Genomic DNA, 115,343 nt, shown 5'->3' on the forward strand with positions numbered 1-115,343 from the left:
TGAAAGAAGAGCACCATCCTCACCATAAATTGCCTTAGGGGCAGCCACTACACTTCCACCGCTTCCCAGCCATACGATTGCCAGAAGCAAAAAGATTTTTATTCTCTTTACCATCGTTCTCCCTCCCAACTTCCATAGAATTTCTTCAGCCACATATTAACCTAATTGCAAACGTAAATTGTACGTCATATTTGTCCAAGTGAAAATTGACTAGAATGTCGACACAACTCGTCTACTCTCTTCACCGGTCATGTCCCTCTTCTTACAAGTGAAAGTCATTTTCAGCTTCTTTCTTCCCTAATCATTTCATCCCAGCCATCTAACTCTACTTATACCGAAAAAGAGCAGCTTGCATAGAAGATTCCACTTGTTCAACATAGAAAACCCCATATGTTCCGTTAAAATCTTCAATCTCTGCACTTGCTATTCCATTCTCAACTGTCGTCGGTATATATATCCATTCTCCATCATCAATTTGTTGGAAGATCCCTACTTCACCTGCATTAGCTCCGTCAGTTACATCGAAATTCAGCTTTACAGTCGCTCCTCCTATTTCAAACTGTCTGAAGGTCAATACTGCTCCTGCAGGTTCAAGACCAGTCACTGTTCGTTCCTCATCTGTAAAATCAAACACTGTAACATTTGTCTCACTTCCATACGGCACCTCTTCGAGCCCTATCACTTCAATTGAACCGTCACGCAATGGAATCACTGTCTGCTCAAGACTCAGTTCAATCACTTCCCCATACGGGACATACACGAAGACATCAAGTACGACTTCTCCTCCGCCAACAATCGTGCCGCTGAGTGTATAGTGACCATACTTCGATGTATCCAAATCGCCATCCCATTGTACTGATACCTCACGTGTCGTGCCATTACTCATTCTTACCTCGACAGTCGCAGGAGGAGTAAAAATTTCACCCGTTTCAATCTTCACCGGCTCTGGTTGGGTAATATCAACAATAGTTGGGGGCGGAGATGGCGGAGTGCTTCCTCCCCCTGAACCACCACTTGGCGGGCTTGATGGTGGCGGTGGCACTGGCGATTGTCGTTGCTCCCGCTCCTGTTGAGCCTGCTCCCGTTCCTCTGTACGTTGTCGCTGCGAGTTTTCAAAGCGCATTCGTTCTGCTTCTGACAACTGTTCGAGGTAACGATTGACTGCGTTATTTTGCGCTTCCTCTAGTGCCTGCCGGTTTGCTTCCTCCTGTTGACGGAGTTGCTCCTGCACTCTTTCTAATAGTTCTCTGTTTTGCTGCTCATACTGTGCCTTCTGTTGCTCCCGTTGTTCCTGCTGCTCCCTTTTTTGCTGATTCAGGCGCTCCCGTTCTTCCAGCGCCTGCCTTGCCCCTTCGCCTCTAGGGTCCTCCAATGGCGGAATGCTACCGAGATCAATTCTGGGAACAGTTCCTTGCCTATTGATTTCCTCAATCAGTTGCTCTGCACGTTCTCTATTTACTGTTCCACTTTCCAATGTTCGTTTTACGATATTCTCGATAAGGTTATCTATATTTTGCAGGATTCTGTCAACATCCTCGGGGTCCTCTCCGTTTTCATTCATCTCAAACCATTGCTGGGCAGCATAGCCTTTTAATATTTCCTGCCTCATCTGTTCATTTTCCTGCTCAATTCTTTCCTTATTCTCTAACATCTTGTGAATAATTTCATCATTCATTTGGCCAGTAAGCTCGTTAAGATCCAGTGGTGTAACAACTCCTGACGTCCCCTGTGAAACGTCCGTGTACAAGTCAACCTGTTGCCCAGGCAGCACTCTTAACGGTGGCGTAGAAGACTGGCGCGGCGACCCCGTATTAACCACTCCTGAATAAACATAAACAGATGGAAGCCCCGTAACCGGATCAATAGAGATTGAAAAATGAGTTCCCCGCGCAGAAATAGCTGCTGCCGGGTTGACAATTTCAAATGTATCGGCCGATTCATATAACGGTTCCACCTCTGCATAAGCCGCTCCTGCCAGCACACGCAACCTCGTTTGTTTTACACCATTTCTTTCAGAAAGCGTTTCAGCAAACAATTCCGTATTTCCAATCAAAACAAGGGAATCGTCACGATCCGTACTGCTGATTACCACCGAGGAACCCTCACCAGTACGGAGCCTATCCCCCTCTTGAAAAACTGTTCCTTGATATGCTAATATTTCCTTTACCCCAGCCGCCTTCTGAATGAAGACATCACCCACAATGCTGTCAACAATAAAAAAACGCTCTCCCTTATCGGTAGCAAAACCCGCTGGTACCATACTAAAAAAGATAAGGAAAAAGACTAGCGACCTAATAAAACCACTTACAAAATGATTTCCTGCTTTACCTTGCATACGTTTTACCCCTCTCAGAAATTTCTGATATTTAACACCAAAAAGGTTTTTCTCCCTCCCCTTATGTAGTCAAGCGCTAAATAAAAACAGCCTTGAACCTTTTGATTTGTTCATTCTTATCAGTTGTCATCTGGAAATATTGTTAATCAATCCTTTCTATTTTTATATTTCACGCTACAAAACTACACCATCCCACTCGCATTCAATAGCCTTTTTCCTGAACTCTCTTAACTTTTATTTAAGTGCTAGAGTCGATAAAGCCATACTATTCTTAATTATATTTCTATCTTTTCTCACAATGATAGTAGACACTTTTATGTGTACCTTATATGCTACAAAAATTGGATCGCAGACCTTCTGAACTTAAACTGAAGAATTTAAACTTAGCGATCAGCGTGCTCATTCCCCCTAAAATAAAGGAAGTGGAACAAAATAGTTCGTTTTGCTCTACTTCCTTTATTATTTTTGATAGGTATTCAGTAAGTAGCGTGCGGATAGCTACTACTTTCAAAATCTTGTGAACTCATTCCACAATTCCTAACTCGACATCGCCCTTGGCGAGACTCGTAATGGGAATTGATCAGCTCCATAGCTAACAGTTTCTGCAATTCTTTACTCGGCTGCTACCTGAGTTTGTCCTCATAAGCCCTTCATGCGGACACGCTTCGCTCTTTTTTAGCTTTCTCTGTCCTCATGAACTCAAACTACGTTCATTACCAGCTTCCCCTATTCTCTTGAACCGTTCTATGAGGACAAACGATATCCTATTCTGCCCCAGCTTGTTCTCCATGGATCAGTAGAATCGAAACTATGACAAACTAAAAAAAGGAGATTACGAATCTCCCCTTTACCCGCTTCAAGATTAGCCATTATTTTCATCATCGCCTAATCATTTCTAAAGTTAGTTAAATATAAACCTACTACACCTCGCAATTACCATCTTGCCGTTACCATTTTTCTTCTTGTGTAAAATTCTACCCCATCCGATCCGTTAGCATGTAGGTCTCCATAGAAAGAGTTTTTCCAGCCAGAGAATGGGAAGAATGCCATCGGTGCAGGTACTCCAATATTTACTCCGAGCATTCCCACCTCAATATTCTCCCTAAAATACCGAACATTATGACCACTTTGCGTAAAAATACATGCCCCATTGCCGAAATCAGATTTGTTTGTTAAGGCAATGGCTGCCTCTAGACTTTCCACTCTAACAATTGATAGGACTGGTGCAAATATTTCTTCCTTCCAAATAGTCATATCAGTCGTTACATGATCAAAGATCGTTGGTCCTATAAAATAGCCATCATGATGGTACGCTTCATCTTTACTTCCATCGCGGACTAATTGTGCCCCTTCAGAAACACCTAATCGTATATAATTTTCTGTTCGATTTTTATGCTCAGGACGAATCACTGGTCCTAAAAATACATCCTCCTCTAAACCATCACCTATTCTAATTTCATCTGCACAATCCTTTAATTTTTTCACGAGTGGCTCCACCACTTCACCTACCGCTACAACGACTGAACAAGCCATACATCTTTCTCCTGCTGATCCATAAGCGGCGCCTATAATCTCCTTCACAGCTGCATCTAAATCTGCATCAGGTAACACGATTGAATGATTTTTTGCTCCTGCTAATGCTTGAACTCTCTTTCCGTTCGCACTTGCTTCTTTATATACATATTCCGCTACTGGTTGTGACCCTACAAATGAAATAGCCGGGACATCTTCATGTTGTAATAGACTATTTACCACATCATGGGCACCATGTACAATATTGAGGACACCATCTGGTAAACCTGCCTCCTTAAATAATTCCGCTAATCGATTAGCTAATAGTGGTGTACGTTCACTAGGCTTTAATACGAATGTATTTCCTAAAGCAATCGCTAATGGGAACATCCAACATGGTACCATCATTGGAAAATTAAAAGGAGTAATTCCTCCTACCACTCCAACTGGATAGCGATACATTCCAGATTCCATGTTCGTTGCAATATCAGGTAACTGCTTCCCCATCATCAGGCTCGGTGCTCCTGCGGCAAATTCAACACATTCGATACCTCTTTGTACTTCTCCATATGCATCTTTATAGGTTTTCCCATTTTCTATAGTGATTAGTTTTGCAAGATTACTCCAGTTATCCATTAATAATTGTTGATACTTAAAGAGGATTCTTGCTCGTTTCGGAACCGGTGTCTTGCTCCAAATTTTAAAAGCTTCCTTTGCAGCTGATACAGCATGATGGACATCTTCTTTAGTAAATATAGGTACTTGTGCTATTTCTTCTCCTGTTGCAGGGTTAGGGACAGAAAGATACTGTGTAGCACAGCTTTCTTTCCATTCCCCATTAATAAAATTCTTTAATTTACCCGTCATTTACTTTCACCTCTTTACTTTTCCTTGAGTATTACGAGTTTGCTTGAAATACCTTTTTTAACACATTGACGATGAAATTTAGATCCTCATCTGTACTGGATAATGGCGGACAAATCGTTAAAATATTGTTAAAGCCTGCAACGGTATCTCCATTCTTTCCGATAATTAATCCTAAATCCCTGCACTCTTTTATGATTTTACTTACCCTTGTAGGGTTTGCTGGCTCCTTCGTTTCTTTATGCTCGACTATTTCGATTCCCATTAAAAATCCTTTATGGCGAATGTCTCCAACATGTGGATGGTTCTCTAACTCTTGTAATCCTTTATATAATTTATCTCCAAGCACTGCCGATCTTGCCACTAAGTTTTCTTTTTCCATAATTTCAATATTCTTTATTGCTAACGCACAGGCAGCTGGGTTTCCTCCAAATGTATTAATATGTCTAAAATGGCTGGTTTCATTACTGGACTTAAAAGCTTCATATATTTCCTTTCTTACGGCTGTGACTGACAATGGAAGATATGCACTTGTAATCCCTTTAGCCATCGTAATAATATCCGGCTTTATACCATAATGCATAAACCCAAACATTTTACCTGTTCTTCCAAACCCACAAATGACCTCATCCATGATCAGTAATACATCGTGCTTTTGGCAAATTTCATATACTTTCTCAACATAGCACTTATGTGGGATTAACATCCCCCCTCCTGTTATAATTGGCTCCATAATGAGCCCGGCGATGGTCTCTTTTTGCTCCCATATGATTTTCTGTTCGAGTTCTTCCGCACATTTCAAATTATATTCTTCTACAGATAGCTCTTTAGGCCTTCTAAAATTATCGGGAGGAGCAACGTGAAGGAAACCGGATGATAATGGTTCGTATTTATATTTTCTCAACGCTTGACCAGTTGCGGACAGTGCCCCCATTGAACTACCATGATAGGCTCGATACCGTGAAATAAACTTATATTTTGAAGGAGTTCCTTTTTCAGCATGATATTGACGCACTAGTTTAAATGCAACTTCATTTGCATCCGATCCACTATTACCATAGAAGAATACATAGTCATCATCTAAATATTTATTCAATTTTTCAGCTAGTTCAATGGCAGGTACATGACTTTGTGTCATCGGAAAATACGCCATTTTTTTTAATTGTTCATATGCTGCAATTGCTAATTCTTCCCTTCCATAACCTACATTTACACACCATAATCCTGACATACCGTCTAAATATTTATGGCCATGATGATCGGTAATCCAAGACCCTTGCCCTTCATATGCAATTAGCGGTGAATGATTTTCTGTATACGGAGTAATATGATGCCAAATGTTCTTCTTGTCTTTCTCTTCCAGTGACATGCTATTCTCTTTCACAATATCACTCATCTCATTTTCAGCTCCAATCGAATGATTTTACACTTTGTAATGTGTTTAAGTAGCGCCCGTTCTATGAACTGACTCTTATCACGACACGGTCTACTTTCCATTGACACAAAGGAATGTCTATTTAATAATAAATTTACAGACTATTTGTACTTTTTTCACTTTACACATTGTTAAATCTTATCCATTTTCCTTAGACAAACGGGAGGGATTGCTGTTGAAAAACAATTTTAGTCTTACTGTTCGGGATGTACTAAACAGAGAAACATTCCGATATGCGAAGCTACTTGCAGGGGAAGGTGGTTTGGATAAACAAATCAAATGGGCCCATATACTTGAAACGAAAGACTTTGAGTCTTTATTAAATGGAGGAGAATTAATACTTACTACCGGTTTAGGACTAGAACTTGATTCCTCAAGCAATCATAAAACATACGAGCTACTCATGAAAAAGAATGTGAGCTGTCTTTGTATAGAAAAAGGCTCTTACTTTCATACCCTTTCTCCAGAAATTAAACAGTTAGCGGATCAAGATGATTTCCCAATTATCATTTTTGAGAAAGTCGTTAAGTTTGTCGACATTACACTAGATTTACATACATTAATCATCAATCAACACTACCAGATGTTAAATCAACTGAATGAAATCGCAAAAGAATTTACAAATTTATCACTCACTCATAATGGAACACTGAAAATTTTGCAAAGATTATCAAACTACCTTCACAAAAAGGTCATCTTTATGTCTAAAGATGAACAAAGCTTTCACTATCCGCCGGAAACCAAACATTTCAACAATCTCTTACAATCGAACTATGATAAATTACAACAAGTGAAAGAGCCTGAGATAAAAACCATTGAAAACCAAGATATTCTTATTTACCCTTGTATTGGTTTAGGACAAGTATGGGGTCATTTATGCCTTGAAGTTGCTTCTAAAGATGATAATGAGTTCACCCTATCTGTTCTAGATCGTTGCGCTTCTGCAATCGCACAAATTTTATTACGAAATCGAACGATAGAGGAAAGAAAACTTAATCAAGAAGATGAAGTGGTTCAAAACTGCATTCAAGGAAAAAAATATCCAATTGAAGAATTAATGACTCTTTTTCCATTTCCCAATCATTTTAAAAATGATTATCAATTTAGAACGATTGTTATCCAAACCGATTTCGAGAAGTTGGTTACATCGACAAATGAGTGGGAAGAATTAAAACTACAATTATCTCTTTCGATTAGAACGTTGTTCTCTCAACAAAATTTCGTGCCTATTATTTCTGTTAGAAAAAATCAAATTGTAATAATTTGTTTTTCGCAAACAAAAGAAACCATTGCTGAAAACAAAAACAAATTACGGCATCTAAGTAAAAAAATCATTTCCCTACTATCTGGAAAACAACAACAGAGAAACACTTTTGGCATTAGCCGATTGGATACAGACATTTCCTTACTTAAAAACTCTTTTTCAGACGCAAAGAAAAGTATAAGGTTGCAAGAGGCCAACCTCATTTCTTCTCCATTTTATGAAGATATCGGCATTCATCATCTTTTCTTTCAGCTAAAGGATAAAGACGAATTAACAGCTTTTATAGACCAACATATTGGTCCTTTAATTAATTACGATAAAGAGAATGACAGTGATTTACTCCGCACTCTTTCAACTTATTTAGATTGCCTCGGTTCAAAAAAAGAAGCGGCCGAACAATTATTCATTGTTAGACAAACCCTTTACCATCGGTTAGAAAAAATTCAGCAATTACTTGGCAACGACCTATTGGAGCCAGCAAGTCGCTCAGCGATTGAAGTTGCCATAAAAGCGCATTACTTCCAACATAGTAAAGCGACGTAATCTACCAAATCTGACTCTAAACGCATGCCATTTATCCACAGGCATGCGTTCAATCATTTCTCACGTCTAAAACACGTTTATAAATGGTATACTGCCAGAATCTAAGACAGAACATCTGTTTATTTGTCATACCTTAAAGCAACATTTTTCAATTGTGTATAATTTCTTAATGCTTCAAGCCCTTTTTCTCTGCCAAAGCCACTCTTTTTGTATCCACCAAATGGCATTTGGATGCCACCGCCTGCACCATAATTATTGATAAAGACTTGGCCACTGCGGACTTTATTGGCTAGTCTATGGGCTCGCTTCACATCATTTGTCCAGATCCCCGTCACCAATCCGTATTCCGTATTATTGGCAAGCTCAAGCGCTTCTTCCTCTGTTTCAAAACTAAAAACAGATAATACAGGTCCGAAAATCTCTTCCTGAGCCAATTTACAGTCTGGATCGATATGATCCAATACCGTTGGAGCGAAGTACCATCCGCCTTCACAACCTTCTATCTCCACTGCTGTTCCCCCTGTTAATATCGTAATTCCTTCGGCTTTTGCAGTTTCAATAAAAGATTCAATTCTCTCAAATTGCTTTTGTGATAAGATTGGACCGATATCTGGATCGGCCACACCTGGACCGACTTTTAGCTCTTTCATTCGACGAGCCACTTTAGCTACAAACTGATCTTTAACTGACGCTTCTACCAAAAGTCTTGAGCCAGCCGAACAAGTTTGGCCTGCATTTTGAATAATGGACTTAACTACCCATTCAATCGCGGCTTCTTCGTCACAGTCGCTAAAAACGATATTGGGCGATTTTCCGCCAAGTTCAAGCGTTACCGGAACGATGTTTTCTGCTGCAGCTTTCATCACAGTCATCCCTGTTGCTACAGAAACTGTAAAAGTAATATGATTGATGTCATGGTGTTTACACAATGCTGCTCCTGCCTCATATCCATAGCCTGTAATAATGTTCAAGATCCCTTTCGGCAGCTTCGTTTCTGAGAAAATTTCTGCTAGCTTTAGGGCCGTTAATGGTGTATCCTCTGCTGGCTTTACAACACAAGCATTGCCCGTTGCGATTGCTGCTGCAACACTTCTTGAAATAATCTGGATTGGATAATTCCACGGGATGATATGTGCCGTCACGCCTATTGGCTCCCGAACTGTATAATCGATGATCCCATATTCAATCGGGATCGTTTCTCCTAAAATTTTGTCTGCCATTCCCGAATAGTATTCAAAATACCTTGCAGCGGCCTCTACATCCACATATGCTTGAGAAAGGGGTTTTCCCACATCAATCGCTTCCAACTGCGCCAATTCATCTTTAATTTCACGTATTTTAGCTGCCACCTCTAACAATACGTATCCTCTTTCATGTGGACGAAAGTTTTGCAGCCATCCTTCTGATTCAAAAGCCATCCGAGCCGAACGAACCGCATGATCAATATCCTCTTTGTTCCCCATTGGTACTTTAGCGATTTCATCACCAGTTGAAGGGTTTATAACCGTGATCGTCTTTCCAGAGATGCTGTCTACCCACTCCCCATTTACGTACATTTTTAACATTTTCACGTCTACATGCTCCCTTCCAAAAACACTTTGTCCAATCAGGCTTTGTTTCATGCAAGTTTAAAGACCCCTTCCACCATCTACATGCAAGACGGTTCCTGTGACCATCCGCGCTTCATCGGAGCATAAATATACTGCTGCATTAGCAATATCAATAGGTTCGATCAGCTTGCCTAAAGGAACACTTTGCTTAAATACATCATCTTTCATTCTTTCTATATCTGCTCCCACAGCAGCAAACTGTCCAAGCATTTGCGTATCACTTGGTCCTGGATGGATAACATTTACTCTCACATTTTTCGGTGCCAATTCAATCGCTAATGCTTGAGAAAATGCAACAGTTGCTCCTTTAGATGCTATGTAAGAACTTAAACCAGGTCGGGGCCGGACTGCTGAGATCGATGCTACATTTACGATAACTCCTTCACATTCGGCAAATGCTCGAACCACTGCACGATTAATCAAAAAAACCGCCGTCGTGTTAATAGCGATTATGCGATTCCACTCATCAATTGTTACTTCCTCAACTGGTGTTGATTTTTGAGCAATCCCTGCCATATGTACGAGACCGTCCAATTTGCCAAATGTAGCAATGGTTTGAGCTGTAACATGGTCTACATCTTTCTCATTCGTCAGATCCCCTTCTACAGTCAAAAGTTGTTTGTTCTGCTTAAAAGGCTCAGAAAATGAAAGGTCACAAGCCACTATATTAGCTCCTTCTTCTAAAAAACGTGCAACCGTTACCTTCCCCATTCCTCCTGCTGCACCGGTAATCATAAATGTTTTTCCAGCAAGTCTCATTATCTATCACCCTTTCATTCTATTGTTCAAAGATCATGGAAGTTTCATATTCATTCCACTTCACAGACTCCTTTCCTTAGAACGCCTATGTTTATTTGCTGAAATCCTCTCTATAATCGCTTGACCCATCTCAGCAGTTGTAGCTGTTCCTCCTAAATCTGGAGTCAATACTTCTCCATTCCTTATCACTTGTTCGATAGCATTCATAATCGTGTCTGAAAGATCCTTACGCCCTAGATGTTCCAACATCATTGCTGTCGACCAAATTTGAGCGATTGGATTCGCTTTACCTGTACCAGCAATATCAGGAGCCGAACCATGTACTGGTTCAAACATTGATGGGAAATCCCCGTTTGGATTTAAATTTGCAGATGGTGATATCCCTAACCCACCAACGAGTGCCGCTCCTAAATCAGATAAAATATCTCCAAATAAATTGGAGGCGACCACGACTTCAAATGTATGAGGACGCTGAACAAAGTATGCGGCAAGAGCGTCAATATAATTTTCTTCAAGTTTAATTGCAGGAAACTCCCGTGCTACCTCTTGGACTGCTTCATCCCATAATTTCATTGTGTGAATAACAGCGTTTGATTTCGTTCCACTTGTTACCTTTTTCTTTCCTTGTTTAACAGCATATTCAAAGGCAAACTGAGCAGCTAATTTTGTCCCTTTCCGAGTTATAACCGTGTTTTGAATCGCCATTTCTTGGTCCATTCTTTGATAAAGGCGTCCACCGCTGTTCGAATATTCCCCTTCAGCATTTTCGCGAACAATGACAAAATCTATATTCACATCATCGTATCTTGTTTGGATACCAGCTAGTTTTTTTACTGGACGAAGATTAATATATTGCTGGAATTGTTTACGAATCGGCATAATTAAATCCCAAATGGTAATTTCATCAGGAACACGTTCATCACCAATGGCACCAAATAGTATGGCATCATAGTTTTTCAACGTTTCAATGCCATCCTTCGGCATCATCCTGCCATGCTGCAAATAATAATCGGCATTCCATTGATAAATATCGGTGTGACATGTAAACGTGGAATCTTGCTTTTCTAGCACTTCCAGCACTTTCAAAGCTTCCTCCATCACCTCGGGTCCAATTCCGTCTCCTGGAATAACCGCAATTTTATAATCCTTCATACCCATATTCTCCTCACTTGCTCACTTCTCGATTTAAAAACAGCAATGCGGCTGTCCGATAGATTTCAGTGGTTTCTACCAGTTCATCTATATCCACATATTCATCAATTTGATGAGGAACTTCCCGATCTCCAGCACCGGTTGTCACAATAGGGACTCCGGCCAAATGCAGGAAAGTTCCATCTGTTGCACCAGGGACTCCATTGTAAATTGGTTTTTTCCCTGTTACGGTTTCATAAGCTTTTGCAACAGCCTGAACTACAGGTTCGTCCTTACTCGTTTCCGTCCAAGGGCGATCCTCAATGACCTCGAACTCTGCCTTAAAGTCCTCGTCTTCCTTGGCAATCCGGTCCAATATACTTTGGATTTCTTTCTTGATGGTTTCATGTTCCTGCCCTGGAACAGTTCTGACATCAAGTGTTGTCATACACTGATCAGGAACTACATTGATTTGCGCTTCTCCTCTAACTGGTGCTTGGAGAATAGTAGGGGTAATGCTCGGCCAGCCAAGTTGCGGATGACAGCCTAATCTCTCTTTTTCACGTTGTTCAAACTCTTCCAATGCACAAATGATCTTAGCCATTCGGGTATTCGGATTAATTCCACTGAGTGGGATAGCACCATGAGCCATTTTTCCAAAGACACGGATAACGATGCGCATCGCACCTTTCTGAGTCACGCATACTTGATTTTCCTCCGGTTCACAAATGATCGCTCCATCTACATTTTCCGCCCAACCTCGCCTAATAAAATGCTTGATGCCAATCATCATTCCCTCTTCATCACATGGTATACAAAGGATGATTTTCCCTGACCACTCCTCTCGATCTCTTAAAAGGGAATGAGTTGCTGTGATCATACAAGCCAGATTTCCTTTCGTATCATTCGTTCCCCTGCCATACATGCGCCCGTTCTCCATAACTGCTCCAAACGGATCATATGACCATGCCTTTCGATCTCCCTCGGTAACCACATCTGTATGACCTTCAAATAACAACGTCGGACCTGGCTTACCAGAATCAACGATTCCAATTACATTTGGTCGTCCAGGCTCAACCTCTTCAACATGTACTTCAATGCCTAATTCTCTTAAATATTGGGCAACGAACTTTGCAACTTTTTCTTCGTTTCCTCCTTCAATACCGGGCCGGTACACACTCGGAATTTGCACTAGTTTTTTCGTTAATTCAATCACATCCTCTCGATCTCTTACTCTTCTATTTACATAAGATTGTTTAATAGACGGCATGTTATGCTCCTTTCTTTTTAAAAAATTCGAAAGGTGGATACACGCTACAGATGATGCCTTTTTTCACACATATCAATTAGATTCTCCACCTCTATATTTTTAAGCATGTAATTTATTCGTACTGCTAAATGAGGCATTTTCGGTCAAGAAACTAACAAGAACAAATGCAATGAGTGAAAATAATATTGGAAATACAACAGAATGAACACCCATCATATTCGGCGCAAAATTATGAATAATAATATAGGAGGAAGAACCAACAATCATTGAGGCAAGTGCACCATGTTCATTTCCTCGTTGCCAATAGAGCCCCATTATGACCGGCCATATAAATGCAGACTGTAAGCCGCCAAATGCGAATAGGTTCAACCAAATTAATAAATCCGGTGGACTTAATGCGATCGCAAACACTAAGATTCCTAATACCGTGGTCACACTGAAACTAACTTGTTTTATTTGTTTATTCGTTGCTTCCGGTTTGATGAAATTTAAATATACATCCTTTACTACCGCGGAGCTTACTAATAACAAAAGGGAGTCCACCGTGGACATAATCGCTGCTAGTGGTGCCGCAAGTACGACGCCAGCAAGCCATGGTGGTAGTACTTCCATCGTAATCATAGGCATAACGGTATCCCCAACTTCGATGTCAGGAAGAATCGGTCTTGCAAATACCCCGATTAAATGCATCCCAAGCATGATAAAACCAACAACAATCGTTCCAGTAACAAGTGCACGATGCATAGCTTTTGAGCTTTTGTACGACATTGCCCGAACCGTAACCTGCGGCAACGCAACCACCCCAACACCTACTAAAATCCAGAAGGAAGATACATAAGCTGGAGTGAGACCACCATCATGTCCGAACGGAGTTACGAGATTTGGATTTTCCGAAACAAGTTCTGCCATAATATTCGAAATACCACCACCCGCTATAATAGTGCCAATTAAAATAATAAATGTACCTACAAGCATTACGATCCCTTGGATTGTATCGGTTACAGCGACAGCACGAAAGCCACCGATAATGACATAGATAATGACACAGATTGCAAAAATAAACAGAGCAGAGGTATACGAGAGACCTGTTATCGATTCAATTAATCTAGCCCCGCCAACCCATTGGGCTGCCATTGCAGAAAAGATAAAGATAATAATGCTAAATGCAGCTAAAATTGAAACAGATTTATTGTTGTTATAGCGACTTCTTAAAAAATCAATAAGCGTGATCGCCTTATATTTACGAGCATATATGGCAAATTTTTTCCCAAGAATTAATAACGTAAAATAACCTGTCGCTACTTGGGCCATAGCGAGCAAAACCCAGCCCAATCCTTGAGTATACGCAGTACCCGGACCACCGATAAAACTACTCGCACTACCATATGTAGCCACCATCGTCATCGCTAAAATAAAACCACCTAACTCCCTGCTTCCAAGGAAATATTCCTGCAAAAAATTAGTAGAATTCTTGAGATAACGGGAGGACCAAAAACCGACAACAAATATTGAAATCACAAAAATAACTAATGGAAACATTACTTGCCAGTTCATCTATTCTCCTCCTCTTCCTCAAAACTTACTTCCGTTAAAAACCCTTTTACAACAATGATTACAAGGACAATCATTAACAGCGTCCCCACAACACAACTGTAAAAGAACCATGCCGGCAACCCGAAGACATATGTATATTCTTCAGGAGGAACAGAACCTAACCCGTATGCGAAGCCATACCACCATATAAAATTGATGACAACGAGACCAACCCCTATTAATGCTTCTTTGTTAGCTATTTTAAACCTTGGATCATTTTGATCAATCTGGCTATGCTTCATTCCCGTTTCTCCCCCTTCAATTCAATAGATCAAACTAATTAGTTTTCCTCCACAGCCTTCTGTGCTTATTAAAACTACACAACCTCCTTTGCCAGCAACTGAACTCAAATAAAAGAACTTTCAATTTTTAATATACAGAATATTTTAAATTTATAGTATAATGATACCACTTACATAACATTAGACAAATCATCAAATAATCCTTTAAAATGTTGTGCAATTTGTCCACGTAGCCCGAATTCTTTAATATAATTGCATCTCACTTAAATATGGAAAAGCGGCATAAATTGGGGCTGGTCTAGTTTGCTAGCTTTATGATGAACTCTTATAGAACAATTAAAAAAAGAACCACAATTAAAAGCGGTTCTTAAAATTTTTTCTCAAATTAGGATTTTACCACATTCTAATTATCCCTTTTTTGAGGAAGCCATTCATACTCATATTATTGTATTTCTGTTACCCTTTCTGTATTTTCCATAGATCATTTGCCTTCTGTATTTTGGTGCAAATACTATGTGATGCTTACAATTCCATATTGTGTGTGCTAAACTATTCATGTCCTTCATCAGGGCATACCTCCTTCATGCGTGAGATAAAGTGGTCGAGAAACCAACTTTATCCTACCATGAAGTGAGGTTTTTTGTTACCACGCTTTAAGCTCTCTGGAACCCCCGGCATAGCCAGGTGTTTTCTAAACATTTCATTTCTTGTCTTGGCCCAAAATGCGATTAAATGTATAACGATTAGATTTAGAAGATAATTTATAATGTACTCAAAAACTCCTCGCTAAAAAAACATGTTTTTTCTTCTCAATCTTTTTTTGCGAATTTCATGCTTTGATCTTGCAATTTAATAAGTACCTTACCGAATCGTCCTCCCTGGTAAATCGTTATTTTGTTACTTGAATCATATTGATCCAAATAATCTTCAATGATACGATGTGTTTCTTCATTTATAGGAAGTTTATAAATTTTTAACCAGTTCAAAACCTCTTGAATAGCGGCATCTCGAGACAACTCAGTGACTTTCATTTCTCGAGTGACAAGCGAATGAAATGCATACCCTTTCAGTAAAAGCAGCTGCATCAAATACATCATCTCAGCACTATTGGGTTTGTTGTAAGGACTTTTTAGAAGCGGTAATAATTCATCGATAAGACTATGCTCCTTTGGACCTGCTGACAGACTAATATAACAATACTTCCTGGCGCAACTCAATACTTTCTCTACGCTCTCCCAATCCACTATCGCTGGACACATAGATACGAATACTACATCAAAGGCCCCTTCCCATCCCTGCTGTTTTATATCAATATTTTCAAAAGCACCCTCAACTATCTCTACATTATCCTTAGCCCACTTTTTGCTGTTTTCCTCTAACAGTTTCACAAATGGGAGACAAGGTTCAACGGCTGTCACTTGCGCTCCCCTTTCCGCAAAGGGAATGGAAAATCCGCCGGACGCTGCGCCTATGTCCAATACAGAGGCTCCATTAAAATCTACTCCTTGGTCTTCCAGCCAACCGATAATTCGCTCTGTTCGCATTTTACCCTCTTCGCTAAATGATTGCTCATTGTACCTTTGAGCAATTGAATCAAAAGCGCGTGTCGGCTCTATCCCCCCTTCTTTCATCGTATTTACACTTGTCGATCGATCCTCTCTCCAAGCTTTTTCCCAAGCGAATTCATTATAAATATCTTTTAACATTGCTACACACCTCTTCCTTTTATTTCAAACAATCTAACTAATCCATTCAAAGAGTTTAAAGACTCCTTTTGTCCTTAATGATAGTAAAAAAATTTATCAGCATTGAGCTTCTTTTGCAAGAGCAGCTATCGTCATACTTTTTAAGTAATCCTCCATCTTCTTTTCTGCTTGCTCAACTACCCTTTGAATTGGGCATTGCGGACCATGGTCGAAACTGCAATCAAACAAAGAAGCAGAACCTTCAATAGCATGAATCACATCTAGAAACGAAATGTTCTCCCAATTGCTTTTCAATTTATAGCCACCATTCACCCCTGGCAAGGACTCAATCATTCCTGCCTTAACAAGTTTCGTTAATATTTTCGAAAGATAGGTAGGAGAAACATTTTGTCGCTCCGCTAATTTATGAACACTAATCGTTTCTCTCGGAGTAGCCTGAGCGAGGAAAAGCATAGTATGTAACGCATAATCTGTAGCCCGAGAATATTTCATTGTTCCACCACCTTTTAAAAAGAGACTTTACTTGTCTATAATATCCTCATTTAGTTTCGCTGTCAACAAATCCGCTGTCCTGCTCCACATACGCAATGAAATCAAGATAACCGATAAGTCCTAAGATAATAATGCATTTGAACCCACCCTTACCTATTCCTCAAATTCAGGATTTAATGCGCTATCGGGTTAAATTGAATCAATTTTAACTTTACTCTTCCTTACCATCTCCAACATAAGGAAGAGTGGAAAAAGAAATTTTCTAAGAAATTTCGGGCGCTTAAAGGATCAATTGTATTCAGGAAGATTCCAATATCAAATTAAAAACACCGTGTGAGTAAGGAGTCGTCGCATTCCTTACTTACACGGCTCATAATACTCGCAAAAATGCAGTAAAAAACATCGATTTTTTATAATCGATTTCATTATGTACATCCACTTATTAAAATACGAACAAAAGTAGACAATAACAACATTGCCTCACTCATAGCACTTTATTATTTTATGATTTTTAAATTATCTAAGGGAAAGAAAACGGCTTTTGCAGTTCCCATAATTTTTTCCTTTGATATAAAGCCTATGCTTGGATCTCGACTATCAGTACTATTCCGGCGATTATCTCCTAGGACAAAAAAGTATCCATCTGGCACTACTTCTTCACCTAAATACTCTTCTAATGTAAAGTCTTCAGTAAAAGTACCGCTGTCCTTTAATCTATCTTTATATTCTTCTAAATAAGGTTCTTCATATTTCTCACCATTAATAAAAAGCTCATCATTTTCATAAACAATGCGGTCCCCAGGGATACCAATAATACGTTTAATATAATTAGTATCTTTTTTTGCTTCAAATACAACGACATCAAATCTCTCATAATCCGTTAATTGGGGGCCTATTTTATCGACCACAACTCTATCTCCATTTTCAAATGTAGGCATCATTGAGGCACCATTAACTTCAATCGGTTCAAATAGAAAAAAGTGAATGCCCCATGCGGAAACAAACACAATCCCTATTGTTTTTATCCATTCGAATAGTTCATTTTTTTCTTTCTTTTTCTCCACATAAACACCTCATTCTCTTTTAAACTGCTATTATCGTTACTGCTAACACTTCCTCTATCATACTAGCATTATAAAGTCTCACAGTGCAACGACTGCAAAATTAAAAGAGAATTTGTGTGTGGAAATCTTCTCTCTAAGTCTATTGAATCCATTGTTGCAATCCCTGTACAACAGAAAGGATTGGTAAGTACACCTATTACCCTTATTACATCCATGGTAGGAGAATTCTCTTTCATAGACTCACCGAATCTAATAAATTAAGAAAAAGACAGAACCTCTCATTTAAGAGTTTCTGCCTATAAGAGAACTTTTTTTACCTTAATCCATAACTACCCGCTCCGCTATCTCCGGCTCAGCATTTGAATGCCAAATTAGTCGCATCCCCTCGTCACCCTCATCGCTATGAAACTCAAGTTCTGTCGCCGTTTGTTCCTCATAGTAGCGTGTTGATGATAATGGTAACAACTTTAGCACCATTCCATTTCCCATCTTCAAATATAACTTATCCTGCTCTACAAATACATCTACATCAAAAATATCTCCCTGTTCATTTGAAAATCTGTATTTTCCAAGCAATGTCCCAGCCTTCTTCAGATCTAGTGGAATGATTTTCTTATTCTCTAAAGGCTTTGGTACCGTGTAAGCCTCCCCACTTAAAATCTGTTCGATGCTATTCACCAACTGCTGTGTGTAAGCATGATCCCGCTCGCCATTTTGCAGCATAATTAATGTGAGATCACGGTCAATGTAACGTTTAAGTAATGTAGAGTATCCTGGCCAACCTCCACTGTGGTAGACGCTTTTCCCAAGTCGCTCATCATCCTCAAGCAGCCAGCCCATTCCATAATCAAATGTCTCACCATTATTCATTGTAACTGGAGAAAAAATCAACTGGCGCACACTCGAATTAAAGAAATCATCAGCATACAGGCCCCTATCCAGTCGCAATAAATCATCAGCGGTACTATTGACCATCCCATCCCCTTGTAACCCATCTAAATATTTTACATAATTCAGTTCCGGAATTTCATCAGGCAAAACATACCCATGTTCAATCCTATAAACATACCCAAAAGCGTAATCATCTGGAACATTCCTTGGATCGACTCGGCGATTATAGACCTGCGTTCGCTTCATCCCGAGAGGTTGAAAGATTTGTTCGTCCAAAAAGTCGCCGTAACTCTGACCACTAATCCGCTCGATGAGGATGGCTAACAAAATATAACCCGTGTTGCTGTACAGCCAACTCTCATTAGGAGCAAACAACGGCTCAGGCTGATGCTCAATCAGCATACGCAGCACATCCTCATTGTAAGCATAACGCATAGGATCCCACTTGTTTGCAAATAACTCCATATAATCAGGTAAACCCGATGTATGACTGAGTAAATGTCGTACTGTAATTCCTGGATACGGCAGTTCAGGAATCCAGTTAGCAATGGGATCATCCCAATTCAACTTCCCTTGTTGTTGCAAACGGACAATACCTAAAGCCGTAATTGGTTTGGATACAGAAGCCAGTTCGAACATGGAACCCCTCGTCAAATGGCGCCCGTTCCCATCATTGTATTCCGCTCTCCCTATCGCTTCACATAACACTGTTTTCCCTTCAACAGCTACAAGTACCACACCATTGAAAAATCCTTGATTTTTAATCTCTGTAAATAATGATGTGAATTGCGGCTCCAACTCTTCTTTTCTCATTATTTTCCACCTCGATTTATCGTCACTTTCATAACCGTTTACTTCTCGGAAGAATTGAACAGTTATAATAGCTCTCCGATTTGCTGTATCAATTCTCCATTATTTCTTGAAATGCCTCCTTTGATTCCCATTGTAGTACCTAACGTAACTGTAGCTGCAAGTGATAAAATCAAATTCACCAAAACGATTTGCTTCGTTAATCTTTTCTCTGCCATAAATAAAGTAGTTTTTTCAAATCAATCAATAGTACTTATTTTTCTTCCAGTAACCCAACCAAAATAAAGATTTATACCTTGAATTTGTACTTGGCCCACTATGCTATCTTTCGTAGGAGATAGATGAAATAGTTTAACAAACTCTGCATAGTCTGAATACCATTTTCCAGTTTCACTAAATGAATGAACAAGCATTAGTGTATGCTTGGCAGTCATATTAGCGGCCTCCATCATCGCAGATGCTGCTCTATGTAATAATTGGTACCTTATTTTAAGCACTTGTTTTTCTTGCAAACCTAATATTTCGAGTATTGAATCTAGTCTATTTCTCTTCCCTTTACTAGGATGATTCCCCAGCCAAGTTTCCACAGTTACTCCAAAAGGCTCTGAAACCTTTCCTTCGACCATAATCGTTAATAGTTCAGCATTTGACTTGGCAAGAATAAAAAGATCGTTTTGAGAGCTTGCCCTCCCACCAGGTAAAGGCACTTTGTACTCTGGAAATCCAAACAATACTTCTACATTTTTGAATATTGGTAACTCACTTTGTTTGAATACTCTTTCAACACAAGCTGGTAGTTTCGTGGCTCCTTCCCAGCAATAAGCCAATTCGTAAGCCGAATATCCACTTTTCCACTGCTTATCAGGATTAGCAAGGCATTTTCTCCATGACTCTGGACCATCAGTTCGCACAAAGTAATCTCCCATTAACCTGCCTCCTATATATTTTTTCATTGATTAATAGTTTTATAATTTAAGTAATGCTCCACCGTTTTCAAATATGTTTTCCAATCCTTATAATGTTCTTGAATCTTCCTAACCAAGATATCATCAATCAGATCCTCTTCGTTATATATGCCGTGTCGACGCATGCTTTCTAGCCTATTGAAGTACTGTTGTACAGAAATAGATTTTAACTGCCTCTCTCCTTTTTTAAGAATATGTTTTTGCATTAAATAATCTTGAAAGTCCATTTCTTTCTCCTCACTTTCTGCATGAATTTTATGACGGTAAATATTATTTTGATTTTTCAAGAATAGCTCTCTCACCCATTCCTCTCCCTTTTTGGACAGATGTGTTACAAACTCCTGACCAATACCTGTCTTCACTGTACAAAATTTTTCCTGTTCAATTTGCCAGGTCTTTTGGTGGACCTGTGTAAGATTCTTATAAAAAAAGATTGGCAATTTCCAAGTAGCTTTATTAGATTCCTTACTGCATGAGAGTAATAAATCATCATTTAAGGTAATAAAATAACCGCAGCCTGGAATATTTAAGTCTTCAAATAACCATTGATCGGGTAAAAAAATATAATTCTTCTGGTTTCTTTTAAAAGCGGCTTCTGTGATGTGAGGATGATGTTCGAGGTTGTATGGTTCGATGATTTCTTTACATTCCATATAAGTCTCTATTCTTTTCTTTATCTTTAACCACCCGTAAATATAATGGCCAGATACTTTTTTATTGGATGTTGACTGAAACCCACCAAAGAATAGAAAAATGGATCCATCTTTTACATTGTGATTCTCCAGATGAGGCGCAGCATTAAATTGTCCAAACCCCTTACCAATTATAAAATTCTTATTTTCCACTAACCAAGGAGGCTTTCCTAACATCGGATCGAAATGAGTAAATAAATTAGGATCATCAATAGAAGCATACTCGTTTTTTCGTAACTTTACCTGGTCTTTCCCCTTGAAGCTTTTATATACTTCGCTTAAATTAGAACCTTTTAGGTTACAAAGATATTCATTTTTTACAAGTATATCTGTATATCGAATCTGATTTGAGTAACTATTTACTTTCTCTGGTATTGGAAACCATATATAATGCCCTGAGTCATGGTCATATGGGGACAAACATCCTCCACTCCCAGAGTCAAACCCTTTTCTGCTAAGAACTAATTTCATAAAATCGCCCTCTTTAATTTTATTTAAAAAATTTTTATAAACACTGTCCATTTATAATACAGGGCTTTATAAAAAAAAATTACCATTCCGATTCCATAAAGCTCCTTTACAACTCTTTCTTTGCATTGATCCATTTTTAAATATCAAAAGCCAAAAACTTAATTCAAGGTACTGCTTAAGAAATAGTCAAAAACCATTGTTTTTCGTCTTTCTAGCCTCAGTATTTAAATAAACAATCTAACATCATCAATGAATAGTTTTTGTTTCTCTTAAAATATTGAAATCCTGATCTATTAAAATGACATTATCAACCAGATACTTAGGATCGGTTGTATTTGCATTAAAAAAACCAAGTACTGCACTATAAAATTTTTCTGCCTCTTGCTCATATTCTTTTCCTTTAGATTGAATAATAAAAGCTTTGCCATATTCATTTATAACAGCATCTGTACCGGAAACAGAATCAAACCAAGTTGTTTTATGATATCGATAGAAGTTTTCACTCATGTACATATCAAGTGCTTTTTTAATCGCCTCTTCTTGTTGCACATGTTGGTTATCACTATTTAACTTTTCATAGTTTTTATTTTCTAAAGTATCTGAAGTAGTTGAAGATATCTTTGATGGATTATTAGCATTTACACCTATTATTACTCCAGCGACAATTACAATAAGAAGCATCCATATATTAATTTCGCGTTTCATTTTATCCTCCTATTCAATTTTGAAGAACATATTAGTTATTATTTTTCTTTTTTCAATATGTATTTATCAATCTATTCTATCAATAGTTTCTCTTTTACCATTATTAGTTAAAGGTTCCCTCCATTTTCAAACACTATATATAAATATTCAACAACTGTAAAAAAAAACCTGTTTTTAATGTAAAAAGACTCATTTCAAAATCGAATGAGTCTTAACTAAAATTCATTATTAAAAATTTTGCAAAAAAAGATACATAGTCTAATCGGTTGATTCTTTTTATCTGATTAGACTAACCTATTTTATTAAAATTGTTATTACCATTTAATTAACACTAAATCAAGTGTATTTCCAAAAAAGCCCTACAATCTCAAAGAATGTCAAAGACGATTGGTCAACGAGTTGGGCGAAAGATAAATTTACTAATAGGTGAGTCCCACAATTCCATCATACATCAGCAGATTAGGGGAACTGATACTTATGATTATTTATCTTCCCTTAATATATACTCGTTTCCATCTTGATCATAAAAAACGAACATACTTCCATACGGTATTTTTAATAATTCCTCCACCTTTACACCCTTTTGCTTCATATCCTCGTAAGCCGCTTCAATATCAGTAGTACTAAAGAGAACAGATGGATGAGCAACTTTAGATGGCTGTTGATTCTCCATTAATGATTTAGAATAAAGAATTAACGTGGTAAACTCATCCTCATTAGGGCCTACTTCAATCCAAGTCGCATTAGATCCCATTGGTTGTTCTAGCTTTAATACAAAGCCAAGTTTTTCTAACCAGAACGCTTTTGCTTGTTCTTGGTCTTCTACATAGATAGTAATTTTCCCAATTTTATTAATCATTTAAGTTCCCCCACTTACTTAAAATCTGAATCTTATATCTTTTTTTCCAGGTATTGCATGATTACACCACTTATCGTCTCACTGGCAGTATTGTTTTATACTGCTGAACTCAAAAAACCCCAGCCTTTAGGCTAACAAGCTGTATCTTCACCGGCACGCCACATATCAACGGTTTTGTGAATAAATTGTTCCAATCCCGTATCTTCCATCTTTATTGATTTTTTAATGCGAATACAGCCTTTCCCATAACTATAGCCCGCTAGTAGGGTTTCTGCATTTTCGATTTTTTCTATTGTACCCACATAGAGACTGACATAATGTTTTTGCGCATTTAAAGCAAAAATATAGTTGTCGTCTTTACCATAATTCAACATTTTATAGCGGATAACTTCTTCTAGTTCAGGTGCGTATGTAAATATCATTTGTCGAATTGCGAGCAGTTTCTCTTTTCTCCAATCGTCTTCAAGCATTTCCAAATATTCTTCAGCATTCTTTGCATCATATTGCATGTTGAAGTTTCACTCCTACATTTTCAGTTTTACCGTAAACAAATTCAGTTTTTTTAATAATCTTTAGGAGACTTTAAATTCTTTGGAACACGAGAGTCGTACATTTACTAATAAGGTTGTGCTGTACCATTAACTCTTCTTCATTTAGCAATGGTCATTAATCTACATCAAATGAATGATATTAACATCTTTACGATATTTTTTAATGTATTCAGCAAGCACTCTCCGATGGCAATGATGAGGCTTATGCTCACTGCAAAGTAAACATACTGTCTTGTTGCCTATTATCTCATCTATTTTTTCTTTTATATTGCGTTCAATTAGCAATTCTAAATATCTTTTTTCAAACGTATCTGAAGAAATCTCCTTTTTTCTAAACGCCTTTACTAGATCATCCGTTGGTGCAAGAAGAAGTTCATGAACATACTCAATCTTTCTTAATTCCATAATATATTGTAAATCATCTTTTTTTGAATAACCCGATAACTGTGAAGTATTATTTAGTCTGATATCTATTAACTTAGCTACATGATTACGTTCTAATAACTCTACGAAAGTCCGTAAATTTTTTTGTGAAAAACCAATTGTACATAAATCCATTGTCATCGTAACTCTCCGAAAATTTTGTTAAGTACCTATCGTCCTGAATAAGCTGACACTCTTATTACAAATAATGCTTGACTTAATTGGCATACAGCTAAGGGCAGTATTGGACATTGTCAAATCATTATAAAAGGTGGGTAAACCAGCGGTATTACGACCATGCGAAAGCTTTCAAACTTGTATATTATCGCTATACTATTCGCTTTGTCTTTTTTTCGTATATCACAACGGTCAAAATTGAAACAAGGACAATCGCAGCGTTTGCAGCAATAGTTCCCGGCCATGTCATCGTCATGGTGCCAAAAATAGGGGATGCTGCATTGAACATGGTATGGAATAATACGGACATAAAGACAAAGCCTTTTCCTGAAATTTTGTAGATTGCTCCGTGGAAAAACCGAAAAGCCATGAGTTGAACTACAAACATCCAAAAGTTAATGAGCCCTTCACCGTGATTCGTCCCCGCAATGAAGAAAAGAGGGATATGCCATACAGTCCAAATAATCCCAGTATAAACAGAAGATACAACAAATCCGTATTTTTTGGCGAGTTTAGACTGCAATATGTACATCCAGCCAGCTTCCTCTAAGCCGCCAATAATGAGATTACCAGGCAGCGAAAGAAAAAACGTATAAAATGGAAGCACCATTTCCGTGTGGTCTGAAACTGCAATATGGATCAAGAAGTACAGTGCAAGCCCTGCAAAAACAAAGAAATAGACAAATATATTGTTTTTGACATAGAAAACCGTTTTCAACCATTCCTTAAAACCTGCTATTTGTTTATTTTTCTTCAAAATGACATAAGAAGCAATAGCAGGCGACAAAATATAGATTGCAAAAGGAATATTCATCAAGAATTGCTGGAATGTGTAAACCCAATTGTGAACCGAATATCCAAATGGTCCAAGAGCAATCAAAGCACCTGACACAAGATAGGCGATACAAAAGGTCAGCAGCGTAAATTGTACTGTAATTTTTTTGTCTGTCACAATATCCTCACCTCACATTTTAAAGCATCCTTTTAACGGAACACACCTCATCTACCATCAATGTGACTCAGCTTTTTTATATTAACAAGTTCTGAATTTGCCCTTGAATCCAAAAGATGCCTCTAATGTCGTAAATTTAAGCCATCTAAATTCCGGATCAGCAATCCCCTTACTAAAAAACCGACGATCTGATTCTGACCATAACCTTTCTTTCAATGCTGCATCCTCGACAAATTTGACCTCTCCAATTAAAGTTACACTATCTGTGTCTTTAAAGTAACAGACTGAAGCTTTGGAATTATGTTCAAACTGTGTTGCCCTGCCATGAAGATGTGAACGCTTGGATATCAAAGAATATTTTTTTTTAACCCATAATCGCAAACTTTAGCCATTAAACATGTTTTAAGGTAACCCTGCTCATTAATTTAGAAAGCGGGAGAAAATAACGGCATCTACTAAAATATCTATCATATCCTGATTGCTCACAAAGTTCATTAACAAATTAATATAACATGGAGTAAATCGTTAACCATGAGTCCTTTTGAAAATATATTGTGAATGTTCTTGTTAAAGACAATTATAGCATTACTTACTTTTCTATTTTTAGAAGTTTCGTCGAACATCTGTCATCATTACTGACAAGAGAAATGGCTTTATAGTCACTCTGATCAGGTTTGTCAGACCCCTCTCCTACTGCATTAAAATGAGCGAATTTTTTTAACTTCATCAATAAGTGGAAACATAAAAAAGAGCTTGGACTTATCAAGCTCTTACTTGTTACTTCCATTTTCAATTATCCTGTACCATTACAGGAAGCAAAAGAAAAACAAGAAATATCATGTTATGATGATTCTGTTGCTTACATTAGAAAGCTCCATTTTTATAGTATCGCTTGTTAAATTAAAGGATACAATGAATATCGCATATTCGCTTTTCTAATCATTGAGCAAGCGACCATTATCATTCCACTGGCCATACATTTTATTTTCTCTTGTATTTACAATAAACTTTTCTAACCTTTTATTAAAAATACTAGGTTCGTTTCTATAGCTTTGAATCGTATCAATTCTAATTCTTCTATATAGTTCCGGAAAGTTAATAAAATTCTCGTATAATTGTTCGTCTTCTTTCAGAAGCGCTTCAATATCCTTATCTATAGTAAAAGATTCCGGTCTCATATCAGGGAGAATTTTCAGCCCTTCCTCTTTCATTAGACCTAATTTATCTAATCTCCTTACTCTTTCTTTATTTAATTCTGTCCAATTACTTGTTTTCTTTCTTGGGGAAAGCCTTTGAGCTAATTCAGTATCTGATATTTTTTTCTTTATTCCATCAATCCAACCAAAGCATAACGCTTCCTCAACTGCATCTAGATACTGGATGACTCCTGATTGTTCACTCATGCTTACGATTACCCAACAAAATCTTTCAGTATTTGAATTCGCCTCAAGCCAATCTCTCAATTCCTGCCTTGTCTTAGCTCTAATTAAATTCTTAACTTCCATTTCAAACATATCCTCTCTAATTCAATATGAGCGGTTTTACACTTAGAAAAATGAACGATTGAAACTGGACGACTTATACTCCAACAAGCAGGTAGCCTTGCCATCCCTCAACTGTTCTTCATAATAAACGACTTCCCTTCCACTCATTAACATGATGTTTTCATTGACAACTGAAATCTATAGTCTAAATATATTCTAAAACAAACAGTGCGTTTCCGCATGCATGTCACTATTACTTAGAATACCTTCCATTTCTTCAAAAAACGAAACCTGCTTGCGACAAACCCTTCTTAAAAACTTCTATTTTTATGCTCAGACTTAGGATATTCAATCACACTTAAAGGACCAATATGGCTAGTACTCATCTAAATTTTTGGACACCTACAATAACGTTAATTAAATTACCTTTACCAACTGCTTTCCAATATTCTCCCCTTTAAATAAGCCGATGAAGGCATTGGGGGCATTTTCTAATCCTTCTATAACTGTCTCTTTATACGTTAATTTTCCTTCCTTTACCCACGAAATGAGCTGTGCGCTTGCTTCTCTAAATTGACTGCGATAGTCGCTGACAATGAAGCCCTGCATTAATGCACTCTTTGTGACAAGCTGCCCCCCGACTCTTGGACCCATTGGCAGCGATTCTGCATTATACATCGATATTTGACCGCATAACGGAATTCTAGCTTTATAATTAATCCTTCTCATCACAGCGTCGGATACTTCTCCTCCGACGTTGTCAAAATATATATCAACTCCGTTCGGACAGGCTTCTTTTAAATTTTGATAGAAAGAGTCTTCTTTATAATTAAGAGCAGCAGCAAAGCCTAATTCCTCTTTTAGCCACCTACACTTTTCTTCTGAACCTGCGATTCCTACCACTTTTAATCCCTTTAGTTTTGCAATCTGACCTACTATAGAGCCTACAGCTCCAGCGGCACCGGAGATCACAATGGTTTCTCCTTCTTGCGGTTTCCCTATATTCATCAAGCCACAATAAGCAGTTAACCCAGGCATACCAGTGATGCCTAGAGCAGTAGTCAATGATACTTCTCCATAGTTTTCAAGTTTACGTATCCCTTTCCCACTTGATATCGAATAATCTGCCCAATCGAGACTACCTTCAATCATATCTCCAATCAAGAAGCGCTCATTTTTTGAGTCAATAACCTCACCGATTACTCCGCCTGTCAATGGTTCATTCAATTCAAACGGATCGACGTAAGTCTTTACCCCGTTCATTCTTCCTCTCATATATGGATCGACTGATAAATAATGGGTTTTGATAAGGATTTCACCGTCTTCAATCGATCGTAGCTTTCTCGTTTCTAATAAAAAATCCTCTTGTACAGGCATTCCTTTCGGACGTCTTGCTAATAAGTAAACACGATTTACATTACTCATTTGAATCCCTCCTCTATTTAACTATATTCTTTCTTTCACCGCTTTTTCCTTTAATAGAAATGAAAGTCGATCAGGAAATCTTGACCGACTTTCACCTCGTATTTACTCAACAGGAGCAACCGCACCATCTTCAATGGCACCGTATTGTGTTGCTAAATTAAAGCCTCCATTTTCATCAATCTCTTCAACGACATAGACTTTCTTATCTTCTGGTAAGGAATCGATACCATCTTGCATATGCTCGTGAATCAGTTTTGCATCCTCTACACTACCGGCTGCCTTCATTGCTTCCACAAAGATAAAAAGAGATAAATAGTGGAATCCAGCTTCTGAACCTGGATCTTTGTTGAACTTTGCTTGATAGCTGTCAATAAACGGCTTTGTTCCAGGATAGTCTGAGAATATGAGCGGCATCGTTCCAATAGCTCCTTCAAAGGTTTCATACGTTCCTGAAATCGCTTTCATTTCATCCAGCTTCGCCTGATCCATCACGATAAAGCCACCTTCAAAGCCAAGCTCTCTAGCTTGAATCGCAAGTTTTGCCGTTGGCTCTGATGCTCCACCAATAAAGAGTACATCCGGATCATCCTTTAAAGCATTGGTTAAGATTGTAAAAAAATCTGTTTCTTTTGAGAAATCGATCGCAGTATTGTAAACAACTTCTCCACCTTGACTTTCCCAATAAGGCAATAAAGCTTCTGACCAATCTTTTCCATATTGTGTTGCCGTTGGTAGTGAAGCTATTTTCGGACCAAAACGTTCCAGCGCATATTTTGTGAAAGGCTCAATATACCCATCGTACGTTGGTGGAATTCGTACCGTCAAACTGTTTCCGACTTGAGTAATATCCGGTTCACTGGAATAAGCTGCGACGATAAATTGGTCCTGTTCATTGAACACTTGCATCGCTGCAATACCGCCACTATGCGGATTGTAAATGATTGGTGTTTTATTTTCTTGTACAAGTCGCTTGGCATTTGCTGCCGCTTCATTTGGCATATACTTATCATCTAATGATACGATTTGAATATTATATTTTTTCCCATTTACTTCAAAGCCCTCTTTATTAATTTCTTCTTCCGCTAATTGCAAACCACTTAATGTATTTTCTCCGTAATAGGCAGCAGGACCACTTAAAGGTCCACTATAGCCAATATAAACAATCTCCGCATCTTCATTTGTTTCTTTCCCTTCGTTTTCAACTGAAGGAGCTGGTGCGGTTGTATCGTTACTACAAGCAGCAAGAAACAACATGATTGTCAAAATAAATAATGAAACGATTGTCTTCCCCTTTTTCATAAACCTCTCCTCATTTCATTGTATGATTGGGCTCTTTTCGCAAAGATTGTTGCTTTTGAGCCGTAGATGGATTAAAAAGCACCATTTATCTTGCAAACAATAGGCTAGTGACGTGCAAAAATAATGTGTGCTACTGAACCTCATTGGAGGTGTAAATATTGAATTTTGGACATTTATGGAAAAAACGCAATCATAGCGAAAATCGGTATGATTAAGCACCGATATAAGCTTTTCGGACCTCATCATTAGAAAAGAGCTCTTCAGAAGTACCTTCGATCACAATTCTGCCATTTTCAAACACATATCCTTTATCAGCAATGGATAACGCAGCGTTTGCATTTTGTTCAGCGAGAAGAATTGTTGTCCCGTCTTTGTTTATATGCTGTATGCTTGTAAACATTTGCTCTACGACCAAAGGTGCCAAACCAATCGATGGCTCATCTAAAAGCATTAATTTAGGCTTAGCCATTAATGCCCTTCCAATCGCAAGCATTTGTTGTTGTCCTCCACTTAATAAACGGGCTGGTTCTTCACGTTTATCGTAAAGGATTGGAAATAGCTCATACACTTCCTTTAAACTTTCTTTTAACTGCATTCTTTTGCTTCGATGTATATATCCGCCCATCATTAAATTTTGATGTACAGACATTTGCGGAAATAGTTTGCGATCCTCGGCACATTGCACAATCCCTGCTTGCACGATGCGATCTGGTGACTTACCGTTGATAGGTGTCCCTTCAAAGTTTACAGTTCCACTAGAAGGTTTTAGCAAACCGCTAATGGTTTTAAATGTTGTCGTTTTGCCTGCCCCGTTTGCACCAAGTAAAACCACAATTTCCCCTTCACTGACCTCAATATCAATTTGTCTTACAGCTGCATACTTTCCATAGTTGACCGTTACACCTTTTAATTTAAGCACTCGCACCGCTCCCCCCTAAGTAGGCTCGGATGACTTCTTCATTCTTATTGATTTCACTTGGTGTTCCTTCCGCAATCTTTTCGCCATAGTTTAGTACCATAATATGGTCAGCTAAATCCATAATCATGCGCATCTTATGCTCAATCAAACAAACGGTAATACCTTGGTTGACCATTTTTTTGATTAAATAGGCCAATGATTCTGTCTCATCTGGGTTCACTCCAGCAGTTGGCTCGTCAAGGAAAACAATCTCTGGCTCGGTAGCCAATGCTAAGGCAAATGCGACACGTTTCTTTTCCTCTTGGGAAATATTGGCGACAAGCTGATGGCCAATATGTGAAAGCTCAGTGAATTCCAATACCTCCAATGCCTTTTGTTTACACCTTTCCTCTTCCTCCTTTAACCGTTTTGTCCTAAATATGGCATCGAACAAATTTGATTTCGTCCTTAATCGATGACCGACCACGACATTATCAAACACTGTTGCCATTTCAAATAGATTCGTTGTTTGGAAAGTCCTCGCCAAACCTAACTCGGCAACTTTGTTCGCTGGCACATGAGTAATATCCTCACCCTTATAGAAAATTTGTCCGCTAGAGGGGCGATGAACACCGGTTATAAGGTTAAAAAATGTTGATTTCCCCGCACCATTCGGACCAATGATGGCATTGACCTTCCTCTCCTCAATATTGAAATCAACATTTTTAACAGCAACTAATCCACCAAATCGCTTGGTCAGTTGTTTCGTTTGTAAGATCAAGTCTAGCCCTCCTTTGCTCTTGCATCTTTTAAAACCGCAGATATTTTTCGTTGGCGCTGGTGGTATTTTGTTATCACAAACCCAACAATTCCACGTGGTGAAAAAATAATGAGAAGGGTGAGCAATGGGCCAAAAATAAGCATTCGATAATCCTGTAAAAATTGAAGATTTTGCGATAATAACACGATTAAAAAGGTGCCAACAATTGGGCCAGATAATGTACCAATTCCTCCTACAATTAAATATGTTAAAAAGTCAAACATGATCGTTGTATAAGAGATTTCTGGTCCGATAAAGCGGATAAAGCTTCCGTATAGAGCGCCTGCAATTCCTGCAAAAAAAGTCGAGAGGACAAAAGACAACAACTTATTTTTCGTTGTAGAAATGCCAAGTGATAAGGCAAGCTCCTCGCTGTTGCGAATCGCAATGAATGTACGACCAGTTAAAGAATGAACGATTCTATAGACCATTAGGATACAAAGAAGCGTGACCACGAGGACAAAATAATACTGTGATAGTGGTGTAGTAAATGAAATTGGTCCGATATTGGCTGGAGCTGGAATACCGATTAAACCACGTACGCCGCCAGTTAACGAATCCCACTTATCGATGACTAAATAAATAATATAGCCAACACATAACGTATAGATGGCGAAAAAATGTTCTTTCGTTCTAAGAGCAATAAGTCCAATAAATGAACCGATAATCATTGTGATAATAAGAGAAATTAGAAAGGCCAACCAAAAGCTTAATTCTGCCTTGACGGTCAATAACCCTAAAGAATAGGCTCCAATCGCGAAAAAGCCTGCATGTGCCAATGAAAGATAGCCCGTAAAGCCTGCTAGTAAATTCAACCCATACACAGCAATTGACCAAATACAGGCAAGGGTTAATACATGCAAGTAATATTGGTTTTGCAGGACGAATGGGATAACAAACGCTAAAACAATCAAGGCGATGACTGTATTCTTTTTTGTAAAGATGGACGACATCTACACGCCCCCTTTGGCAAAAATACCATTTGGTTTAATCGTTAAGATCAACACAAGTAACAGAAATGCAATGATGTCCTTGTAATCGTTTGCTAAATACGTCGCACCTAAGCTCTCCGTAAATCCTAGAATGTATCCGCCAAGGATGGCACCTGGTACACTTCCCATGCCACCAATGATAATGATGACGAACGCTTTTAAGATGACGAGATGCCCCATACCTGGGAATACTAGATTAATAGGAGAGGTTAACGATGCACCAATAGCAGCTAGCGCTCCGGCAATGAAAAACGTCAGCATTGCCACTTTGTTCGTATTAATTCCAACCAGATTTGCCCCTTCACGATTTTGCGCCATAGCAATAATCGTTGCCCCGATAAATGTTTTCTTTAAGAAAGCATATAGAGCGATCATCACAGCAATAGCGGTGATGACAATGATGATTCTCTGCATCGTCAGCGTCAAACCAAAAAGATTCACAACCTGCCCATACGGTGTTGGCATGGTTCGATAGTCCGCCCCCCATAAAAGTTGGGCCAACGCCTCAAGAAATAATAAGATGCCAATTGCTGCAACCTTATCTTGAATAGGTGGTGAATGCCGTAACGGATAGAAGATAAATCGTTCCATTAGTACACTTAATACCCCAACTACTGCCATTGAGACAAGAATGGCAAGGAGATAATGAACGCCAAAATTGGTCATCATCAGAAGCGTTACATAACCACCAACCATATAGAGTGCACCATGGGCAAAATTCGGGATATGCAATATGCCATAGACAAGTGTTAACCCTAAAGCCACTAAGGCATACACGCTCCCAATCGTTAAGCCATTAAACAATTGTTGAATCAATAATTCCATTATCGCACTCCTTTCTTATTTACAAATTTTCTTGAACGGGCTCCTCTTCTTGAAGCTTTATCCAGATTCTTCCCATTCATCGACATTGGCTCCTTAAACTATACGCTCCTTTTAAGCAGCTACCTCCTAATAAAAGCGTTTTCATTTTCTTCTTTTCAGTTACTTTGAACAAGCACGGCTTGATTTCCCGAGATTAGATTCCTCAAGCGTTGAATGACTTTATCATTAGCTCTCGATGTAAAGTAGCGCTTCTTAAGATGTCCGATTGGATGTATCTGCCTCGACTCCCTTTTACTTTCCGGAAAACTGTGGTCCTCGCTTCTCCTTAAATGCACGAACACCTTCTTTATGGTCATTTGTCGTCACAACCGTAGCTTGAGTAATTCTTTCTAGCTCTAACACATCTTCCAATGTTGCGGTTAACGATTGATTGGCAATTTTCTTTATAAACCCGTAGGCAACTGTTGGACCCTGTGCTAATTCAGTAGCGTAAGCAGTCACCTCTTCTCGGAATCTCTCTTTTGTGAAGATTTGGTTTACAATCCCAAGGTTTTTCGCTTCTTCTGCAGTAATGGGCTTTGCTGTGAACAAGAGCTCCTTGGCACGATGGATACCGATTAAACGAGGAAGAAAGTATAAACCACCACCATCTGAAATTAATCCAACTTTTGCAAAGCTTAATATGAACTTTGTATCTTCTTCTGCAACAATTAAATCCGATGCCAATGCTAAATTGAACCCTGCACCTGCTGCATAGCCATGCACGGCGCAGATAATGGGCTTTTCCAATGCCTGCATTTGAATAATTAATTCATTTAATCTTCCAATATGCGCGTATGTTTGTGTTGGTGAACCAGCACCCATCCCTTTTACATCACCACCTGCGCTAAACGCTCGACCCTCTCCACGTAATACGATGACACGGATTTGCTCGTCATCTTTTGCTAACGAAATTTCAGCTTTTAATGTAGAAATCATCTCCGCACTAAATGCATTTAAACGATCTGGACGGTTTAGTGTTAACGTAAGAACACCATTATTCTTTTCAACCTTCACATGATCGGTAGAAGTGATCGTCATTTTTTCAACTCCTCATTCATTTTATTCAAAACTGTACATTTCCCGTTTGTAAACTTAACAATTTGATGGTAGACGCTCTTTTGGGAGGCAAATTTCAATTCGTCTCCATACCCAGCCGAATGTATTTTTCTTCCTACTCTACTCGTCAACAGTACTTTTTCACCATTGTCTTTATTTCCTTCATAAAAAAGATGTGCTGCTATTGCTGAATCTGTTAATGCCCATTGATTACTGCACTGGAACAAGCATTCGATAAAATACCCTGCTCCATAAAAATCCTCTAAATTAAAAGCCCCATGTGAACCTGAACAAACCAACAACACCGTCTCGCTAGAATTTGTGGAGAAGATATGCTTTGCAATAGCCATACTGTTCAGCATAGAAGCAGCATACATCTCTTTCGCTTCTTGAGCATGACGCATCGCAACGGTTCCATTCGTAGTGGAAAGAATGACCGATTTATCCTTAACATGTCTCTTTAAAGCTTGAGGATAAGGGTCTAAAAACCCATTAATCGTTCTCCCTAAATATTCACCTGCTAAACAATAATTCTGATGAACAAAATTCTTCGCAACCTCATGAGCTTCTTCACTATCTTTAACAGGTATAACTTCCTTCGCTCCATTTTCCAATATCATTGCGATCGTCGTTGTCGCCAATAAAATATCAAAAACAACGACCACTTTATCCTTTAATTTCTCTTCTTGTAATTCTTCTTTTTTCATTAATACATGTAGCTTTCGCATCTCGCACACCTTCTCTTTATTTCAAACTTTTTGTAGAGGATTCGCTTGCATATAAAATAAGATTTGTGACAAATTCATTCATATTGGCAAAGCGAGCGTCCTCTGTTTGCCCTTTTCTCCAACGGTAAAAAATCTGCTGACAAATCACTGCTAGTTTGAAATAAGCAAAGGTTAAGTAAAAATGGAAATCTGTTATATCGCGATTGCTATATTTTGCGTATGCTTGTATGAACTGATCTCGCGAATAAAACCCTTTTACAGTTGTAATCAGAGTGTCACCTAAACCTTTTTTGAGCATATCTGAATCATCAGCTTGAATCCAATAACTCATAGCTACACCTAAATCAGCTAATGGATCGCCTACTGTCGTCATTTCCCAATCAAAGACTCCGACAAGGTTTTGAAACGTTTCATCGAACATGGAGTTATTTAATTTAAAATCATAATGAATGATTGCAGGTGCTGAAGATTTTGGGATCGATGCTATCATCCATTTTTTCAATGCTTCAACTTCAGGGATATCTTCTGTTTTTACCCGTTCATAGCGACCAATCCATCCATGAACTTGTCGTTCCATAAAACCTTCCGGCTTCGTAATGGTTGGAAGCTTTGTTTTTTCATATGGAATCTCATGTAAACGTGCAAGATTTTTTGCCATCAAATCAGAAATCCGTGTGCATAATGCTTCGGATACCTCAATATGCTCAGGAAAATCCTGATCGAGTACAATCCCCTTCTTTCTTTCCATAATGAAAAATGGAGCACCTAATAATGTGTCATTACTAAATAATAACGGCTTTGGTGCCGGAGAGTAGGAGGAGTACAGTTCATTTAATATAAAGTACTCTCTTTGCATATCATGTGCTTTAGGAGCAACGGGGCCAAGTGGCGGCCTTCTTAATACCGCTTCCCAATTCCCCTTTTGTAATAAATAGGTCAAGTTTGAGCGGCCTGCTTGAAACTGCCGTATTTGCAGAGGTTCCTCTGGGAGTCCTTCCATATGTTGACTTAAATAGTGTTCCAGTTTATTTAAGTCAAGCTCCTCTCCTTTTCTAACTTGAATGGTCTCTTGTACCATACCCCACACCCTTTTTATCGGAATATTCTGAACTAATAATGTGTATAAACCCTTGTTCCTCCCATCAGCCGCTACATGGATTGCTGATGGGATCCGTTTGGTTGGCAAAACTCATTTGATTAGCATGAAGCCGCTGTTTCAATTCCTCTGGGATTGGAACTGATTGCTGTGTTTCATAATCGAAACAAACAGAGACACATTCCGCATAAGCAATTGGTACTCGAGCTAATTTGTTCACAAGCTCATGGCTTAACTTAAAGCTTTTCGTCCCCACATCGATTACTTTTGTCCTAACAATTAATGCTTCACTTGCATATGCTTGGTGTAAATAATCGCATTTAATCGAAGCTAGTATCATATTAAACTTTTGATTTCTTTCTTTAAAAATCTCTTGAAAAAACTTAGTCCTTGCTTCTTCGAAGTAAAGAAAATAACTTGTATTGTTTACATGTCCAACAGCATCTGTTTCACAGAAGCGTACAAACACTTCTATTTCATGCTGATTTCCCAATGACCTCACAACCTTTTCCTCTGTTAACTTCTCTGATCGATCCCTTCGAGTATTAGTTTTAGATAAAGGTCTGATAGCTCCTCTGCCGATATTTCACCATCTGGATTAAACCAATAATAGGACCGGTTTACCATACCTAGAATCGCGAAAGAAAGGATATCCGTTCGAATCGTTTCATTGAATTCTCCTTGTTGCACTCCTTCCTCAAGGATTTGTTGAAAATTCAACCTAAATTCCTTTCGCTTCATCTTGATCTGATTTAAATTATCTTCATTTAAATGGCGCATTTCACGAAAGACGATGCGTGCCATCTTCCCTTCATCTTTAATTTTGCTAACCGTTAAGTGAATGATCGCTAGCAGTTTTTCTTTATAATTTTTCGATTCATCCTGAAGGATTTCTTTTTGCTCCATTAACAGTCTTTCTAAGTAACTTAGATGTATATCACGAAGAAGCTCTTGTTTACTCTTAAAATAATAGTAGAATGTCCCCTTTGTAACTCCTATTAAGTCGACAATATCTTGAATAGAGGTGTCACTGAATCCCTTCTTATCAAACAAATCAATGCTCTCTTTCATTATTTTTTCCTTCATCATATTCCTCCAAAAACTAGTTGTTGTATGAATCTTTATTTTTCAAAGATTCAATTTATTATAGCATTTCTCTTACTGTCGACTTAATAGTTTTCGAGCTTACGATAGCGGGACAACTCGTTTCGACTTAAGAAAAAACAACATTAAGCCTTCTCTATTAATACAGCAATTCCTTGACCTCCACCAATACAAGCTGTAATGATGGCAAGGCGACCCTTTCTTCTCATCAGCTCATAAACGGCTTTCGTCACTAAAATTGCACCAGTCGCACCTAGCGGATGTCCATGTGCAATGGCGCCACCATTTACGTTTAATTTCTCAATGGGAATATTTAATTCTCGATTCACGGCAATCACTTGTGCTGCAAATGCTTCATTTAACTCAACGAAGTCGATACCATCTAGTGATAATCCCGTTTTTTCAAGCAGTTTTTTCGTTGCGGGAACTGGGCCAATCCCCATAATATTGGGATCCACTCCGGCAACAGTAGATTCTCTTACATACGCTAGCGGCTTTAATTGAAGTTCATCAGCCTTTTCTTTCGACATGACCACTAATGCACTTGCTCCATCATTTAAGCCCGAACTGCTCCCTGCTGTTACTGTACCACCCTCTAAGAAGGCAGGCTTCAACTTTGCTAACCCTTCTAACGTTGTTTCAGGTCTTGGGTGTTCATCCTGAGCGAATACAACCGGCGTCCCTTTTCGTACAGGTATGGTGATTGGGACGATTTGTTCTTTAAATCTATCTTCCTTTACAGCTTCAGCCATTCTTTTTTGACTTAAATAGGCGTATTCATCTTGTTCTTCTCGGGAGATCCTGTATTGCTTTGCTAAATTTTCTGCTGTTATTCCCATAGGGGGATCGCCAATTTCCTCTGGTGAATGTTGAGATTTCCTGAACTTCGGTGGAGAGGCACTATATGGCTTTTCCGCTCGTTCCAGTAAATAAGGAGCACGGCTCATGCTTTCAATTCCTCCAGCTACATAAATGTCTCCTGCCCCTGCCTTAATCGCTTGTGCTGCAAGTGCAACGGCATTCATGCCTGAACCGCACTGACGATCGACCGTGAGCCCAGGAATATTGATCGAAAGCCCTGTTTGTAAAGCGGATAAACGTGCGATGTTTCCGCCACCACTTAACACATTTCCCATGATCACGTCATCGACACTGTCTGCAGATACATCGACACGATGCAACGCTTCCTTAATAACCTCCGCTCCAAAGACATGTGCTGGGACAGTGGCTAAGCTGCCACCTTGACGTCCAATCGCTGTTCGTACAGCAGAAACAATGACCGCTTCTCTACTCATTTCTTCCCTTCCTTTCTACATGGCACTTGTTCCACCATCAACGGCAATCGTCTCTCCTGTAACAAAATCTGACGCCGCTGACGCTAAAAATAGGGCAACCCCTTTCAAATCATGATCAGACCCGAATTTTCGTAACGGAGTTGCTTCAAAGATTTGGTCTCCACCTTTTTCAATAATGACGCGTGACATTTTCGTAGGAAAGAAACCAGGAGCAATTGCATTAACATAAATTCCTTTAGGTCCCCATTTAACGGCCAAATCTCTCGTAAAGGAAATGACTCCACCTTTGCTTGTGTTATAGCCAATAGCATCCATCACTTCAGGTCTTGAGCCTTTTAGCCCTGCCACCGAAGCGATATTAATGATTTTCCCATAGTTTTGCTGAATCATAACTTTACCAGCAGCTTGTGACATTAGGAATGTGCCAACGACATTCACATTGATGACTTTATAAAAGGCTTCTAATGGCATTTCCTCTGCTGGTGCTCCCCACGATGCACCACTGTTATTGACTAAAATATCAATCCGTCCAAATTTTTTTAACGTTTCCTCTATGACATGATCGACCTCTTCTTTATTCGTAATGTCACATTTTAAAGCGAGTGTTTCAACCCCTAACCCTTTTAATTTCTCACTAACTTCAAGACAATTTTCCAGTTTACGAGAGCAAAGGACGATATTGGCTCCAGCTTCAGCATAAGCTGTGGCAATTTGTTCCCCTAAGCCACGTCCACCACCTGTGACAATGGCTGTTTTCCCTTGCAAACTAAATAACTCCTTAACGTGCATGCTCCTTTTCCCTCCCTTGTTTGCGATACTTTTGCAACTCATATTTGGCAATCGCACGTCGATGCACTTCATCAGGGCCATCAGCAAGACGTAGTGTTCGAATATTTGCCCAGCTTGACGCTAGAGGAAAATCATCGCTCACTCCTGCAGCTCCTAAAGCTTGAATGGCATGATCAATGATCTTCAACGCCATATTCGGAGCGACAACCTTGATCATGGCAATCTCGGCTTTTGCTGCTTTGTTTCCGACGGTATCCATCATATAAGCAGCTTTAAGCGTCAACAGCCTCGCTTGCTCAATTTCAATACGAGCATCGGCAATCCATTCTTGAATCACCCCTTGCTCAGCTAACTTTTTTCCGAATGCTTCTCGATTTGTAACCCGTTCACAGAGGATTTGTAATGCACGTTCAGCAGCCCCAATCGTTCTCATACAATGATGAATTCTCCCTGGACCAAGGCGTCCTTGAGCAATTTCAAACCCCCTCCCTTCGCCAAGTAACATATTGCTAGCAGGCACTCGCACGTTGTCATAGACAATTTCCCCATGCCCATGTGGAGCATGATCATAGCCAAATACGGGAAGCATCCTTTTAATCGTTACTCCTGGGGTATCTAAAGGGACGAGAATCATGGATTGCTGCTTATGCTTTTCTGCATGCTCATCATTTTTCCCCATCACAATCGCTATTTTGCAACGGGGATCTCCAGCACCAGAAGACCACCACTTCGTTCCATTGATGACGTACTCATCCCCGTCTCTTTTGATGCTTGCACGAATATTGGTAGCGTCCGACGAAGCTACATCTGGCTCTGTCATCGAAAAGCATGAGCGAATTTCCCCGTGTAAAAGTGGTTCCAGCCACAATTGTTTTTGCTCTTCAGTTCCGTAACGAACAAGCACTTCCATATTGCCTGTGTCAGGTGCCGCGCAATTAAACACTTCTGGTGCCATACCTGAACGCCCCATAATTTCACAGAGTGGTGCATATTCTAAATTCGTCAGTCCCGCCCCATATTCACTCTCTGGCAGGAACAGATTCCATAATCCTGCCTCTTTTGCTTTTTGTTTCAACTCTTCCATAATCGGAGGGGTTTCTGAAAAAGGATTTTCTTTATTGATTTCGTTTACGTATGTTTGTTCATTTGGATAAATGTAATCCTCCATGAACTTGGTTAACTTTTTTTGATAGTGTTTCACTTTGTCTGAATAGTCGAAGTGCATTCCATCACTTCCTTTCAATCAATGTTTTGCAAACACTACTTTTCCTTTAATGACATCCTTTTCTTTTTGATTCACAGCACGCACACTAAATATAAAAGCATTCTCTGTCTCTTCTGATAAAACAGCCTTTAATGTGATGACATCACCTAAAAACACCATACCTGAAAAGCGAATTTGGTAGTCTTTCATAAACCCGATCTCATGATAGGGTGTGAATAATTTTGCTAAATTCCCCATTGTCCACATCCCATGAGCGATTACACCAGGTAGCCCAGCTTTTGATGCTTCTTCATCAATTGTATGGATCGGGTTAAAATCAAGTGATGCTCCAGCATATTTTATTAAATCCAAGCGAGAGACAGGCGGCAAAGTCACTTCTGACAATGATCCCCCAACTTTTATTTGCGTTAAGCTATTCATACCTTCATCGCCTTCCTTACAGCTTCCGTAATAATGGCCGTCATTTCTTCTGTAAAAATCAAGTTTCCTTCTGGGTCTTCGCCGTATCGTTTAATCACAACAAATCCCATCAAGCCATTGCCGCCTGTCTTTTCATAGTAATTTTGTAATTCGGTATAGCAGTACACTTCTTCTCCCACAAATAATGGCCGCTTAAAAATATAACGTTGCTCTCCATGAATTAATCCTTTACTTGGAAGTTTTACTTGTTCAAGAACGCCGAAGTCGAACACCCTTGGATAAGTTGGCGGAGCAATGTTACGGCCATACTTCGATTTTCTTCCATACTCCTCATCGACATAAATAGGATGAAGATCACCAATACTTTCTGCGAACTGTTTCACACGACCATGTTCAACGAAATTTTTTACTTTGTTTGATTTACTTCCGATTAAATCATGAAACATCGATATCCCACCTTTTTCTATCCTTCGGTCTGAATGTCGTTTAATAGCGCAATATCATAACAAGTGTCCGAATGCTTACCCGATAGCCTTTTAAGCCTTTGGACCACCTGCTACATAAATGACCTGCCCATTCACAAAGGATGACTTCTCATCTGCAAAAAAGGTAACGGCATTGGCAATGTCCTCTGGTTTTCCACTTCTTCCAACCGGAATCTGCGAAACACTTGCTTTAACCAATTCCTCAAATGGAATTCCAATTCTTGCCGCAGTGGCTTGTGTCATCTCCGTTTCAATGAAGCCTGGTGCAACCGCATTGCAAGTTACCCCGAATTTACCGAGTTCGATCGCTAATGTTTTCGTGAAGCCCTGTAGACCTGCTTTAGCCGTTGCATAATTTGCCTGGCCACGATTTCCTAAAGCCGATGTAGAGGATATATTGATGATTCTTCCGTATTTTTGTTCAATCATATATTTTTGTGCTGCCCTTGTTGCCAAAAATGCTCCTTTTAAATGGACATCCATGACTTGTTCCCAATCATTATCTGTCATTTTAAATAGGAGATTATCACGAATAATTCCAGCATTATTCACGAGAATATCGAGCGAACCGAACGCTTGAACAGCACCATCGATCGCAGCTTCTACTTCATCTGCATTTGTAACATTTGCCTTTGTTGCACGCAACTTGTATCCTTTTGCAGCAAATTCATCCTTCATTTGTGCTAATGCCTCTTCATTAATATCGATTATGGCAACATCTGCACCTTCCTCGGCAAATGCAAGGGCAATTCCTTTGCCAATCCCTCTACTGCCACCCGTAATAAATGCTGTTCTCCCTGTAAATCTACCTCGCATTTTCGCTCCTCCTCTTCTAAAATGTTTGCCCAATTTTGATGTGACCTTTTAATAGATTACGAGATATGATAAGACGTTGAATTTCATCTGTACCGTCATAAATTCTCCATAGCCTTGCTTCTCTGTACCAGCGTTCAATAGGCAACTCCCTCGTATACCCCATACCGCCATGAATTTGCAGAACCCGGTCGATAACACGGTTGCCCATATTGGATCCATATAGCTTTGCAATCGATGCGTAATGGCGATTATCTTCGCCTTGATCCAAGGTAAATGCAGCATTTAACACAAGCCATTTGGCAGCTTCAATTTCAACTGCTGAGTCGGCAATCATCCATTGAATCGCCTGTCTCTCGGCGATCGGTTTACCAAACGTTTCACGCTCCTTCGCATAATCAATCGCCATTTGTAGCAGTCTTTCAGCGGCACCCACAGCGCGGGCACCGACAATCCACCTTGCAAAACCGATCCATTCTAAACCGAGGTTATATCCTTTATGCAATTCTCCTAAGATATTTTCTTCTGGAACACGGACTTGATCGAAAACTAAACTTGCTGGCCCCCATTCGCCCATCGTATGAATGTATTCAGATTTCCACCCCATCTCCCGGTCTACGATAAAGCATGTCACTCCTTCTCTTCCTCTAGAAGATTGATGCAGTTCTTTGTCCGTAATCGCTATCGCCATCACAAAATCTGCTTCATTACCACCCGTAATGAATGTCTTCTCCCCATTTAACACCCACTCATTTCCATCTTTTACCGCTGTCATTCGAATTCTTTGTGTATCCGAGCCTGCGGCAGGCTCTGTCATGGCAAAGCATGATTTCTTCGTTCCCTCAATCGTCGGAATGAGATATTTCTGCTTTTGCTCCTCATTTGCGTAGTACAGAATGTTATCGGCAGATCCACCAAATTGGAATGGAACAAATGATTTTGATGTTTCCATGATGACGATCGCCTGCATCATTTGCCCCAAATTTGCTCCACCATACTCCTCTGGAGTGTTAATCCCCCAGAAGCCTGCAGCTTTCGCCTTGTTTACTAACTCTTTTAATTTTTCTTTTGATAATGACGGCTTGCCTTGAATTTCATTTCGTAAAACCTCTGGCTCTAGTGGGATAAGCTCTTTTTCAACAAATTTCCGAATCGTTTCTTGGACCATTTTTTGTTCCTCTGTTAAACGTAAATGCATGTCTCTCTCTCCTTTTGATACTAACTAGTCAGTATGTTTTATTTTTTATAAAGGCGCCTTTCGCAAAACTTGTGGCTTTTTAAAGCATAAATTGGAGAACAATCCAATTCTGATTCAAAAAACGATAACAGTCCGGCGAAAAGGGCCATAGAGTGCCTCTGAACTCGCTTTAGAGATGTAAATGCCGTAGAAAAATATGGGCATTTGCGAACAAACCACAAACGTTGCGAAAACAGCGTTTATAACAGGATGGACGAATGGCGTCAGGCTAAGCTCTTAATTGTTCCTTTAAAGTGCGCTTAAGAATTTTCCCGACTGCGGTTTTCGGGAACTCAGCCATAAATTCAACGAATCGCGGACATTTATACGCGGCTAATTTTTCACGACAGTAGGCGATGATCTCCTCTTCAGTTGCTTGCTCTCCTTCTTTTAAAACGATAAAAGCTTTGATCGTTTCGCCACGATATTCGTCTGGAATGCCAACTACTGCTGCCTCCATTACTTTTGGGTGCTTGTATAGTACATCTTCTATTTCAATCGGGTACACATTATAACCGCTCGCAATAATTAGCTCTTTTTTACGACCAACAATGTAAAAGAATCCATCTTCGTCCATTTTGGCAAGGTCCCCCGTATAAAGCCAACCATCACGAATCGTTTCATCCGTTTCCATTGGCATTTTCCAGTATCCCTTCATCACTTGGGGACCTTTTACAATTAATTCTCCAACTTCACCGATTGGCAACTCCTCTTTACCTGTTGCGATATCGACAATTTTTGAATCGGTATTGGGAATCGGTATCCCGATGCTCCCATGCTTTTGCAACCCGCTTACCGGGTTTCGATGTGTCACTGGAGATGCTTCGGATAGCCCGTATCCTTCTGCTACAGATGTACCGCTTAACTCGTTAAATGTTTCAATTACTTTGACTGGGAGTGGCGCCGAACCACTCGTACACGTTTTAAGAAAGCTTAAATCGAATTTTTTCACTTGATAATAGTTCAATAAGGCAATATACATCGTTGGGACAGCAGGAAAAACAGTAGGCTTTGTCTTTTCAATAATAGAAACGGTTTCTTCCACATCAAACTTTGGAAGAAGGATCATGTTCCCCCCTATGTAAAACGTTAAGTTCATACAACTAGTCATTCCATATACATGGAATAATGGAGAAATCGTTAAAAATCGCTCTTTGCCAAGCTCCGTCGATGTTTCCGAGGTCGAGTAGGATTGAAGGGTGTTTGCTACGAGATTGTAATGGGTAAGCATCGCACCTTTCGAACGACCTGTAGTACCACCTGTATATTGAAGGACAGCAACATCATTTTTTGCATCAATCTCAACTTTAGGGACTGGGTAGCCACGAGTCTTGAGCATTTCGTTAAATTTAGTTTCTTTTTCAAATGAGACTGGGATGATATTAATGAGGGAAGTTTTGTCTTTGATAGCGGTAACTAATGGTAATAATGGTTCGAATACAATGAGCGTTTCGGCTTCTGAATCGTTTAATACATGTAGCAGTTCTTCCGCCTTATACATTGGATTGATTTGCACAACTATCGCCCCACACACAAGAGTGGCATAGTAGCTAATTGGGTATTGCGGACTGTTCGGCAGCATCAAAGCAACGCGATCACCTTTTCCTACACCTAGATGATGAAGTGCTGCAGCTGCATTTTGAATGAGTTGATATAATCCTTGATACGTCATCGTTTTATCGTAGAATGTAACCGCAACTTGATCGGGGTATGTTTTCACAGATTGATAGAACAAATCTTGAAGTGCGATTTCAGGGATGTCAATCGTTGTTGGATTTCCTTCTGGAACATGCTTGAACCAAGGTTTTTCCATGTAAATCCCTACTTTCCATATTATCCTTCCAAAAGATACTGAGCGGTCAGTATTTTCAGAGTATTCAATTAACATTATAAATCAACCGAAAGCGAAGTCAATATTTTTTTGTAAGCGAATACAAAAAATCTCGGTCATGAAATTTTCTGCAAATGCTCGCCACGATTCTTTTCAGCCCATTCTCGTGCATTCAGCCATTTTTATATCTTCTTAACCTTATTGCAGCTGCCATTGATGCAAAGCGAAACTTACTTTCAAGTGTTATGGTAATTCCAATAATCAATGGGATATAAAAAAACTCGTGCTTCTTGTTAAAGTACGAGTTTTAAATGCATTGTGTACAATGATATTTTTGCATTATACACAGCCGCTTTTCTCCCATATTCACAGTTGATTGTCGTTACCGTTAGACTGCTTGAACGTTTTAGAGTGAACTTTCTAACTCTGCTATCTGTACTAACAATTCATTCAATGGGGAGTGAGAATGAAAAGATAGACTACGATCCTGTAATCGATTTAAATAACCTGGATGATAGGTGCGGAAAGATAGGGCTGGCAAACAGGTGCTTGAACAATTCAACCACTGCTTCTTTTTGAAGGATTTATGTAATTTAAACTCAATATTAGGAATATAACTTTTTAAATGCTTATCATACGAATGTCCTGTCCAGAACACCACTACATGGGGTTTTAGAATTTTTAGTTCTTCATGAAAGACATCAAAAGATTCTTTATTTATCTGCAAAATCTGTTCGTTTGGTTCCCCTATTTCCTTTGCTTTACCGATTTTCAGTATATTGTTCCAAACAAGCGAAACTTTTTTGTTAGGATATTCCTCCTCTATTGCTTGCTGCCATTTACGAATATATTGCCAAAAAGGACTCTTGCTACTCCCTTGCTTGTTTAAAAAAGCACGATACGTTTTCAGTAATTGGTCGATATTACGTGTTCCAAATGCTCCTTCCCAATCATTCGTTTCTTTTCCGACAAACATGACTCGCAAATCCGATTTTAAATATTCATCCTCATCTGGCAAGGAAATCAACAATGGATGGGTAGGGGCATATTCGCTCTCATCTTTCAATCTTTGAGTTAAGTTATCCCATTTGGAAACATATACCTCTTTTAAACTATTATTTATAGACATAACCGAATCCTCTTTCATAGATTTTCTGCAGCTTGAAATGTATGCTTTACTTTTTAAAGATAAAACAAAACTGCACCCCATCACAATAATGACATAAGAGTACAGTTATTTACAGATAATTAAAATATCTTTTTCAACTGCTAAAAGTTGATTGCTCTCAAAGTCTATAGATTGGAGAAATAGAGATGAAAGAATATCTTAGTCAATATAAAATCTGTAGCAAAGAAATTGGGTGTGAAAATGGTTAGTTTTTTTAATCGGATACTCATTATTTTTGCTTTGAGTGTGGTAAGAGAGAAACAGGTATCGGAAAAAAGCGAGGACGGATCTACTGTTTCGCGGTGAAACACTAGATCCGTCCCTCTCTTTTTATTAGTGAACTGATACTGGGACAAATTCGAACTTTGTCACATCAACTAGTCCTAAATCGGTGATTTTCAACTTTGGAATCACAGCTAAGGACATGAAACCTAAGGTCATGATTGGATCGACATTCTCTGCAATTCCCAATACTTCACGGGCCACTTTATTAACTTTACTTTGTTGTTCAACAACTTCTTCTCCAGATAGATTACTCATCAACCCACCTACCGGCAAGGCCATGCTACAAATAACTTCACCATTGTTCACTAAGACGACTCCACCGTCTTGTTTTTTCAGACTCTCAACGGCCAATGCCATGTCCTCATCGTTCGTTCCTGTCACAATCAAATTATGGGAATCATGGGCAATGGATATCCCAATGGCCCCTGTTTTGATTCCATAATCCTTCAATAAACCAACGAATACATTTCCCGTGTTTTTGTGCCTCTCGATAACGGCAATTTTTGAAATTTCCTTCTCTGGATTGTACACAAATTCGCCTGACTTATCGCGATCCACATCAACGATCGCTTCGTTCGTCAATGCTTCCGTTTGAATTACTTCAATCGCTCTTGCTTTATTGTTTTCTAGTTTTAAACGAAGCTTCTCTTTTGTAAAATCACCGATATGAACACTGGATTGAACAGCAGAAATATCTGCTCTTGTAATCGGAGAAATATACTTTCCTTCTTCAGCAACTAGTTTCCCATCAATATAGGTTTGTTCAACAACAAGCTTGTCCAAATCACTGAAAATAACCAAGTCAGCTTTTAATCCAGGGGCTACAGCTCCTCGATCATCAAGTTGACAGCATTGTGCTGTATTAAGGGTGGCCATCTGAATGGCTTGGATCGGGTCCACCTTTTCTTCTACACAAATACGAATGGCATTGTCCAAATGTCCTTTTTCTAAAATCGTTTTGGCTTGGACATCATCCCCGCATAATACGCAGCGACGAGCGTTTTGAGGCGTAACCCCTTTTAGCAACGTACGTAAATTCTGGGTAACAGACCCTTCTCGTAGAAAAACATACATCCCGCGTGAAACACGAGCCTGCAGTTCTTCAACAGTCGAACATTCGTGATCGTTTTCCACTCCAGCCGCAATGTAGGCGTTAAGCTCTTTTCCACTTACCATCGGACTGTGCCCATCGATTCGTTTCTTTAGATTTTTCGCTACAAGAAGCTTGTCTAAGACACTGTCCTCGGCCCCGATCACACCGGGGAAATCCATAAATTCAGCCAGTCCCTCGACCATTCCTTCCTCTAATGGAGCCACCATATCTGAAGCCGTTAATATAGCCCCTGCATTCTCCATATTCGTTGCCGGCACACAGGAAGGGAGCATGTATTGAATGTCTAACGCCGTATGCTTTGCCGCTTCAATCATATATTCCAGCCCTTTTAGCCCTGCGACATTGACGATCTCGTGCGGGTCGGCCATGACCGTCGTCGTTCCATGGGGGACAAGTAAACGGCCAAATTCTTCCGGAGTCACATAAGAGGATTCGACATGAATATGGGGGTCAATAAATCCAGGAGCGATATATTTCCCCTTTACATCAACAACCTCTTTCCCTTCATATTCTTCCCCAATCCCAGCAATTTTCCCTGCTACGATCGCCACATCACCTGTCATGATCGTTCCTTGATACACATCAACAATGTTCCCATTTTTCAAAACTAAATCTGCTGGTTTTCGCCCTGCAGCTACATCAATGAGGTGTGCCAATTCGCTTTTTTTCATCTTGTTTTCCCCCTATATCCGAAAATAAAAAAAACCGAAGACCTTAACTCCCTATCATCTTGAGGAGCAAGTTCTTCGATCTATATGCCGAAAAAGAACAGGTTGCAGACTATCAATCTCTTCCTATTCATTGCACCTCATAGTCAGTTCATTTACGGTGAACTGGTAGAAACTTGCAGGCCATATTCCTGCTATTATATGAGTGAACTTTATGCAGTTTTTGATTAAGTTGTATTATAGCATGGATTTATTGGAATTCAACAGGATAGCAAATAATCAAATAATTCGTATAATCGCTTTTTGAAGAGGATTGTAGATTAAAGGAACAGTCTCATTACTTATCAGATAGATGCCCTAGCAATATCCATTTTTTACGACCATTCATTTTTTTTCGTCTTTTCCAATTTCTTTAACAAACTTTTTTTGCTTCTCAAGGCGAAGCCACCTCTTCAAAAAAAGGGACAACTGAATTTTCATTGTTTCAGTGTCTTTACCATATAGTCATAAGTATGACCATTAATCTGTATCTCTTTATCTTTTTGATACCCTATCCGATTGTATAACTTTTTTGCACTGGGATTATCCTTGGCAACATTGAGGGATATTCGGTCATACCCCTTCTGCAACGCTAATTCTTCAGCCTTCCGCAGCAATTCTGTTCCAATTCCATGCCCCTGAAACTTCGGTGAGACAGAAAGTGTATCAATATAGAAATCGCCAACATCCGCCTCTTGGTCAAAGAAAATGTTCTGATTCCTTGTTTTTCTTCTTAAATGTTCGAGTAAAGGCATGTCCAATTGTGAGGTATCATCTCCAGAGTAGGTTACGATTATGCCAGCGACCTCATCAAAAATATCCGCAATCAACACATTTTGATAGCTAACACGATTGGTTTCTTCACAAAAAAAGTTTATGAGTGTCCTTCGAATATTTTTAACCTTCGTTTGACCGGTCAATTGCTCAGCAATATCTCCAATTGCGAGATGGATCAGCTCTACAACCTTATTTGCATCTTTTTTGCTAGCTTGTCTGAACTTCAATTCTTTCGGGATTATTTCTTCCCGACGTAGTCCAGATGTGGCACCGCCATCCGTGTGGCCATCTATAAAATAAACTTCATCATTTCTATTATCTTCAAAATGATAATTCTTCTTTTTCATGATTACACTCCGATGTCATATTTGATTCTATTATAATCGCAAAATCGAAATAAGTAGGTGGATTTGTAGTTTTTCAAACTTTCCATTTCCTATTTTAGTTTCTATGTCCTTTTCTATGACTAAATTATTCCCAGTGGAGTACACGCAGCGCTGGTTTTTTAATTGGTAAATGACTATTTTTCTAGAAGTATTTGGTCGTGCTCAATCTCAAAATTGGCTTTCATGACTTTTGAAAAATTCAAAGTATGTACGGACGTTTTCTAATTCCGTCCAGCGTCTCACCTTAACAGGGTTTTCATCAAGATTATAAATTTTTGCTCCCCTCATGGATAACAGAAATGGAGAATGTGTTGATATGATAAACTGGCATCCAAAAAATCGAGCAGAGTCTTCAATAAATTTCATCAATTCCATCTGACGTTTGGGAGAAAGACTATTTTCCGGCTCATCCAAAATATAAAGTCCATTTTCGCCAATTTTTTCTGTGAAATACTTAAATGCACTTTCCCCATTCGAATACTCTCTCACATTATCCATCAATTCATTTCTAACAAAACGAGACTGTGTATTACTTCTGGCTGCGTTTACTTTTACGAGCTGCTCATAATCTGCCATAGACTTCATCTGAAAATGGGAATATTTCGCATCCAAATACTCCTCAAAGAGCTCTTCCCGTTTTTGGTCAATTCCCTCATTGAGATTTCGGATATTCAACATATAATCAAATACATCATCACTAGTAATAATCCTGCTATTTTCAGGAATGTCTGCTTTCAACTGCATATGACACATATTGATATAATCAGGGTAGAAGTTAGATTTATTATAGATAGAATCACGTTTGATTCCCGCTTTTTCTGCTATCACATTTAATGCAGTTGACTTTCCTGAACCATTGCCACCATATATGATCGTCACTGGCTCAAAAACAATCGATTCAAAGCATTTTTTCGATAAAATCTTAAATGGATAAAACGAGTCATAGCACGTTCTTTTTATATTCATGAAAAAGTCGAATTCCATATCCTCATTCGGAAATGAAAAAGCATGTAAATAAACCATACTTTCCTCCTTAACTACTGAATCTCTTTTACTCCATTATAATAAGATTCAGACTGACTTTGCGAATTCTGAGTAAATTTAGTCTAATACAAATATCAAAATGACTGATATGAAATGTATGGCTATCTCTGAAATTTTTATAACTAGAGCTTGGAGAATATCTTTTAAAATCAAAAGTACCAGTTCACAGTAGTGGTTTTCATTGCTGTTGAAACCTCTCTTACCACTCCCATTCACTTCATGTATAATACTTTTTTTCCTTCTATAAGCCTATCGGCGCTCCAAACATTTTTATAAAAAAAGACTAATAAGTATTTGAGTCTACTCATTAGTCATAATGTTTAAAGCTTTTATTTAGTTACCTCTGCCATGATGTTAACGAATTGTAATTCTCTCGTCGTTTCTACAATATAGTCTGCTTTTGCTAAGTGCTCTTTTGAGCCTACACCAATAGCAAACATGCCTGCTGCTTTAATCGCATCTACGCCGGCTTGAGCATCTTCAATACCAACACAATCTGCAGGGCTTACACCCAAGCCATCTGCACCCGTTAAAAATGTTTCAGGATGTGGTTTACCATGCTCAACCTTGGCTGCATCGACAATATAATCGAAGGAATCAAGTAATTGTAACCGGTCCAAGACAATTTTTGCGTTTTTACTTGCAGACCCAAGCGCTAATTGAAGTCTATGTTTTTTAATATCCTCAATTAATTCCCTGATCCCTGGAAGAATATCATTTGGCGTCATATCTTTTATCAACGTGGTGTAATGTTCATTCTTTCTTGTCGCAAGTGCCGCTAATTCTTCCTTTGAAAAGCTTAGTTTTGGGTTTAATGTAAGAATGTGCTTTAGAGAATCCATTCTACTCACCCCTTTTAATTGTTCATTGAAATCACGGTCAAAGGAAATACCTATATCTTCTGCTAACTGTTTCCAAGCTAAATAATGATATTCTGCTGTATCTGTAATAACCCCATCAAGGTCAAAAATAAAAGCCTTTACTTGTTTACCCATGGATAAAAACTCCTTATATGTTAAGAATCGAAGGAAAGCTAAGGACGTTCCAGGACAAATTTCCTGTATCTCACAAAAGGGAAAACAATATTCCATCCACTCTCACACTTTTGACAATACTGTTTTCCTTTCCATTTTTGACAGTCATCATTTCCTAAAATAATCAATATTGAAGTTTGCTTCTCTTTTCAGGTAAGCATGGACTGTTAGAACCGGTAGTTTAAATCGTCTACTGCCTATTTCCTTGCTTTAGCCACTTGATGCTAAGATCAAACCATTGCGGAATACTTAACCCTTCAATTTGCTCAGCAGGTTTAACAGCGTCTGTACAGATAGACATTCCATGTGGACCTTTTTCAAAGAGATGAAGTTCGCTTGGAACTTGAAATTCATGTAGTTTCATACCTAGCTGCCACAGGTCCGTTGGCGGGATAAGCGTATCCTCGTAGGTGCCCCATATAAACGTTCTTGGCACACGATCATGAATGTAGTTTAATAAGTTTAATGACGCCTTCTCCTCTTCTGTCGGGTTTTCCTTCCCAAGTAGAATTTCATGAATACTAGGCCCTCTCATGTCTGGAATGAGTCCCTTTTCCATCAATTCAATCACGTATGCTGGCGTCTCCGAATTTCTTAACTGTAACGTCACTGCTGGGTAACCTAGGATAAGATGATTAGGCTTTATTTGTTCAATAGGAAGCTGAAGATCTTTTGTCAGGAAATCTTCTTGATGATAAATTCCTAAGCTTAAGGCTAAATTTCCTCCAGCAGAAAAACCTACTACCGCGATGTTATCTTTATCCACTAGCCAGTCAACCGCATTTTCCCTAATAATAGACATAGCCTTAGCTAATTCCTTTAAGGCGGTTGGAAAGGGGTTATCAATTTTAACTGAATACGTTAAAACGAAAGCATGATACCCTCTTTGAGCGTAGGCGATCGCTACAGGTTCTCCTTCATTCCGTGAAATCATCGTATAGCCTCCGCCAGGACAGATCAGTACTGCTGGCCGTACGGTATTCTTCGTTTCATATTCTCCATCATCTAAAACGTAAGTGGTTAATGTAGCATCAGAATGCTCAAATAGTTTAATTGTTTTGTTGATCACGTATAGCACCTCATTATAGTCGGGTATCCCACTTTCCACAAAATGGATCTACTGGGCTCTTACCTTTAAATTCTGACTTTCCGAGCATTTTTTCAATTAATAATGGAAGGGTATAATCATTCATTCCGTACGTATTAATAAACGTTTTCACTCTGGGAACATCTAACAAGTGGTACGGATTTTCTGTAGAAATAAAGATGGTTGGGATCGAGTTCATATAGATGGGAACATTAACCCCCATTGGATTGATCCATTCGATTCTAACTGTCGTCTGATTTGATTTAGTTGCAAGATTACACAAATAAATGATTAAGTCATAGTTCTTTTTCATCTCTTCAAAAGAGGCTTGTAGCCCTTCATAGATCCCGGTCGGCTCAAATCTAGTAACCTCAAATCCCTCTTTTTCCAATAAAGGAATAAACGTTTTTGCTAATCCAGACGCTTTATTATACCCTAGTGCGTTTGCTTCACTTTCGATATCGTAAAGGAGAATACGCTTATATTTTGTTGGCGATAGAGGAAGTACACCTTTTTCTTCCTTCACTAAAGTGATCGACTGATCGGCTACCTCTTTCGCTACTCGAAGATGCTCTTCTCTTCTGAGCGAATCGTTGGCTACCTCTAGGGAAGGGACATTGTTTCCTTTATGAAGTTGTAAGGATGCTTTAAGGCCAAGTATTCTAAGCACAGCATTGTTTAGTCGTTGTTCGGATAACAAGCCCTTTTCATAGCCTTGCTTCATAAAGTGAATATCCTCTTCTAAATTCTTCGTGAATAAAAACATGTCACAACCGTTTTCTATCGCTTTAGGTACGAGCTCATCTCTGCCCATCGCAATATTCATCCCTGCCATTGTCGTAGCATCTGTAATGATCAGACCATTGAAATTTAATTTTTCACGAAGTAAACCGTTTAGAAGCTCGCTAGCCAATGATGCCGGAAGAATATCCTCATCTTTCAATTGCGGATTCAAGTGTTTGGAGTATTCAGGTAAAGCAATGTGACCTACCATAACTGTCATTGCCCCCGCATCAATTAATTCCTGATAAACCATACCAAAAGTCTGATCCCATTCCTCCGTGCTAAATGTATTAATGGAGGTGACCAGATGCTGATCACGATCATCTACCCCGTCACCTGGAAAGTGCTTAATAGAGGTAGCGACTCCATGATCCTGACACCCCTTTACATATTGAAGCCCCATGTTCTTTACTTGTTCTGGGTCACTACCGAACGTTCTCGTATTTGTAATTGGATTTTGAAAATTATAATCAATATCTATCACAGGTGCGAAAGCATAATTCGCTCCAACACTCTTTCCTTCAGTAGCACATATTTTCCCTAATTCATAAGCATATTTCGGGTCGTTTGTTGCGGAAATGGCTAGATTAGAGCCAATTTTCGTCCCATCACTCGTAATTCCCGTTCCACCAGCTTCTAAATTGGCAGCAATCAGCAAAGGTATTTTAGAGCTGGACTGCAATGTGCTCACTGTACCAATAACGCTTTCCTTATCCATCGCTCGGCACATTAAACCACCAATTCCAATATCCTCTGTTAGATGAGACAAAAATTCTTCATCCTGTTTATAGCCAACCATGAAGAAGAGCTGTCCGATTTTCTCTTCAGTTGTAAGCGAATCGAATGTGCTTTTGACCCAAGCGATTTCTTCATCATTTAAGTTAAAGGGTTTATTACGTAATTTATTTATGTTCATAAGTACCTCCAACATCTTCAGAGTGCTCTCTTGCTTTCTTGTTTTATTACCAGGCTTCGAATCTGTTATTCTTTACACTGCTACTTGCTCTGCTGCCCGCTCGCTTCTCACTGTGTAAGCCATAAAGAACACGATAAATGCACCTAAGACGATCGTTTGTAAAGAGCCGTTAATTCCTAGAACAACCATGCCATAAGAAAAAGCATTCATTGCTAACGCTCCTGAAAAAATCCCTAAAGCCATGTTTGAAAATTTTGCTAAATATAGACCAACTAGCACTGGAGCCATTGACGAGAACATCAATGTCGTTGAAGCTAAATTATTCGCTGGTGTGACTAGGACTGTTGAAGCATTTAGTACAGCCGCAACTCCTAACAGTAAACCGACAACCAAATACGTTATCATAATATTTCGGTTTTCTTTTACCCCCATACTCACAGCTAAACGTGGATTGACTGATAGTGACTTTGTGTCAAAACCAAACTTTGTATAGGTTAAAATGTAATAGAAGAACAACATTACCACCATTAAAATGCCATAAATATAAGGTGATTTGGCCAGTATTGATAGATTTGGATACATAAACAACTGTGCACCAGATCCGTTAAAGACGATACCCGAGAGTGCCTCATAGACCATTACCACCCCTAATGACACGATGATGGTCGGAACTCTAACGAGGATATAGACCAAACCTTCTAATAAACTAAGGACAACAGCTACAGCGATGGTGATCATTAATAGGCTTATTGGTCCTAAATCGTTTTGAATGGCAAGGTTACTGCCAATAATCCCGGACAGGATAATAATTATCCCTGGAGCAAAATCCCATCTCCCACCAGATAACGGAAGTGCAATAGCATAGGCGATGATAGTCGTCAAAACACTACTTCTAATTATCCGATCGAAAGCACCTGCTGACATATAGCCCGATTCACCTGCGATCAGCGTAATAGCTAATATAATGCCATATACCATAAAAGGAAAAATAAACGTTTTTACTATACTTTTTACATAATCACCGATGTTTTGTTTCATTTGATCGCACCACCCACTTTTTAATGAATAAGAGGCTCAGACAGCCTCTTATTCATTTACAGTTTTACCGCGCCTCTTTAATTTCAGATAATGTTCTAGTAGTTAATTGTTGTAGTTCTTGCCAAGTTGCGTTTTCATTAAATGTTTTCATCACTTGTTTTAATTCCTCAACAGTTACCGCACCGTTAGATTTATCCTCAGGAACAATATATTTTTGAAAATCCTCTACTTCTTCAACCGATGAAAATATAGGATAATCCACAGAACCGTTCAATTCCCAGTCAGTATACTCATGTCCATTAAGGCGATCATAAAGTTGAGCAAATACATTCGCGATGATTTGACTATAGTTATTTGTACCTGCTGCTAGAACCGATCCATTCTCTAATGCAGCCGGAGTCGAGTCATTATACCCAAGTGCTAAAACCTTAATATCAGGTTTGGTACTATTTAAAATGGCTGGGTAGACAAAATCCATGCCAGAGCCTAAACCAAAAATTGCGTCCACTTCAGAGTGATCAGAGATGACCTTCGTAACGGCGCTTGATACATCTTCTGGACCAAACATATGATACTCAGTATCGTAGACTGTAATTTCATTAGCCGTGTCTAATTCAGCTAGTTTTTCTTTAAAACCACTTATTATCGCAGGTGCATCTACGAAGGCAAACTCTTGGAAAGACGTTACACCAATATTTTTCACACCTGCTTCATATGCTGCTTGCGCATATTGCGCCCCAATTGTTTCAGGTTTTTCTCCGAAATTATATAATCCACCGACAAAGTATTCACTGGTTACATCATCACGAACATCCCCTAATGCTACACCATAGTAAACTTTCGCTTGTTCTGCTAATTGAAGACTTTGCTCTAAAGAAGTATCATAGCCACTGATAACAGCATCTACTCCCGAAGCAATTAAATTCTCTAGTGCTGCGATATGATCCTCCTCGCTCGTACCTACTGTCGCATAATTAAAATTCACATTAAAATGCTCTGCTAAATAATCTCCATAAGACTTAATTTCTTTACCTTGAACATCTGTGTAATTGTACAGCATAACTCCTATTGTAAAACCATTATCAGTTTGCTTTTCATCTGAATTATTTGCTTCACTGGAATCATTCGATTTTGCACCACAAGCGGCTAATAATACACTAATTACTGTTAATAATAAGACTTTCTTTAATAGGGTTTTCATCTTTATTACCTTCCTTCTTTTTCATATTAGTTATCTTGGAATTACCTCTGTTCGAGGCCTTCTAAGAATTAAAAAGACAACAATGAGGAAAATGATCCCCTTGACGAGAGATACTGTTTCAGGCCTAACTCCTATCATAATTAATCCATTATTTAAGAGAACTAACGTAATACTACCCACAATGGCACTACTGATCTTAGACTTACTTCCACCACTTAAAGCCATCCCTCCTAAAACAAGGGCAACAATCACATCCATTTCAAGTCCCATACCAGAATTCTCACTCACTGTATAGGATCTGGCTAAAGAAAACATGGAGGCAAAGCCGATCATTATACCAGCAATAAGATAAGAAATCACCTTACTCTTCTTCACATCAACTCCACTTTGCATGGCTGCCAGTGGATTATCACCAACCGCTTTATTCTGCTTTCCAATCTTTGTATAGTTAAATAACACGATTCCGACAATCGCAACCAAGATTAAAGAAGTAATTGTAAACGTTAAGTTACTGCTAAATAGGGCCAGTTTAGAAATGTCTTCTACTTTTATCGACTGATTAGAAGTAGAAACCATATATGTGACGACACCGCGGGTGCTAAACATAATTGCCAAGGAAGCGATTACCGCCATTAACTTAAACTGATTGGCAATAAAGATATTTAGAAGATAACACCCTACTGATACCACTATTGCCACAAGAGTTGCCACAAACAGTGATGCGCCTGCGTTCAGAGTGAAAGTGACGATCATGGAAGTTAGGGCAATCACACCACCAACCGAAATGTCCATATTTCCATGGGAGAAGACAAACATTAATCCCACTGTAATGATAAATAGAACAGCAAGCTGCCTAATGATCGTTTGCAGGTTTACCACGGAAAGTAAATCACCGTTGGACATGATCATAAAAAAGGAAAAGACTAAAATTAAACTTGAATACTGAATGAAAATATTTTTATTTGCCTTCGTAAATTGTAAGAACTTCGAAAGTCCTCCAGACCGAGCATTCGCTCCGTTTATATGAGTAACTTCTTTCACAGCCTCACCACCTAAGTTAAGTAGAATACAGAGTTTTAGATCATGTATTGGATTAATGTTTTTTCATCAACCTTTTCGCTTCTATGAAACTCTTTCGTAATCGCACCATCCTTCATTAACAAAATGCGATCACTCATTCCGATTAATTCCTGTAATTCCTCGGAAATTAATAGAATGGAGTAGCCCTGTTGCTTCAGCTCATATAACAGTTGGTACATTTTTGTTTTTACACCTACATCCACCCCACGAGTTGGACTATCTAAAATTAGAATTTTGGAATCGTTGCCAATCCATTTTCCGAAGGATATCTTTTGCTTATTTCCTCCCGATAGCTCTCTTACCGTTTGGTTCATACTGCTGCATTTGATAAGTAAGCTATCTATTTGTTCCTGAGCAAAGTGTTTTTCTGCTTTCTGTGTAATCAAACCGTAAGAAGCTAACTTTTCTAGAGCAGATAAGGTTAAATTATCCTTCACAGAGGCTTCAAGAATCAAAGTCTCTTGGTCCCTATCTTTCGACACATACCCGACCTTATTGGCAATTGCTGTTTTAATATTTGTTAATCGAACAAGTTTTGCCTCTGGATGAGGGTTCCCTGTATTTTGCTTCTCCTTTTGCTTCGAAAGCTTCTGGAAAAACGAGGGAGTTTCATGACCATAAACAAGCACTTCTCCTGCCGAAGGCTTAATATTGCCATACATCACTTTACCTAATTCATGCATTCCACTACCTGATAAGCCACCGATGCCAAGAATCTCTCCCTTATGCAGTTCCAGATTAATATTTTTTAGTCCTTGTGCGCTCACATTCTTAGCTTGAAATACTACTTGTCCTGTAGAAGTTCCATCGTAATCGCTACGATAGAAATCACCCTCTAGTTCCCTACCTACCATTGCTTGTTTGATCTCATTCTCATCAAACTGTTCCTTCTCAAAATCTCTTATAAAGTTTCCATCCCGCAAAACCGTTAAGCTATCACAGATTTCCATCAGTTCCGGAAGATCATGAGAAATGAAGAGAACCGCCTTGTTTTCAGATTTTAATCTCCTCATAATCCGATGAATCAGTACCCTACCTTCATGGGATAAAGCGGTTGTCGTCTCATCAACAATAAAAAGGGTTGGATTATAATATAACGCTCTGGCAATTTCCACTAATTTTCTCTGCTCAAAATTAAGCGTATTGATAGATTTTGTTACATCGACGTCAAGCTCCACTGCTTCTAAAGCTTTTTTCGCCTCGACCATCATTTTCTTACGATTGACGAATGTATTCTTTTTGAAACGCACCTCATCTCCAAGAAAAACATTTTCAGCAATTGATAAGTTATTGATCGTTCCGGTTTCCTGAACGATCATAGAGATCTTTTTCTCACGGGCATCTAGTGGGTTTTTAGGAGTATATTTTTCCTTATTTATATAAATATCTCCGCTAGTGATTCTATGCAATCCACTAATCATCGCGGAAATCGTAGACTTACCAGAACCATTTTCTCCTATGAGACCCTTGATTTCACCAAGTTTAACCTGCATATTAACATTGTCTACGGCTAGTACTTCATCAAATTTTTTGGTGAGATTAACAGTTTCTAAAAAAACTTCTTTGTCCATGTAAACACCCTTTCGCACTTGTGACATCGTTTACATTTTGCTTTATATTCATCATCTCTATGCTTTTATCTTATCATTCGATCCCCTGACTCCATAAGTAGATAATTTATCCCATGTATGACAAAAATTTAACCATTTTTATTTTTATCTCAATCAAAATACCTTATAATCGGACTAAAGGTTAAATTTATACATGATTATTTTCCGATTTTAGATTAAATTTTTGCATATAAGAGGTGTAATAATGGAATATCGTCATGAAATCATCAATTTCAACAATAAACTACCTATAAAATTCTTCATGCATCGAATTGGAGATGTGAATAGGCATTGGCATCAATCACTCGAATTGGTTGTCAATATAAAAGGCCAGTTAACCATTGTTGTCGAAGATGAGAAGTATCATTTATCTGATGGGGATATGCTTTTGATTAACTCCAATGAAATACATGAGCTCCATGCGGATGATGCCATTATCATCGCCTTGCAAATGAAGTTAGAGCTACTGAAGGATATTAATATTGATACGAAAAACATGTACTTTGACTGTAATTCTGTTACGGCAGACAATCCCGATACATTCAAGCAAATCAAACGGGTGATCGCTGAAATTCTGAAATATAATATGAACCACAATGAGTTAATTGATTATAAAAACGCCTCGCTCATCTACGAGCTTATCTATGAACTCTGTGCAAATTTTAAAGTAGAAAAAAAAGAAACAAAAAAGTATTCTGAAGAGAAACTGGATCGCCTAAGTCGCGTCCTTGATTATATTCATAGTAAGTACGATGAGAATATTTCTCTACAGAGTCTTGCCGAGAAGGAGTTCCTGTCCATCCCCTATTTGTCGAAGTTTTTTAAACGTGGTATGGGAATTTCGTTCAGCGACTATGTAAAACAAATTCGCCTACATTATTCTGTGCTTGATTTATTGGACGATACGCTCACAATTGATGAAATTGCGCACAAGAACGGCTTCCCTAATACTCGCTCTTTTGTGACCGCGTTTAAAGAGAAGTTTGAAGAATTGCCGAGCGTTTGGAGAAAACAAAACATTGGCAAATCTTTAGGGAGTATTGAAGCGACAAAAGAAAAGTCTGTCAATTACTTTCAAATGGAGCCACATGCATATTATGAGGATGTGGCCCAGTTTATTGAAGAACATTTAAAAGATGCCCCTCCTCCCAATCACAAAATATCTGATGTTGAAACGAGTGAGTTAGCCGTTGCCCCTATCTCCGTCGACCTCACAAAGGAAGAAATGCAGCTGCAACATACGTTTAAAACGTTTACTGGCGTTAGCAGGGCGAAAGAAGTTTTAATGGCCCCAGTTCAAGAGGCATTAATGTTGGCTCAAAAAGAAATTGGTTATCGTTATATTAAAATGCATAGCCTGCTGGATGATGATATGATGGTCTATAGTGAAGCGAGAGACGGTACACCGATCTATAATTTTCATTTAATTGATCAAGTCATTGATTTTTTGTTATCGATTCAATTAAAACCTCTTATTCAGTTCTCTTTTATGCCAAGGTTACTGGCTAGTAATTTAGATAAAACTGTCTTTTATAATCAGATCAATACGAGCCCACCGAAGGATATAAAAAAATGGTCTGGCTTAATTCGTAGTTTGACCGCCCATTTGCTCAATCGCTATGGCAAAAAAGAAGTCCGAAGCTGGTTATTTACAGTCTGGAATGAACCAAGCTCATCCAATCATCTCTTTGGGTTCCGTAACAATCAAACTTTCTATGATCTATTCCAAACAACTTATAAGGCAGTCAAAGAGATTGATTCACAGCTACCATTCGGCGGCCCAGCGGCTTTCTCAACATATAATAAAAGTGAAGACTGGTTCTTCGACTTCTTAGCATTTAGTATGGAAAATCAATGCCCACCCGATTTTATTACGATTCATTATTACGACATTGACTTGTCCAATGTAAAGAAAGAAGAGTTAGACATCTCGATCTTTCAAGTAGGAAATCATATTGATTCTATTGACGAACAACCACTTTATTTAAGTCCTGTAGAAGATTCCTTTGAACAGTTCATTGATCGCCTAAAAAAAGGCTTAAAAGAAATTGGCTTTGATGACAAAAAAGTCTTTCTGACAGAATGGAACTCCACTGTTTCGCACAGGGATTTAATGAATGATACATGCTTTAAATCAGCCTATATTATAAAAAACATCATCGACAATTATGATCGACTGGACGCTTTTGGCTATTGGCTCCTAACTGACTTCCATGAGGAATACTTAATGTCGAAAAATCTATTTCATGGTGGTTTAGGAATGCTCGCTTATCAACAAATCAAAAAACCATCCTATCACGCCTTTTCCTTTTTAAATAAATTAGGTGACACGCTAGTTGAAAAAGGAGATGGCTACCTAATTACGAAAGAAGAGGATCGTCTTCAGCTATTGCTTCATAATTATCACCATTATAATGAAAAGTATGCTAAAGGCATTATCCTGAATATCTCTTATGAGGACCGCTACTCGAATTTCTCCAATAAAATAAAAAAAGAATGTTGGTTTGAGCTATTAAATCTAGAGGGCACCTTCGAAATCAAGCATTATATCGTCAATCGTGAGCATGGCAGTGCCTTCGATAATGAGCTTAAATTAGGCAAAGTTGGTGAGCATTCACCTGAGGAACTCGACTATTTGCGGAATATTTCAGTCCCCAAATTAGAAATTGAGCGAGCAGTCGCTGACGGAAAACTTCATATAAAAGCAGAGCTTGAACCTTTTGAAATCAGGCTGATCGAATTAGATCGGATCGTTTAAATCTTACGCTAATAGACAAATCCTATTTAAAGCAAAATCGGTTTTTATCGAACGTAACTAAAAAGCTCACGAATGTTCGTATGTCAACATTCGTGAGCTTTCATAAGCTTTAATGACATCACTGGTCGGTGCAGAACTGACGCCCCAAAAGGAACACCGTTATTCTCCCATTGTTCTTTAGCAGCCGTACTTAGATTTTTTCTGTGTTCTCCAGACAACTCTCTTACATAGAAAGTTTCCTCTATTTACAGAATGAAGAGTTGTTTGCTATTCAGTCTCCTCCTAGTTTCCGTATTTCTTCCTTCCAAATTTAAACTTTTATATTGTAAGTAGAATGTGGAAAGTCTCCTAATCAATTATTATTCATACTAGGCTACTCATTCATTTCACGAACAAAATCTTTTACTTCATATAACAAAAAACCACTATCACAAGCACTTTTACATCATAAAAGATATTTAACAGCCCGTCTGAATAAGTTCACAACTGTTCCAAAGATTACTACTGGTTCCTGTAACTAGTCAGCTTAACTTTACCTGACAAAACGAATGGTTAATAGAAGTCTGTGGCACAATCTATTATAGCTCGTTAAATTATTTTCTGAATATTCCTTGACTGGAATATTCCTTGTATGGAATAATAAATCCAACAACAAGTTATGACATCATTATTTAGAAATTCGGAGGTGATATTCTTAATATAATCACAAGCGATTATAAAAATTAGAAACATATACATGTTGGGAGATGATTCTATATGAACGTACAAACCTTCAGTGCACTAGCTGAATCCAACCGACTTGATATTGTTGACCTTCTTCTTGACGGACCACTTTCAGTAGGAGAGATTGCCCAAAAGTTAGAACTAAACCAGCCGCAAACCTCTAAACATCTTCGAGTATTGAGTAATGCTGGACTTGTTGAGGTTCATCAGGTCGCTAATCGTCGCATTTATAATCTAAGACCAGAACCGCTGCAAGAGTTGGATAAATGGCTTGATTCCTACCGTCGAATATGGGAAGCGCGGATGGATCGTTTGGACGATTATCTCAACGTATTACAGGGAAAAAAACCATTGAATTAAACTAAGGTTAAAAAATCAGCAAAAATGATTTATCAAGTTGGTCATGGACTCGCTTTGAGCGATTATAAAGCAAGCTCTAAAAGAACAGCAAAAGCGGAGGCATCCTAGTAATCATTACATTGCCATATTGGAAAAAGTTAATAAAACGGAGAAAAAGATATTTATTAAGTGGATGGAGGAATTAAGATGAATGAAATCATTTCAAGAGTTGAGAATGAGCGGGTACTGGTGTTGGAGCGCATTTTCGATGCACCACGGGACCTCGTGTTCAACATGTTCAAAGAACCTGAGCATCTCAAGCATTGGTGGGGACCTACTGGTTGGGAACTTCCGGTTTGCCACATCGATTTCCGACCAGGTGGAATTTGGCACTTCTGTATGAAATGCACGGATAAAAATCAAGGTGATTTTTACGGCATGGAATCTTGGGGGAAAGTTATTTACAAAGATATTATCGAGCCGGAGACCATTATTTACACCGATTACTTCTCAGATGCCGAGGGAAACATCGACGAAAATATGCCATCAACCGAGGTCACGTTGGAGTTCATTGATCTGAACGGCAAAACGAAACTTGTAAACCGTGCTGAGTATGCGTCTGCAGAAGCTCTCAAAAACGTCATGGATATGGGTATGCTCCAAGGAATTACCGAGACTTGGAACCGTCTGGAAGAGCATTTGAACGAGAGCAAATAAAATAATTTATACTTACAAGATGGGGAAATGATTGATAGTAGTACCAAAGATTGTCCCCTACCTTTGCTTCCTAATAGAATTGAAGATGGGGGACATTTTTAAACTTTTTTCTTAATTCAAAAGTGACCAATGTCGTAATACTTTTGATCCAACACAAGACAAAATTTAGATTAGCTTTGGCAAAAAGGCATCACAAGACGGCACTTCACATATGCCACTTCAAAAAAAGGAAACGATGCGAATGGATACAGGATAAGTATAGCCTGACATGGCCTTTGGGAATAAGGACTTAAAGTTGTTCGACACTCACCTCTTTCCGTACTTCTTTGAAGCTACCAAATTGCGCTATCCCGAATATGCGAAGATTCATTCTCACAACTTTATGCAATTTCCTTATAACGCATTGGAAAAACATGAGGAATTCGATTTTGGGCATTGATTGCTCACCACCCGATTGGGGCGATATTTCATGAGCCCGCCACGTAAAAATCTATACAAATGAAAGGAGCCTCTCATAATGAGCAACAGCAAGTCGAACTTGAATTATCGCGAGATCAACGGCCTCCTGTATCCCGAACTGCAAATCTCGAATCGGACGGAAGTCGATCAACAGCCGTTGAGCAAGTACAGCCGGATGTCGTTGAATTTCATCCGTAATCATTACCCGCATCGCTTCCTGATTCTCAAGATGCAAGGCAATCTGATGGAAGATATGCATCAAGTAGAACAGGAAGCCCACACTAAGATGGACATTTTGACCGAGCAACTTCTGAAACTCCATCCCCTGCCGAAGACGGAAGACATCCTGGAACGGACACGCCACCTCAATCAGATCAAATCGACCGCCGAGGAACTGCTCCTGAACGACATTATACTGAAGCCACGTTAACAACATTCTCATTCGACTCGGAACCGCCACCAGCGGTTCTTTTTCATCTAGAAAGGTAGGTGTTCGACATGAAGAATACTTCCTGACAACAGCATCAAGTGTAACAATGTTCTCATAATGGAAACTAAAATACTACCTCGTTTATCGATCTAAATATGCAATGAACCTTACACACAGGCTCATTGCAATATCATATTCGACATTTTCTAACCTGGACTTCAGTCTACTGGAATAAACCCGTATCTTCCTACACCAACAGTTTTAGTAAAATGAATATAATTCATTTTGTGCTGAACCTCACTCATTGGCTCAATGTTTTCAAAGATAATTATTTGAACATCAGGGTGCGCTTTATTTATGTCAGACAAATTGTTAAAGAAGGCTTGTTTCATATCCAATGAGATGTCTTCTTCACTGCCAATTGAATCACCTGCAGTTGTCTTCTCCTTATAGGTTGTAAGAGGTGAGTCTAATATGATTATGCCTGGATGCTTCAAACCATTATTTCTCGTATATTTCATGATCGCTATAAGAAACGCCGTATTTAAAATTGCTCTATATCCCTTACCATGATTTTTCCTCATCTTACCTGAAACGATTAATTCCTGGTCATCGTAATCGAATGTAACACTAGTTAATTCGGGATAATTCCACCCCTTAAGTAACTTTTTAATTTCATTTGCTAAGTCGTCATATATATCTTTTGTAATCTCATTAACAAAATTAACTCTCTGATTTTTCTTAGATAGTTCTCTCATTATTTCTGATTGTTTTGTTTGATAATCTGCGATACGTCGTTCATTCATTTCAATTTCTTGAAATATCTGTCTCACGCGTAATAGTCTTTCAAGATGTTCTTTGGTGAGTATGGCTACAGGCTTTAATTCTTCAATTATAAAAGTTTCAATTTCTCCGATCTGTTGTTTTAAAAATTTGACTTCTTGATCTTTTTCATTATATTCCATCTGCAAGGTATTTAATGTTGCTCTAAGATCAGATAACTGAGCGTCTAATTTATGGCTTTCTTCCCTGCAAGCAATTTGTAAGTTATCTAAATGAAGCTTGTGATCATGTTCTACTTTATCCAAAGTAATTGGATTGTCACAAATCGGACAGTTTGAGTCATACAATTGTGAAATAAAGTGATCTCCTTCAATTAGAAATTGAAGTCGATCCAAATCAGAAAGATAACTCTTTTCAAGGAGTTTAAATCTCTCCTGTAGTTCTTCCAACATTAAAATCCTTGTTTTAATTTCTTGTTCCTGATTCCACAAACGATTCTTTTGCTCCATACGCAAATTAATTTCTTTACTATTGTCAGACAAGACGCCCATTAATTTATCTATTTCATTGGATAGATCATCAGCTTTATATCCTTCAACCTGTTCCCTTTTATGATTAATTTCTTCTTTTAATTTTTTCAGTGAGGCATTTACAAATTCCAACTTACCTTCAAGTCGAGTTTTATAGATTTTTGGATCTTCTAATTCAACTCCTTCACTGTCATCAACACCTGTTAAAACTGTTTTAAAGGCCGATTGCTCTGCCGTTTTACTCGTAGGCACACCCGAAAAAATAGGAATTCTTTCAGTTATAATTTTTTCTTCATTAAGCATTATTAATCCAGCAAAATGCCTGAATGAAAATGATATCTTGTTTCCTCTCGCATTTTTTCTAAGAAGCATACCTTCAATACCCGTTAAAGATAGAAGAAAACTTGAAATGTTATCTTTATCGTCCTTATTATGTTTGGCTTTTAGCTTTTCATAATTTTGTAGAACATGTATCTCATCAATTTTAGACTCATAGGCATGAATCGTCGATTCACCAATTTCACGTTTCAAAGTGATCTCTTTTCCCGAATATGCTTTAATTTCAAGGTATATTGTTGAGTATCCTATACTTTCATCAATTGCTTTTGGTTCATCCTCACTACCAAACATGTAGTTAATTAATTGAAAAATATACGTTTTTCCAGTGTCGGAAGCACCCGAAATCACGTTTAGTCCTTTTTTCAAAATAATTTTAGCATCTTCTTTATTTTTTCCCGTGAGACGAATTTCAGTAATATAAAAGCCGTTAGTTTTCATTAAACATCACCTCTTATAAACGCCTCTTTAGTAAACTCCCCGCCCCAACGGTCAATATTTTTCATTATGTAATCTTTTAGTTCTTTATCTGAGTATGAAAAAAACCGTTCTGTCAAATTTTCATTTATTCTCAATAACTGTAACATGTAGTTAGACTCAAAATGTTGTAGAAATGATGCTGAATACGGCATGGCTTTATAAAGAATTCCGTCCGCACCGTATTCAATGGTAATTAATCTCTTACTAATCATTAAATGAAGTCCTTGACTTACTAGATTTCGCTTTACTAAGATCTCACCAGTTCTAAATGGAGTCGATGGATGCAAACTTTCAAAATCAGAATCAACATCACCATAATGGACTAACAGATAATCCAAATAAATTATTCTTTGAATGTCTATTGCCTTATCTTTTAGTCCCGTTAATATCACTAGACACCGAAGACCAATTTCTAATGGCGTATTGAACAAATAAGTTTCTCTGCTGACCGTTAAAGTTTTCATTTTTTCACCCAATTCAAAATATCTTTGTTAGCTAGTTGATGACAAATTCCGCTTCTGTCACTGCCATCAATATATTTTATTAAAATATTGCTTGTAATTTGTAACTTTTTTGCTTCTTTTATTGTTTCCTTAACACAAACATATCCATCTGGATGATCATCTTCAGCAGTATCAACTACCCCTCTATATATTTCATCCTGCAACTTTTCAAACGGTTCATCATAAGGTAGCTCGTCTCTAGCAAATCTTCTAAGAGACTCTGCTTTATAGTAATCCTCGCGCTGTCTATTAAAGTGTCCATATAGTTTAGAGTGCTTTTTTAATTCATCTATATCGGAGATTTGTTGGCCCAAATGATCTGAATAAGCTTCATACAATTGTGACACATATCTTACTTCTTCTGGCTGTATTGAATCTTGTGGAAGTTCTGCCTGCGGCCTAGGCTTAACTAAACCTCCCCCAAATCTATACTTATAGAATGGGGTAGTACTATATTGTTCAATTAACTTCTGTGGTGGACAGTGAGTAATAATTGAAAAATCAAAATTCTCAATGTAACTCAATAATTCATCCGTTAATTCAATTTCGAATCTACTTGTAATCTTCTTTCTACACTTCTCATCCCAAACGGATATTAACCCAGTTTTTAACCGGGACGGTTCCTCAAGTAATCCGGACAAAGCAGGGCCCAATCCTTGAGAAGATATAAAATAATATTTCCTTGGGACAGTATAAGATTGACTAAATGTGTAGTAACATAATTTTCCTAACTCTAACCAAATATCACTTGGATGTAGAGGGTGTTCATAATGCTTGCATTGATAGTTATCCCATATGTAATTTGATGGATCTGAATTTACAATTGCAACGATATCTCTTCCCATATCACCGGCTCCCCCTGACCGGTATACTAAAGAGTATTGATTTTTTAAATACCCATCCACCCATTCCAAAATCATGTCTTCAAATTGATCTGCAGAAATGATCCGTAATCTTTCAATTGGAGGAATAGGAACACCAAAAAGAACATCGTAGCTCTCAGGTTTTTTAGGTGCTTGGATAGGCAGAAGATCATTAATTACACTCTCCATAAGATCACCTTTCGACATAAATACTACTTATTTATAGTTATTCAACATTTTCCACAATTCCCCTCCTATAAGTAGAAGAAAATTAGTTAATAGGAACCATTTGCAATCCATCAACAGAACCAAATGTTAGAGCCTGAATTTTTATAGAAAGGTGAACCATCATGCGTCGAGTCGAACGATTGCGGAATCTATACGAATCAGCAATTGCAGAACTGACCCAAAGCGGAAAAACCTGGTGTATTTGGCAAGCAAAAAATGTATTAAACGTCATTTAAAAATGTACCACTTGCCAACGCATAGAATTAACCTTGTATAATTGATTCTTTGTAACGGTGACTATCCCCGTTAAACACGATTAAATGCGAGTGATGAATTAATCGATCAATGACTGCTTCCGTTACAATCGGATCTCCGAAAACGTGATTCCATTGACCGAACTGAAGATTTGTTGTAATGATAATGCTCTTCGCTTCATAACACATCGCAATAACCTGAAATAATAATTCTGCTCCTTGTTTATGGAGAGGAATATACCCTAGTTCATCCAAGATCAATAAATCAAGTTTCTCTATTTGTTTAAAGAGCTTATTTAGTGTTCCTTTTTCATTTGCCTCTAGTAATCGATTGACTAATGAGGCTACTGTATAAAATTTGATGGACTTTCCAAACTTTTGTACGGCATTCAATCCAATAATGGTGGCTAAGTAAGTTTTACCTGTGCCCACTCCTCCATAGAAAATTAAATTTTCCTGCCGTTCCAGAAATGCACCATTTAATAAATCCTCTTTACTGAGCCCTTGAGTTAATAATATATCTTTCCAATCAAAAGGATTTCCTTTTGTTTTAGGAAGCGTCGCTTGTGTCAGTAATAGATTCGTCTTCCGTTCCTCTCGTTGCTCAACTTCTCTTCTAAATAACTCTAGTAAGAAATCCTCATTCGTCTTTGCTTCCACTTCATGATAATGTTCTCTGATCCAGCTTAATTTCAACCGCTTGGCATATTCTAGAATCTGACCATTCATTGTAGATCAACTCCTTTCATAAGCTGATCATAATGATCTAAACCTCGAATAGCCTTCGGCATTTCTGGCAATGGTCGATTGGGGTGTATTTCCGAACGGATTCCCCGTCCATTTATCAGTTGATAAAACACCTGTTTAATGGATTCAACAGATGGATGGCCATGCTCAGAAGCGATTATAAGTGCCTCCGTAATTCTACTAAAATCATGTTCTTTCAATACCATTGCTAGTAGTTTAAGAGCCTCTGGTTTTTCCGCAGCTGTACATGAATTGAAATACTCTTGCCATTCTGTTGGAAGTTGCTCATAGAAACTCGTATATTTAAGTGCCAAAGGACGTTTGGCCATTAGGTTTAAGTATGGCTGCCATTTCATAGACTTTCTATATTGACCGTATAATCGAGAGTGACTAACCACCAGCTGATTGTCGTCTGTGAGTATTTCAATCGTATTATATGAGATTTTTACGAGAACCTTACTTAGCGCATACCTCGGAGAGGTTGAATAGAGGTTCTTCTCTACCCTTATATAACCATACTTATCCGCCTTGACGGTTTCATACCTTACACATTGATACTCTTTCCCTGGAAGAACAAAACAAGCTTTTTGATCCTCTTCAAACAATGTAGAAATAAAGGTTTCTTTCTCATAGTGCTTACGTTCACGGTCTCTTTCAGCTTTGTCCCATAACTTCTCGTTAAGTTGATCTATATCAAATACATGTAGACCTGGTAGTAAGAAATTATTCCTCACATATTTGACCATAGCTTCCACATGCCCTTTTTCGTTGCCACTATTCGGATTACAAAACTCGCATTTAAAACCATAGTGAAGAACGAAGTTTTGAAACTCCTCTGTTAGCTGCCGTTCTCCATTTGGCAGTACTTTTTTTACGGCAGGGGATAGATTATCAAACCTGATTGTTTTTGGAACTCCACCCATATGATGAAAAATTCGCTTCAGTCCTTCTAGGAAGCACTCTCTATTTTGTGAAGGAAACACCTGAAAATAAAAAGCATTACTATAAGGAAAAGATAAGACTAGATAGGGGAGCACAATGTCCTCTCCTTGATATTTAAATGGTGCTTCCCCAAAATCAACCTGTGCTGTACCCAGCTTAGATTCAAGTGGTAGAGCGGCTTGACTAGATTCATTTAATAACTCTTTCTTTCTGTTCGAAACATAATTTCTAATCGTTCGATCAGATCCCTTAAAATCAACTTCTTCTTTTAGCTGTTCCCACATCCGCTTTGCGGTTCTACGAAACTTCTTTTTTTGCTTAAAGTCCTCTAAAATCCACTCATCTACGATATGCTTAACTGAATCCATGATGGGTGAAGGTCTGTTTTGTTTCACTTTCACTTCAGGACTAAAATCCTCTTTTTCGGCATACTTTTTTACGGTTCTAGGATCTCTTCCCATTTTTTTCGCTATTGTTGAATAACTACTATCTTTTTCGACAGCCTCATGTCTGATATAATTAATTTCGGCCACTGCCAACATCTCCTTAATACCTCCTGCGCTTGTTTGTCCCAACAGGAAGTGTATGTGTATTTTGGAATGTTGACAAGTGGTTTTTTTAATTTATGCAGTACCTTCCAGGCACTGCATAAATTAAATGCCATAACCTACATTTTTATGATGCCATAGACAATTATTTAGATGATCCTAGTCGTCTACTTTTTTGCGGCCTATAACAATCCATTAAATTTTAAGAAAATCTTGCAAAAATTTTCTATAAGAAATGATTGTATTTACTTAATCGCAAGGGCATTTTTTGGGGAATAAGGACTTAAAGTTTTTCTAAAAACCGTTGCACTTCCTTTGGTGTTTTTAATATAATTACTTGTTTATCTTTAGACAACTGTTTGAGCCTTTTCAAAATTCCTGGCCTTTTTGTTTTTGGATAATTCCATATCCACATTAAAAAATCTAAATCAAATCTTTCTTTGCAGCCTTCTCCCATATCGGGTCTTGTTTTATTTCGGTACCTCAACATTCTTTTAAATGCACGATAGACACAAATTGTTCTATGAAAATCAAGGAAAATTATTGTATCTGCAGCATTTAGCCTTATCTCCATTGTTCCACCGTAGTTTCCATCAATAATCCATTCTTCTTTTTTCACTAAATCATTTTGAACTTTTCTTTGTTCCTCTTTAGGAACGGCTACCCAATTTGGCTTCCAAAATAAAACGTCAAGATGATAAACATTTATTTTTAGCTTCTCACTTAATTGTCTTGCTAGTGTAGATTTCCCTGAGCCACCTGAACCAATAAGTACAACCTTTTTCATAAGAACCCCTTAATAAACAATTCTATATCGTTTATTTAATAATAACTTAACCTTCTAAAATATGTAAAAATTTCTTCTCCTAGAATATCCCTCAGCACTGCACCTATTTGGCAAATAGCTATTAATTATGGCGCCTGTCAAAAGATTTTGCCCATTTAAATGGTATCCATATTTTTGGGCACTAGGCAATAGCACTGCACACCCCTTCAAGTGTCTACCCTATCCTATAAACACTGTTATCTCATTCGTTCCTTTATTTAGACAGTCCATTGAACTCTTATATTTTTCAGCAAATTCTTTACAAAATATTCGACATAAATCGCAAAATGTTAACATTTTTTTAATCTATATTTTAAGCCTTGAAAGTAAGCATTAGTTTTCAGCACTACATCCTTTGAAATTAGTTTTTCCGTCATCTTTATATCTGAAAAGCTTCCTTTGCATAGAGAGTCATGAGATTACATTTTACCTACCATATATAATATATTGTGTTTGAGTATAGTAATAAATTACCAATTTTCTGATAATAAACAAAATTCTATTTATTAACTTTGATTTTCTTGTTAATCTATTTACAGATTTACACAAGAAGGAGGTGTTATGATGAAAAAATGGATTATCCGCCTTGGCTTAGTGGCTATCATTACAGTAACAATCACTGCCCCTGCCTCTGCCGCTGGTCAAGAGAAACCTAATTTATGCAGGGATGCGCTATGTTGGATTCAGTACTAATGCCTTTTGAAATTAAAATTAATGGTGAATAAGGCGAGGATCTCATTAAAAATCTTGCAGCTTCGCCTTGTTCTTTTAATAGGATTTTTTATTAGCAAGCATAAAACACAAGTAAAACATACATACCACTCGCCAACGCAAAAAATTAATCTTATTTCAAAGACTCTTTGTAACAATGGCTATCACCATTAATGATTATCATTCGAATTTAATAAGAATGATATATTATTGCCTTTACCAATTCTAATCCGATTTTATGTGATTTCCTCATTGAAAAAATTGGTGAGTACTAATGAACAAATTATCATACTTATCTTCAGTCTGGTCAAATGATAAGAAAACTTAACTTAGAAGTGCCTATAGAACTATACTAGTAGCATATTACTAAAATGTATTATTTAAATCTCGTTCCTCAATAAATAGCGCCAGCGCATTATCGAAAGCAAGAAAAATCTGAACGTAGCGAACCTAGTAATTTCATGAGTACTTCAGTTTGTAATGCGTTAGAGCGTCTTTTCCGTGTCAATTTTCGCAACTCATTTCGCTAAATTTCCGACGGTTCGTACTACCACCGCGTATGACTTTTCGGTCAAAATCGTGTTCGCATACGAAAAAACGGCGACTCATCATTACGATAGTTCGCCGTCAAATCAACGTCATTTGATACCGGTGGTCGGGGTCGAACCGACACTCCAGAAGGAACACGATTTTGAGTCGTGCGCGTCTGCCAATTCCGCCACACCGGCATATTTTGATTGTCCAAAGATAAACAACATTATCTCAAGACAAAGAATATCATATCACGATAATATTAGTTTGTCAAACTAAATTTATGTTCGGATTTAAGTCAATTATTTGTCGGCAAAAAATTATCACACCTTATTACCGAACATGCGCTCACTGTTTTTCGCGATTCTGTCGGTGCTTGATTATAACCTGCCAGCTTTGCCTTTAACGCTTTATTAATGAGTAATGCTGCTCCATTTAAATATGTTTCCTCTTGCGAAGCAGATAAGTTCGACAGAGAGATCTGCATCCTCATCTTGAATCGCAAGGACGAGGTTATCCTCTCTCATCGTCCATGTTGTTGTTGCAGTGTTCGAATGGGAGACACTACCATAGAGTACGAAAAAAATTACTTATTTGCATTAGAGTGAAATCAACGATCTTTGCCGGCGAAGGCATAGATGGAAAAATAACATAAAAAACAGCGATTGCCCAACCTATTGCAGTTAAGGTTACAAAAGCAGCTTTTTCTTTTTTTTCGGTTGCTTTGATTTTCGGCCATTGGAAAATGAACATCAATATAACAAGCGTCGTTATGCTGACAATATAAACCGCTTTCATGCTCTTCACCTCTTATTTAGAAGCCTCAAGTTTCGCTTCCTTTTCCTGCTCTCAAAACACGGGCATCGATATCAAAATTCACTTTTACAGTCGGAAATTTCTCATCCCAATCACCCTTTATATTTTTCCATTTTTTAGGGTGACGTCGCCGAAATTCTTCTCCAAAACCGATAATGTCAACTTTCATCTCTTTTTGTACTATGTCAAGGGTATCTGTTAGACGCTCTTCTATCTTTTGGACCAACTCTTTTTCCAGCGCTTTAAGTTTGTCTAACCTTTTCAAGTCCCAGCTCGATTGGTTTTGGATGACATCATCTATCGTTACAATTTTAACCGTCATTTTTAATGATTGGCCGTCTATTTCCGGAACTAAATCCGTTCTTCCTTTAATTAAATTCATCGATATGATCTCGTCTGCTTCGTCAGGTTCGACAGTGACAATCGATTCATTGATCTCATTTCTAAACCAGAGCACTCCTCTTGATATCTGATCATTAATGACTCCGATCATCTTCCCTTGTTTTAAAACTGCCGAACGATGAATGTATGCAATAGATTCCGAGGGAAGCTGCCCTTCTTCCGGAGACAATTTATCAATCATCGGAAGAACGATCGCGCCTTGTTCTCCCTTCAGCATTTCCATTAAATCGAATAATGTCACCTTCATTAATACTTCGGATTCCGCTAACTTTATCAGCGCTTCGGAAACACTTCGTTCCAATGACGGACGTAAGGCCATAATTTCCTTTGCCTTCCCGTCACTAATAAAGACATAACTTCTCAAACGGGGCTCAGGATGGCGGACAAAAAAATCCAATTCATCACTTATTCCATTCTCAGCAAACGCTTTGCTGATCACGATCGCCTCTGCATGGCTCCACAGAATTTCCCGGGGAAGCTTTTCATTAAGGTTCTCGATCGCTTCTGGTATGGAGCTTCCTTTACCGATTTGGAGAACTGTGCTTTGCACTCCCCCTTGGTTATGGTCTTCTCCTCCACCACTCCCATTACCGCTCCCGCCAGGAGAATGTATTTCTGCTGTAAGTTCGATCTGCCCTTCTTTATTTTTATCGAGAGCGACTCCGGTAATAATCGCAAGATCATTGGTTTCCCTTCGATCCCAACAGCCAGTAAGCAGCACAAAAGCCATAAAAATAACGCCAATCATGATTGCACGTCTCAATTTGTCCGCCTCACTTTATGCTTAAAAATCGTTTTGCGTATGTACGCTCCTAAAAAAAGAAATATAGGGATCAACAGTCCGTACACTAAAGTATCCATTATTTCATGGGAGACTATTCGAAAATGTTCAGCTGCTTCTGCTGAATTAAGAAATGCCTGCATGGCAAATACTCCGATTAAAAAGCCCATTGGCAAAACGAGCGAGCGATAGTCTGAAAGGTTAAGCCATTCAGCAGTTCCGATCACCACGACATAATAGAACACGCAGAGCTTAATAAATGTCCCCGCAATCCAAATCGCCATTACGATTGATTCAAGATGTGACAGAAATTCGGCTAGGCTAATATATCTGGACGCGCTCATGAATGGAGCGTTAAAGTTCTCGGTCACATTCCCGAATAACCAAATAACGATAATATTGGTCACCACCAACGTTAACGTAACGACGAGTACCGAAAGCATGCCAAACTTCAGCCCCTTTTCACGGTCTGTTAAAAAAGGGAGAAAAAAATAGATGATGCCAAATTGAGCGAACCACGTGCATAACACCCAAGCCCCTTTTAGTGAAGGCATCAACCCGTTTTCCATCACAGGAAGCATTCTTTTTACCTCTACATCGGGTAGGACAAGAATGATAATGACTAAAAACAACAAGAAAAAAACTGGAAAGACCATTCCTGCCAGCCTTCCCAAAACTTCCAGTCCCCCATGTACCGCAAACGCACACAATATCACCATCATTCCAATAATCACGGATTTTGGCGTGTGCGGGAGAAATTCACTAACGACATATTCACCGTACTGCCAGAACATCACACTCAATGAAGTGATTAACAATAGCAGTAGGAGCAGCCCAAGTATTTTCCCCCAAAAGGTTCCAAGAATATGTTTGCTGTATTGCATAATCGTATCTTTGGGATAATACTTGTTTAACTTGTATGCGATATATACACTTAAAAACCCTAGAGGAGAAGCCAAAATAGGAGAGATCCAAATATCCTGTTTTGCAACATTAAAGACGGTAGCCGGAATAAAAAGAATCCCCGTTGCCAAAATAGCATGATACATCAATAATCCCATTTGCAATGCTGATATTTTTCCTTTTTCAATCATTGATCTCACCTCATCATTACTCGCTGCCTTTATCAGAATGCGGCTTCTGGTTGGAGCCTTGTCGGTGTTTATTATATTCTCCTGTTAAATGAGGACGCGTATTTAATTTCCATAATGGAGCTCGCATGAGTGCATCCTTCATATCTCTTCCTTTCATCGGTGCCACTGGTGAAAGGTACGGAACTCCAAAGGAACGTAATGTGCTCAGATGTGTCATGATTGCAAGAAGTCCTATCATGACCCCTACTAATCCAAACGTTCCAGCAAGCAACATGATAGGAAAGCGCAACAATCTTATCGGAATGGCAAGATTGTAACGAGGTATGGTAAAGGAAGCGATTCCAGTAATCGCCACGACCATAACCATATGATCTGAAACTAAGCCGGCATCCACAGCCGCTTGACCGATAACCAATGCACCTACAATGCTGACAGCTGCTCCTACTTGTTTTGGAAGTCTTAGTCCTGCTTCTCGCAATCCTTCAAACGTAATCTCCATAAGCAGCGCTTCCACCAAGGCGGGAAATGGGACAACCTCCCGTGAGTCCACCATTGTAAGCAGCAAGGTAGTAGGCACCATCTCCTGATGATATGTAATAACCGCAACGTATAGAGACGGTAACAGTAGAGAAATAAAGCAGAATAAATAACGGAGCCAGCGAGTTGCTGTAGATATTAAAAAATGATGATAATAATCTTCACCTGATTGGAATAAGGAAAAGAACGTTGTCGGGGCAATCAACACAAAAGGAGTACCATCAACAATGATAACTACACGTCCCTCTAGCAAACTCGAAACGGCAGTATCAGGCCGTTCCGAAATAAGCACTTGTGGAAAAGGGGTGTATGAATTGTCTTGAATTAATTCTTCAATATAACCGGATTCCAATATCCCATCGATGTCAATTCGTTCTAACCGTTGATTGATTTCTTCAATTAACGTTTCATCCGCAAGATCTTCGATATAAGCGAGGGCAATTGTAGTCTGTGTATATCGCCCCAGCTTTAATGTTTTTATTTTTAATTGAGGGCTTTTAATCTTTCTTCTTAACAAAGAGGTATTGACCTCCAATGTCTCAGTAAACCCTTCGCGCGGCCCTCTAACAACCAATTCACCTGTCGGCTCTTCAACAGCTCGTCTTTCCCACTTAGCCAATCCCAAGGCAAAGCCCTGTTCATCGCCTTCTAATAACAATATTGGATTCCCAACGGATAACTGTTCGATACAGGCCTCAAAAGAGGAGATCTTCACTACCTCTGCAACAGACAATGTCTCCTCAATCAAGGTTTTGGGATTAACAGTCCGCTTTTCGGATTTTTTCATAAGCGGAGTTAGCACATTGTTATCCATTTCTTCAACATTGGAGAGACCTTTTATGTAAATTAACTGAGCTTTTGTATGACCAGCAACTAAAAATGTACGAAAAACGACATCAGAACATTCTTTATAAAGCTCACACAGGATGTCCAAGTTTTTGTCCAAATCAGAAAATAGTGGCTTTGGAATTTGTTTATCACCTTGCTCTGTTTTATTAGTGTTCTTATTGAACTTAATCTTTTTTCGAAAAAACACCCGCATCCCACTTTCTCGATGGTATCCATTATATTCCTATATACGTAGTATCACACTTACCAAGCAAAATATACCATTTCCGTACTTGCCTGTTTCTTTAGTTCAACCCGTAAAAGAGGACGCGTTTACTTGAAACTACTTTCGGACCAAGCTCATAAATATTGAGCTACTCTTTTTCTGCGTAAAATCTTGTGTTTCTCGTATATGATGCTAAATAATTTGTTTGGATTAAGTATTTATAAACAGAATACCTATAAGAAAACGTTTTCATTTTTTCTAAGAATTCTTTTTAGCAGTTAAAATAGCATATTTCATACCCTACAATCGAGTTGCCCATTTTTATGAATGCTTTCATAAACTACTTTCCTTGATAAATTTATGTACGCTCCTTAAACAAATATGGGATCATTCTTTTTATTCATACTTCTTCGTGAAAAATATGATTATTCTCCCATTCCTCTCGAAGCAGTCCCATACGGACGGAATCATAATATTTGCCATTATAATAACGAACCTTCCTGAGCCTCGCTTCCTCTTTCATGCCAAGACCTTCTCCAACTTTAATCATTCTCATATTCCCTGACCAGGTTGTATAGCCAACACGAACTAATGGCAAAGTAAGAAATAAATGATTAATCCAAAGTTTAATCACTTTCTTTCCATAGCCTCCATTCCAATAATGCGGATCATAGATCACAATCCCCATTTCAAGCCAAAGCGAGGGCTTATGCTCCCAATAATAACCGACCGTTCCGATAACCAATCCCTTCACTTCAATCGCCCAACGCCGTTCATTATCGACATAATCATCCTTCTGACGTAAAAATTCCTCATATGAAATACTTTTATGTTCATAGTACGGAGCATCCCATTTTTTCCACTCGGGAGAATCCTCTTTATAGATTAATTCCCACAACCTACTTAAATCATCATTTGTAATTGGTCTAATTATTAAATCATTATCCTGATAACTCACTTCATCACCTAGCTCCCCATTAATAAAACAAATCAAACTCTTCCTTTAAAATGGCATATACCTTTAAATCCCAATATTGCCCTTTTATATACATGCTTTTTCTATTAATTCCTTCAAAAGTCATTCCTGCCTTCTCCATCACTCTTTGCGACGCTATATTCTCAACAAAGCATCTTGCTTGAATGCGCATGAGCTCCATCTGTTCAAAGCCAAATCTAATGATTGCTCTTGCTGCTTCTGTCGTAATTCCTTTCCCCCAATACTCTGGTGCAATCACATAGCCAATTTCTGCATTGTGATGATTCGTACTCCAAGAAACAAAATCAACGGTGCCGATAAAAGAACCCGTTTCTTTATCTTCTATTCCCCACGGAGCAATGTCCTCATTATTATATCGATTAAGGACAAAGTTAATAAATCTCTCGGTATCAGACATACTTCTATGTACATCCCAGGTTACATACTTTGCAACGTCTTCATTACTCGCATATGAAAACATCGCTGCCGTATCTGCTAATGTAACTTTACGAAGAAGTAGTCGTTCTGTTTCAAGCGTCGGCAAATTTTTATAAATATCCCCAATAACCATTCCATTCACTTCTCTCTGTAAAAATTTAAAATTATAATCTTACAATTTAACAGAGAAATATGAATTTTTCAATAGCCATTTTCTAGATCAAAAAAAGATTTAATCAAAAGATTAAATCTTTAAATATCGTATGTATTGGATTAAATGGTGCCGAGGACCGGAATCGAACCGGTACGGTAGTCACCTACCGCAGGATTTTAAGTCCTGTGCGTCTGCCAGTTCCGCCACCCCGGCTAGTTCAAAACTAGCATCTTTATTTTATAAAAATGGAGGCGGCAACCGGATTCGAACCGGTGAATAAAGGTTTTGCAGACCTTGGCCTTACCACTTGGCTATGCCGCCATATTAAATTGGAGCGGAAGACGGGATTCGAACCCGCGACCCCCACCTTGGCAAGGTGGTGTTCTACCACTGAACTACTTCCGCAAATGGCTGGGCTAGCAGGATTCGAACCTACGAATGACGGAGTCAAAGTCCGTTGCCTTACCACTTGGCTATAGCCCATTGATTAAGCAGTGTTTAATAAATCAAATTTAAATGGGGCGATCGATGGGAATCGAACCCACGAGTGTCGGAGCCACAATCCGATGCGTTAACCACTTCGCCACGACCGCCATTATAAAATTGGCAGGGGTAGTAGGAATCGAACCCACACCAAAGGTTTTGGAGACCTTCGTTCTACCTTTAAACTATACCCCTATATTATATATATGTTCAGAGTGTTTCTTTAAGAAGAAAATTATGAATAGCTATTTTGCTTCTTTTTACTACAAAAAGTAGTGGTTCCTTATTTTCACTATTGAGAAAAGGTTGGTGGAGGGGGACGGATTCGAACCGCCGAACCCGAAGGAGCGGATTTACAGTCCGCCGCGTTTAGCCACTTCGCTACCCCTCCAAGGTATATATATTTTATACATTAAAGTTCATTAAATTATAACATATTTTGATATAAAAATGGTGGCTCAGGACGGAATCGAACCGCCGACACAAGGATTTTCAGTCCTTTGCTCTACCGACTGAGCTACTGAGCCATCATGATATTCGTCCTACATATAGTTGGTCATTGTCCTTCGCCCTCATCTCAGAAAGTTAATTCGAGATGATGCTCGATGAGTGCGCTGGATGCTTATCCTTGCCGCTTATTCATCGTGCTCTACCGACTGAGCTACTGAGCCAACATATGTAAAAAGTAAATGGCGGTCCGGACGGGACTCGAACCCGCGACCTCCTGCGTGACAGGCAGGCATTCTAACCAACTGAACTACCGGACCAAAGTAGTTTTCAACTTTGTTGAAACTACTCGATTGCGGAGGCAGGATTTGAACCTGCGACCTTCGGGTTATGAGCCCGACGAGCTACCAGACTGCTCCACCCCGCGATAATAGTATATATCTAGATAAGCACATGCCACTAGATAGCTTAATGACTGTAAAAACAATGGTGGAGGATGACGGGATCGAACCGCCGACCCCCTGCTTGTAAGGCAGGTGCTCTCCCAGCTGAGCTAATCCTCCGGAACTGTTGCAACAAGTGCAACTTTAAATGACCCCTACGGGATTCGAACCCGTGTTACCGCCGTGAAAGGGCGGTGTCTTAACCGCTTGACCAAGGGGCCAGATATAATAATGGCGGAGAGCAAGGGATTTGAACCCTTGAGACAGGTTTTGCCCGCCTACACGATTTCCAATCGTGCTCCTTCGGCCACTCGGACAGCTCTCCTAATGGCTCCGCGGGTAGGATTCGAACCTACGACCGATCGGTTAACAGCCGATTGCTCTACCACTGAGCTACCGCGGAAAATTATTAACTCATTCCTCTAGCTTGATTGCTTCCCGATTGTCCTCATCTCAGAAAGTTGATTCAAGTAGCAGCTCGATGAGTACAACTCGCAGGACATTCAGGATGCTTTGCTCGTTGCTCTACCACTGAGCTACCGCGGAATAAAAAATATATATAGAATATTCGCCCGGCAACGTCCTACTCTCACAAGGGGACAGCCCCTAACTACCATCGGCGCTGAGAAGCTTAACTTCCGTGTTCGGTATGGGAACGGGTGTGACCTTCTCGCCATTATCACCGGACCAATTATTTATTAAGACATATTCTATTATACCGATTTACAGTATTTTTTCAAGAGAAAATTTAGTTTGACTCTGAAAAATACGATTGATAGATATCATTGCATTACAAAATCGCTTTGTACCTTCAAAACTAGATAATGGATGAAGAAGAGAAATTACAGAGAATCTTATCAAGCGGATTTTTTCCACTTTTATTTGGTTAAGTCCTCGAACGATTAGTATCAGTCAGCTCCACATGTCACCATGCTTCCACCTCTGACCTATCAACCTGATCATCTTTCAGGGTTCTTACTAGCTTGCGCTATGGGAAATCTCATCTTGAGGGGGGCTTCATGCTTAGATGCTTTCAGCACTTATCCCTTCCGCACATAGCTACCCAGCGATGCTCTTGGCAGAACAACTGGTACACCAGCGGTGCGTCCATCCCGGTCCTCTCGTACTAAGGACAGCTCCTCTCAAATTTCCTACGCCCACGACGGATAGGGACCGAACTGTCTCACGACGTTCTGAACCCAGCTCGCGTACCGCTTTAATGGGCGAACAGCCCAACCCTTGGGACCGACTACAGCCCCAGGATGCGATGAGCCGACATCGAGGTGCCAAACCTCCCCGTCGATGTGGACTCTTGGGGGAGATAAGCCTGTTATCCCCGGGGTAGCTTTTATCCGTTGAGCGATGGCCCTTCCATGCGGAACCACCGGATCACTAAGCCCGACTTTCGTCCCTGCTCGACTTGTAGGTCTCGCAGTCAAGCTCCCTTGTGCCTTTACACTCTACGAATGATTTCCAACCATTCTGAGGGAACCTTTGGGCGCCTCCGTTACTCTTTAGGAGGCGACCGCCCCAGTCAAACTGCCCACCTGACACTGTCTCCCACCTCGATCAGAGGTGCGGGTTAGAATGTCAATACAGCCAGAGTAGTATCCCACCGACGCCTCCACCGAAGCTAGCGCTCCGGCTTCCACGGCTCCTACCTATCCTGTACAAGCTGTACCAAAATTCAATATCAGGCTACAGTAAAGCTCCACGGGGTCTTTCCGTCCTGTCGCGGGTAACCTGCATCTTCACAGGTACTATAATTTCACCGAGTCTCTCGTTGAGACAGTGCCCAGATCGTTACGCCTTTCGTGCGGGTCGGAACTTACCCGACAAGGAATTTCGCTACCTTAGGACCGTTATAGTTACGGCCGCCGTTTACTGGGGCTTCAATTCAGAGCTTCGCGTAAGCTAACCCCTCCTCTTAACCTTCCAGCACCGGGCAGGCGTCAGCCCCTATACTTCGCCTTGCGGCTTCGCAGAGACCTGTGTTTTTGCTAAACAGTCGCCTGGGCCTATTCACTGCGGCTCTTCAGGGCTATGCACCCTAAAAAGCACCCCTTCTCCCGAAGTTACGGGGTCATTTTGCCGAGTTCCTTAACGAGAGTTCTCTCGCTCACCTTAGGATTCTCTCCTCGCCTACCTGTGTCGGTTTGCGGTACGGGCACCTGTTTTCTCACTAGAGGCTTTTCTTGGCAGTGTGGAATCAGGAACTTCGGTACTTGATTTCCCTCGCTGTCACAGCTCAAGCGTATGGCAAGCGGATTTGCCTACTTGCCGCTCTAACTGCTTAGACGCACATATCCAGCAGTGCGCTTACCCTATCCTCCTGCGTCCCCCCATCGCTCAAACAAAAACGAGGTGGTACAGGAATATCAACCTGTTGTCCATCGCCTACGCCTTTCGGCCTCGGCTTAGGTCCCGACTAACCCTGAGCGGACGAGCCTTCCTCAGGAAACCTTAGGCATTCGGTGGATGGGATTCTCACCCATCTTTCGCTACTCATACCGGCATTCTCACTTCTAAGCGCTCCACCAGTCCTTCCGGTCTAGCTTCAACGCCCTTAGAACGCTCTCCTACCGCGTACACCTACGGTGTACACCCACAGCTTCGGTGATACGTTTAGCCCCGGTACATTTTCGGCGCGGGGTCACTCGACCAGTGAGCTATTACGCACTCTTTAAATGATGGCTGCTTCTAAGCCAACATCCTGGTTGTCTAAGCAACCCCACATCCTTTTCCACTTAACGTATACTTTGGGACCTTAGCTGGTGGTCTGGGCTGTTTCCCTTTTGACTACGGATCTTATCACTCGCAGTCTGACTCCCACGTTTAAGTACTTGGCATTCGGAGTTTGTCTGAATTCGGTAACCCGATGAGGGCCCCTAGTCCAAACAGTGCTCTACCTCCAAGACTCGTTCTTCGTGAGGCTAGCCCTAAAGCTATTTCGGAGAGAACCAGCTATCTCCAAGTTCGATTGGAATTTCTCCGCTACCCACACCTCATCCCCGCACTTTTCAACGTGCGTGGGTTCGGTCCTCCATTCAGTGTTACCTGAACTTCAACCTGGACATGGGTAGATCACCTGGTTTCGGGTCTACGACTACATACTCAAGACGCCCTATTCAGACTCGCTTTCGCTGCGGCTCCGTCTTCTCAACTTAACCTTGCATGCAATCGTAACTCGCCGGTTCATTCTACAAAAGGCACGCTATCACCCAGCATGTTTCCAAAGGAAATATGCATAGGGCTCTAACTACTTGTAGGCACACGGTTTCAGGTTCTCTTTCACTCCCCTTCCGGGGTGCTTTTCACCTTTCCCTCACGGTACTGGTTCACTATCGGTCACTAGGGAGTATTTAGCCTTGGGAGATGGTCCTCCCAGCTTCCGACGGGATTTCACGTGTCCCGCCGTACTCAGGATCCACTCAAGAGGGAACGAAGTTTCAACTACAGGGTTGTTACCTTCTCTGACCAGCCTTTCCAGACTTGTTCGTTTACTCCGTTCCTTTGTAACTCCGTATAGAGTGTCCTACAACCCCAAGAGGCAAGCCTCTTGGTTTGGGCTAATCCCGTTTCGCTCGCCGCTACTCAGGGAATCGCGTTTGCTTTCTCTTCCTCCGGGTACTTAGATGTTTCAGTTCCCCGGGTCTGCCTTCCATCCCCTATGTATTCAGGTATGGATACCATCCCATTACGGATGATGGGTTTCCCCATTCGGAAATCTCCGGATCAAAGCTTACTTACAGCTCCCCGAAGCATATCGGTGTTAGTCCCGTCCTTCATCGGCTCCTAGTGCCAAGGCATCCACCGTGCGCCCTTTATAACTTAACCATTCGGTAAATGATCAGCTACACATCTCTTCGTCATCTTCACTCGTCAGCATTCTCACGTACAGACTACGTACGCTCCGGTACTTCCTCGCTTGATTCCTCGACCTGTTTGCTTCTCATTTCCCTCAACTTTCGGCTTCCGATAAGCGGCGCATCTCTGCGTCAACCTCTTGAAACCCTTGCGGTTTACTCTATGAATAAATCAATAGAGAGAAAAACTAAAATGGCGATTACTCGGTAATTTCTTGGTTCTTCTTCATTATCTAGTTTTCAAGGTACAAACGGTAACCAAAAGGTTACGGTTTTGAGAGATTGCACTCTCAAAACTAAACAAATCATACGGCTATTTTGACTTGGCAAAATAGCTTCATCAACTTTTCGATTTATGAGACATCTAAGCCTCAATATTCCTTAGAAAGGAGGTGATCCAGCCGCACCTTCCGATACGGCTACCTTGTTACGACTTCACCCCAATCATCTGTCCCACCTTAGGCGGCTGGCTCTAGTGGTTTCACTGAATTTCCGACTACTTTTATCAGATACTCAGTGAAACCACCAGTTACCTCACCGACTTCGGGTGTTACAAACTCTCGTGGTGTGACGGGCGGTGTGTACAAGGCCCGGGAACGTATTCACCGCGGCATGCTGATCCGCGATTACTAGCGATTCCGGCTTCATGTAGGCGAGTTGCAGCCTACAATCCGAACTGAGAATGGTTTTATGGGATTCGCTCCACCTCGCGGCTTCGCTGCCCTTTGTACCATCCATTGTAGCACGTGTGTAGCCCAGGTCATAAGGGGCATGATGATTTGACGTCATCCCCACCTTCCTCCGGTTTGTCACCGGCAGTCACCTTAGAGTGCCCAACTGAATGCTGGCAACTAAGATCAAGGGTTGCGCTCGTTGCGGGACTTAACCCAACATCTCACGACACGAGCTGACGACAACCATGCACCACCTGTCACTCCGTCCCCCGAAGGGGAACGCCCTATCTCTAGGGGTGGCAGAGGATGTCAAGACCTGGTAAGGTTCTTCGCGTTGCTTCGAATTAAACCACATGCTCCACCGCTTGTGCGGGCCCCCGTCAATTCCTTTGAGTTTCAGCCTTGCGGCCGTACTCCCCAGGCGGAGTGCTTAATGCGTTTGCTGCAGCACTAAAGGGCGGAAACCCTCTAACACTTAGCACTCATCGTTTACGGCGTGGACTACCAGGGTATCTAATCCTGTTTGCTCCCCACGCTTTCGCGCCTCAGCGTCAGTTACAGACCAAAGAGCCGCCTTCGCCACTGGTGTTCCTCCACATCTCTACGCATTTCACCGCTACACGTGGAATTCCGCTCTTCTCTTCTGCACTCAAGTTCCCCAGTTTCCAATGACCCTCCACGGTTGAGCCGTGGGCTTTCACATCAGACTTAAAGAACCGCCTGCGCGCGCTTTACGCCCAATAATTCCGGACAACGCTTGCCACCTACGTATTACCGCGGCTGCTGGCACGTAGTTAGCCGTGGCTTTCTGGTTAGGTACCGTCAAGGTACCGGCAGTTACTCCGGTACTTGTTCTTCCCTAACAACAGAGTTTTACGATCCGAAAACCTTCATCACTCACGCGGCGTTGCTCCGTCAGACTTTCGTCCATTGCGGAAGATTCCCTACTGCTGCCTCCCGTAGGAGTCTGGGCCGTGTCTCAGTCCCAGTGTGGCCGATCACCCTCTCAGGTCGGCTACGCATCGTCGCCTTGGTGAGCCGTTACCTCACCAACTAGCTAATGCGCCGCGGGCCCATCTATAAGTGATAGCCGAAACCATCTTTCAGCTTTCAAACATGTGTTCAAAAGCATTATCCGGTATTAGCTCCGGTTTCCCGAAGTTATCCCAGTCTTATAGGCAGGTTGCCCACGTGTTACTCACCCGTCCGCCGCTCAAGCAACAAGAAAGCAAGCTTTCTTGTGCAAGCGCTCGACTTGCATGTATTAGGCACGCCGCCAGCGTTCGTCCTGAGCCAGGATCAAACTCTCCAATAAAGAGTAAGATTAGCTCTTATGTTTAAAAATAAACGTTGGCTAGTTTCAGCTTCTTAAAGAAAGATAGCCTCCACTATGATTTGTTGACGTATGATTTGTTTAGTTTTCAAAGTGCAATCATGATTAAAACAAAAAGTTCAATCACAGTGCCGCTTCAGAAGCGACTTTCTTAATATAACATGTAGTGATGTTGATGTCAACATCTTTTTTTAAAAGCAATCCGTCAAAGGAAAAACATTTTTCAATGCGTTTCGCAGCGACGGATATTAATATAACAAGTATTTTAAAAGAAAGCAACCCTTTTTTATATTTTTTTAAGATAATTTTTTGGCTACAAAGTAACAACGATGAAAAACACCCTGTCCTTTTGTTTCCACATTTTTAACATCAATATACCCTCTTTCAATCAAATACTCGAGTAAAATGGATAAATCAACTGAATACTCCACTAACTCTTCGTGACGAATCATATCGTTAAAAGTCCAAAATTCCCGTTCACCCAGAACCTCTAATAAATGATTAATACCGACTTTTGTACGTGAATGAATGAGAAACTCACTTGCAAGAAAGAGAAGCTCCAAGCGTTTTTCCATCGTTTCATCACTATTCACTAATTCCACATAAAGTTTGTAAATCTCAGGCTCCATTTGTTTCACTTGATTCCAAACTGTTACTTCAGGATGGAATCCATTTTCAATAATCGATAATCTTGCCAAATGGTGCAAAGAGTGAATGACATGATTATACGCATCCAAATAATGGTGGTTTTCAAAAAATGCTTTCCCATCCATGTATCTACGAATGAGCTTAGCAAACTCCAAGCCCATTTTGATTTTTCGTCCATAGAACGGAAATTCCTTCATCTCTTCTTTTAATTTTGCAACATATTCATTTCGGTCAAAAACAATTTTACCATTATAGAGCCAATCAAATATTCTCTTATTAGAACCTAATAGTATCCAATTATTGAGCTTTTTTTCAGTAACTATATAAAGCGCGGCTTTTTTACCTTCATAAGAATAGTGCTTTACAAATATAGGCTGGTCTGCCTCTTTAACAATCATTAAAAGAATCGTATCAAACGTATCGGTTGTTGGTATTGAATATTGGATTTTTTCTATTGTTAATACTCCAAGAGTATTCGGGTCACTTGCCCTTTCCTGATAAATCGGACGAAGAATGTCTTCCATCATCATTCCCCCATTATATTGTTAGCCTATATCTTCGACAATTCTAAACGATCTCCTGCTAATTTTCTAGACAAACTTCGACACCAACGCTTGTTAACCATTTATTTCACCCTCATTTATGTGATATAGTTAAGTCTTAGGAGGGTACAATAATGGCTAAATATTCAAGTAAAATAAATAAAATCCGCACGTTTGCGCTCAGCTTGATTTTTGTCGGATTTTTCATCATGTATCTCGGGATATTTTTCAGGCAGTCTGTAATCTTAATGTCCATTTTTATGTTTTTAGGTTTGCTGTCTATTATTGCAAGTACAGTTGTTTATTTTTGGATTGGCATGCTTTCCACAAAAACTGTTCAAGTGAAATGCCCAAACTGTGAAAAACCAACAAAGATATTAGGTCGAGTCGACATATGTATGCATTGCAATGAACCGCTCACTCTTGATCCTAACCTTGAAGGTTTAGAATTTAATGAGAAATATAACAGCAAAAAAGCAGACTCCTAAAAAATGAAACTCTTTAAAGAGCTAATGGGTACCGGAGAAGGATAACAAGCTATGAATGCTAATTCATCACATCTTTACATAGTCCACTACCAACTCGGCGAAATTGCCGAGTTTTTTCATTTTTGAACGTCCTCTATAACTTGAATTTTGCACGAATAGAACAAAAAAAATAACTGATAGCAAGTACTATCAGTTAATGAGCTTCTTTGGCTGAACAGTCAGGACAGGTACCGTATACTTCCATCCGATGATGACTGACCTTGAAGCCCGTTACGTGTGAAGCAAGATGTTCAACCTCATCCAAACCTGGATAATGGAAGTCGACAATTTTCCCACAAGCTTCACAAATAACATGATAATGATTAGTTGTAATAAAATCAAAGCGGCTAGATGCATCCCCATAGGTTAATTCTTTTACAAGACCAACCTCACGAAATACTCTTAGATTGTTGTAAACCGTTGCCACACTCATATTTGGAAACTTGCCTTCCAATGCTTTATAAATATCATCAGCTGTAGGATGTGACATTGAGTTTATTAAATACTCAAGTATCGCATGACGTTGTGGAGTTATTCTAACCCCAGTTCCTTTTAAGGTATCAAGTGCTTCTTTTAATTCACTATGTGACACCGCCATGCACCTCTTTTCTAGTATAAATTCTTACTTTATAATATTTATAATTAGTGTACTCGTAAAGTTCCCTATTTGTCAATATATCTACTAATACCCTCGCGTTAAATCAATCTGATTTATCATGTTATTACCTTTATTATTATATGTATGTAAGTTTTTTTCAAATATTTCAAATGATCTTGGTAAATAATTCTTTGTCAGGCTCGAAAGATGCGGTGTAACGGTTACTTGTTCCATTTGCCAAAACGGATGTCCCTCTGGCAAAGGTTCGACTGCAAATACATCTAAAAATAAGTGGGCGATCTCTTTATTCTTCATAACCTCAAAAAGAGTGTCTTCTTCAACCAAGTCACCACGCCCAATATTGATAAAGACAGACGTATTTTTCATCAGCTTAAAGTGCTCATATGTTAGTAAATGAGTGGTTTCCGGTGTACTTGGCAATACAGAAACAATGAAGTCCGCTTTTCCCACTACTGTAGAGATGTCATCTAATTGACACAATTCATCTACAAATTCAACCGGATTTCCCGTACGATTTACACCGATTGTATTCATTCTGAATGCTTTAGCAAGACGCGCGATCTCTCCTCCAATCGCACCTACTCCTAAAATAAGAATCGTTTTTCCACAAAGCTCTTCCATCGGAACGCGGCGTTCCCATTTTTCTTCTTGTTCGTTGCTCCACAATACTCTAGCTTGTTTTACATATTGAAGCATCATTCCCAGCGTATACTCTGCCATCGGTATCTTATGTACTCCGCGCGCGTTCGTGATGATAATCCCCTTTTTATGGCAAGCCGCCAGCGGCATTTTATCAAGGCCTGCGGACATGACCATAATCCAGTTTAAATTCTGAGCCTTCGTAATATCCTCTTCAGTCAAGTCTTCGCCATAAGTAATGAAGATTTCTGCATCTTGAAAGCTCGTTTGAGCATGTTTCATCCCTTTATAAAATTCAAATTGAACGTTTGGAAACTTGGCACGGATCATTTCTTGAATCGATTCGTCAGGTAAAATAGATGATACTACCTTCACTCGATCACTCTCCTCTTTTTTCTTCTATTATAATCTTTTTTAACAATATCATGGTCGATAAATATACAAAAAAAGCAGGCCAACGAAGTGACCTGTCAAATAAAACATTTGTCTGAGGAGGTATGCCCTAATACAATCATATTCAGCACTTCAATAGATGCGTGGACACCCGCACAGACTGTAAAAATAAATTTTACGAGCAACTCTTTACGTTATAAATGGCATATCCTGACTTTTTCTCAAGGAACTGCTTGCCCTGTTCCGCACAAATTTATTCACCTATACTTAAGAAAAGCCGCCCCAAAGGAAGCAGCCTGAAATTAAATGATAAAGATATAAGTTCATTAAACACCGATAACATTTCTTACTGGGAAAGGAGCTGGTTGAATATAATTTTGATATTCATGAAGTTTTCCTTCATATATTAATTCTAATGTTGGAATAAGAGCAAAATCATCCGGTCTCATGAGTTCAGGACTTTTTTTCATCAGCTTCAAACCACTCATTCCCAAAACGGTTGCGACAAATTGTGAGCAGGTAAAGGCATTGTCTCGTTTTAATTTCATATTAAGTGCAATCGCGAAAATCCCCAATAAATTGTATCGATAATTTGCTGAGAATCGTTCAAATTGATAAATTATTTGGATAATCTCATTAAATTGCTCTTCATTGACCGTTAATTTATATACCACACATTTCGTTTCTTTTTTATGAAAAAACACGCCTTGATCCATACGTTCTTTTACGAAACCACCTGAAAACGGATTGGTATAAACCTTTCTCCCAAAGCTATAAATATTCTGCAACCCTTGATCTAAGGCAATGGAAACATGATTATACGGAAATCTAGTATACATTTTAATCATCCTCGAAAACCAAGTGCCTGTATCTGTAAGAAGTATATAAATCTCTTTTTCTGTCAAAATCCATCACCTACTTTGACTAAGTTTTGTTATTGGGTTGCATTTTCTATGACATCTTTTTTCCAATCTTATAAGTATTAGACGTATTTGCAACGGTTATTACTTCATTTTTTTTCAAAAAAAAATAAAAAAATTGGCCCCAACCTATTTGGCAGCCAATCAAGTACATCCTCTTTTCGAGGATTCATGACCAATATTCAAGTAAATGATTTAAATGCTGCATGCATTATATTGAAATCATACTATGAATCCTTTAGTCTGATCCATAACTTATTTATAGATTTTCTTCCACAAATTGTAATGTTTCCTCCACATGCCCTTTAACTTTAACCTTCAACCATGCTTTAGCAATTTTTCCCTCTTTGTCAATAATAAAAGTGGATCGCTCAATCCCCATATATTCTTTGCCAAAATTCTTTTTTAGTTTCCACACCCCGTATTTTTCAGCAACTTCATGTTCTACATCTGCCAACAGAAGAAAAGGAAGTCCATGCTTTTCAATAAATTTCTCATGCCGTTCGATTGGATCAGGACTTATTCCTAAGATGACCGCATCGACATCCGCAAAATTTTGGTGGTGATCGCGGAAATCACACGCCTCAGTCGTACAACCTGGAGTCATATCCTTCGGGTAAAAGTATAAAACAACATTTTTTCCTCGATAATCCGAAAGCTTAACCGTACTACCATCACTTGCAGGTAATTGAAAATCTGGTGCTAATTGACCTTGTTCAATAGACATAACGATCCCTCCGTTTCATTACTACCATTAGGGTAACGAATCCACGGAACAAAGACAAGCATTAGACTATTTATCCATATCAAGCACTGTTCTGGCAACAAATGCAGCAGGAATCGTATAGCCGATTAACGCTTCGATGACAGCAATAATTCTGCCAACTCCAATCGGTGCAATATCGCCGTAGCCCACGGAAAATAATGTAATCGCGCTAAAGTAAAGACCCGTTTCTAAGCGCGTTAAAAAACGATTGGCTACAGGAATATAGCCATCATCCAAGACAGCAAAATCATGTAATTCTAACAAAACATATAAAAGTCCAAAGCTAATCATAACGGTAGCATATATGGCCCCCAAGAATAAAAAATTCTCAAGAGACACCCGTTTTCCCTTTATTTTATAGGGGGTAAACAGAAGTCGGATACTGCTGACAACACAGATGACAATGATCAAAATCGATATATAAAAGATCAACCATCCCGCCCCCTCTTATCTTGCAAGATTTTAATTATTGGTCAGTGTTGATTATTAGCTCTTTTTCTCATCGCTTCATTTTTCAGGCTAACTAAAAGACGTGTGAACCGTCGTTTCTCACGAGGTGAGCCAAAAATCGTTTGCCTTTGCAAAAGATAAAGCTTGTTTCTTTCATATATACGTCAAATCACTGTTTTATAGAACAGCTTGTCTTAACACCGCAAATAAAGGAATGCTGCTTCTAACGAACCGATTCCAATTTTACGCAAAAGACTAGCAATCGTGTTAAAATGAAAATAAGAAATTTGTGGGAGGTTTAAAATGAAAACAGTATATGATTTTAATGTCAAAATGACAGATGGAACGGAAAAGTCCTTAAAAGACTACTCAGGCAAAGTTTTACTCATCGTGAATACTGCAAGTAAATGTGGATTAACTCCCCAATTTAAAGGGCTTCAAGAGCTATACGATAAATTCGCCGACCGAGACTTCGTGATACTGGGCTTCCCTTGCGATCAATTTAACAATCAAGAATTTGCTCAGATCGATGAAACCCTTCAATTTTGCCAAAAAAATTATGGCGTCACCTTCCCAATGTTCGCAAAAATCGATGTCAATGGCGAAAATGCTGACCCTCTTTTCACATTTTTAAAAGAAGAGAAAAAGGGAGTGCTTTCGAGGAATATTAAATGGAATTTCACTAAATTTCTCGTCGATCAAACTGGTCACGTCGTTGAGCGCTACGCTCCTACAACTGAGCCATCCCAAATTGAAAAAGATATAGTAAAGCTGTTCGCTTAATTGTTCGAAGACTGCCTAGCAAGCGACCTGTGAGGTTAAAAGGTTGGAAACAGGCATAAAGCTCCTCCTAAGGCAAGCAATCCATCTGCCTTAGGGGGAGCTTTTGGATTTCGGAGGATTTTGAAGTGGAAGTTCACTCCTTGGTACTCAAAACAGAAATCAACATTTTCTATCACACCCCTATCTAAAAATAAAAAAGGCTGGCAAACTTTTTCGCTCGCTTCCATTAATAGCAACTCAAGTGCTAAAATATATAGGTAGTTTTAATGAAAGGTTTAGGAGGATTTTTATGAAGTTTACAAATTCAGAACGCCTTCATGAAGAAGCGTTGGAATACATAGTTGGTGGAGTTAATAGCCCTTCCCGCTCCTACAAAGCGGTTGGCGGCGGTTCTCCAGTCGCAATGGAACGGGCCAGCGGCGCCTATTTTTGGGATGTCGACGGCAATCAATATATCGACTATTTAGCTGCATACGGTCCAATTATTACAGGTCATGCTCATCCACATATAACAGAAGCGATTAAAAGAGCAGCCGAAACGGGTGTGTTATACGGAACACCCACACCACACGAAGTCAAGTTTGCCAAAATGCTTCGTGAAGCAATGCCTAATCTTGAAAACGTTCGATTTGTTAATTCTGGCACCGAAGCGGTTATGACAACGATCCGTGTTGCCCGTGCCTATACAGGCAGAGATAAAATCATTAAATTCGCTGGATGCTATCATGGACATTCCGATCTTGTTCTTGTCGCAGCAGGTTCTGGGCCTTCAACACTTGGAACACCAGATTCTGCCGGCGTCCCGCAAAGCATCGCACAGGAAGTGATAACCGTTCCTTTCAATAATATCGAACCATTTAAAGAAGCATTGAATAAATGGGGAGACCAAATTGCCGGGGTTCTCGTTGAGCCAATTGTTGGCAATTTCGGAATTGTCGAGCCGAAAGATGGATTTTTGCAACAAGTGAATGACCTTGCCCATGCTGCCGGCGCCCTTGTGATTTACGATGAAGTGATTACTGCTTTCCGCTTTATGTATGGAGGAGCCCAGGATATGTTGGGAATTCAGCCTGATTTAACAGCGATGGGAAAAATTATCGGCGGTGGACTTCCAATCGGTGCCTATGGCGGAAAGAAAGAAATTATGGAAAGTGTAGCTCCCCTTGGTCCAGCCTATCAAGCAGGAACTATGGCTGGAAACCCCGCCTCGATCTTATCTGGCATCGCTTGCCTGGAAGTTTTAAAACAGGACGGCGTATACGAATATTTGGACAGGCTTGGTGCCATGCTTGAAGAAGGAATTGCAAAATCGGCACAAGAACACCGAATTCCGATAACGATAAATCGCCTAAAAGGCGCTCTAACAGTATACTTTACAGATATGAAAGTAGAAAACTATGAGCAAGCTGAAAATACAGATGGTGAAATGTTTGCCAAGTTCTTTAAACTCATGCTTCAGCAAGGCATTAATCTTGCACCATCCAAATATGAAGCATGGTTCGTCACGATTGCCCATACAGCAGAAGATATTGAAGCTACCCTCCACGCCGTCGATCAAGCTTTTCAGAAGCTGTCTGCCGACGCTTAAAAAACGAGCATAAATATTCATATTTTATGCATCAAGGAGCCCAAAAAGGCTCCTTTTTTATATATCATATTCATTGTAAACGGTTACATTATAAGGTTTTGTGGTAATTTCTTCCCATTTATTTCAAAAAACATATCCATGATTATGTATAAATAATTGATTTCTGAAAATTCTTATGATACACTGGTATTACTATTTGGCTTCTTTAAGTGTGGTTATTTTTTGTCAAATAATCTCACAATAATTAAGAGAGAGTTTCATCTTTCGAGCTCTTCCCCAATAGTTTGCTATAAAGCCGACTTTATCTTCTATTATTCTAGAATGATAGGGAAGCTACCTTCAATTTTCCACAATATTAAAGCCAATGGATTGACTGATATTTTCCAGATTGGTGAAACGTATGTCGCATACATAAGATGCCAATCGCTGCGCTTGTCCAGATCGTCAATCTACTTATGAAATTTTAGGAGGTGAACGGCTTTAAGGCAGAGCCTATTTAAAGCCTAAGTTATGACAAATCAACAATGGAGCCCCTCACAATTTAATGAATTTTACCGCCAAGAACATGATGCTTGCGGAATTGTGGCCTCAATGGAAAAAAACAATACCCCTACCCGTGAAAATATATTTAATTGCATTAATGCCCTCGTGACAATGAATCACCGTGCTGGTTTCATTAATGGCGAAGGTGATGGGGTAGGAATTCACATCGACATTCCACGCACACTTTGGAAAGAAAAATTAGAAAAGGCTGGTCAAAACACAGAAGTTGTTGACCAAGCTGGATTTGTAGTCGGTCATATCTTTATTAATAGAAAAGAACAGCCGCAAGCTCTAAAAAAAGCATTGATTTCAAAACTGGAAAACGCTCAATTGGAAATTTTATTTGAGTCAACTGAAGAAAGTAATTCTTCCGCTTTAGGACCCATTGCAATCCAAGAAAATCCTGTATTTTGGCAGGTAGCTCTCAAGAGTAATGTAACCGGCCAAGAGCTTTCAAAAAAATTATTTGAGCTAACTGTAGAAATAGAAAAGGACGATAACATCCATGTTGCTTCATTAAGTCAATATCATGCCGTTTATAAAGTAATGGGCGCCGGTGATATTTTGCCAAAATATTACAGCGATCTAGCAAACCCACTCGTTGCTTCAACAATGACATTAGGGCATAATCGCTACTCTACGAACACATTGTCCAGCTTTAACCGTGTTCAACCTTTTAGTGTTCTTGGTCACAACGGTGAAATTAATACCATTGCCAAACTTCGTGATGAAGCGAAAATGATCGGTGTTCCTCTTGTTAAGGATGGCAGTGATTCACAAGATTTAAGTAGAACGATTGAGACGCTTATTTGTCGTGACGGCTACTCTTTATTTGAAGCATTGGATTTACTTTTTCCACCAATTATTAACGAGATTAAAGCATATCCAAAGCATCTTCAAGATTTATATAGTTACATGCGTGAAGCATGGGGACATTTCGCCCAAGGTCCGGCAGGCATTATCTCCCGCTTTGGTGACGAAGCTGTCTTCAGTGTCGATGCATTAGGTTTGCGCCCGCTTTGGATGCTTGAGACAGAAAGCTCCTATCTGTTCTCATCTGAGCCAGGAATTATTCCTTCAAGTGAATATGTAAATGAACCAAAGCCGCTTGCACCAGGGGAAAAGGTTGGACTGAAGTGGGATGGCGATGTATTAAAAGTCTATGAACACGATCAATATCAAGCTACTGTTTACGAGAGATTTTCAACAAGAGCGAACATCACTGATGCAAGAAAGCGCCTTTCTGTTCCAAAACTTGAAAAAACCGTGAGCGTAACCTATCCAACGAAGATTCATAACGGTCAATATAAAGCATTCGGCTGGGAAAGGGATCATATTCAACTGATTGAACAAATGGCTGAAAAAGGTGTCGAACCGATTCGTTCACTCGGACATGATTCACCATTAGCAGCAATCAATCCGAATCGTAAAAACGTCGCTGATTTTATTAAAGAAAGTGTAGCTGTTGTAACGAACCCCGCAATTGACCGAGATCGGGAATCTGAGCATTTTTCAACAAGAACGATTATTGGCGAGCGGCCTTCCCTTTTTGCAAAAAAATTGCCAGGTACACTTGTAGAATTGCCTTCGCCATTGCTTATTGAAGGTGCGGCTGGCTACGAATGTTCATTGGAATTAAATCAACCTAGCTATGATCAAGTAGCAGCTTTATTCCAAAGGGGAAATCTCATTTCCTACTTATCTATGACCATGCATAAGGATGAAACGGTTGAGGCGGCATTAACTCGCCTTCAAGCAGAAGCTGTAGCTGCGGTAAAGGATGGCAAAACACTAATTGTGCTTGACGACAGTCAGGCTCATATAAATGATTCATTATGGCTTGATCCACATCTTGTTACATCAGCCGTCGATCAAGCACTTGTGAAAGAGGAACTGCGAAGAAATTGCTCCATTCTATTACGCTCTGCTTCGATTCGCTCTTTACACGATATTATTGTTGCCTTCGGATTAGGATCTGACTTAATCAGTCCTTACTATATGTTTATGACCGTGTTTGATGAGTCTATTAAGCCTATCGTTAATCTTCACTCTGCCCTTACGAAAGGTTTGGAAAAAGTCATCTCTACGATCGGTATTCATGAGCTTCGAGGCTATGGAAGATTATTTTCGGCAATTGGTTTAAATGAAGAAGTTGCTGACGTCCTTAACATCGTTAACTTTTTCGGTTCTCGTGACCTCGCCTATAATTTTGAGACCATGAAAAATGATGCCCTTGAAAGAGCGGCAGATTATCAAAACGAAAAAGAGCGTGTTGGAAAGTCATTCAACCTCTTCCCTCGTATTTGGAAAGCTATCGGTGATGTGGCATCAACTGGTGACTACAGCGCATATAAGGAAAAAATCAGCGAGCAGGAAGAACAGAATCCAACAACGATCCGTCATTTAACAGATTTGAAAACTTCTGCTTCAGATATTTCTGCAAGTGATGTTGACATTAGTGTCGGCGAGCATAGTTTACCATTTGTGATTTCCTCTATGTCTTTCGGATCTCAGAATGAAATTGCCTTCCGTGCTTATGCTGAAGGTGCAGACCGATTAAATATGGTAAGCCTTAACGGTGAAGGTGGGGAAATCAAGGATATGCTAGGCAAATATCCAAAAACGCGCGGTCAGCAAGTTGCCTCAGGTCGTTTTGGTGTCAATGCTGAGCTACTAAACTCTTCAAACCTCCTTGAAATTAAAATTGGGCAAGGAGCAAAACCTGGTGAAGGTGGACATTTACCTGGCTCAAAGGTAACAGAAAAAATTGCCGAAGCTAGAAATGCGACAATAGGTTCTGATTTGATATCACCGTCTAACAACCATGATATCTACTCGATTGAAGATTTAGCACAAATGATTCATGAGCTTAAAACCGCAAACGACAAGGCGAAAGTTTCTGTCAAAGTTCCGGTCGTTCCAAACATCGGCACAATTGCTGTTGGAATTGCCAAAGCCGGCGCCGATATTATCACATTAAGCGGATTCGATGGTGGTACTGGTGCTGCAAGAATCCACGCTCTTCAATACGTCGGTCTTCCAGTTGAAATCGGTGTTAAAGCAGCTCATAATGCCTTGTTGGAAGCTGGAATCCGTGACCAAGTAGAGCTTTGGGCAGATGGCGGTATTAAGAGCGCCAAAGATGTCATTAAAGTCATGCTTCTTGGAGCTAATCGTGTCGGATTCGGTACTTTATCAATGATTGCCATCGGCTGTACAACTTGCCGCGGCTGTCACTTAGATACTTGTCATGTTGGAATTGCTACACAAATCGAATCTGAAGCGCAGGCGAAGGATCATGGTTTAAGAAGATTTGTTCCAAGACAGTTTGACCTGGCTGTTCAAGGAATTATCAACCTTTTCACTGCTTTTGGAAATGAGCTAAAGGAGCTCACAGCGTCATTAGGCTTTAAAAATCTTCAGGACATCGTCGGTCGCTCCGACCTTCTGCAACAAGCGAAAGGCACTGAGCAATTAGATTTAACTTACTTGTTAAAAACACTTGATATTGGGCAATTTGGGCAAAAAGAAGCAGCTGCCGCAACGGAAGCCGCCCAGCTTCAAATGGCAGTCGGCGCAGAGTTTTTAGATAGCAATGTTGGCGAGCTCCAGCAATCTCGCGAATATCATAGCATTACATCGGAGCAGCGCGTATTGGGAAGCCGCGTTTCTTGCCACCGTGTTCGCGGCCGTTTAGATGGCTCCTATAAAGCTCTTCCTGCTGTTGAGCTCAAGTACAAGAACGGTTCCATTCCAGGTAATGGACTCGGAGCATACAACAGTGAAGGCATTAAAATTGAAGTATCAGGTGGTTCCCAAGACGGAACTGGTAAGACATCCTTTGGCGGCCAAATCCTCATCTTTAAATCAAAGGGGAAAAACGGACAATATTACAACGGTTCGGTCGGAAAAGGCTTCGGTTATGGAGCGCAGCAAGGCTTGCTCGTTGCTCAGGGCAATGCCGATGCACGCGCAGGTATTCGCTTATCTGGCGCTGATATGATTATCGGTGGCCAAGTAAAGAATGCCATCCCGGCAAAAGAAAATGGCAATATCGGTTCAAGAGCGAACATTAAAGGTTTTGCCTTTGAATACATGACCAATGGTCGCGGCTTAGTGCTGGGCGATCCAGGTCCATGGATTTGTGCTGGTATGACCGGCGGTGTCGTCTACTTAAGACATCAGCCTGAGCTGGGTTTAACGAAGGAAGCCATCCAAAGAAGGATCGCCAAAGGGGCGAAAGTAACCGTATCAGCTTTATCTGAAAAAGGTGTTTCTGATGTCGTTGAACTTCTTAGCCAGTACATTGATATGCTTAAAGCTCAAGGTCAAGACGAAGAAGCAAACAAACTAACCCTTCTCCTTCAAGACCCTGAAGAACATTTCGTTCAAGTAGTACCAGTAAAAGAACAAGCAGATCCATCTGTTTCAACTGAATGATGTTAGGCGCCCGCTTTTGTGCGGGCGTTTTTTTAGTTTGTGTAAATTTACAGCTCCCGTCCTTGTTTTGTTCGCTTAACGACGATTTAAAGCTTTATTTTGTCAGTCGAATTCCAGCTGTTTTCTTCACAGCTTCTTCTTTTCTATCTGATTTTTCAGATTGCATTTTTGATTCGGACTGTGCTCCTCCTTCGCCTCGCTTGTTGTCCCATTGCACTCTCTATTTGGACTCCCCCGCTCTCTTTACCTCGTTTGCTTGTCCAAAGGCACTTTCACTTCTATCTATCCCTTTATATCTGCGCTGCTTTAATCGAATAAAATCCTTTATCTCCAAAACGACATTCGCCGCTTCTCCTTGACTCAGAATCTTTCCTTTATAATAATTTTACTCCACTCAACCACTCATATATGCATAAGCTCATCCCTAATTCATATACTCTTCACATAATATAAATTTTTGTCTATTGAGAAATAAAATGAAATGGTTTAAAGTATGTATACACATCTCATATCATGAGAAGTGTTATTTTTGTTGAAAAGAAAGGAAAAATCTACTTATGAAGCTTGGTGCCCGCATTTTAAAGACGGGAATTGCAATTGTTCTTGCCCTCTTACTGTCTGAGCTATTTCGGTTACCTTCCCCAATATTTGCTGGGATTGCGGCGATCTTTGCGATTCAGCCGACCATTTATCGCTCATATTTATCTATTATTGAGCAAGTACAGGGGAATATCATCGGAGCAATTGTTGCTGTTTTGTTTGTCATAACTTTAGGAAATAATGTTGCTGTGATCGGGCTTGCTGCCATCATTGTGATCACAATAAATCTAAAATTAAATATTTCTAATACCATCAGCTTATCTCTTGTCACATTAATTGCGATCATGGAGAGTCCTGGTGACGAATTTATTGAGTTTGCTATCATTCGCTTTTTAACGATTTTACTGGGAATTTTATCGGCATTTATTGTTAATCTTGTCTTCTTGCCTCCAAAATATGAGAAGAAGCTTTATTTTCGGATTGCCAGTTTAACAGAAGAAGCAACAAGGTGGATTCGCATGAATACTAGGCATGCATCAGAACATACCTTTTTAAAAAAGGATATTGAAAAAATAAAGGATGATTTATTAAAGGTTAATCAGCTTTATCTGATGTACAAAGAAGAAAGAAGTTATTTTAAGAAAAACACAGCAACGAAGGCGAGAAAGCTCGTGATTTATCGGCAAATGATTTCCACGACGAAAAAAGCAATTGAAATCCTGAAAAGATTGCATCGCTTTGAAAATGACGTGATTCACTTGCCTGATGACTTCCATTTAGAAATTCAGCACCAGCTCGATTTCTTAATTGAACGGCATGAGCAAATCATGTTGAAGTTTATCGGCAAGGTCAAACGGGAGAAATCCATCGAGGATGACAAGCTTTGCCTAAATCGTCAAGAACTATTTAGCCTTTTTATTGCAAAGCAAAAAGAGATTGATTATGAAAATGAAGTGACCTTCTTTCATATAATGCAGTTAATTTCCTTTATCATCGAATATGATGAGCATCTAAATCATTTAGACGTGCTAGTGACGAGCTTCAAATCGTATCATACAAAGGAAAACGAACTTAATATGGAGGAAACTATCCAAGAGTAAAGCAGCTGATCTTTTCAGCTGCTTTTTTGGTTAATTTTTCATTTTTGGATCCAGTGCGTCTCTGAGTCCATCCCCCATTAAGTTAAAGCCAAGAACAGTGAGCATGATCGCTAAACCGGGGAAAATCATGGTCCATGGGGCCTGTACAAGAAACGCTCTGGAATCAGTGAGCATTTTACCCCATTCTGGGTTTGGTGCTTCAGCCCCCAACCCAAGAAACCCTAACGCGGCAGCTTCAATTATTGCTGTTGCAATCGCTAATGTTCCTTGAACAATGATCGGTGCAATACTATTTGGCATCACATGATGGAAAAGAATGCGACTATTTTTCATTCCAACAGCCTTAGCTGCTAAAATATACTCTTCTTGCTTCACACTTAAGACCCGAGAGCGAATGAGACGGCCGAAGTTGGGAATATTGATGATCGCAATCGCAATCAGTGCATTTTTCAACGATGGACCCAAGACGGCAACAATGGCGATCGCAAGCAAAATACTTGGAAATGCCAACAAAATATCAAAGAAACGGGAAATGATCGTATCAACCCATTTTCCATAATAACCTGCCAAAATCCCTAATAAGCAGCCGACTACAATAGAACCTGTTACCGCTAAAAAGCCGACCCAAAGGGAAATCCTTGCCCCGTGTACCACCCTAGAAAAAATATCGCGGCCAAAATCATCCGTGCCAAACCAATGTTCACTCGAAGGCGCTAACAGGCGTTTTTCAAAATTTTGCTCGTTAATTCCTTCAGGTGCAATAAGTGGTGCAAAAATCGCAAGTAAGATAAAAAACAATACAATCAGTGTTCCAAGCACTGCTAATTTATTATTGCGAAAGCTTCTCCACGCTTCTAGCCAAGGGGAGACTGCTTTTTCCTCAACCGGCTCTAATGGTCTCTGGAGTTGATTATTTGTTGAAAGTTCCAATTTCTCTCCCCCTCACTAATTGTACTTAATCCTTGGATCAATGACCGCATACAGCAGATCAACGATTAAATTAATCAATACGAAAATGACCGCGATAACTAAAATCCCCGATTGGATAACTGGATAATCTCGATAGTTAATCGCTTCATAAATATAGCGTCCGATGCCCGGCCAGCTAAAAATCGTTTCAGTTAATATTGCTCCCCCCAAAAGCAGCCCCGTTTGCAAACCAATAATCGTCAAAATGGGAATAACCGCATTCTTTAAAGAATGCTTGTACACCACCCAAAACATTCTTAACCCTTTTGCTCGCGCCGTCCGGATAAAATCGGATTTCATCACTTCAAGCATTGTTGAACGGGTAATACGGGCAATAATTGCCATCGGTATGGTAGCAAGAGCAGCACTTGGTAAAATTAAGTGTTTGATAACAATCCATAATTGGTCAAATCGTCCTTGAATAATCGTATCGATAATATAAAAATTCGTTACCGCGTCTATCGGTGCTCTTACATTTTCCCTTCCAGAAGTCGGAAGCCACTCCAAATTAATCGCAAAAATCCATTGCTCCATCAATCCTAACCAAAATATCGGCATCGATACTCCAATTAAAGCTAGAACCATTGCTACATAATCAAACCATGAGTTTTGGAACCAGGCACTGATAATCCCTGCGTTCACGCCGATCACAATTGCAATCAGCATCGCACAAAGAGCTAGCTCTGCAGTGGCCGCTAAAAATGGCCAAATCTCTTCATTAATCGGGGACTTCGTTCGTAGCGATTGTCCTAAATCTCCTGAAAACAAGTCACTTAAATAAAGAAAAAATTGGGTATACCAAGGTTGATCCAATCCGAGTTGCTTAGTTAATTCTGCAACTGCCTCCTCTGTTGCCAATTGTCCTAAAATAATTTGTGCTGGGTTACCTGGAATGGCTCGAATCATGAAAAAGACAATTAAAGTAAGACCGAGTAAAACTGGAATGAGTGACAAAAGCCGTTTTATCGTATAGGAAAGCATGATTGCACCTCACTTGCATGTGAAATATCGGAAAAAGAAAAGGGAGCTACCCATATGCACTCCCTTTCCCTCAACCTTAATTTTTGATTTCGACAGATGACAATAGATCGGAACCAGTTGGATGAGCTAAGAAATTAGAAATATTAGCACTTCCAGCTAATAACGGTGTAGAGTGTACTAAAGGAATCCACGGTGCGTCATCCTTGATAATCACTTGTGCTTGTTTATAGAGCTCATCTCGTTCAGCTTGATCAGAGCTAGCTTGTGCCTTTAGTAAGAGCTCATGGACTTCATCGTTTTTGTAATACGAATAGTTGTTTGAGCCAATGGAATCTTCGTCTAACAATACGTATAAGAAGTTATCCGCATCCCCATTATCGCCGGTCCAACCTAGTAAGAATGTGTCCGCCTCACCAGCATTGGCCTTCTCTAAGTAAGTACCCCATTCATAAGTGACAATTTTTGCTTTAACTCCGATTTCCTCAAACATTTTTTGAAGTGCTTCCGCGACTTTTTGTCCTTCAGGCATATATGGTCTCGGAACAGGCATTGCCCAAAGCTCCATTTCAAAGCCATCTGGGTATCCAGCTTCAGCCAATAATTCCTTGGCCTTCTCTGGATCATACTCATAATCCTCTACATCAGGATTGTAACCAGCAACTACAGGTGGCATTGGATTAATGGCAGGCTCTGCGGCACCGGCATAGAATGCATCAATGATTTCTTGTTTATTAACGGCATGATTTAACGCTTGACGGACAAGCTTGTTGTCCAATGGTTTCCGAGTAGAAGTTAAACCTAAGTATCCAATGTTTAATGATGGACGTTCAAAAACTTGAAGCTCTGGATTGGACTCAATCGTTTCTTTATCACTGAAGTTAACACCGTCAATTAAATCAACCTCCCCTGTCGCTAAGGCGTTTAATCGAGCAGAGTTTTCAGGAATTACGCGGAAAATAACTTCATCCAGCTTAGGCAGCCCTTCTTGCCAATAATCTTCATTCTTCACAATTGTGATGCGATCATTTTCTCTCCACTCTTTAAATTTAAATGGCCCTGTACCGACCGGGTTTTTAAAGAAATTATCACCATGTTCTTCAATGGCAGTCGGACTTGCAATTCCAAACGGTGACATGGCTAAGTTTTTGTAGAACGGTGCGATTGGTGTATTTAATTTAAATTCAACTGTATACTCATCTACCGCTGTTACAGAATCGATTTTATCGCCAAATTGTGAATTGTAATAATAAAATTGTTCTTTGTCTCCTGCTTTCCAACGCTCGAAGTTGTACACAACTGCATCAGCATTGAAATCAGTTCCATCGTGGAACTTGACACCTTCACGGAGCTTAAGTGTGTGCGTCAAGCCGTCTTCACTCGTACTCCATTCTGTAGCAAGACCTTCCTCGATTTCCGTATCTTGCTCTCCAAAATTAATAAGAGTTTCATAGAGGTTAACCGTAACCTTGAAAGCTTCACCTTCTGTTGTTGCTGCTGGGTCAAGAGAAGTAGAATCTCCGCCACGGCCAAATACAAGCTGACCACCAGTTGCCGTTTCTTCTGTACCATTATCATCAGTGCTATCGTCTGGTTCTCCCTCATTGCTAGTTGAACTGCTATTACATCCAACTAACGCCAATGAAAGTAACAACATTAATACTAACGCCCAAATACCTTTACGTTTCTTCATTCTTTTCCCCCTTTGTTTTTTTCGAGATTAGCTCTCCTATTCCTATATCATTTAATGCAGCTTTTCACTTGTTATACAAATGGCACGCTGCATAATGACCTGGTTCAACTTCTACCAATTCTGGTCTGGTTACTTTACAAATTTCCATACAATCGCTGCACCGGGTATGGAAAGCACAGCCTTGAGGTGGATCAGAAGGGCTTGGTAAATCCCCTTTTAGCAGCTCTCTTTCCTGTTTCAAGTCCGGATCCGGAATTGGGATCGATGCTAGTAATGCTTTCGTATAGGGGTGCAAAGGCTTTTCATAAAGCTTCTCCGCTTCAGTTATTTCTACTAATCTGCCTAAATACATAACCCCTACTCTATCACTTATATGCTTGACAACACCGAGGTCATGCGCAATAAATATGTAGGTTAATTGAAATTCTTTTTGCAAATCCTCGAGCAAATTCAGCACTTGCGATTGAATGGACACATCCAATGCCGACACTGGCTCATCAGCAATAATTAGTTTTGGTTTCGTCATTAAAGCGCGGGCAATGCCGATGCGCTGTCTTTGTCCACCGCTGAACTGATGGGGATAGCGCTTGGCATGATAGCTGTTTAAGCCGACGACTTCAAGCATTTCTTTCACTCTTCTTTTGCGCTCGTCCTTATCCTTGATCCCGTGGACAATAAGCGGTTCCTCAAGAATTTTTTCAACGGTGTGACGTGGATTTAATGATGCAAATGGGTCCTGAAACACCATCTGTATTTCTTTCCTCATTCGCCTCATTTCTTCCGCTTTGAGCTTTGTCAAATCTTTTCCGTCAAATTCCACAGTTCCTGCTGTTGGCTCCAATAAGCGCATCAGCACGCGTCCAGTAGTCGACTTTCCGCATCCTGATTCTCCCACAAGACCGAGGGTTTCACCTTTATTCACATAAAAACTGACATCATCAACCGCTTTGACATCGCCAATTTTCTGACCAAAAATACCTCCCGTAATCGGAAAATATTTCTTTAAATTATCTACCTTGAGCAATACTTCTGCCATTAAATTTCACCTCCCGAGGCATGCAGGAAACAGCGGACATAATGGCCGTCGCCCTGTTTATACAGTTCAGGGTCCTCTGTTAAACAGCGTTCTTGAACTTTATCACATCGTGCAGCAAAACGGCATCCTGTCGTAATCGTTCCTGGCTTTGGCACATTGCCTGGGATTGAATACAGCCTTTCTTTTTTTTCGCGAACATCAGGCACTGATTGCAATAAACCGATCGTATAGGGATGCTTTGGGTTTTTAAAAATCTCGCTCACACTTGCCTCTTCAACTACTTTTCCTGCATACATCACGAGCACTCTTTGACAAACCTCTGCTACCACCCCTAGATCATGGGTAATCATGATAATTGCAGTATCTAATTTTTTGTTCAAATCCTTCATTAAAGATAAAATCTGTGCTTGGATTGTTACATCCAAAGCGGTTGTAGGTTCATCCGCAATCAGCAGCTTTGGATCACAGGATAAAGCCATCGCTATCATTACCCTCTGTCTCATTCCACCTGAAAGCTGATGGGGAAATTCCTTCATAATCTGTTCTGCTCTAGGCAAGCCGACGAGCTTTAGCATTTCGACACCAATTTTAAAGGCTGCCTTCTTGCTTACCTTTTTATGTAAAATAATCCCTTCAACTAATTGATTTCCAATCGTAAACAGAGGGTTTAAAGACGTCATTGGCTCTTGAAAAATCATTGCAATGTCATTGCCTCTTATTTGCCGCATCCTTTTTTCTGTGGCCGGGACAAGATCCTCACCGTTCAAAAGAATCTCTCCACCGACTATTTTTCCTGGTGGCTGAGGAATAAGCTTCATAATCGATAATGAAGTAACGCTTTTGCCGCATCCCGATTCCCCAACGATTCCGAGAATTTCTCCTTTATTAACCGCAAAACTAATATTATCGACTGCTGGAATTTCACCATCAGACGAAATGAATGATGTTCTCAATTCTTTTACATCTAAAACGGGAGCCTGAGTCACACTTTTACTCCTTTCAAAGTTGCATTTTTAAAATGATTCAAACAAAGATATCGCTCTCATCATCGTGTTTTATGAAATGTTCTATCCGGATAAAGTTTAAACATTACGTAAATGTTCCTAATATTCTACATTTTATAAAAAAAATAACACTTCGTCCACTATTTAACAGAATTATTTATATATAGTGAATTTTCTATTAATATTTCTCGAAGTATAAACCCAGTAATACCAATAGATAATATAAGTTATATCCTGAAATTATTTTCCAAAAATATAATGCAAAAAGCTGCTCATCTATTCGACAATAGCTTTTTCATCTCCTCCACTTCATGAAACTGTTTAGGGCTGTTAGACTATTTCGATAAATCAGTACGATTTTGCACAAAAGCAATGGATGGTACTTGGTCTTTTAATATCAGTAAGGAAGATGTACGATCAAATTAAGCAATTGCCCTTGATCTTTCTGCACAATTTTTTAGTGCAAGGAGGAATATGACATGTCATTAGATAAACGCAGTACTGCCATTTTAATGCAACTAATCAATGCTGACTCTTATCTTTCTGCGGAGGAATTAACAGAGAAATTAAATGTTTCACGGCGAACCATCTATTATGATATAGAAAAAATCAATGATTGGCTTGTCAGCCTTGGAATCGATAGGATTGAAAACATTCGTTCTGCTGGCTTTATTTTAACGGACCGTGCAAAAAAGTTAGTTCCCAGCAAAATTGAGAAAATGAAAGCATGGCACTATGAATACTCGCAGGATGAACGCAAGGCGTGGATTGCTCTCTATATCTTGATGGGTGTGAAAAGCTATTTCCTAGAGGATTTAATGGAAAAAAGCAGAGTTAGTAGAACTACTACGATCGAAGATATTAAATCATTAAAGGCAGATATTCGTTCCTTTCATCTTCATCTCGGGTTTGAGAGAAAAAAAGGGTACATCATTGCTGGTGACGAAGCTGAAATTCGCAGAGCGATTGGATATTATTTATCGATTGCGATCCCAATCCAAAATCATCATTCGTTAGTAGCTGCTATTCAACTCCAGGTAAATGATCCTAACAGCAGTGAACAATTTTTACATTTATTAAAACAGGTTTACCATTTTCTCTTCCAAAGTGAAGAAGAATTAAATATCAAATTTACAGATGATATGCTATATAGCTTAAGTTTACGCTTGGTGCTATTTAGCATGAGGATTGCGCAAAAGAAATATATAAAAATGGATTTAGTTGAGAAAGATGTTTTAAGAAAAACGAAAGCATTTTTAGTGACAAAACAGATTTGCAGAAAACTCGAACGTATTTTTGATACCTCCTTTCCTGAGGATGAGAAATTTTATTTTACAACTTACTTATTGGGGGCGCGCGTAAATTATTCCGAGGAAGATAGAATAGACAATAAACTTTCAGAAGAATTAACGATTGTTGCCAAAAAAATGACCCATCAATTTCAAATACTTGCATGTACACTATTTGATGATCAGGAAATGCTGGTGAAAAATCTCGTTCTACATTTGAAACCTGCTTTTTATCGGGTTAAATACGGACTCGACGTCGAAAAGAACATTGTCGACTCTGTTAAATCTAAGTTTGAGGAGGTGTACTTGCTTACACAAAAGGTGATTGAGCCCTTCGAAAAGTTAATTGGAAAACCACTGCCGGAAAATGAAATAGCTTACATTTCATTTCATTTCGGCGGCTGTCTACGGAGAGCCGGTACCACGCTGGTTTCTAGAAAAAAAGCTTTAATCGTTTGTGCAAATGGAATTGGAACTTCACAAATATTAAAACAGCAGTTAGAAGGCTTATTTTCGACAATTGACATTATTGATTCTGTTTCCGTTAGAGATTATGAAGAAAAAGACTATGACATTGATCTCGTCTTTTCAACAACAGCGATTCAAAAAAATGATATTCCTATATTCGTCGTAAATCCAATTTTATCTGATGCTGAAAAAGAAGGCTTGTTAAAAAAAGTAAACGCCATTTTTAATAGCTCGCAAAAACAAAACTTGGCAACAGACAGAATTGTTGATGTGATTGAAAGATATGCAACGATACATCAAAAGGACGAATTGATCAAGGAATTGCGTCAGCATTTGAATCGGCCCGAGATTTCTCTAACTGCAACGTATAAGCCAAACTTAATTGATATTTTAAAAGAAGAACATATTCATGCAATGCCAAGCGTGCCAGATTGGAAATCGGCTATTAAATTGGCTGCAAACTCACTTATAGAAGGTGAATATATTACGAAAGAATATAGGGATGCAATGATTTCAAATGTTGAGAAACATGGGCCATATATCGTAATTTCACCAAAGGTAGCCATCCCCCATGCGAAACCTGAGGATGGTGTCAAAAAACTCGGCATAAGTCTGTTGAAGCTAGAGGAAGCTGTCTCCTTTTCAAATGATTCTAAGCATGATGTTTTCTTAATCATTACATTAGCTCCATTTGATCAAGAATCACATCTCAGGGCTTTATCCCAATTAACAGGATTATTTTCTAAGAAAGAAACAGTTAACAGATTAATCAAACTTCATTCAGCACGGGAAATCCATCAATACATTAAACAATCCTTAATTGAACAGCATTAGGTTAACAAACATGGAGGTGTGATACATGAAATTTTTGGAGGAATCTTTGATTGCTTTAGATGTAGAAGCTAATTCACCTGAAGAAGCGATTATTAGCACAGGTACGCTCCTCAAGAATAACAAACTTGTTGAAGAAACATATATAAATGCAATGGTGCAGTCATTTAAAACAAACGGTCCCTATTTTGTTCTTGCACCAAATATTGCTCTCCCTCATGCTCGGCCAGAAGATGGCGTCAATGAAGCATGTGTATCATTTGTAAGACTGAAGACTCCTGTTAAATTTGGTCATTCTAATAACGACCCAGTTAGGTTGGTTTTCGGCTTAGGTGCTTCATCCAGTGTCGAGCATGTCACCGTGCTGCAAAAATTGATGGCGCTTCTATCTGATCAAGAAAATGTAGAAAAACTATTAACCGCTCAAAGCTATGAAGAAATTAAACCACTAATAGGAGGACAATCATGATGAAAATTTTATGCGTTTGCGGTCTAGGACAAGGAACAAGTTTAATTTTAAGAATTAATGTGGAAAATGTGCTACGTGAGATGGGAATTGAAGCTGATGTGGAAAATACAGATGTTTCCAGCGCTTCAGCAGAACATCCTGACTATATCATTACCAGCAACGAACTAGCACAATCATTAGAAGGACATTCATCTAAAATCATTATTGTCAATAACTACTTTGATACCAATGAGATAAAAGCAGCTCTTGAAGCAAATTTAGCGTAGTAAATCCTAGATAAAAAGGGAGGAATAATAATGGAGGTTATTCAATGGTTAGCATCTAACTTCTTTGGAATACCAGCAATTTTATTAGGTTTTATCGTGTTGCTCGGTTTGATATTACAGAAAAAAAATAGCAGTCAAATTATCAGCGGCACTTTTAAAGCAATGATTGGATTCTTAATCATTAATGCTGGTGCCGGAGTCATCACAGGTGCCCTCGGGGTTTTCGAACCAATGTGGAGTGAAGTATTTGGAATTGAAGGGGCAGAATTTAGTTCCTTTATGGGACAAGAAGCATTCAATGCAAAATACGGTTCCGCAGTAACATTAGCAATGTTTATCGGATTTGTCATTAACGTGCTATTGGCAAGATTTACTCGCTTTAAATATATTTACTTAACTGGACATATGATGTTCTGGACAACGATGATTTTCGCCGGTGTCCTCATCGACTCAGCAACAAATATTCCATTCGCGGCATTAGTTCTTATATTATCCGTATTTATGGGGATTTATTGGACATTACAGCCAGCGATCGTTCAACCATATATGCGAAAAGTAACCGGAAATGATCAAATTGCTTTAGGTCACACTTCTGCGATTGTTGCTTTGCTTGCATCATGGTTTGGGAAATGGTTTGGTAATAAAGAAAATGATTCTGAAAAGATTAAATTGCCTAAAGGACTGGAGTTCCTTAGAGATTCCAATGTCATTACCGCTTTAACGATGAGTATTCTATTCGTGGTAGGCGCCGTTATTCTCTCAATGAAGGATACACCGGCTGCAGATGCATTAATTGCCCAAGCCGGAGAGCAAAATTTCATTATGTATGCCATCATTCAATCCTTTACCTTTGCTGCTGGTATCGCGGTCGTCCTTTTCGGGGTTAAAATGTTTATTGGTGAAATCGTTCCTGCCTTCAATGGTATTGCAACAAAGCTTGTACCAGGGGCAAGACCGGCATTAGACGCACCTGTCGTATTCCCTTACGCTCCAAATGCCGTTATTCTTGGCTTTCTCGGAGCCTTTGCCGGTGGACTTATTTGGCTGATTGTTTTAGGTCAAACAGTAGGCTATGTCTTTGTACCAACAATGATCGTACTTTTCTTCCATGGGGCAACAGCTGGTGTTTTTGGAAACGCAACCGGTGGTGTGCGTGGTGCACTAATGGGCGGTTTCATTACTGCAACGATCGTTGCTTGGGGACAGTATCTCATGGTAAAAACACTGATTTCTTCTACAATTCCAGATACTGCCATGTGGGCAGCAGATTCAGATATGTTCGTCCTCGGACCAATATTTAAATTAATCGGAATGCTCTTTAATTAACAACATAATGAAAACCGACATCCATCTGTCTTCAGGTTGAATAACAACGTTTGGTTCACCCTGCTAATTCTTGAGAAAAGCGAAGTTGCCATTGAAGGGAACGAGCACAAGACAAAGGGAAAAAGCGAACGTTTGCTATAACCGCCTGAACTGACATAAATCATCTATGTCGGTTTTCATTTAGTCAATCAGGAGGGATCGATATGAGCTTTATTCGTACATTAAGAGGAGATATTCAACCGAAAGAGTTAGGCTTTACTTATTCGCATGAACATATTGTTTGCCGTCCAGCCTATTGGGCTGAAAGAGACGCAAATGATTTACTGTTAGATGATAAAGAGAAGTCAAAAAAAGATGTTGCTGATTTTAAACGTCATGGAGGAAAGGCTATTGTTGACGCTACCGCTGTTGACTATGGGCGGGATGTTCAAGCTGTAAAAGAAATTTCTGACGAGCTTGATCTCCATATTGTCGGAACAGCTGGTTTTAACAAGAGCTTTCTTTGGGATGGCAAGATAAAGGAAGAACTCAAGCCTATTATCGGAAATTATCAAACCTACGCGGAATGGATCGACAACACGAGCATTAATAAGCTAACTGACTTTGTGATAAGGGAAGTTGAAGAAGGGCTCGAAGGCACTCCGTTTAAAGCAGGGCAAGTGAAATTCGGAACAGGCTATAACCGCATCACACCGTTAGAAGAGAAAACTTTACGTGCAGTGGCAAGAGCTCATCATGAAACAAAAGCCCCCATTCACTCACATACTGAAGCTGGTACAATGGCCTTGGAACAAATAGAACTATTGAAATCAGAAAATGTGAACCTAGAATACTTAAGCATCGGACATATGGACCGCAATCCAGATCCGTATTATCATGAAAAAATAGCCAAAACTGGCGCACTGTTAAGCTTTGATGGCATTGCGAAAATCAAATACGCACCAGAATCGCTGAGAATTGCTTGTATTTTAAATTTAGTAGAAAAAGGCTATGAAAACCAAATTTTAATTTCTGGTGATACAGCCCGCAAAAGCTATTATAAACACTACGATTACGGCTTGGGCCTAGAATATATTATTGCCAAATGGGTTCCAAGGTTTATCGATGAGGCGAATCAGAAGGGTTTTAATGGAGAACAATTGATTCATAAATTTTTCGTCGAAAACCCAGCAAGATGCTTTACGTTTAAAAAATAGACAGCGAGGTGCAAGCATGCAATTCCAATATGAGAGCTCCTTTGAAGTCAAAGAAAAGATCATGGATAAAAAGGTTGCGATTTTACCAATCGGTGCTGTAGAAGCCCATGGCCCCCATCTGCCATTAGGTACTGATAATCTATTAGCAGAACGATTAAGTACAAAGCTTGCAGAGCGAATCAATGGATTTGTCTTGCCGACTTTACCTTATGGACAGGTTTGGAGTTTGAAAAACTTTCCTGGAAGCATCAATGTATCGAATGAATCATTAATTAGTATGTTATACGATATTGGTGAAAGCTTATTTCGTCAAGGATTCCAAATTTTCGCAATGGTCAATGGGCATCTGGGAAATGCCGTTGCCATGAAAGAAGCTGCGCGCAAGCTTTATGAAAAATATCCTGATTTAACAGTTCTGTACTTGTTTTATCCGGGAACTGGCAAGATCATCAGTGAAGTGAGAGAAACCCCTGCAAGTCACGGAACATACTTTCATGCAGATGAAATCGAAACATCATATATGTTATATTTAGCTCCTGAATTCGTTCAGATGGAAAAAGCATTGAATGATATGCCAACGATTCCAATGAGCGCTGATGTAACACCAACACCATGGGAAGAGTTCACTGAAACTGCTGTCTTAAGTGATGCGACATTAGCTCGAGTAGATAAAGGTGAAAAAATAATTAAAGTTGCCCTTGATAACATGGTCCAACTTATTGAACAGATGAAAGAAGGCCGTTAATATGTTAAAACAGAAACTTTTTGATTTTGTCCTATTCAATTTTTTAGCAAAGGATAAAGCAAATGCCGAAGAAGTCATGGAAGCTGGAAAAGGGTTCGTCGTACCTGGAATCGTAGCATCCGATTTTTCCAACATTGAAGAAGGCGCGAGTAAAGTGAAAGAACTTAAAGAAGTGGTGGACATCGTCTCCATTGGTCTTGGTGGCGGCGGAGACCCTGTGTTCGCAAGACGGGTTCTCGACATTGCCGCCCTCTCCAACCCGGGCCACATTAATCAACCCTTTGAGAATGCTGTATATGCAAAAGGATTCATAGACGGAAAGGGGGCTTCACCACAACTCATTAATGCATTAGTGAATCCAAGCGGAACCATTGGAACAGTGAAATTACCAACTGGTTCTGAAGTAAAAGTGGAGGAATTCGTGGAAATTGCCCATGCACTTGGAGTGGAATCTATTAAATTTATGCCTCTAGCCGGTGAAGTTCATCTAGAGGAGCTTGTTTATTTAACGAGAGTAGCAGCTCAAAAAGGAATTCGTGGCGTTGAACCTGCTGGTGGCATAAGCGCAGCAAATATTCACACCATTATTAATGCTATAAAGGATATTGAAATAGAATTTTTCATGCCGCATATTTTTGGCTCTACCATCGATCAGGTAACAGGAAAAACAATTCCAACAGAAGTTGCACAAGTATTACATGCACTGGAGGGGTAGCAATTGCTAACGAATTATTTAAAAAAAGTCAGCCATCTACTAGAGCTCGTTTTAGAAAATGAAAAAGACCATTTACAATTAGCAGCAGAAAAAGTCGCAAATAGTATCGAAAATGGCGGCATTATTCAATTGTTTGGCTGCGGTCATTCACATATATTAACCGAAGAGGTTTTCTATCGCGCTGGTGGGTTAGTGCCCATTAAACCGATTTTATTCGAACCGCTAATGCTTCACGAAGGGGCTATGCGGTCTTCCCAACTCGAGCGAAAAAATGATTATGCTGAAAACTTTATCAAAGAGCATGAGATCAAGACAAATGATATTGTTTTTGTTTTATCTACTTCAGGGCGAAATCCTGTTCCTGTTGACGTTGCCAACTATGCAAGAGAAAAGGGCGCCTTTGTAATCGGAATCACTTCACTAGAATACGCTAAAAGCCAGCCTTCTCGCCATAAAAGCGGCAATCATCTATTTAACTCGGTTGACTTGGTCATTGATAATCACTCTGCTAAAGGAGATGCGGTCTTAGCTTACGAAAAAGTGAAAATTAAGTTTGGCCCGACCTCAACGGTGATTGGAGCAACGATTCTAAACAGTATTTTTGCTGAAGCCATAAAAATCATGGCCGATCGAGGTTTTGAACCTCCCATTTTCCTAAGTGGAAACATGGAGAATTCCGATGCTCATAATGAAGCATTAGTAAAAAAATATCAAGAACGAATTCCTTTATTAACCTTAAATGTGGAATAGCAGAGTGAACAAAAAACAAACGAAAGAGGGTGGGACAAAACCCATCTCTAAAATGAAAAAGCCAGTGAAATTTTACGACACGTAAAATTTCACTGGCTTTGATTCATTTTTGTATAAAAATAAGGACCTCTTCTGATAAAATTAAGTCACCACAACCAAATCATACAGAAAGAAGGATCCTTATGTTTAAAAATTATAACATGAATCAATTAATTTTGCCTTTAGATTTAGAAGTAAAGTTACAAAAAAATGATATTGCCTTCCATATACATCACTTAGTGGAAAGTATTCCACCTGAAGCCCTTGAACCATTTTTTCGAAATGAGGGGTGCCCTGCTTATCATCCACGCATGATGTTAAAAATTATCTTATGTGCTTATTCGCAGTCTGTCTTTTCTGGTCGTAAAATCGAAGCCCTTTTAAAAGATAGTATCCGTATGATGTGGCTAGCTCAAGGATATGAACCAAGCTACCGAACAATTAACCGATTCCGT

Annotated in this window: 98 protein-coding genes, 15 tRNA genes, 3 rRNA genes, 1 pseudogene and 1 riboswitch (2 of these 118 only partly in view); of the genes and pseudogenes, 20 read left to right on the forward strand and 97 right to left on the reverse strand. The window is 39.4% G+C overall.

Annotated elements, in window-relative coordinates; genetic code table 11:
• The 4 genes from NST02_RS19745 to NST02_RS19760 all read right to left on the reverse strand — a co-directional run.
• On the reverse strand, nucleotides 1–114 hold the 5' portion of the coding sequence (locus NST02_RS19745) for a stalk domain-containing protein (RefSeq protein WP_095309254.1). Its footprint begins 1,464 nt before the window's first position; the window shows 114 of its 1,578 coding nt (coding positions 1–114); it begins with the start codon at nucleotides 112–114; its stop codon lies beyond the left edge, outside the window.
• 211 nt (nucleotides 115–325) lie between these two features.
• On the reverse strand, nucleotides 326–2,335 hold the full coding sequence (locus tag NST02_RS19750; RefSeq protein WP_095309252.1) for an Ig-like domain-containing protein: 2,010 nt from the start codon (nucleotides 2,333–2,335) through the stop codon (nucleotides 326–328).
• Nucleotides 2,336–3,268: 933 nt separating this feature from the next.
• On the reverse strand, nucleotides 3,269–4,714 hold the full coding sequence (locus NST02_RS19755; RefSeq protein ID WP_137744095.1) for a CoA-acylating methylmalonate-semialdehyde dehydrogenase: 1,446 nt from the start codon (nucleotides 4,712–4,714) through the stop codon (nucleotides 3,269–3,271).
• 31 nt (nucleotides 4,715–4,745) lie between these two features.
• Nucleotides 4,746–6,107 carry an aspartate aminotransferase family protein gene (locus NST02_RS19760; RefSeq protein WP_137744094.1) on the reverse strand — a complete coding sequence of 454 codons (1,362 nt, stop codon included), beginning with the start codon at nucleotides 6,105–6,107 and terminating at the stop codon, nucleotides 4,746–4,748.
• Nucleotides 6,108–6,321: 214 nt separating this feature from the next.
• Between NST02_RS19760 and NST02_RS19765 the strand changes: the two genes are divergently transcribed.
• Entirely contained in the window at nucleotides 6,322–7,953 is a 1,632-nt protein-coding gene (locus tag NST02_RS19765; protein ID WP_340949630.1) for a PucR family transcriptional regulator, read from the forward strand.
• 119 nt (nucleotides 7,954–8,072) lie between these two features.
• On the opposite strand, the gene NST02_RS19770 is transcribed toward NST02_RS19765, so the two are convergent.
• The 50 genes and pseudogenes from NST02_RS19770 to NST02_RS20010 all read right to left on the reverse strand — a co-directional run bounded on the left by NST02_RS19770 (nucleotide 8,073) and on the right by NST02_RS20010 (nucleotide 59,371).
• Nucleotides 8,073–9,575 carry an aldehyde dehydrogenase family protein gene (locus NST02_RS19770; protein ID WP_340949631.1) on the reverse strand — a complete coding sequence of 501 codons (1,503 nt, stop codon included), beginning with the start codon at nucleotides 9,573–9,575 and terminating at the stop codon, nucleotides 8,073–8,075.
• 6 nt (nucleotides 9,576–9,581) lie between these two features.
• Nucleotides 9,582–10,322 carry an SDR family NAD(P)-dependent oxidoreductase gene (locus tag NST02_RS19775; RefSeq protein ID WP_137744092.1) on the reverse strand — a complete coding sequence of 247 codons (741 nt, stop codon included), beginning with the start codon at nucleotides 10,320–10,322 and terminating at the stop codon, nucleotides 9,582–9,584.
• 60 nt (nucleotides 10,323–10,382) lie between these two features.
• Nucleotides 10,383–11,474 carry a tartrate dehydrogenase gene (locus NST02_RS19780; protein ID WP_137744091.1) on the reverse strand — a complete coding sequence of 364 codons (1,092 nt, stop codon included), beginning with the start codon at nucleotides 11,472–11,474 and terminating at the stop codon, nucleotides 10,383–10,385.
• Nucleotides 11,475–11,487: 13 nt separating this feature from the next.
• Complete coding sequence (locus NST02_RS19785) at nucleotides 11,488–12,723, reverse strand: M20 family metallopeptidase (RefSeq protein WP_137744090.1); 1,236 nt, start codon at nucleotides 12,721–12,723, stop codon at nucleotides 11,488–11,490.
• A gap of 99 nt (nucleotides 12,724–12,822) precedes the next feature.
• Nucleotides 12,823–14,277 (reverse strand): sodium/pantothenate symporter, encoded by a 1,455-nt coding sequence (panF, locus tag NST02_RS19790; protein ID WP_137744089.1) that lies wholly within the window; start codon nucleotides 14,275–14,277, stop codon nucleotides 12,823–12,825.
• Entirely contained in the window at nucleotides 14,274–14,558 is a 285-nt protein-coding gene (locus tag NST02_RS19795; protein WP_137744088.1) for a YhdT family protein, read from the reverse strand. The genes panF and NST02_RS19795 overlap by 4 nt, the downstream gene beginning before the upstream one ends.
• A 461-nt stretch (nucleotides 14,559–15,019) precedes the next feature.
• Nucleotides 15,020–15,124, reverse strand: a pseudogene (locus NST02_RS19800) (IS200/IS605 family transposase); the annotation flags it as partial.
• Between the two features lie 243 nt (nucleotides 15,125–15,367).
• The gene (locus tag NST02_RS19805) at nucleotides 15,368–16,264 is read right to left on the reverse strand and encodes a class I SAM-dependent methyltransferase (RefSeq protein WP_095309235.1); all 897 of its coding nucleotides are present in this window, start codon (nucleotides 16,262–16,264) and stop codon (nucleotides 15,368–15,370) included.
• Between the two features lie 96 nt (nucleotides 16,265–16,360).
• A complete protein-coding gene (locus NST02_RS19810; RefSeq protein WP_095309233.1) occupies nucleotides 16,361–16,756 on the reverse strand; it encodes an Rrf2 family transcriptional regulator in 396 nt (131 codons plus the stop codon).
• A 497-nt stretch (nucleotides 16,757–17,253) separates the two neighbouring features.
• Complete coding sequence (gene lepB, locus NST02_RS19815) at nucleotides 17,254–17,820, reverse strand: signal peptidase I (protein WP_137744622.1); 567 nt, start codon at nucleotides 17,818–17,820, stop codon at nucleotides 17,254–17,256.
• A 318-nt stretch (nucleotides 17,821–18,138) separates the two neighbouring features.
• Complete coding sequence (locus tag NST02_RS19820) at nucleotides 18,139–19,524, reverse strand: serine hydrolase domain-containing protein (protein WP_137744623.1); 1,386 nt, start codon at nucleotides 19,522–19,524, stop codon at nucleotides 18,139–18,141.
• A 236-nt stretch (nucleotides 19,525–19,760) separates the two neighbouring features.
• Nucleotides 19,761–20,447, reverse strand: coding sequence for a DUF6946 family protein (locus NST02_RS19825; RefSeq protein WP_095309227.1), 687 nt, complete (start codon nucleotides 20,445–20,447; stop codon nucleotides 19,761–19,763).
• A gap of 23 nt (nucleotides 20,448–20,470) precedes the next feature.
• Entirely contained in the window at nucleotides 20,471–21,649 is a 1,179-nt protein-coding gene (locus NST02_RS19830) for an Nmad3 family putative nucleotide modification protein (RefSeq protein WP_137744624.1), read from the reverse strand.
• 246 nt (nucleotides 21,650–21,895) lie between these two features.
• Nucleotides 21,896–22,354: a hypothetical protein gene (locus NST02_RS19835; RefSeq protein WP_137744625.1), complete on the reverse strand. Its 459-nt coding sequence runs from the start codon at nucleotides 22,352–22,354 to the stop codon at nucleotides 21,896–21,898.
• A gap of 481 nt (nucleotides 22,355–22,835) precedes the next feature.
• Nucleotides 22,836–23,213: a VOC family protein gene (locus NST02_RS19840; protein ID WP_137744626.1), complete on the reverse strand. Its 378-nt coding sequence runs from the start codon at nucleotides 23,211–23,213 to the stop codon at nucleotides 22,836–22,838.
• Between the two features lie 131 nt (nucleotides 23,214–23,344).
• Nucleotides 23,345–23,722 carry an iron chaperone gene (locus NST02_RS19845; RefSeq protein ID WP_095309219.1) on the reverse strand — a complete coding sequence of 126 codons (378 nt, stop codon included), beginning with the start codon at nucleotides 23,720–23,722 and terminating at the stop codon, nucleotides 23,345–23,347.
• 162 nt (nucleotides 23,723–23,884) lie between these two features.
• Complete coding sequence (locus tag NST02_RS19850) at nucleotides 23,885–24,328, reverse strand: DUF488 domain-containing protein (protein WP_225310678.1); 444 nt, start codon at nucleotides 24,326–24,328, stop codon at nucleotides 23,885–23,887.
• A 187-nt stretch (nucleotides 24,329–24,515) separates the two neighbouring features.
• Nucleotides 24,516–25,316, reverse strand: a complete 801-nt coding sequence (locus tag NST02_RS19855) for a CPBP family intramembrane glutamic endopeptidase (RefSeq protein ID WP_095309217.1) — start codon at nucleotides 25,314–25,316, stop codon at nucleotides 24,516–24,518.
• A gap of 81 nt (nucleotides 25,317–25,397) precedes the next feature.
• Nucleotides 25,398–25,697, reverse strand: coding sequence for a pyridoxamine 5'-phosphate oxidase family protein (locus NST02_RS23810; protein WP_137744627.1), 300 nt, complete (start codon nucleotides 25,695–25,697; stop codon nucleotides 25,398–25,400).
• 554 nt (nucleotides 25,698–26,251) lie between these two features.
• Complete coding sequence (locus NST02_RS19860) at nucleotides 26,252–26,821, reverse strand: YdeI/OmpD-associated family protein (RefSeq protein WP_095309212.1); 570 nt, start codon at nucleotides 26,819–26,821, stop codon at nucleotides 26,252–26,254.
• 396 nt (nucleotides 26,822–27,217) lie between these two features.
• A complete protein-coding gene (locus tag NST02_RS19865; RefSeq protein ID WP_095309210.1) occupies nucleotides 27,218–28,225 on the reverse strand; it encodes an NADP-dependent oxidoreductase in 1,008 nt (335 codons plus the stop codon).
• 102 nt (nucleotides 28,226–28,327) lie between these two features.
• A complete protein-coding gene (locus NST02_RS19870; protein ID WP_095309208.1) occupies nucleotides 28,328–29,524 on the reverse strand; it encodes an ABC transporter substrate-binding protein in 1,197 nt (398 codons plus the stop codon).
• Nucleotides 29,525–29,735: 211 nt separating this feature from the next.
• On the reverse strand, nucleotides 29,736–30,443 hold the full coding sequence (locus tag NST02_RS19875) for an ABC transporter ATP-binding protein (protein WP_095309206.1): 708 nt from the start codon (nucleotides 30,441–30,443) through the stop codon (nucleotides 29,736–29,738).
• The gene (locus NST02_RS19880; RefSeq protein WP_095309204.1) at nucleotides 30,436–31,203 is read right to left on the reverse strand and encodes an ABC transporter ATP-binding protein; all 768 of its coding nucleotides are present in this window, start codon (nucleotides 31,201–31,203) and stop codon (nucleotides 30,436–30,438) included. The genes NST02_RS19875 and NST02_RS19880 overlap by 8 nt, the downstream gene beginning before the upstream one ends.
• A gap of 2 nt (nucleotides 31,204–31,205) precedes the next feature.
• Nucleotides 31,206–32,195, reverse strand: coding sequence for a branched-chain amino acid ABC transporter permease (locus NST02_RS19885; RefSeq protein WP_095309202.1), 990 nt, complete (start codon nucleotides 32,193–32,195; stop codon nucleotides 31,206–31,208).
• Entirely contained in the window at nucleotides 32,196–33,059 is an 864-nt protein-coding gene (locus NST02_RS19890; RefSeq protein ID WP_095309200.1) for a branched-chain amino acid ABC transporter permease, read from the reverse strand.
• 291 nt (nucleotides 33,060–33,350) lie between these two features.
• A complete protein-coding gene (locus tag NST02_RS19895) occupies nucleotides 33,351–34,139 on the reverse strand; it encodes an enoyl-CoA hydratase/isomerase family protein (RefSeq protein ID WP_095309198.1) in 789 nt (262 codons plus the stop codon).
• On the reverse strand, nucleotides 34,136–34,885 hold the full coding sequence (locus tag NST02_RS19900; RefSeq protein ID WP_095309196.1) for a 2-phosphosulfolactate phosphatase: 750 nt from the start codon (nucleotides 34,883–34,885) through the stop codon (nucleotides 34,136–34,138). The genes NST02_RS19895 and NST02_RS19900 overlap by 4 nt, the downstream gene beginning before the upstream one ends.
• A 16-nt stretch (nucleotides 34,886–34,901) precedes the next feature.
• Nucleotides 34,902–35,963, reverse strand: a complete 1,062-nt coding sequence (locus tag NST02_RS19905) for a phosphotransferase family protein (protein WP_137744633.1) — start codon at nucleotides 35,961–35,963, stop codon at nucleotides 34,902–34,904.
• Nucleotides 35,964–36,027: 64 nt separating this feature from the next.
• On the reverse strand, nucleotides 36,028–36,474 hold the full coding sequence (locus NST02_RS19910; RefSeq protein ID WP_340949638.1) for an acyl-CoA thioesterase: 447 nt from the start codon (nucleotides 36,472–36,474) through the stop codon (nucleotides 36,028–36,030).
• Nucleotides 36,475–36,497: 23 nt separating this feature from the next.
• Nucleotides 36,498–37,070, reverse strand: a complete 573-nt coding sequence (locus NST02_RS19915) for a TetR/AcrR family transcriptional regulator (RefSeq protein WP_340949639.1) — start codon at nucleotides 37,068–37,070, stop codon at nucleotides 36,498–36,500.
• Between the two features lie 140 nt (nucleotides 37,071–37,210).
• Nucleotides 37,211–38,380 (reverse strand): thiolase family protein, encoded by a 1,170-nt coding sequence (locus NST02_RS19920; RefSeq protein ID WP_137744635.1) that lies wholly within the window; start codon nucleotides 38,378–38,380, stop codon nucleotides 37,211–37,213.
• A 15-nt stretch (nucleotides 38,381–38,395) separates the two neighbouring features.
• Nucleotides 38,396–39,169: an SDR family oxidoreductase gene (locus NST02_RS19925; protein ID WP_137744636.1), complete on the reverse strand. Its 774-nt coding sequence runs from the start codon at nucleotides 39,167–39,169 to the stop codon at nucleotides 38,396–38,398.
• Nucleotides 39,159–40,394, reverse strand: a complete 1,236-nt coding sequence (locus NST02_RS19930; RefSeq protein WP_340949640.1) for an acyl-CoA dehydrogenase — start codon at nucleotides 40,392–40,394, stop codon at nucleotides 39,159–39,161. Before NST02_RS19930 ends, NST02_RS19925 begins: the two co-directional genes overlap by 11 nt.
• Nucleotides 40,395–40,412: 18 nt before the next feature.
• On the reverse strand, nucleotides 40,413–40,814 hold the full coding sequence (locus NST02_RS19935; RefSeq protein WP_137744638.1) for a MaoC/PaaZ C-terminal domain-containing protein: 402 nt from the start codon (nucleotides 40,812–40,814) through the stop codon (nucleotides 40,413–40,415).
• Nucleotides 40,811–41,260: a MaoC family dehydratase N-terminal domain-containing protein gene (locus NST02_RS19940; RefSeq protein WP_095309184.1), complete on the reverse strand. Its 450-nt coding sequence runs from the start codon at nucleotides 41,258–41,260 to the stop codon at nucleotides 40,811–40,813. Before NST02_RS19940 ends, NST02_RS19935 begins: the two co-directional genes overlap by 4 nt.
• A gap of 90 nt (nucleotides 41,261–41,350) precedes the next feature.
• Nucleotides 41,351–42,115, reverse strand: a complete 765-nt coding sequence (locus NST02_RS19945; protein WP_095309182.1) for a beta-ketoacyl-ACP reductase — start codon at nucleotides 42,113–42,115, stop codon at nucleotides 41,351–41,353.
• Nucleotides 42,116–42,131: 16 nt separating this feature from the next.
• Complete coding sequence (locus NST02_RS19950; protein WP_137744639.1) at nucleotides 42,132–43,310, reverse strand: acyl-CoA dehydrogenase family protein; 1,179 nt, start codon at nucleotides 43,308–43,310, stop codon at nucleotides 42,132–42,134.
• Nucleotides 43,311–43,578: 268 nt separating this feature from the next.
• A complete protein-coding gene (locus NST02_RS19955) occupies nucleotides 43,579–45,162 on the reverse strand; it encodes a long-chain-fatty-acid--CoA ligase (protein ID WP_095309416.1) in 1,584 nt (527 codons plus the stop codon).
• A gap of 424 nt (nucleotides 45,163–45,586) precedes the next feature.
• Entirely contained in the window at nucleotides 45,587–46,309 is a 723-nt protein-coding gene (locus NST02_RS19960; protein ID WP_095309179.1) for a hypothetical protein, read from the reverse strand.
• 372 nt (nucleotides 46,310–46,681) lie between these two features.
• Nucleotides 46,682–48,418 carry an adenine deaminase gene (ade, locus tag NST02_RS19965; RefSeq protein WP_340949642.1) on the reverse strand — a complete coding sequence of 579 codons (1,737 nt, stop codon included), beginning with the start codon at nucleotides 48,416–48,418 and terminating at the stop codon, nucleotides 46,682–46,684.
• A gap of 120 nt (nucleotides 48,419–48,538) precedes the next feature.
• Nucleotides 48,539–48,640: riboswitch (purine riboswitch) on the reverse strand.
• Between the two features lie 251 nt (nucleotides 48,641–48,891).
• On the reverse strand, nucleotides 48,892–49,578 hold the full coding sequence (locus tag NST02_RS19970; protein ID WP_095309176.1) for a GNAT family N-acetyltransferase: 687 nt from the start codon (nucleotides 49,576–49,578) through the stop codon (nucleotides 48,892–48,894).
• A gap of 207 nt (nucleotides 49,579–49,785) precedes the next feature.
• A complete protein-coding gene (locus NST02_RS19975) occupies nucleotides 49,786–50,640 on the reverse strand; it encodes an AAA family ATPase (RefSeq protein WP_095309175.1) in 855 nt (284 codons plus the stop codon).
• Nucleotides 50,641–50,990: 350 nt separating this feature from the next.
• Nucleotides 50,991–51,656 (reverse strand): beta-phosphoglucomutase, encoded by a 666-nt coding sequence (pgmB, locus tag NST02_RS19980; protein ID WP_340949643.1) that lies wholly within the window; start codon nucleotides 51,654–51,656, stop codon nucleotides 50,991–50,993.
• Nucleotides 51,657–51,885: 229 nt separating this feature from the next.
• A complete protein-coding gene (locus NST02_RS19985; protein ID WP_340949644.1) occupies nucleotides 51,886–52,764 on the reverse strand; it encodes an alpha/beta hydrolase in 879 nt (292 codons plus the stop codon).
• A 13-nt stretch (nucleotides 52,765–52,777) separates the two neighbouring features.
• Nucleotides 52,778–54,481, reverse strand: coding sequence for a glycoside hydrolase family 3 protein (locus NST02_RS19990; protein WP_340949646.1), 1,704 nt, complete (start codon nucleotides 54,479–54,481; stop codon nucleotides 52,778–52,780).
• A 72-nt stretch (nucleotides 54,482–54,553) separates the two neighbouring features.
• A complete protein-coding gene (locus NST02_RS19995) occupies nucleotides 54,554–55,519 on the reverse strand; it encodes an ABC transporter permease (RefSeq protein WP_340949648.1) in 966 nt (321 codons plus the stop codon).
• Nucleotides 55,520–55,583: 64 nt separating this feature from the next.
• Nucleotides 55,584–56,720, reverse strand: a complete 1,137-nt coding sequence (locus NST02_RS20000; RefSeq protein ID WP_340949650.1) for a sugar ABC transporter substrate-binding protein — start codon at nucleotides 56,718–56,720, stop codon at nucleotides 55,584–55,586.
• A gap of 30 nt (nucleotides 56,721–56,750) precedes the next feature.
• Complete coding sequence (locus NST02_RS20005; protein WP_340949651.1) at nucleotides 56,751–57,761, reverse strand: ABC transporter permease; 1,011 nt, start codon at nucleotides 57,759–57,761, stop codon at nucleotides 56,751–56,753.
• A 35-nt stretch (nucleotides 57,762–57,796) separates the two neighbouring features.
• Complete coding sequence (locus NST02_RS20010) at nucleotides 57,797–59,371, reverse strand: sugar ABC transporter ATP-binding protein (protein ID WP_340949652.1); 1,575 nt, start codon at nucleotides 59,369–59,371, stop codon at nucleotides 57,797–57,799.
• A 244-nt stretch (nucleotides 59,372–59,615) separates the two neighbouring features.
• Here NST02_RS20010 and NST02_RS20015 point away from each other — a divergent pair, with 244 nt between their 5' ends.
• The 4 genes from NST02_RS20015 (at nucleotide 59,616) to NST02_RS20030 (ending at nucleotide 64,836) form a co-directional block, all read left to right on the forward strand.
• Complete coding sequence (locus NST02_RS20015; RefSeq protein ID WP_340949653.1) at nucleotides 59,616–62,168, forward strand: GH39 family glycosyl hydrolase; 2,553 nt, start codon at nucleotides 59,616–59,618, stop codon at nucleotides 62,166–62,168.
• 756 nt (nucleotides 62,169–62,924) lie between these two features.
• On the forward strand, nucleotides 62,925–63,251 hold the full coding sequence (locus tag NST02_RS20020) for an ArsR/SmtB family transcription factor (protein WP_095309174.1): 327 nt from the start codon (nucleotides 62,925–62,927) through the stop codon (nucleotides 63,249–63,251).
• A 186-nt stretch (nucleotides 63,252–63,437) separates the two neighbouring features.
• Nucleotides 63,438–63,947 (forward strand): SRPBCC domain-containing protein, encoded by a 510-nt coding sequence (locus tag NST02_RS20025; protein ID WP_306421183.1) that lies wholly within the window; start codon nucleotides 63,438–63,440, stop codon nucleotides 63,945–63,947.
• Between the two features lie 517 nt (nucleotides 63,948–64,464).
• Nucleotides 64,465–64,836: a TnpV protein gene (locus NST02_RS20030; protein ID WP_340949654.1), complete on the forward strand. Its 372-nt coding sequence runs from the start codon at nucleotides 64,465–64,467 to the stop codon at nucleotides 64,834–64,836.
• 218 nt (nucleotides 64,837–65,054) lie between these two features.
• Here NST02_RS20030 and NST02_RS20035 read toward each other — a convergent pair whose 3' ends face one another.
• From NST02_RS20035 to NST02_RS20060, 6 genes are all read right to left on the reverse strand, one after another.
• Nucleotides 65,055–66,926 carry a hypothetical protein gene (locus tag NST02_RS20035; RefSeq protein ID WP_340949655.1) on the reverse strand — a complete coding sequence of 624 codons (1,872 nt, stop codon included), beginning with the start codon at nucleotides 66,924–66,926 and terminating at the stop codon, nucleotides 65,055–65,057.
• Complete coding sequence (locus NST02_RS20040) at nucleotides 66,926–67,429, reverse strand: ABC-three component system middle component 2 (RefSeq protein WP_340949656.1); 504 nt, start codon at nucleotides 67,427–67,429, stop codon at nucleotides 66,926–66,928. The genes NST02_RS20035 and NST02_RS20040 overlap by 1 nt, the downstream gene beginning before the upstream one ends.
• A complete protein-coding gene (locus NST02_RS20045) occupies nucleotides 67,426–68,520 on the reverse strand; it encodes an ABC-three component system protein (protein WP_340949657.1) in 1,095 nt (364 codons plus the stop codon). Before NST02_RS20045 ends, NST02_RS20040 begins: the two co-directional genes overlap by 4 nt.
• A gap of 302 nt (nucleotides 68,521–68,822) precedes the next feature.
• Nucleotides 68,823–69,542 (reverse strand): IS21-like element helper ATPase IstB, encoded by a 720-nt coding sequence (gene istB, locus NST02_RS20050; RefSeq protein ID WP_095314893.1) that lies wholly within the window; start codon nucleotides 69,540–69,542, stop codon nucleotides 68,823–68,825.
• Nucleotides 69,539–71,044, reverse strand: a complete 1,506-nt coding sequence (gene istA, locus NST02_RS20055; protein WP_340947791.1) for an IS21 family transposase — start codon at nucleotides 71,042–71,044, stop codon at nucleotides 69,539–69,541. The genes istB and istA overlap by 4 nt, the downstream gene beginning before the upstream one ends.
• Before the next feature lie 289 nt (nucleotides 71,045–71,333).
• Nucleotides 71,334–71,837, reverse strand: a complete 504-nt coding sequence (locus tag NST02_RS20060; protein WP_137744646.1) for a DNA topology modulation protein — start codon at nucleotides 71,835–71,837, stop codon at nucleotides 71,334–71,336.
• Nucleotides 71,838–72,437: 600 nt separating this feature from the next.
• Between NST02_RS20060 and NST02_RS20065 the strand changes: the two genes are divergently transcribed.
• Nucleotides 72,438–72,569, forward strand: coding sequence for a hypothetical protein (locus NST02_RS20065; protein ID WP_340949659.1), 132 nt, complete (start codon nucleotides 72,438–72,440; stop codon nucleotides 72,567–72,569).
• Between the two features lie 664 nt (nucleotides 72,570–73,233).
• Here NST02_RS20065 and NST02_RS20070 read toward each other — a convergent pair.
• The 26 genes from NST02_RS20070 to NST02_RS20195 all read right to left on the reverse strand — a co-directional run bounded on the left by NST02_RS20070 (nucleotide 73,234) and on the right by NST02_RS20195 (nucleotide 87,788).
• A tRNA-Leu gene (locus NST02_RS20070) sits at nucleotides 73,234–73,315 on the reverse strand.
• A gap of 101 nt (nucleotides 73,316–73,416) precedes the next feature.
• On the reverse strand, nucleotides 73,417–73,623 hold the full coding sequence (locus NST02_RS20075; RefSeq protein ID WP_340949660.1) for a hypothetical protein: 207 nt from the start codon (nucleotides 73,621–73,623) through the stop codon (nucleotides 73,417–73,419).
• A gap of 59 nt (nucleotides 73,624–73,682) precedes the next feature.
• On the reverse strand, nucleotides 73,683–73,916 hold the full coding sequence (locus NST02_RS20080; protein ID WP_340949661.1) for a hypothetical protein: 234 nt from the start codon (nucleotides 73,914–73,916) through the stop codon (nucleotides 73,683–73,685).
• Nucleotides 73,917–73,941: 25 nt separating this feature from the next.
• A complete protein-coding gene (locus NST02_RS20085; RefSeq protein ID WP_340949662.1) occupies nucleotides 73,942–75,099 on the reverse strand; it encodes a Ger(x)C family spore germination protein in 1,158 nt (385 codons plus the stop codon).
• On the reverse strand, nucleotides 75,096–76,211 hold the full coding sequence (locus tag NST02_RS20090) for a GerAB/ArcD/ProY family transporter (protein WP_095309166.1): 1,116 nt from the start codon (nucleotides 76,209–76,211) through the stop codon (nucleotides 75,096–75,098). Before NST02_RS20090 ends, NST02_RS20085 begins: the two co-directional genes overlap by 4 nt.
• 16 nt (nucleotides 76,212–76,227) lie before the next feature.
• Complete coding sequence (locus NST02_RS20095) at nucleotides 76,228–77,790, reverse strand: spore germination protein (RefSeq protein WP_340949664.1); 1,563 nt, start codon at nucleotides 77,788–77,790, stop codon at nucleotides 76,228–76,230.
• Between the two features lie 412 nt (nucleotides 77,791–78,202).
• Nucleotides 78,203–78,760 carry a GNAT family N-acetyltransferase gene (locus NST02_RS20100; RefSeq protein WP_095309413.1) on the reverse strand — a complete coding sequence of 186 codons (558 nt, stop codon included), beginning with the start codon at nucleotides 78,758–78,760 and terminating at the stop codon, nucleotides 78,203–78,205.
• 19 nt (nucleotides 78,761–78,779) lie between these two features.
• Entirely contained in the window at nucleotides 78,780–79,349 is a 570-nt protein-coding gene (locus NST02_RS20105; protein WP_095309162.1) for a GNAT family N-acetyltransferase, read from the reverse strand.
• A gap of 145 nt (nucleotides 79,350–79,494) precedes the next feature.
• Nucleotides 79,495–79,583, reverse strand: a tRNA-Leu gene (locus NST02_RS20110).
• Between the two features lie 33 nt (nucleotides 79,584–79,616).
• Nucleotides 79,617–79,691, reverse strand: a tRNA-Cys gene (locus NST02_RS20115).
• 9 nt (nucleotides 79,692–79,700) lie between these two features.
• A tRNA-Gly gene (locus NST02_RS20120) sits at nucleotides 79,701–79,775 on the reverse strand.
• 3 nt (nucleotides 79,776–79,778) lie between these two features.
• Nucleotides 79,779–79,853 (reverse strand) — tRNA-Gln (locus NST02_RS20125).
• Between the two features lie 34 nt (nucleotides 79,854–79,887).
• A tRNA-His gene (locus tag NST02_RS20130) sits at nucleotides 79,888–79,963 on the reverse strand.
• Between the two features lie 11 nt (nucleotides 79,964–79,974).
• Nucleotides 79,975–80,048 (reverse strand) — tRNA-Trp (locus NST02_RS20135).
• Nucleotides 80,049–80,160: 112 nt separating this feature from the next.
• Nucleotides 80,161–80,244, reverse strand: a tRNA-Tyr gene (locus NST02_RS20140).
• Nucleotides 80,245–80,304: 60 nt separating this feature from the next.
• Nucleotides 80,305–80,380, reverse strand: a tRNA-Phe gene (locus NST02_RS20145).
• A gap of 163 nt (nucleotides 80,381–80,543) precedes the next feature.
• Nucleotides 80,544–80,620, reverse strand: a tRNA-Asp gene (locus NST02_RS20150).
• A gap of 33 nt (nucleotides 80,621–80,653) precedes the next feature.
• A tRNA-Met gene (locus tag NST02_RS20155) sits at nucleotides 80,654–80,727 on the reverse strand.
• A gap of 60 nt (nucleotides 80,728–80,787) precedes the next feature.
• Nucleotides 80,788–80,863, reverse strand: a tRNA-Val gene (locus NST02_RS20160).
• A 29-nt stretch (nucleotides 80,864–80,892) separates the two neighbouring features.
• Nucleotides 80,893–80,964 (reverse strand) — tRNA-Glu (locus NST02_RS20165).
• A gap of 11 nt (nucleotides 80,965–80,975) precedes the next feature.
• Nucleotides 80,976–81,068: transfer RNA gene (locus tag NST02_RS20170), tRNA-Ser, on the reverse strand.
• Nucleotides 81,069–81,071: 3 nt separating this feature from the next.
• A tRNA-Asn gene (locus NST02_RS20175) sits at nucleotides 81,072–81,146 on the reverse strand.
• Nucleotides 81,147–81,313: 167 nt separating this feature from the next.
• Nucleotides 81,314–81,430 (reverse strand): 5S ribosomal RNA (gene rrf / locus NST02_RS20180).
• Nucleotides 81,431–81,625: 195 nt separating this feature from the next.
• Nucleotides 81,626–84,580 (reverse strand): 23S ribosomal RNA (locus NST02_RS20185).
• A 414-nt stretch (nucleotides 84,581–84,994) separates the two neighbouring features.
• A 16S ribosomal RNA gene (locus NST02_RS20190) occupies nucleotides 84,995–86,598 on the reverse strand.
• The 16S, 23S and 5S rRNA genes sit together here with 14 tRNA genes alongside, the layout of an rRNA operon.
• Nucleotides 86,599–86,912: 314 nt before the next feature.
• On the reverse strand, nucleotides 86,913–87,788 hold the full coding sequence (locus tag NST02_RS20195) for a nucleotidyltransferase-like protein (RefSeq protein ID WP_340950034.1): 876 nt from the start codon (nucleotides 87,786–87,788) through the stop codon (nucleotides 86,913–86,915).
• A gap of 152 nt (nucleotides 87,789–87,940) precedes the next feature.
• Here NST02_RS20195 and NST02_RS20200 point away from each other — a divergent pair, with 152 nt between their 5' ends.
• Entirely contained in the window at nucleotides 87,941–88,294 is a 354-nt protein-coding gene (locus tag NST02_RS20200) for a YgzB family protein (protein ID WP_095314033.1), read from the forward strand.
• A gap of 193 nt (nucleotides 88,295–88,487) precedes the next feature.
• On the opposite strand, the gene perR is transcribed toward NST02_RS20200, so the two are convergent.
• The 5 genes from perR to NST02_RS20225 all read right to left on the reverse strand — a co-directional run bounded on the left by perR (nucleotide 88,488) and on the right by NST02_RS20225 (nucleotide 92,102).
• Entirely contained in the window at nucleotides 88,488–88,925 is a 438-nt protein-coding gene (gene perR, locus NST02_RS20205; RefSeq protein WP_170943657.1) for a peroxide-responsive transcriptional repressor PerR, read from the reverse strand.
• 90 nt (nucleotides 88,926–89,015) lie between these two features.
• Nucleotides 89,016–89,966, reverse strand: a complete 951-nt coding sequence (locus NST02_RS20210; protein ID WP_340949665.1) for a D-2-hydroxyacid dehydrogenase — start codon at nucleotides 89,964–89,966, stop codon at nucleotides 89,016–89,018.
• A gap of 344 nt (nucleotides 89,967–90,310) precedes the next feature.
• Nucleotides 90,311–90,823: a hypothetical protein gene (locus tag NST02_RS20215; protein ID WP_340949667.1), complete on the reverse strand. Its 513-nt coding sequence runs from the start codon at nucleotides 90,821–90,823 to the stop codon at nucleotides 90,311–90,313.
• Nucleotides 90,824–91,163: 340 nt separating this feature from the next.
• Nucleotides 91,164–91,631, reverse strand: coding sequence for a thioredoxin-dependent thiol peroxidase (gene bcp / locus NST02_RS20220; protein WP_212934448.1), 468 nt, complete (start codon nucleotides 91,629–91,631; stop codon nucleotides 91,164–91,166).
• A 66-nt stretch (nucleotides 91,632–91,697) separates the two neighbouring features.
• Nucleotides 91,698–92,102 (reverse strand): potassium channel family protein, encoded by a 405-nt coding sequence (locus NST02_RS20225; RefSeq protein WP_212934447.1) that lies wholly within the window; start codon nucleotides 92,100–92,102, stop codon nucleotides 91,698–91,700.
• Between the two features lie 321 nt (nucleotides 92,103–92,423).
• On the opposite strand from NST02_RS20225, the gene NST02_RS20230 reads away from it, so the two are divergent.
• The 3 genes from NST02_RS20230 to NST02_RS20240 all read left to right on the forward strand — a co-directional run bounded on the left by NST02_RS20230 (nucleotide 92,424) and on the right by NST02_RS20240 (nucleotide 99,474).
• Nucleotides 92,424–92,903 (forward strand): glutathione peroxidase, encoded by a 480-nt coding sequence (locus NST02_RS20230; protein WP_212934446.1) that lies wholly within the window; start codon nucleotides 92,424–92,426, stop codon nucleotides 92,901–92,903.
• A 289-nt stretch (nucleotides 92,904–93,192) separates the two neighbouring features.
• Nucleotides 93,193–94,491, forward strand: coding sequence for a glutamate-1-semialdehyde 2,1-aminomutase (locus NST02_RS20235; RefSeq protein WP_340949668.1), 1,299 nt, complete (start codon nucleotides 93,193–93,195; stop codon nucleotides 94,489–94,491).
• A gap of 510 nt (nucleotides 94,492–95,001) precedes the next feature.
• On the forward strand, nucleotides 95,002–99,474 hold the full coding sequence (locus NST02_RS20240; RefSeq protein WP_340949670.1) for a glutamate synthase-related protein: 4,473 nt from the start codon (nucleotides 95,002–95,004) through the stop codon (nucleotides 99,472–99,474).
• Nucleotides 99,475–99,568: 94 nt separating this feature from the next.
• Here NST02_RS20240 and NST02_RS20245 read toward each other — a convergent pair whose 3' ends face one another.
• Nucleotides 99,569–99,691 carry a hypothetical protein gene (locus NST02_RS20245; protein ID WP_268951639.1) on the reverse strand — a complete coding sequence of 41 codons (123 nt, stop codon included), beginning with the start codon at nucleotides 99,689–99,691 and terminating at the stop codon, nucleotides 99,569–99,571.
• Nucleotides 99,692–100,031: 340 nt separating this feature from the next.
• Between NST02_RS20245 and NST02_RS20250 the strand changes: the two genes are divergently transcribed.
• Nucleotides 100,032–101,114, forward strand: a complete 1,083-nt coding sequence (locus NST02_RS20250) for an FUSC family protein (RefSeq protein ID WP_212934443.1) — start codon at nucleotides 100,032–100,034, stop codon at nucleotides 101,112–101,114.
• A 30-nt stretch (nucleotides 101,115–101,144) separates the two neighbouring features.
• Here the strand turns inward: NST02_RS20250 and NST02_RS20255 are convergent, their stop codons facing one another.
• The 5 genes from NST02_RS20255 to NST02_RS20275 form a co-directional block, all read right to left on the reverse strand.
• Nucleotides 101,145–102,044, reverse strand: a complete 900-nt coding sequence (locus NST02_RS20255; RefSeq protein WP_212934442.1) for an ABC transporter permease — start codon at nucleotides 102,042–102,044, stop codon at nucleotides 101,145–101,147.
• Between the two features lie 15 nt (nucleotides 102,045–102,059).
• Nucleotides 102,060–103,064 carry an ABC transporter permease gene (locus tag NST02_RS20260; RefSeq protein WP_212934441.1) on the reverse strand — a complete coding sequence of 335 codons (1,005 nt, stop codon included), beginning with the start codon at nucleotides 103,062–103,064 and terminating at the stop codon, nucleotides 102,060–102,062.
• Nucleotides 103,065–103,140: 76 nt separating this feature from the next.
• Nucleotides 103,141–104,754: an ABC transporter substrate-binding protein gene (locus NST02_RS20265; RefSeq protein WP_212934440.1), complete on the reverse strand. Its 1,614-nt coding sequence runs from the start codon at nucleotides 104,752–104,754 to the stop codon at nucleotides 103,141–103,143.
• 64 nt (nucleotides 104,755–104,818) lie between these two features.
• A complete protein-coding gene (locus NST02_RS20270) occupies nucleotides 104,819–105,790 on the reverse strand; it encodes an ABC transporter ATP-binding protein (RefSeq protein WP_212934439.1) in 972 nt (323 codons plus the stop codon).
• Nucleotides 105,790–106,776 carry an ABC transporter ATP-binding protein gene (locus tag NST02_RS20275; RefSeq protein ID WP_212934438.1) on the reverse strand — a complete coding sequence of 329 codons (987 nt, stop codon included), beginning with the start codon at nucleotides 106,774–106,776 and terminating at the stop codon, nucleotides 105,790–105,792. Before NST02_RS20275 ends, NST02_RS20270 begins: the two co-directional genes overlap by 1 nt.
• Nucleotides 106,777–107,273: 497 nt before the next feature.
• Here NST02_RS20275 and NST02_RS20280 point away from each other — a divergent pair, with 497 nt between their 5' ends.
• The 9 genes from NST02_RS20280 to NST02_RS20320 form a co-directional block, all read left to right on the forward strand.
• Nucleotides 107,274–109,385, forward strand: coding sequence for a BglG family transcription antiterminator (locus tag NST02_RS20280; protein WP_340949673.1), 2,112 nt, complete (start codon nucleotides 107,274–107,276; stop codon nucleotides 109,383–109,385).
• A 25-nt stretch (nucleotides 109,386–109,410) separates the two neighbouring features.
• On the forward strand, nucleotides 109,411–109,851 hold the full coding sequence (locus NST02_RS20285) for a PTS sugar transporter subunit IIA (RefSeq protein ID WP_340949674.1): 441 nt from the start codon (nucleotides 109,411–109,413) through the stop codon (nucleotides 109,849–109,851).
• Complete coding sequence (locus tag NST02_RS20290; protein WP_212934452.1) at nucleotides 109,851–110,117, forward strand: PTS sugar transporter subunit IIB; 267 nt, start codon at nucleotides 109,851–109,853, stop codon at nucleotides 110,115–110,117. Before NST02_RS20285 ends, NST02_RS20290 begins: the two co-directional genes overlap by 1 nt.
• A gap of 30 nt (nucleotides 110,118–110,147) precedes the next feature.
• Complete coding sequence (locus NST02_RS20295) at nucleotides 110,148–111,443, forward strand: PTS ascorbate transporter subunit IIC (RefSeq protein WP_340949675.1); 1,296 nt, start codon at nucleotides 110,148–110,150, stop codon at nucleotides 111,441–111,443.
• 203 nt (nucleotides 111,444–111,646) lie between these two features.
• The gene (locus NST02_RS20300) at nucleotides 111,647–112,639 is read left to right on the forward strand and encodes a phosphotriesterase family protein (RefSeq protein WP_212934434.1); all 993 of its coding nucleotides are present in this window, start codon (nucleotides 111,647–111,649) and stop codon (nucleotides 112,637–112,639) included.
• 16 nt (nucleotides 112,640–112,655) lie between these two features.
• Nucleotides 112,656–113,384, forward strand: a complete 729-nt coding sequence (locus NST02_RS20305) for a creatininase family protein (protein ID WP_212934433.1) — start codon at nucleotides 112,656–112,658, stop codon at nucleotides 113,382–113,384.
• Between the two features lies 1 nt (nucleotide 113,385).
• The gene (locus NST02_RS20310; RefSeq protein WP_212934432.1) at nucleotides 113,386–114,099 is read left to right on the forward strand and encodes a KDGP aldolase; all 714 of its coding nucleotides are present in this window, start codon (nucleotides 113,386–113,388) and stop codon (nucleotides 114,097–114,099) included.
• 3 nt (nucleotides 114,100–114,102) lie between these two features.
• On the forward strand, nucleotides 114,103–114,849 hold the full coding sequence (locus NST02_RS20315; RefSeq protein ID WP_340949676.1) for an SIS domain-containing protein: 747 nt from the start codon (nucleotides 114,103–114,105) through the stop codon (nucleotides 114,847–114,849).
• A 182-nt stretch (nucleotides 114,850–115,031) separates the two neighbouring features.
• Nucleotides 115,032–115,343 carry the 5' portion of an IS1182 family transposase gene (locus NST02_RS20320; RefSeq protein WP_137744929.1) on the forward strand. 1,257 nt of this gene lie beyond the right edge of the window, so the window shows 312 of its 1,569 coding nt (coding positions 1–312); the start codon lies at nucleotides 115,032–115,034; its stop codon lies off the right edge, out of view.

This window comes from Robertmurraya sp. FSL W8-0741, from assembly GCF_038004005.1.
Taxonomy (GTDB): Bacteria; Bacillota; Bacilli; order Bacillales; family Cytobacillaceae; genus Robertmurraya; species Robertmurraya siralis.

Excerpts from the sequence above, each read along its gene's own strand:
- NST02_RS19750 (WP_095309252.1), bottom strand. The coding sequence starts at position 2,335 with ATGCAAGGTAAAGCAGGAAATCATTTTGTAAGTGGTTTTATTAGGTCG.
- NST02_RS19755 (WP_137744095.1), bottom strand. The coding sequence starts at position 4,714 with ATGACGGGTAAATTAAAGAATTTTATTAATGGGGAATGGAAAGAAAGC.
- NST02_RS19760 (WP_137744094.1), bottom strand. The coding sequence starts at position 6,107 with ATGAGTGATATTGTGAAAGAGAATAGCATGTCACTGGAAGAGAAAGAC.
- NST02_RS19770 (WP_340949631.1), bottom strand. The coding sequence starts at position 9,575 with ATGAAACAAAGCCTGATTGGACAAAGTGTTTTTGGAAGGGAGCATGTA.
- NST02_RS19775 (WP_137744092.1), bottom strand. The coding sequence starts at position 10,322 with ATGAGACTTGCTGGAAAAACATTTATGATTACCGGTGCAGCAGGAGGA.
- NST02_RS19780 (WP_137744091.1), bottom strand. The coding sequence starts at position 11,474 with ATGAAGGATTATAAAATTGCGGTTATTCCAGGAGACGGAATTGGACCC.
- NST02_RS19785 (WP_137744090.1), bottom strand. The coding sequence starts at position 12,723 with ATGCCGTCTATTAAACAATCTTATGTAAATAGAAGAGTAAGAGATCGA.
- panF (WP_137744089.1), bottom strand. The coding sequence starts at position 14,277 with ATGAACTGGCAAGTAATGTTTCCATTAGTTATTTTTGTGATTTCAATA.
- NST02_RS19795 (WP_137744088.1), bottom strand. The coding sequence starts at position 14,558 with ATGAAGCATAGCCAGATTGATCAAAATGATCCAAGGTTTAAAATAGCT.
- NST02_RS19805 (WP_095309235.1), bottom strand. The coding sequence starts at position 16,264 with ATGTTAAAAGATATTTATAATGAATTCGCTTGGGAAAAAGCTTGGAGA.
- NST02_RS19810 (WP_095309233.1), bottom strand. The coding sequence starts at position 16,756 with ATGAAATATTCTCGGGCTACAGATTATGCGTTACATACTATGCTTTTC.
- NST02_RS19820 (WP_137744623.1), bottom strand. The coding sequence starts at position 19,524 with ATGAGAAAAGAAGAGTTGGAGCCGCAATTCACATCATTATTTACAGAG.
- NST02_RS19825 (WP_095309227.1), bottom strand. The coding sequence starts at position 20,447 with ATGGGAGATTACTTTGTGCGAACTGATGGTCCAGAGTCATGGAGAAAA.
- NST02_RS19830 (WP_137744624.1), bottom strand. The coding sequence starts at position 21,649 with ATGAAATTAGTTCTTAGCAGAAAAGGGTTTGACTCTGGGAGTGGAGGA.
- NST02_RS19835 (WP_137744625.1), bottom strand. The coding sequence starts at position 22,354 with ATGAAACGCGAAATTAATATATGGATGCTTCTTATTGTAATTGTCGCT.
- NST02_RS19840 (WP_137744626.1), bottom strand. The coding sequence starts at position 23,213 with ATGATTAATAAAATTGGGAAAATTACTATCTATGTAGAAGACCAAGAA.
- NST02_RS19845 (WP_095309219.1), bottom strand. The coding sequence starts at position 23,722 with ATGCAATATGATGCAAAGAATGCTGAAGAATATTTGGAAATGCTTGAA.
- NST02_RS19850 (WP_225310678.1), bottom strand. The coding sequence starts at position 24,328 with ATGACAATGGATTTATGTACAATTGGTTTTTCACAAAAAAATTTACGG.
- NST02_RS19860 (WP_095309212.1), bottom strand. The coding sequence starts at position 26,821 with ATGGAAGTTAAGAATTTAATTAGAGCTAAGACAAGGCAGGAATTGAGA.
- NST02_RS19865 (WP_095309210.1), bottom strand. The coding sequence starts at position 28,225 with ATGAGTAATGTAAATCGTGTTTACTTATTAGCAAGACGTCCGAAAGGA.
- NST02_RS19870 (WP_095309208.1), bottom strand. The coding sequence starts at position 29,524 with ATGAAAAAGGGGAAGACAATCGTTTCATTATTTATTTTGACAATCATG.
- NST02_RS19885 (WP_095309202.1), bottom strand. The coding sequence starts at position 32,195 with ATGTCGTCCATCTTTACAAAAAAGAATACAGTCATCGCCTTGATTGTT.
- NST02_RS19890 (WP_095309200.1), bottom strand. The coding sequence starts at position 33,059 with ATGGAATTATTGATTCAACAATTGTTTAATGGCTTAACGATTGGGAGC.
- NST02_RS19895 (WP_095309198.1), bottom strand. The coding sequence starts at position 34,139 with ATGACGATCACTTCTACCGATCATGTGAAGGTTGAAAAGAATAATGGT.
- NST02_RS19900 (WP_095309196.1), bottom strand. The coding sequence starts at position 34,885 with ATGCGAAAGCTACATGTATTAATGAAAAAAGAAGAATTACAAGAAGAG.
- NST02_RS19905 (WP_137744633.1), bottom strand. The coding sequence starts at position 35,963 with ATGGTACAAGAGACCATTCAAGTTAGAAAAGGAGAGGAGCTTGACTTA.
- NST02_RS19915 (WP_340949639.1), bottom strand. The coding sequence starts at position 37,070 with ATGATGAAGGAAAAAATAATGAAAGAGAGCATTGATTTGTTTGATAAG.
- NST02_RS19920 (WP_137744635.1), bottom strand. The coding sequence starts at position 38,380 with ATGAGTAGAGAAGCGGTCATTGTTTCTGCTGTACGAACAGCGATTGGA.
- NST02_RS19925 (WP_137744636.1), bottom strand. The coding sequence starts at position 39,169 with ATGCACGTTAAGGAGTTATTTAGTTTGCAAGGGAAAACAGCCATTGTC.
- NST02_RS19930 (WP_340949640.1), bottom strand. The coding sequence starts at position 40,394 with ATGCACTTCGACTATTCAGACAAAGTGAAACACTATCAAAAAAAGTTA.
- NST02_RS19935 (WP_137744638.1), bottom strand. The coding sequence starts at position 40,814 with ATGAATAGCTTAACGCAAATAAAAGTTGGGGGATCATTGTCAGAAGTG.
- NST02_RS19940 (WP_095309184.1), bottom strand. The coding sequence starts at position 41,260 with ATGTTTCATGATTTAATCGGAAGTAAATCAAACAAAGTAAAAAATTTC.
- NST02_RS19945 (WP_095309182.1), bottom strand. The coding sequence starts at position 42,115 with ATGCGAGGTAGATTTACAGGGAGAACAGCATTTATTACGGGTGGCAGT.
- NST02_RS19950 (WP_137744639.1), bottom strand. The coding sequence starts at position 43,310 with ATGCATTTACGTTTAACAGAGGAACAAAAAATGGTCCAAGAAACGATT.
- NST02_RS19955 (WP_095309416.1), bottom strand. The coding sequence starts at position 45,162 with ATGGAAAAACCTTGGTTCAAGCATGTTCCAGAAGGAAATCCAACAACG.
- NST02_RS19960 (WP_095309179.1), bottom strand. The coding sequence starts at position 46,309 with ATGTCTATAAATAATAGTTTAAAAGAGGTATATGTTTCCAAATGGGAT.
- ade (WP_340949642.1), bottom strand. The coding sequence starts at position 48,418 with ATGAAAAAAAGCGAATTGGCACACCTCATTGATGTAGCTGCAGGGCGA.
- NST02_RS19970 (WP_095309176.1), bottom strand. The coding sequence starts at position 49,578 with ATGAAAAAGAAGAATTATCATTTTGAAGATAATAGAAATGATGAAGTT.
- NST02_RS19975 (WP_095309175.1), bottom strand. The coding sequence starts at position 50,640 with ATGGTTTATTTACATGCTTTTTCATTTCCGAATGAGGATATGGAATTC.
- pgmB (WP_340949643.1), bottom strand. The coding sequence starts at position 51,656 with ATGGGTAAACAAGTAAAGGCTTTTATTTTTGACCTTGATGGGGTTATT.
- NST02_RS19990 (WP_340949646.1), bottom strand. The coding sequence starts at position 54,481 with ATGAACATAAATAAATTACGTAATAAACCCTTTAACTTAAATGATGAA.
- NST02_RS19995 (WP_340949648.1), bottom strand. The coding sequence starts at position 55,519 with ATGAAACAAAACATCGGTGATTATGTAAAAAGTATAGTAAAAACGTTT.
- NST02_RS20000 (WP_340949650.1), bottom strand. The coding sequence starts at position 56,720 with ATGAAAACCCTATTAAAGAAAGTCTTATTATTAACAGTAATTAGTGTA.
- NST02_RS20010 (WP_340949652.1), bottom strand. The coding sequence starts at position 59,371 with ATGGACAAAGAAGTTTTTTTAGAAACTGTTAATCTCACCAAAAAATTT.
- NST02_RS20015 (WP_340949653.1), top strand. The coding sequence starts at position 59,616 with ATGGAATATCGTCATGAAATCATCAATTTCAACAATAAACTACCTATA.
- NST02_RS20020 (WP_095309174.1), top strand. The coding sequence starts at position 62,925 with ATGAACGTACAAACCTTCAGTGCACTAGCTGAATCCAACCGACTTGAT.
- NST02_RS20025 (WP_306421183.1), top strand. The coding sequence starts at position 63,438 with ATGAATGAAATCATTTCAAGAGTTGAGAATGAGCGGGTACTGGTGTTG.
- NST02_RS20030 (WP_340949654.1), top strand. The coding sequence starts at position 64,465 with ATGAGCAACAGCAAGTCGAACTTGAATTATCGCGAGATCAACGGCCTC.
- NST02_RS20035 (WP_340949655.1), bottom strand. The coding sequence starts at position 66,926 with ATGAAAACTAACGGCTTTTATATTACTGAAATTCGTCTCACGGGAAAA.
- NST02_RS20040 (WP_340949656.1), bottom strand. The coding sequence starts at position 67,429 with ATGAAAACTTTAACGGTCAGCAGAGAAACTTATTTGTTCAATACGCCA.
- NST02_RS20045 (WP_340949657.1), bottom strand. The coding sequence starts at position 68,520 with ATGGAGAGTGTAATTAATGATCTTCTGCCTATCCAAGCACCTAAAAAA.
- istB (WP_095314893.1), bottom strand. The coding sequence starts at position 69,542 with ATGAATGGTCAGATTCTAGAATATGCCAAGCGGTTGAAATTAAGCTGG.
- istA (WP_340947791.1), bottom strand. The coding sequence starts at position 71,044 with ATGTTGGCAGTGGCCGAAATTAATTATATCAGACATGAGGCTGTCGAA.
- NST02_RS20060 (WP_137744646.1), bottom strand. The coding sequence starts at position 71,837 with ATGAAAAAGGTTGTACTTATTGGTTCAGGTGGCTCAGGGAAATCTACA.
- NST02_RS20065 (WP_340949659.1), top strand. The coding sequence starts at position 72,438 with ATGATGAAAAAATGGATTATCCGCCTTGGCTTAGTGGCTATCATTACA.
- NST02_RS20080 (WP_340949661.1), bottom strand. The coding sequence starts at position 73,916 with ATGAAAGCGGTTTATATTGTCAGCATAACGACGCTTGTTATATTGATG.
- NST02_RS20090 (WP_095309166.1), bottom strand. The coding sequence starts at position 76,211 with ATGATTGAAAAAGGAAAAATATCAGCATTGCAAATGGGATTATTGATG.
- NST02_RS20095 (WP_340949664.1), bottom strand. The coding sequence starts at position 77,790 with ATGCGGGTGTTTTTTCGAAAAAAGATTAAGTTCAATAAGAACACTAAT.
- NST02_RS20105 (WP_095309162.1), bottom strand. The coding sequence starts at position 79,349 with ATGGTTATTGGGGATATTTATAAAAATTTGCCGACGCTTGAAACAGAA.
- NST02_RS20195 (WP_340950034.1), bottom strand. The coding sequence starts at position 87,788 with ATGGAAGACATTCTTCGTCCGATTTATCAGGAAAGGGCAAGTGACCCG.
- NST02_RS20200 (WP_095314033.1), top strand. The coding sequence starts at position 87,941 with ATGGCTAAATATTCAAGTAAAATAAATAAAATCCGCACGTTTGCGCTC.
- NST02_RS20215 (WP_340949667.1), bottom strand. The coding sequence starts at position 90,823 with ATGTATACTAGATTTCCGTATAATCATGTTTCCATTGCCTTAGATCAA.
- bcp (WP_212934448.1), bottom strand. The coding sequence starts at position 91,631 with ATGTCTATTGAACAAGGTCAATTAGCACCAGATTTTCAATTACCTGCA.
- NST02_RS20230 (WP_212934446.1), top strand. The coding sequence starts at position 92,424 with ATGAAAACAGTATATGATTTTAATGTCAAAATGACAGATGGAACGGAA.
- NST02_RS20235 (WP_340949668.1), top strand. The coding sequence starts at position 93,193 with ATGAAGTTTACAAATTCAGAACGCCTTCATGAAGAAGCGTTGGAATAC.
- NST02_RS20240 (WP_340949670.1), top strand. The coding sequence starts at position 95,002 with ATGACAAATCAACAATGGAGCCCCTCACAATTTAATGAATTTTACCGC.
- NST02_RS20250 (WP_212934443.1), top strand. The coding sequence starts at position 100,032 with ATGAAGCTTGGTGCCCGCATTTTAAAGACGGGAATTGCAATTGTTCTT.
- NST02_RS20260 (WP_212934441.1), bottom strand. The coding sequence starts at position 103,064 with ATGCTTTCCTATACGATAAAACGGCTTTTGTCACTCATTCCAGTTTTA.
- NST02_RS20265 (WP_212934440.1), bottom strand. The coding sequence starts at position 104,754 with ATGAAGAAACGTAAAGGTATTTGGGCGTTAGTATTAATGTTGTTACTT.
- NST02_RS20270 (WP_212934439.1), bottom strand. The coding sequence starts at position 105,790 with ATGGCAGAAGTATTGCTCAAGGTAGATAATTTAAAGAAATATTTTCCG.
- NST02_RS20280 (WP_340949673.1), top strand. The coding sequence starts at position 107,274 with ATGTCATTAGATAAACGCAGTACTGCCATTTTAATGCAACTAATCAAT.
- NST02_RS20285 (WP_340949674.1), top strand. The coding sequence starts at position 109,411 with ATGAAATTTTTGGAGGAATCTTTGATTGCTTTAGATGTAGAAGCTAAT.
- NST02_RS20290 (WP_212934452.1), top strand. The coding sequence starts at position 109,851 with ATGAAAATTTTATGCGTTTGCGGTCTAGGACAAGGAACAAGTTTAATT.
- NST02_RS20295 (WP_340949675.1), top strand. The coding sequence starts at position 110,148 with ATGGAGGTTATTCAATGGTTAGCATCTAACTTCTTTGGAATACCAGCA.
- NST02_RS20300 (WP_212934434.1), top strand. The coding sequence starts at position 111,647 with ATGAGCTTTATTCGTACATTAAGAGGAGATATTCAACCGAAAGAGTTA.
- NST02_RS20305 (WP_212934433.1), top strand. The coding sequence starts at position 112,656 with ATGCAATTCCAATATGAGAGCTCCTTTGAAGTCAAAGAAAAGATCATG.
- NST02_RS20310 (WP_212934432.1), top strand. The coding sequence starts at position 113,386 with ATGTTAAAACAGAAACTTTTTGATTTTGTCCTATTCAATTTTTTAGCA.